Source organism: Salegentibacter salinarum, assembly GCF_900168115.1.
Classification (GTDB): Bacteria; Bacteroidota; Bacteroidia; order Flavobacteriales; family Flavobacteriaceae; genus Salegentibacter; species Salegentibacter salinarum.
Genome location: NZ_FUZC01000008.1, coordinates 57,672 through 173,014, shown reverse-complemented (window position 1 = coordinate 173,014; position 115,343 = coordinate 57,672). Strand labels below are relative to the sequence as shown.

Below are 115,343 nucleotides of genomic sequence, written 5' to 3'. Positions count from 1 at the left end.
CTGGCAGTCTAAGCTGCAACCAACCTGAGAAGAAACACAGGCCGTTGTTCTGCTGGCTGTAGGAATTAAAACCGATTCTACTGTTAGTTGATCGTGAAGTTTTACAGCATTTTTAATGGTGCCATCGCTGCTGCGTTGCATTTTGTCTACCCGAATATGGTTAATCACAAAATTCTCGTCCAGCATTTCGCGGGTAGCTTTAGAAATATTGGTCATCGCCTCAAAACTGTGCGCGCCTTTATTCCAAAGCCATTCATATACCTGACTTCCGCGGAAAGATTTATCGCCATTGGCTACAAAAAATTCCTGTAGTTGAGCTTTGGTAAGTGCCCGTATGTCTTTCTTCTTATTTTTCACGCTGCAAAAGTATGAAGAATTAAAGGATTTTTAAGTTAAGCTGAAGCTAAGTGTTTTAATTTCTGATGCTAAGCAAATTAAAATTTTGATTTTAAGCATTAAAAAAATTCATCCATCACATACCTAGCTTCCGGTGAGTTTTTTTTTACACCTCTTAGGTTTGTGAATTAAATAAACCTAATTCTATTCCATTGCAAAAACACAATCAATCAAAAAGCCACAACCTAATTATATAAGTTGTGGCTTGTATTTTTAAAACTTTATGGAATTAGATGATCAACATCGCATCCCCATAAGTATAAAAACGATATTTCTCTTTTACCGCCTCTTCATAAGCACGCTTCATAAAATCGTGACCGGCAAAGGCTGAGATCATCATAAGAAGTGTAGATTTTGGAGTATGGAAGTTTGTAATCATACAATTCGCAATACTAAAATCGTAAGGAGGGAAAATAAATTTATTGGTCCAGCCATTAAATTCATTTAAGGTATGGTTAGAAGAAACCGCACTTTCCAACACACGCATTACCGTGGTACCAACAGCACAAACGCGCCTGTTTTCCAGTTTTGCCCTGTTGATGGTTTGTGTAGCTTTCCTTTCAATAAAAGCTTCTTCACTATCCATTTTATGTTTGCTAAGGTCTTCTACCTCAACCGGGCTAAAAGTTCCCAAACCTACGTGTAATGTAACTTCAGCAAAATCTACTCCTTTAATTTCCAAACGCTTTAAAAGGTGTTTAGAAAAGTGAAGTCCGGCGGTTGGTGCAGCTACAGCTCCTTCTTCTTTTGCGTAGATTGTTTGGTAGCGCTCCTGATCTTCAGGCTCAACATTACGCTTTATATATTTGGGAAGTGGAGTCTCTCCCAGGTCCTTTAATTTTTTTCTGAAATCTTCGTAAGAACCATCGTAAAGAAAACGAAGCGTTCTTCCGCGGGAAGTAGTGTTGTCTATAACCTCAGCCACTAAACTTTCATCTTCACCAAAATAAAGCTTATTCCCGATTCTAATTTTTCTTGCAGGATCTACAAGAACATCCCAAAGTTTGGTTTCAGGATTTAATTCTCTTAAAAGAAAAACCTCAATTCTGGCTCCGGTTTTTTCTTTATTACCATATAATCTAGCCGGAAATACCTTGGTATTGTTCAATACCATAACATCTTCGGGCTCAAAATAATCCAGAATATCTTTAAATTGTTTATGTTCAATTGTTTGTTCCTTCCGGTTTAGAACCATTAATCTGGCTTCGTCCCTGTTCTCTGAAGGGTACTCTGCCAATAGTTCATCTGGAAGTTCAAAATTGAAGTGTGAAAGTTTCATTCCCATAATTGCATTTTTAGAAGCGGCAAATATACAATCTCAAGATAGGGGTTGTCAAGTAATTAACGGTTTATTTGAAAAAAGCTTTTAAATTGAAGTTTTTTCAATCTTAAAACTGAGTTTTTCAAAATCTTCCCAAAATCCAGGATATGATTTTGAAACCACTTCGGCATCTTCAATTTTAAATGGAACCTTGAGTCCCAGGGGAGCAAAAGCCATTGCCATTCGATGATCATTATACGTGGCTACTGAAACATTCTCTGAAAATTTTTTCTCCGGAAGAAGTTCTAAACTGTTATTGGTGACTTTTACTTTACTTCCGAATTTCTCAATTTCAGTTTTTAAAGCTACCAGCCTGTCGGTCTCTTTTATTTTTAAGGTGTGCAAACCGGTTAGCTTACAGGGCACGCTTAAAGCAAGACAGGTCACTGAAATGGTTTGGGCGATATCCGGTGAGTTTTGAAGGTTTTCTTCAATATGTTTTGGTTTAGTTCCGGGGCGTTTTTTTAAAATAATATGATCATCTTCAAACTTGGTAGTCACTCCAAACTGCTTATAAATTTCAGCCAGGCAGGAATCTCCCTGTAAACTGGTTTTTCGATAAGTGCTTAATTTTAAATCGGCAGAATCGCTAATCGCCGCTAAACTATAATAATAAGAAGCTGAACTCCAATCTGATTCAACAGCTAAAGTTTGTCTTTCTACTTCCTGAGTAGGTTCAATTTTAATGGTATTTCCTTCAAAAACTCCTGGAATTCCTAAGCGTTGCAAGATTTCTAAAGTCATTTTTATATAAGGTGTAGAAGTAATTTCACCTTCCAAATTAATTTCGAGTCCGTTAGGAAGTGAAGGTGCAATAAGCATTAATGCTGAAATATACTGACTGCTAATATTAGCCTGAAGCGTCACACGATTTGCGGTAAGCTTTTTCCCTTTAATCCTTATTGGCGGATAACCTTCGTTTTGCTCATAAGAAATATCAGCTCCCATTTGTTTTAACGCATCAACAAGAAGTTTAACAGGACGCTCGGTCATTCTTTTACTCCCGGTTAACACTACTTCCCTGCCTTCTAAAGTAGAAAAATAAGCGGTTAGGAAGCGCATTGCCGTCCCTGCGTGGTGAATATCAACTAATTCATCTTCGCTTTTTAAAGCTTTCTGCAAATAATGGGTATCATCACTATTGGAAAGATTGCTGATCTTTAAATTTGAATATAAAGCCTGCAAAATCAGTAAACGATTAGATTCACTTTTAGAACCGGTAACTTTTATTGTACCGCTAAGATGCTTCGTGGTATTTGAAATTTTTAAGTTCATTAATTGCTAATATTAGTTTTCGGCATCTTTCTTTTTTCTTGCCCTAAACTGCCCAAACGAAATGATAAATCCATAAACAAAAGCTGCAAGAAATTGACCCGCGATAAAACGAAACAACTTCCCATCTTCCGTGCGTTCGGTAAAATAGGCTTCAAAATGAAATCCGCCGTATTCAAACAACATACTTACAATATCATATACAATTAAAAAGCCAAGGCCTAGAAACAAAACCGATTTCCAGAATGCTCTTTGCGAAATCATCTCTTTGAACTTCATTATTTTAACTTTTCGTTATTATGATGCCTGTCGTGATCTCTTTTTGTTTTTATATCCAATTTTTTATCAAAAGCTTCCTGAAGATCAACCCCGGTTTGATTGGCCAGGCAGAGCACCACAAACATTACATCTGCCAGCTCCTCACCCAGATCCTTTTCCTTATCAGATTCTTTTTCACTTTGCTCCCCGTATCTTCGGGCGATTATACGGGCAACTTCGCCTACTTCCTCGGTAAGTTGCGCCATATTGGTAAGTTCATTAAAATACCGAACTCCGTGTTCTTTTATCCAATCGTCTACTGCCTTTTGAGCGTTTTCTATGTTCATTTTATTTTTCAGCTTTTGACAAAACTATGGCTTCTGAATGTTTATTCACCATATGTCCATAGAAATTTTTAAGTCCCTCATAATCTAAAGAGGTATAAACTATATTATTTAATTCTAAAGAAGATTCAATTCTCAAAAATTTTCCACCAAAATTCACTATAAACTTAAAGATCCCATCCCCGTCCTTGAGTTTAACTATTGCGCTTTCCGGCAACGACTCAACCTCATAACCATCTGGGATAAGGAAGTTTATCACTTTAGTTTCACTGGATGGAAAGTCAAATATTATTGGATAATTGCGCTCTTCACCCTTAAAAGGATTTTCATCAAGGGCGGTAAAAACCATGGGTCTTAAATAAATTTTCTCATTTATTACCTCCATCGCGTCTCTAAGTTCAAAATTATAGCTTTGCTTAATGTCTTGCCCAATGGCGTTTTCGTTAGATATATCTATCTCAGAAATAAGAATATTCCCCTTATCTTTTTCTAAAACCTGCAGGTAATCGTTTTCCGCTAAACCTACATAACTATCTCTAAATTTTTTGGCGTGCAAACCATTAATATTGCTTAGCGATTTACCCTTCAATACCATTTCTTCATCAAATTGCATATTGAGAATAGTAGTGTTTTGGGACTTTACGCTAGGCATTAAATCTACCCAATCCGAAGAACCATCTTCCCTAATTATCCTTCCTCTCCAATTCATAGCTCTTTCAGGAAGTTCTCCTATAGCCACATTCTTATCGGTAGCATCCAGTAAAACAATATTATCCTGAGTTTCAACAGCGGCTATCACATAATTAAAACCATTTCTGGTTGGGTAAAATGGTATTCCATGAGATTTAGTACTTACCAAAACAGGATTAGCATCAAAGCCCGCGTATCTTAACATGCTTACCAGCATAAGGTTTATATCACCGGTATTACCCTTTCCATCTTTATATGCCGATTTCCCCCCATTTTCTGCCTGAAAACCTATAAAATCGTTCCAGGTTATTCTATTTTTTACATAATTATAAACTTTTTCAAGTTTCGCAGGCTGCTCCTGCGTTCCAGCCAGTAATTCATCGATATCATCATCAAAAAAATTGGTTTTGTTTACCTCTTGTTTTAAGCCGGCATCGTCGTAAATACTTTTTGCCACATGCTCCCAGGTACGGGAATAACTTTCTACTGGAGAATCAGGAAATTTGGTATACTGTAATTCCCATCGCAAATAAGCTGCATAGTTTTGAAGGTAATCTACATAAATTTCTTTTTTTAAAGGGGGAATACCATCTTTTTGAAAGTTATAGACGTTTAAGATATAATCTATGCTTTTCTGATTGTACTGTGTATTGCTCACGTGGTCGCCGCTCCTTCTTTTCTGCGTGTAATTATATCTAAAGCTTTCGCGGGATTTATCAATGGGAAAAATAATAGGTGATCTTGGGTTGTAATGCATTTTAAATCCAAAAAATTCCGGGATTTTCACTTCCGCCTCTAACCTGTCTACCGGAATTTCAAACTGAAGCGGCACATCGTCTATAGAGGTGACAAATGGGGATTTAATGGTATATTTATATTCTATTACACTACCCGCAGTTACCGCAGGCATTGTAAATTTGGTTTTTAGGCTGTATTTACTGGCCTCTTCCTGGAACACACCATTTTTTCTAAGTTTTTCATCAACCAGTTTGCCATCAATAATATTATAGGTATAGGCTTTTATATCGCTAACACTCTCCCTTTGAGAGCCATTCTGGTATACACTTATGGTTTTATTTGCCCAATCAAAACCATCTTTATTATAGATTTTTATACGCTCGTGAACATTGGTTACCAAACTTATTCCCGTATTTTTATTTATTTCATAATAAACTCTATGCTTCCTAAACAGTATTGCCGCATTAGCTTCGTCAAATGTGGGATGTTCTTTTTGCTGTACTTCTTCCTTAGAAACCTTTCCAAATTTGTAATCCTGTGCCTGAAGTAAACACACGGAAAATAAACTGATGATAAAAAAATAAAATTGTTTCATAATGATGTTAGTTACTGACTAAAACTGCCTTTTGATTGGTATTAGACTTTATTTGATTCATAAATTCACGATAAGCATTATATTCTGAACTATTCCAGCTCCCTTCATTTAAAATCAGCAGTCTTTCAACGTTTAGTTCGTTTTTAGAAATACCTGTAAGACTGGTTTTTATACTTAGTTTACCAAAATCATTTTCAATAACCACCGGTTCCGGAATAGATTCTATTTTGAATCCTGCAGGTAGTTTAAATTGGAAATTATCTTTATAGGTTTCTCCTCTGTCTATGACCAAAGGAAGTTTCCTGGACTCGTTTCTTGGTAAATTAAATGATTTAGCCGGTAAAAAATTAAGGGGAAGCAATAACCTGTTTCCGGCCTTAGAAGCAAATTTAGTTCCCTTAATCTCTAAGTTCTCAGTAAAAATTACGGACTCTCGGTTATTCACAAAAGCTATTTTCCCGATCTCCAATTCCTTTAAGTGCCCCCAATTTTCCCGGTAATAAATTTTCTGGTGATCTAACTTCTGATTTCTAATCCCGTAAGTATCTCCATAAGCAATGCCGGAATTACTACGTGTAACTTCCGCTAAAAATCCGCCATCTTCGTTTAGTTGAATTTCGCATAAACTCTCTTCGAGGTTTGATGCTGTAGAGTAATTTGGCGTGCTTATAATTTCTCCCCCTTCCGCAGAAATTTTTAAGACTTTTCTATCGTCGGTAAAATCACCCAAATAATTAAATGGAGTAGACTGGCTGGTGCATTCTAACCATACATCTTCTTCTGCTAGTGGTAAATTAAGGATTACGTGATTCCCCTGCATAGAAGCAAAATCGGGATCAATATTATTTTTTTTACCACCATAAACCACGGTATAATACGATGGTATGTTTTGGGACTCCAGCAAGGCTTTGGTGTAATTAGTAAGCGCTTTACAATCTCCATAACCCAATTTATCCACATCTGCAGCTGCCATTGGTTCCCAGCCTCCAATCCCTAATTGTACACTTATATAACGGGTATTTTCCTGAACATAGTTGTAAATTATTTCTGCCTTTTCCCTGTTAGAAATCGCCTTAGAGGTAAGTTCTTTAATCTTTAAAGTTGTTTCCTCGGGAAGGTCAGTTTTATTGTTTAACAAATAATCATACTGCCATTTTCCCAATTCTTTCCAACTGGAAGCTTTACCCTCCACTCCTACCAGGGCAAACTCATTCAGTGCCACTAAGACCTGGGGAGTAAAAGTTGAAAGATCGGGGCTTAAAACTTCATTTTTAACTGCTAAAATATTGCCGGTTTTATAAAATAATTCTGAAGTGGAATTATTCTTTTCAAGGTCCAATTCTTCGAGATTCCTTTCCTCAAACCTAAATGGAATCGCATTGAGGTTTAGGAGTTTATAAGAAGTTTTTTCTACACTGAGATTATAATTTCCAAGTGGCTTCCATGGCTGGATAAAAATTGTAGAATTGGTTTCTACTTCACTTTCATAGGCGAAGGTTAAAGGATAATCACTAATGGTATAGTTTAAATAACTAAGTCGGTTATCACTAAAGAGCGTGCCTGAACCATTAAGACTACGATCATAAAAATCTCGCTCTTTTATTTTATCTATTTTTTCTCCGCTACTGTTGTAAACAATGACTTCCTGATGTTTTATTTTGGTATTCTCATCATAAAAATCGTAAGCCTGAACGTGTTGCTCTCCATATTCATTAAGAACCGTAACGACCCGCATTGTTTTCACCCTCATTTTGTCAACGGCAAGAATAGATATTTCTATAGACTCATTACGAACAATGGCATTGGCATTGGATAGTAAGTTGGCAGGAAGTGAAGAAATACTATAATCCTGACTATAAATTGAGGAAATACCTAATTGAAAAAATAGAAACAGGAGCAAAAAAACCTTACGCATTTATCTAAAGAGATGAAGTTTAGAATCGCAAGGTATAAAATTTTAACTAATTTTAACTTTTTTCTTTAGAATCCATTAAGATTGTTACAGGCCCATCATTAATTAACTCTACTTTCATATCGGCACCAAATTCTCCTGTACCAACCCGTTTACCTAAAGTTTCTTCCAGTTTCTCGATGAATTTCTCGTAAAGTGGAACCGCAACATCAGGTTTCGCCGCTTTAATAAAACTAGGTCTGTTTCCTTTTTTGGTGGAAGCGTGTAATGTAAACTGACTTACCACAATGGCATCGCCGTCAACATCAAGTAAAGAAAGGTTCATAGCGTCATTATCATCGCTAAAAATGCGCATTTTCACTATTTTATTGCAAAGCCAATCTATATCTTCCTGCGAGTCTTCATTTTCTATTCCTAATAAGATCAATAATCCGGTACGCATCACCGCATTAATTTCGTGGTTTATTTGTACTGAGGCTTTAGAAACTCGCTGTAAAACTACTCTCATTTTTTCGGATAAATATCTGTTCTGTAATTGTCTTCTTCTCCCTCTAAAATCTGTAAATAACTTTTATAACGGCTCCAGGCAATTTCGCCCTCTTCCAGTGCATCTTTAATGGCACATTTCGGTTCTTCTAAATGGAGGCAATTATGAAATTTACAATCTTGTTTTATCCTGAAAAATTCAGGAAAATAATCTCCTAATTCTTCCCGTTCAATTTCTACCACCCCAAAACCTTTAATTCCAGGAGTGTCAATTATTCTTGCATCAAAATTTAGGTCGAACATTTCAGCAAAGGTGGTGGTATGCTGGCCTTGTTTATGCTGCTCAGAAATCTGGGAAGTTTTTAAATTTAAACCGGGTTCAATAGCATTGATCAAAGTTGATTTTCCGGTACCGCTATGGCCGGCGAACATACTGGTCTTGCCCAGCATCATATCCTTGACTTTATCTACATTTTTTCCGGTAGAGGCGGAAATTCCTATACAATCGTAACCGGCATTTCTATAAATAGCGGCGAGATATTTAATCTCAAGCAATTCATCTTCATTATAAGTATCTACCTTATTGAAAAGTAAAACCGCCTTTACGTGGTAAGCTTCCGCAGTAACCAGAAATCGGTCTATAAAAGTGGTAAGGGTGGGCGGATTGTTAAGGGTTATCAGTAAAAAAACCTGGTCTATATTGGCGGCGATAATATGGGTTTGCTTAGAAAGATTTACCGATTTACGAATAATGTAATTTTCGCGTTCATCAATTTTCTTGATCACCCCCTGTTCTGCACCTTCCTTATCTTCAATATCAAATTCCACGCGGTCACCAACAGCCACCGGATTGGTGCTCTTAATACCTTTAATGCGGAATTTTCCTTTAATCCGACAATCGTAAAACGTTCCTGCTTCACTTTTTACCTGATACCAGCTTCCGGTAGATTTATAAACGATTCCTTTCATTAATTTGTTAATCTACTCTTAAAATAACTGAATTTTGTGTTAATCTTTGATATATCTTTGATGCTGAAAAATTTAATAACATCTAAATTATGAACAAATTTACTTTTAAATTATTTATTACAGGCATGATATGCCTCTTTGCTTTTTCTGCAAATGCACAAACTCGTTTATTTGAACATCCACAGTTCGATGAGATTTCTAAGAACCATAAAAGCCTGGCAATTCTTCCGTTTGAAGCAAGTATAAAGTTAAGGCCGAAACAAATGAAAGAGATCACTGCCGAACAACTTAAGGAAATGGCCCAAAATGAAGGTCTTGCAATTCAAAACTCAATGTACACCTGGTTTTTGACCCGTCAGAAGCGTGGCAAACTAAGCCTTAATGTACAGGATCCAAAACGCACCAGAATTTTACTTCAGGATAATAATATTACAGATCCTACAAGACATACCCCGGAAGAGCTTGCTAAAATTCTAGGAGTAGACGCAGTAGTTTCTGGAACCTTTGAAACCGATAAACCTATGTCTGACGGAGCTTCCATCGCACTTGGATTATTAGTAGGCTTCTGGGGATCTACAAACACGGCTACAGTGAATATGAGCGTAAACAATGCTACTGATGGTGAATTGTTATGGAACTACAATAAGCGGGTTGCTGGTAGCCTGGGTAGCACCACTGACGCTCTTATTAATAAATTAATGAGAAAGGCCTCTCGACGTCTTGCTTACACCAATTAAAAATGAAACTTTTACAGGATTCCCGGCCGAAATCCTGTAAAAGTTATTTTGGAAAACAAGAAACTTTCTAAGCTTTCATAATTTTTTCCTGGTGATTAATGGATTCCTGGTGAACCGCTTTGAATAAACGCAGAATAAATTCTTCGCTTAAGCCGTGTTGTTCGCCTTCCAATACCATATTTCCAAGAATTTCGTTCCATCTTTTGGTTTGTAAAACCGAAACGTTCTGTGCTTTTTTCACCTTTCCAATTTCATCTGAAATTTTCATTCTTTTTGAAAGCAATTCGATCAATTGGTTATCGGCAACATCAATTTTAGCTCTTAAAGTGTTCAATTTATTTTTGAAATCTTCACTTTCTGAAACTTCTTTTCTAATTTTCAAATCTTTCATAATCTGAACAAGTGTTGCGGGGGTGATTTGCTGTGCGGCATCACTCCAGGCATCATCGGGAGTGTGATGGGTCTCAACCATTAATCCATCGTAATTAAGGTCTAAAGCGGTTTGACAAAGATCAAAAATAATATCCCTGCGTCCAGCAATATGCGACGGATCTAAAATTAGTGGAAGATCAGGGAATTTATTCTGAAGTTCAATAGCGATTTGCCATTCAGGATTGTTTCTGTATTTGGTCTTTTCGTAAGCCGAAAATCCACGGTGGATTACTCCTAAATTTTTAATATCGGCCGTATGAAATCTTTCCACAGCACCTAACCAAAGCGATAGATCAGGGTTTACCGGGTTTTTAACCAAAACGGTTTTATCGGTTCCTTTAAGGGCATCAGCAATATCCTGAACGATAAATGGGGAAACCGTAGTTCTGGCGCCAATCCATAGAATATCAACATCGTTTTCCAAAGCAAGATCTACGTGATGTGCATTGGCAACCTCAGTCGTAGTTAGCATTCCGGTTTCTTCCTTGGCTTTTTTTAACCATTTTAAACCAAGTGCTCCAACGCCTTCAAAATTTCCCGGTCTTGTTCTTGGTTTCCAGATTCCGGCACGTAAAACCGTGGCATCTGTATCTTTTAATTGATGAGCGATTTTTAAAACCTGTTCTTCGGTTTCTGCGCTACACGGCCCGGCAATTACTAACGGATGATCTAATCCGAAATCGTCCAGCCAGTTTCTTAGTTCTTTCTTGTTTTCCATAATTTAAAATTTAATCCTGATTTTTAATTTATTCCGTTTAAAATTGATTTGATATGATTGGTGCGTTGCATTTCGTTATATACCTCCTGAAAATCGTCTTTTTCAATAAGATCTTTGAAATGCGTGAGGTTATTAATGTATTCTTTTAAAGTTTCCAGCACGTTTTCTTTATTCTCCTGAAAAATGGGCGACCACATTGCCGGTGAACTTTTAGCAAGCCTTACTGTAGAAGCAAATCCACTACCTGCTAAATCGAAAATATCGCGTTCATTTCGTTCTTTTTCTAAAACCGTTTTTCCCAGCATAAACGAACTTATATGGGATAAATGCGAAACATAAGCAATATGCCTGTCGTGCGAAACCGGGTCCATATACCTGATGCGCATTCCCAGTTTCTGGAAAATATCCAGGGCTCGTTCCTGAAGTTTAAAAGCAGTCTTTTCTACTTCACAGATAATATTGGTTTTATTCCTGTACAAATTAGAAATCGCAGCTTCGGGACCAGAAAATTCAGTTCCTGCAATAGGATGTGCAGCTAAAAAATTCCGTCGGTTTTGATGATTCGCGATTTCTTTACAAAGTCCCGATTTTGTAGAACCCGTATCAAAAACCAGCGTATTCTCGTTCACCAGGTCTAAAACTTCTGTCACCACTTTATTTGCAACATCTACGGGAACTGCCACCAAAACAACATCAGCGTGCTGAACATCTTCAATATGAGCCAAGTCATCTATAATCCCGAGTTCCTTTGCCTTCTTTAAATTCTTTTCATCGGCATCGCTTCCGTAGATTTCCGCATCGGGAAAAGCCGATTTAATATCCAGCGCAAACGAGCCGCCTATAAGTCCGATTCCTATTATTTGAACTTTCATGAGGTAACTCTTTTTATAGCCCTGTTAATATTCTCTTCGCTTGCGCAAAGTGAAAACCGAATATAGCCTTCGCCGTTACTTCCAAAAATGAAACCCGGGGCTGTAAAAATGTGGTATTTATTCAGTAAAAATTCTACAAAAGCTTCTGCGTCTGTTCCCTTTGGAACCTTGGCCCAAACAAACATTCCGGTTTGTTCTTTTTCCGGTTCGCACTGTAAAGCTGCAGCAAGTTCCAGGATTTTTTCTTTTCGGCTTTGATAAATTTCATTTTGAGCAGAAAACCATTCGCCATTTAATCGTAAAGCTGCAGCTGCTCCTGCCTGAAGAGGATAGAACATCCCGCTATCCATATTAGTTTTTACTTTTAAAACCGTGTTTAGATTTTTTTCGCTTCCGCAAAGCATTCCTATTCGCCAGCCTGCCATATTAAAGCTTTTGCTTAAAGAATTCAGTTCTAAAACCACGTCTTTTGCCCCTTCAGCTTTTAAAATACTTTTGGGATTATTGTTTAGAATAAAACTGTACGGATTATCGTTCACGATTAAAATTTTATGTGTTTTCGCAAAAGCTACCACTTCTTCGAAAAGTTTATCATTTGCTGAAGCTCCCGTGGGCATATGCGGATAATTGACCCACATTAACTTCACCTTACTCAAATCTTTTTTAGCCAGTTCTTCTAAATTCGGAAGCCAGTTTCCTTCAGCATTTAAATCGTAAAAAACCGCTTTTGCTCCTACAAGTTCGGTAACCGAAGAATAGGTTGGATAACCGGGATTTGGAATAAGCACCTCATCGCCTTCATTCAAAAAAGCCATAGAAATATGCGTAATTCCTTCTTTGCTACCCATAAGCGGTAGAATTTCAGTTTCGGCATTAAGGTTTACCTGGTAGTGATTTAGATAAAATTCAGCAATCGCATTTCTAAAATCGGCGGTGCCTTTATATGGCTGATATTGATGCGCACCGGGATTTACCAAAGCTTCGTTTAAAGCCGAAATCACCTGCTGCGGTGGTGCCAAATCGGGGCTGCCAATGCCAAGGTTAATAATATCCTTTCCGGCAGCTGCCATAGCACGCACTTCCTTCAATTTTGTAGAGAAATAGTACTCTTTTACGTTGCTTAACCTTTTGGCCTGCTCTATCATTACAAACTGTTTTTGTAGGTTCCTAAAATTGTTAATCGCTCGGTCATTACTTCCAGAATATCCATGGCTTTTTGAAATTCGGGGTAATCTTCAAAGACCACATCGATAAAAAATGAATATTTCCACGGGAATTCTATAATGGGCATACTTTGAATTTTAGTCATATCCAGGTTAAAATCCCTTAAAATATTCAATACCGATACCAGGCTCCCGCGTTTGCTTTCCAGTTCAAATTTCAAAGAAGCTTTGTCTATTTTATCGCCATTGGGCTCCTTCTTTTTAGTGCTGATAATCAAAAAACGCGTTGCATTGCTTTTCTTGGTATGAATACTTTCTGCTAAAATTTCAAGTCCGAATAGCTGCGCTGCTGCTTTACTGGCTACGGCTGCTACTTTTGTGCTTCCTTTTTCTGAAATTCTCCTGGCAACCTCAGCGGTATCGGTATCTTCGATCAATTTGATATGCGGATGCTTTTTAAAGAATTCTTTACACTGTAACAAGGCCATTGGGTGCGAATAGACCTTTTTGATATTCTCTATTTTTTGCCCCGGCATTGCCATAAAATTCATATCTATTGGGATGTAATGTTCGCCAACCACTTTTAGATTATTTTCGTCTATAAGCGCATAATTTGGTAAAATAGATCCTGCAATAGAATTTTCTATAGCCATCACGCCTTCATTGGCTTCACCCTTTAGAAGGCTTTTTGTTAGCTCGGCAAAAGACATACATTCTAAAACCTCAACCTCCTTGTGGTAATATTCCTGTGCCACCAAATGGTGAAATGAGCCTTGCACTCCCTGAATTGCAATAATTTTATCCATTAATTTTTATAATAAACCTCGATTATCGAGTAAAAAAAAAGTCCCGATGTTTATCGGGACTTTTTTATATAATTTCTTACTTAATTACATAGCATTCCCGTTCCTATCTCTGAAATAGAAATAAAAAAAATAGAATGCGTTCCAGCTAATTAAGTGATTCATTGTTTCGTTGTTACGGGGCTAAAGTAGAATATAATTCCTTAATGAAAAACCATTTTTTAGATTTTTTTAGGCTTTTACAAGCTTTTTACAGACTTGGCTTTTTTTATCCAGAATCATCGAAAGATTTATAAAACCTCCTAAAATAATCAGCTGGTAATTCCGAAATCTCTAATGTAATTTTTTTTTAAAACTTTATATCCTTCATTTTCGACGCTTTACAGCGAGGTAAAAATTCTTACTTTTGAAAAAATGCTTGCTATGTCTATTCATGTTGAAGGAATTTCAAAATTTTACGGTGAACAAAAAGCGCTGGATTCCGTTTCTTTTAAATTGAACAAAGGGGAAATAGTAGGATTCCTTGGGCCAAACGGCGCCGGAAAATCTACTTTAATGAAAATCCTTACCGGTTATTTAGCTGCTTCTGAAGGAAAAGCTGAAGTAAACGGAATTTCACTTGAAGAAGATTTACATAAAATTCAGCAGCAAATTGGATATTTGCCCGAGCACAACCCATTGTACACTGAAATGTATGTGCGTGAATATTTAGAATTCAACGCCAAAGTTTATAAAACCGATAAATCCCGAATTGAGGAAGTTATAGCACTCACCGGTCTAAAACCTGAAGCCAATAAAAAGATTGAACAACTCTCCAAAGGTTACCGCCAACGTGTGGGGCTGGCCACCGCCCTGCTCCACGACCCGGAAGTTTTGATCTTAGATGAACCTACCACGGGACTGGATCCAAATCAATTGGTAGAAATAAGAAATCTTATTAAGAATATCGGAAAGGAAAAATCGGGTAAAACTATTTTTCTTTCCACGCATATAATGCAGGAAGTAGAAGCTATTTGCGACCGGGTGATTATTATCAACAAAGGCAAAGTTGTTGCCGACAAAAACCTGAAAGATTTACGCGAAGAAAATGAGCAGGTAATCTTAGTGGAATTCGATTACAGGGTTGAGCAAATTGCACTTCAAAAAATACCCCATCTTCTTTCAGCTAAAAATGTTGGCGGATTTGCCTACGAGCTCACTTTTGATACCAAGAAAGATATGCGCCCGGCAGTATTCGATTTTGCCCACGATAACGGATTAAAGACACTTCAGTTAAATCAAAAAACAAAGAATCTGGAAAGTTTATTTGCAGAACTTACTCAAAAATAAGTCTTCCGGTGTAGTGTTCTTCTATGTCTACATCGGTTGGGCGGTTTTTTGAAATAATATCTCCAAACCCAAAAATATCTCCTTTTAAGGATTGCTGAGGATTAATGATTAACTTATTGGTTCCACGATGCAAAATATCATAATGTTGCACTAAAAACTCCCCGGCTTCCAGCCTTCCATCGCCGTTCGCAAAAAACAGGTTTACGTTTTCGGCATTTCCCGTGAGGAAATAATTGGAAATATTATCGTTGGTAATTCTTAGGTTTTCAACCTCCAGGTCAAGAATAAAATCGCCGTTGGTGTGAATATCGGGGTCGCGCTCCTGGTTGAATGAGCGCAACCAAAGTTCGGGAAAGTTTAGCGTTCCTATACTTTCTATGGCACTTCCGCTGCTGTTTTGCAACCAGTTTAAGGTAGGCGTGGTCACATAGATTTTAGTGATCTCATAATCCCGAAAAAGATTGCAGGAATTTTCATTTCTCAGTTCAAGTCGGTTATTTACAACTTCAGCATATACATTTTCTTTAAGGTTCTCCCCGGTTTCAATCTTTACCTTATATTCATCGCCCTGCTCAACAAAGAGCTTAACACGTTCGTAGACCATAATTTCTTCAAAGGAATCCACAGTAAATTCTTCAGAAATAATCTCACCGGAAGTTTGTATGCAGGTGGGTGCTTCTTCAGAATCACAGCCTAAAGAAATAAAAATCAATACCGCTATGCTTAAAATTACTTTTTTCATAATCGATACCCTATTGAAAGTTCTACAGCTTCCGCATTGGCATAATGTGAGCGCACCGTAAGTGAAACCCACAGATTTTCTGTAATCTTTCTTTGTAAACCAATCCGATTATATAATTGGTCTACAAAATGTTCGTAAGGATAATACACGTAGTATCCCAAATGCGTAATCACCGATAGTTTATTGAAATTTAACTGGTGACCAACAAAAACGCCAACCCGTTTAGAATCTTCATCTCCCGAGGTATCTCCTGAAGGAAAAGCTACCGACTGATAATAAATACGTTCTTGCATAGCTTTGGAGAAGAAAACTTCGGTTCCGGCCTGCAGGGTGCTTTTATGATTCAAAACCTTATCGGCAAAAGCCGAAAAAGTTAAAAACGGGTATTGCTTAGAACCGATAATTCCCATAGTATTTACGCCGCTTCGCAAAGCAAAATTATGATGAATCGGCTCAGTATATTTTTCTTTTGATCCTTTTGGAATATAATTGGGTAGGTTTTGATGATCCAGTGTGTAATTTACTCCCAGGTTAAAAGTAATGGTATTCGTGCTGGCATTGGGCGATTTAAAATCGGCGTTGGAATAATGGATTAACGAAAGTCCGGCCTGCACTCCCAAACCTTCAAAAATGTTTTCTTTTTTATAATTCGCCATCAGGTAAGTAGAACTCAGCAAACGCGAACCGTAAGCATTATTTTTATAATTATCATCCGGATGGTAAGGCTTGGAAGCATAAGCCAGCCCCTGCCCTATTCTAAACATCAAATTTCTTTTAAACAGGTAGAAATTCATATGTGCGTAGAGTCCGTAATTTTCGCCTAAACTCGGATTTTTCATATCCTGATAGGTAAAAGAAACACCTACATCGGGATAATTATAGCGTTTTTCCCAATCTTCAAATCCGAAACTTTTTTTATTAAATCCCAAAATTAAACCCGTTGGGTGTCCGGTAATTAAATGGGCGATGTCGGGATTGTGTTCGGCAATGGTTCCGTAGAAATAATTCGCATCAAAAGAATAATAATTCTTCCCGGAATCCTGGGCCGAAATACTACCTAAGATAAAAAGAAAAATAAGGGCGGTAATTTTCTTCATTACCCGCAAATGTAGCCTAATATTTTAAAAAACCGCCTCGGCAATTTTCTGAATATTGGTACTTTTTCCCATAGAGTAATAATGTAAAACAGGAACCCCGGCAGCTTTCAACTCCTTAGATTGTGCTATAGCCCATTCAATACCAACTTTCCTTACTTCTACATTACTTTTACAGGCTTCTACATCTTTAATTAATTCTTCAGGCATATCTATACTAAAAACCTGTGGTAATAATTGCAAATGTCTTTTAACGGCTATAGGTTTTATACCCGGAATTATAGGAACGGTGATTCCCGCTTCCCTTGCCTGTTCTACAAAATCGAAATAGGCCTGGTTATTAAAAAACATTTGGGTAACCACATAATCGGCGCCGGCATCAATTTTTTCCTTTAGTCTTTTTAGGTCGGTTTGTAAAGACGGTGACTCCAGGTGTTTTTCGGGATAACCGGCTACTCCAATACAAAAATCTGCGTTATTATCAGATTCAATAACTTCGTTTAAATATTTCCCTGCTCCCAAATCTTTAATTTGAGTTACGAGTTCACTGGCAAAACAGTTTCCACCATTTGTAGGTTCAAAATAGCGTTGGTGTTTCATAGCATCTCCCCGCAAGGCCATTACATTTTCTATCCCCAGATAATGACAATCTACCAGTAAATACTCGGTTTCCTCCCGGGTAAACCCTCCACAAAGTACGTGTGGAATAGTATCTACATTATATTTTTGCTTTATGGCAGCACAAATACCAACCGTCCCCGGGCGCATGCGGGTAATCTTCCTTTCCAGTAAGCCATCCTCTTTTTTAATGTAAACGTGTTCTTCCCGGGAGGTCGTCACATCTATAAATGGCGGATTAAACTCCATTAACGGATCAATATTATTATAGAGATCCTGTATATTTCTTCCTTTTTGCGGCGGAACAATTTCAAAAGAAAACAAGGTTTCTCCTTTTGCTCGGTTTATATGTTCTGTTACTTTCATTTAATTTTATTGTAAACTGTCGATTGTATATTGTAATTGCATGCTATATTTTTACAATCTACCTTATACTATTTATTGCGTTTTAGTCTACGATATTCGGGTTTAGCCATTTTTCGGCCTTTTTCAACGGAATTCCTTTTCTCTCGGCAAAGTCCCTCACCTGGTCGTCTTTTATTTTTCCCAGGCCGAAATAACGTGCTTCGGGATTGGCAAAATAATAACCGCTTACACTGGCAGCCGGCCACATTGCCAAACTTTCGGTAAGTTCTACACCAATTCGCTCTTTTACCTTTAAAACTTCCCAAATACTTAGTTTCTCTAAATGATCAGGACAGGCGGGGTAACCCGGTGCCGGCCGAATTCCCTTATAGGTTTCTTTTATTAATTCTTCGTTGCTTAAATTCTCTTCAGGCGCATATCCCCAGTCTTCCCGCCTTATTTTCTTATGTAAATATTCGGCAAAAGCTTCCGCAAGCCTATCGGCCAGGGCTTTTATCATAATCGAATTATAATCGTCGAAATCTTCCTCAAATTTTTTCGCGAGTTCTGCGGTACCAAATCCTGTAGTGACGCAAAAACAACCTATATAATCCTGGATTCCGGTTTCTTTTGGCGCAATAAAGTCAGAAAGTGCAAAGTTTGGTTTTCCTCCGTGTTTTTTTAATTGCTGCCGAAGCGTTCTGAAAAGGATAGTTTTTTCTTCTGAATCTTCTTCATAAGCAACTTCAATATCATCATCATTAACCGTATTCGCAGGAAACAACCCGTAAACCGCTTTTGCTTTTAGTAATTTCTCGTCAAGGATTCTTTTCAGCAAAACTTTGGCATCCTCAAATAATGAAGTTGCCTGTTCGCCAACCACTTTATCCTCTAAAATATCGGGATATCTTCCGTGTAAATCCCAGCTTCTAAAAAACGGGCTCCAGTCTATAAAAGGCTCAAGTTCTCTTAAATCAAAATCATCAATCTGCTGAATTCCCGGTTTATTTGGTTTCGTGATATTAGTGCTCTTCCAGTCAATTTTATACTTATTTTTCCGGGCTTCATCTATAGGTAAAAAGGATTTCACCTTACTTCTTTTCTTAAAATTAAGCCTGAATTTATCGTACTCAGCTTTAAGATCACTCATATATTTCTGACGCGTATTTTCCTTTAAAAGGTCTCCAATTACAGTAACAGCACGGGAAGCATCATTTACGTGGGCAACCGCATTTTTGTACTGTGGATCTATTTTTACAGCAGTGTGCGCTTTTGAAGTTGTAGCGCCACCAATTAGCAAAGGCACATCAAAATTTTGCCGTTGCATTTCTTTTGCCAAAAATACCATTTCGTCTAAAGAAGGCGTGATTAAACCGCTTAGTCCAATGGCATCTACACCTTCAGCTTTAGCGGTTTCTATTATTTTTTCCGGGGGCACCATTACCCCAAGGTCTATAATTTCATAATTATTACAACTCAGGACTACGCCTACAATATTTTTTCCAATATCATGCACATCTCCTTTTACAGTGGCCATAAGGACTTTTCCAGCCCCGCCTGACCCCGATGCCGGAGCTTTTTTAAGCGTACGTAAGATTTTATCCAGCACGTGATCAAAATTGGTAAGTACATCTCCATTAGTAAACCTAAGAATCCTAAATTCGTTATCTCTTAGCCAGGTTGTTCTCTCTTCGTTGCCTTTTTTATTTTCAGGCAATTGATGGCTCAATCCCTCTATCTCAATGATAAGTTTCTTATTGAGACACACAAAATCGGCTATATAGTCTCCAATAATATGCTGTTTTCTAAATTTAAAATCTTCGAGTTGTTTGTCTTTTAAAGATTCCCATAGCACATTTTCAGCTTTGGTCTCCTTATTATATCGTTGTTTTTCGGCAAATTCCTTCATGGAGGCAAAGAGTTCAGGCTCTGCCTTTTTCCAATAATCCTCCCCTTTTGGTGGTTGAGGAGCTTTTTTTGCTGCTTCAATATAAGGTAGAAGATAAGCTACTGCTTTCTTCATCACCCGTGCCGATTTCACTACCTGTGGCAGGAACATTTTTCCGCTTCCAAAAAGATCTCCAACCACGTTCATGCCAATCATCAAATGGCCCTCTATTACCTCGATAGGTTGCTCGGCTTCCTGGCGGGCTTGTTCTATGTCCTCTAAAATATAAGCATCAATACCTTTTACAAGTGCGTGGGTAACCCTATCCTGTAAGGGCTTTTCCCTCCAGGAGAGATCTACCTTGCTTTCTCGTTTTGAACCTACCACGGTTTCGGCAAATTCCAAAAGTCGCTCGGTGGCATCTTCCCTTCTGTCCAGGATAACGTCTTCTACGTGTTCTAAAAGATCTTTCGGGATATTGTCATAAACTTCAAGCAGCGCGGGATTTACTATCCCGATATTCATTCCGGCCTTGATCGCATAATATAAAAAGACCGAATGCATCGCTTCCCGGACCGGGTTATTTCCGCGGAAGGAAAACGATACATTACTTACCCCACCACTAATACTACAGTGTGGAAGGTTTTCTCTTACCCAACGCGTAGCTTCAATAAAATCTATGGCATTGCGTTTATGTTCGTCCATCCCGGTTCCAACTGGAAAAATATTCAGGTCAAATATGATGTCCTCCGGTGGGAAGTTAACTTTATTGACAAGGATGTCATAAGAACGTTTTGCTATTTCAATTCGGCGGTCATAATTATCGGCCTGCCCAACTTCATCAAAAGCCATTACAATTACCGCCGCCCCGTAGCGTTTTATTTTCTTAGCGTGATCTATAAATTCTGCTTCACCTTCTTTCAGGCTTATAGAATTCACCACGCATTTTCCCTGTACCACCTGCAAACCGGCTTCAATAATTTCCCATTTTGAACTGTCTATCATAATAGGCACACGGGCAATATCTGGTTCGGCTACAATAAGGTTAAGGAATTTTACCATCGCTTCTTTCCCTTCAATAAGACCATCGTCCATATTGATGTCGATGATCTGTGCCCCACCGTCTACCTGGTCCCTGGCTACTTCCAGGGCTTCTTCAAAATTCTCTTCTTTAATTAAGCGCAGGAATTTTTTAGAACCCGCCACATTGGTTCTTTCGCCAACATTAACAAAATTGCTGTCGGGCGTTATTATTAAAGGTTCAAGGCCCGATAATTTTAAAGGTCTCACCTCTTGCTGTTGTTTTTCCGAAGAAATTTCTTCCTGTTTATTTTCTTTTTTCACTGTTTCTATCATAAAGCGGTGGAAAATTCAGGTTTCTCTATTTTTCGTGGATTATAATCTTTGGCAATTTCAGCAATAGCTTTAATATGTTCCGGGGTGGTACCGCAGCAACCACCGAGAATATTTACCAGTCCTTTTTCTAAATATTCCCTGATCTGTCTTGCCATTTCTTCAGCATCCTGGTCGTATTCCCCAAAGGCATTTGGCAAGCCCGCGTTGGGATAAGCCGAAACCCCACAACTCGCAAAACGGTTTAAAACCTCGAGGTGCGGTGTTAGTTGTTTAGCGCCCAGCGCGCAGTTAAAACCAACGCTAATCAATGGAATATGAGATACTGAAATAAGAAAAGCTTCAGCAGTTTGACCCGATAAGGTTCTGCCCGAAGCATCGGTAATTGTCCCGCTTACCATTATGGGAATATCTAACTGCAATTCTTCCTTAAGTTCCTCCAAAGCAAAAAGTGCGGCTTTAGCGTTTAAAGTATCAAAAACGGTTTCTACCAAAAGTATATCTACTCCACCCTTGATCAAAGCCTTGGCCTGTTGTTTATAAGCTACCCGTAATTCTTCAAAAGAAATTGCCCTGAAACCGGGATCGTTCACATCCGGGCTCATACTGGCGGTTTTATTGGTAGGCCCAATAGCACCGGCTACAAAACGAGGTTTTTCAGGATTTTCTTCTGTCATTTTTACGGCAACTTCTTTGGCAATCCTGGCCGACTCATAATTGAGTTCGTCTACGAGTTCTTCCATTTTATAATCGGCCATTGCGATAGTGGTTGCAGAAAAGGTGTTGGTTTCCACAATATCTGCACCGGCTTCAAAATATTTGCGGTGTATTGTTGCGATTGCTTCAGGCTGGGTAATAGATAAGAGGTCGTTATTTCCCTGCACGGAAACCGGCCAATCTACAAAACGTTTTCCACGGAAGTCTTCTTCAGAAAATTTATATTCCTGAAGCATCGTGCCCATGGCACCGTCTAAAATGAGTATATTTTTTTGAAGTTGTTCTTCTAATTTCGACATATAATTTTATCTAAAATCACTATCAAAAAAAGAAGCGGGAAAGAATTCTTTCTTGTTATCTATCTGCGCAAAAAGCGAAGTAGAATGTAGCACCTTCTCCCATTACAGGAGGGTTGCCAAGGCTTCAACGGGTCTATTCCCTCAACCTTTCTTGATAACGATGTTATAAACAATGAACTTGAACCAGCAAATATACGGCACAGCCTTTTAAATGCAAGGCCCGGGAGTAATTTTTATGAATTATGTATTTTATAGGATTTCCTGAAATATATTTTCAAGAAAACAGAAAAAACAATACTTAAAAATTAAAGATTGCTCCTAAAGCAGGCTTTAATTTCCATATTTTCTATATTATTAAAATGAAGAATTACCAAATTTCTTTATTTGAAGGGCTTAAGTAGAATTTAATTGGTTTAGAAAAGTTTTCAGCTCTTCTTTCATTTGTTTATTCTGAAGAATGATCTCAGAATTATATTTTTCACCTGGAAGCGTAGTGAAATAAATATGTTTTTTATTTCCGTGTAAAGTATACTTCCAGAAACTGGAGTAACCACCATATTTAAAGCCAATTTTCCTTAATTCAGAATTAAAAATTCCTTTTTGGAATTGGCTAAATCAATTTTCACCCTGGTTTCATCTATCTCCATATCCCCAAGATATTTAGGATTCACAAACGACCGACTAAAAGCTCCAGCATTCCCAGCATAAAGGCAATACTACCGGTAACTCTAAGCACTCTTCTTCTACCTCAAAAACCGAATTAATAACGCTACCTCTCAGCAGGAGGATGAAGAAAATAACAGTTAAAAATACCGATGGCTTCCAGATGCTAACTATCCTGGTTTCGAAAGATTCATCTAATTAATAAGCTCCCCGTTTAAAGTAATGGCATAGTTGATCTCGGCTGCCTTTTCCAGCATTTTAGAAACCGAACAATATTTCTCCATAGAAAGATCTACGGCGCGTTTTGCTTTTGCCGCAGGTACATCTCCTTTTAAAAGAAAATTAAGCTGAATTTTCTTAAAAACATTGGGCACCGCACCATCTTCTCTAAAACCCTCAACCTCAACCTGAAGATCTTCCAGTTCCAGGTGTTGCTTTTTCAGAATCATTACAATATCAATACTGCTGCAACCAGCAATGGCCCGCAATAGAAGGTCCATTGGGCTGGCACCTTTTGGATCGGCATCGGTTTTATTGTCTAAATGAACAATGTCTCCACGCTCATTTACGGTTTCGAAATGATAATCTTTATTAAGTCTTTTAAGGTTAACCTTCATAATTCTTGTTTTAAACAAATTTAGCTAAAGCTTACTAAAAAACCTCACGGTTCCCATAGTAATCGACACTTGGAAATTTAGATTTCAAGCTCCCAGGTTAGGATGGTAAGGTTCCAGAAAATGCCGGGTTTACGGTTTCTCGTAAAACGGAAGGTTTATTAATGTAACAAGGAATAGACCTTGGTAAAAGGAATACCAATTATAACATCAGTTAACTGTAAATAGCGGGTATTCTGGTGAAAATGTGCTATTTTACTCACCAAGTTAAAAATAGCAAAGCCGAGAAAAAGCGTGCCTACTCCCGCAACTTTTCCTTATACGAAACCATTCGATGCATGCTAAAAATGAACTTATCTAGATAAAAATTTTACATTTGTAAAAGTAATGGCAGATAAAGCATTTATTACCTCTGAGATTTTAAAGTGGGCTAGGGAGTCCGCCAATATCTCATTGGAAGATGGTGCTAAGAAAGCTGAAGTTTCTTCAGAAAGATTAGAAACCTGGGAAAATGGAACGGGTTATCCAACAATTAGACAAGCAAAATTACTTGCCAAAGGATATCGAAGACCATTCTCATTATTTTTCTTACCAGAGATACCAAAAGATTTTCAACCATTACAAGATTATCGAAGGGACGATTCAAAAAAACTGGATACAGCATCAATTTTTATAATTCGTGATATTCAAGAAAAACAAAATTGGATTAGTGAATTATTTGAAGAAACTGGTGAAGACCAACTAGATTTCGTAGGTAAATTTTCTATCAATGATAACCCAGAAACAGTTGCTAGAGACATTTTAAACACACTTAAAATAAATCCAAACGACTATTCAAAAAGACCAATTTCAGAGTGGATTGATAAGGCGGAGTCAGCCGGAATATTTATTTCAAGAACTAGTTATCTGCATTCGAAATTGGTCTTAAATCGAGATCTAATCCAAGGTTTTGCAATTGCAGATAAATATGCTCCATTTATATTTATTAATACAAAAAACTGGGATGCTCCACAATTATTCACCCTAGTACACGAATTAGCTCATATTTGGATTGCTAAGTCAGGAATATCAAATGAAATAGATATAGATTATAGTGAAAAACCTAAATCTAAATTTCATCCTGTTGAATTATTTTGTAATCAAGTTGCTGCTAACGCTTTAATGCCTAGAGAACTTATAGTTCAAATGGGGGAAGAAGTATATAGTTCAAATAAAAATGTTTTTAAACAAGCAAAAGAGCTTGGTGTTAGCTCATTCGCATTATTGGTTCGTTTTCTTAAACTAAATTTGATTTCAAACAATAGTTATCAATTTTTAAAGAATGAGGCTCAAGAAGAATTTGAGAAATTTGTAGCCAAAGAAGAAGAAAGAAAGTTAAGGCAAAAAAAGAAAGATTCTGGGCCAGATACATATCTTTTAAGATTAAATAAGAACAGTAAACTTTTCACCAGAATTGTTATGGATTCTTTCAAAAATGGAACTATTTCACCATCAATTGCAAGCAATCTATTAAATACACAAATAAATAAATTCCAAAAGTTTGAAAAACTACTAGCTTAATGTTTGAGGACGAAAGGACCATTTTTTGCATAGATGCCAACATTCTTATACAAGCTTGGCAAAAATATTACTCACCCGAAATTTGTCCTTCTTACTGGCAGGTATTAAACGAATTAGGAAAGAAAGGAATAATATTTATTCCAGAAGTTGTTTTTGAAGAAATTGAAAAAGGTGAAGATGATCTTTTCGAATGGTTAAAAAAAAGTGATATTCCAATCAGAAAAATTGACGGGTCAGTTGCTAATTGCTTAAAAGAAATATATGCTACTAATCCAAACCATAAGTATTTAGTATCAAGCAATCAGATTCATTCCAAAGCAGATCCTTGGGTTATAGCACACGCGATGAATGAAAAAGCAATTGTCGTCACCAAAGAGCAGAAAGATTTTATCAAAAAACAAACGAAAATAAAAATTCCACACGTTTGTGAAAATATGAAGGTTGAATGGATTGATGACTTTGAATTTATTAAAAAGGTAAATATAAATTTTGTTTGTCACCTATAACCCGCCAGGAGCTAACTTCGGTTATTGCAAATAACGCTTCTTGTCGAAATGTAATTTAGAAAACCAAGAAACAAAAAATTAAACCGACAAGTCGGCGTCCCTACTCCCTCAGGATTCGCTTAAACCAATATGGGCCATAAAAACTCTGATGTTTAAATTTTAAGCTCCTTCCCTTTCAAGGAAAAGCTGGCATTCCAAAGGAATAACGGAAGGCTTGAACCACCCCGGCCTATCGCCCCCCTTAAAAAGGAGGGGGGCTTAATAAGCTTTAAAAAATTTTATTTTATTCTGATTAATTCCCTATTGGGGACAAGTGGTAATTTACACGCCGATACTCTGTACCACTTCTTTTTTGGCTTCTTTTTTACTACCGTCAAATCCGGTTACGCCGCCAACGGTGGTATATTTAAGTACATATTTTTTATCAGGGAAAATTCGCTGGTAAGCACTTTGACACATAATCGCGGCTTCGTGAAACCCGGAAAGGATCAATTTCAATTTTCCTTTATAGGTGTTTACATCGCCAATGGCATAAACGCCGGGAATGTTGGTTTGATAATCGTAAGAATTATCAACTTTAATCGCGTTTTTCTCTATTTCCAGTCCCCAGCTTCCAATTGGCCCCAGTTTAGGCGACAATCCGAAAAGCGGGATAAATTCATCTACATCTTTAAATTCCTCTCCACGGGCTTCATCTTTATGCCTAATTACCACCTGCTCAAGCTGATCTTCACCTCTAAGGCCAACAACCTCAGCATTGGTAATCATTTCAATCTTACCGAGTTTGGCCAGTTCTGAAACCCTTTCCACAGAGTCCAATGCGCCACGGAATTCTGCTCTACGGTGTACCAGGGCAACTTCAGAAGCAACATCGGCCAGGTAAATGGCCCAGTCTAATGCTGAATCGCCACCACCGGCTATCACTACTTTTTTATCGCGGTAAACTTCAGGATCTTTAATAAAATAAGAAACCCCTTTATCTTCAAAATCTGTAATATTGGCAATTGGGGGTTTTCTGGGTTCAAAAGAACCTAATCCGCCGGCAATTGCAACTACCGGGGCGTGGTGTTTAGTTCCTTTATTGGTGGTTACGATAAACGTACCATCGTCCAGTTTTTCCAAAGTTTCGGCGCGTTCGCCCAACGTGAAACCGGGTTCAAATGGTTTTATTTGTTCCATGAGGTTTCCAACCAAATCTCCCGCTAAAATTTCAGGAAATGCCGGAATATCATAAATTGGTTTTTTAGGATATATCTCAGAACATTGCCCGCCGGGTTGCGGCAGTGCGTCTATTAAATGGGTTTTTAACTTTAGTAATCCCGCTTCAAAAACGGTAAACAAACCGGTTGGGCCGGCCCCAATTATCAGGATATCTGTTTTAATCATCACTTTTGTTTTTAACTTTTAAAGATTCGGTTATAGAATTCATTTGCTCTACTTTGGCTTCAAAATCGCCCTTTATAGTGCTTCGGTATTCATTGAGGTTTTCTACCATCTGGTTTACGTCTTCGGGAATTACTTCCTCAAAAAACTGGCGTAAACGCTTTGCCGCGGTAGGCGATTTTCCATTTGTGGAAATCGCTATTTTTACGTGGCCTTTATTTACAATTCCGCCCATATAAAAATCGCAGAGTTCCGGGGTATCGGCTATATTGGCCAGTAAATATCGCTTTTTGGCGTGTTTGTAGACCCGCTTATTTAATTTCGCATCGTTAGTAGCCGCAATTACAAAATGCCGGTTCTTAAGATATTTTCTTCTGTACCTGCCTTTGGTCAACTTGGCTCCGTGTTTTTTTGCCAGTTCTTCTGTTTCAGGCAAAAACCATTTTGCTACAATTTCTACATTGGCATTGGGGCTCGATTTAAACAGGAAATGAAGTTTTTCATGACCCACCTGTCCGCCTCCTACGACCAGAATATTCAGTTTATTGACCTTTAAAAAGACTGGGTATAATTCGTTTCTCTCTTCCATAGACTAGTCTAAAATTGGGGAATTTCGAAATTCGTATTCCTTGACATTTTTAAAAACCGCTTTAAGCTGTCCGCTCTCGCGAACTACTTCCCCGATAACGATAATTGCCGGAGCGGTTAATTGTTTTTCAGCAACTACTTTCTCTATACTTTTAATGGTTCCAAACCCGGATTGCTCATTAGCGGTAGTTCCATTCTGAATAATTCCTACCGGAACATTTTCTTTTCCGTAGTGGCTAAAAACCTTTACGATTTCAGCAAGTTTTGCCATTCCCATTAAAATCACCACCGTTGCAGTAGATTGGGCTGCCAGACGAACATCTTCAGAAAGTTTTTTCTGCGTTGTTGTTCCCGTAATCACCCAAAAACTTTCTGAAGTTCCCCGTTGGGTTAGCGGAATTCCAACATTTGCAGGAACTGCTATTGAGGAAGTAATTCCTGAAACCACAGCCGTTTCCAAACCTTTGCTTTTGGCATAATTAATCTCCTCAGATCCCCTTCCGAAGATAAATGGATCGCCACCTTTTAAGCGAACCACGTGGCCTCTTTCCAGGGCGTATCTTACGATAAGCTCGTTAATTTCATCCTGCGAGTAGCGGTGCTTATCTTTTCGTTTTCCAACAAAAATATGTTCAGCCTGCGGCGCATATTCTAAAAGATCGCGATTTATGAGCGCATCGAAAAGCACTACTTTCGCATCTTTTAAAGTATTTAAAGCTTTTATGGTGATTAGTTCCGGATCTCCAGGCCCGGCGCCAACCACGCTTAATTTTGGTGAATTATACATTCTGTACCTCCTTCGTTCTAAATGCATCAACTCTTTTTAAGAACAAATGCGCGTCTTCTAAATATTTATTTGCAAAAGCTTCAGTAGGCTCGTGCTCGTTCATTTGATAAGCGAATTCTTTAAAAGAAGTCGATAATTCAATCTTACCGGTATCTACAAACAACTCATCAAACTGTGAAATAATCCCCGCCTGGGTATTTGTCTTCACCTCTTCTGCCAGCAACAAAGCTTTAGCGGAATTCACAATTGATGTATAGGAATGATAAATACTATCGGCCCAGGCTTTTCTTTCCAGTGCACTTTTTGCATTGTCGATCTTTTCTTCACTTTCAAATAAAAGTGTAGCGATAAGGTCTATAACCACGCCGGCACATTCGCCAACTCCTACTGCTTTTATATATGGCTCTTCGTGGCCCCAGTCTACAAATTCGTTTTCTGTTAGGTTTGAAGTATCGGCCAATTCTTTTAATAGATCGTAGAAATAGGTTTTCCCCTGCCTGTCGTAATATTCTGCAAACTTTTCTTCGGAAGTTGAATTTGCTTCAAAATCGTTAAGCAACAATCGTAAAGCTTGTGGTCCACGTTTACTGGGCACTTTTACCACTTTATCGGCAAAACGGCCCTGTCCATCTCCAAGGGTACCGCCACCCAATAACACCTGAAGTGCCGGTGCCACGGTTTTGCCAACTTTAACCGACATACCCTGGAAACCGATCTCGGCCATATTATGCTGCCCACAGGCGTTCATACAACCGCTTATTTTTATAGTGATATCTTTACCGTTTATAAACTGCGGATATTCTTCTTTTAAAACATCTTCCAGCACATCGGCAATTCCGGTACTGCTGGCGATTCCAAGGTTACAGGTGTCGGTTCCCGGGCAGGCCGTGATATCTACGGTTTTATCGTAACCGGTATCAGCATAGCCCAGTTTTTTTAATTCTGTATAGAAAAATGGTAAAAATTCTTCCCGAACGTGACGAACTAATATATCCTGTCTTAAACTCAGCCTGATCTCATTTCCGGCGTATTTCTTTACCAAATCGGCAAGTTTTCTTGCGCCACCGGTATAAAAATCTCCTAAGGGAACCCGGATTCCAACCGCAAACAAGCCTTCCTGTTTCTGCGGAAGTACATTGGTACTTTTCCAGGTTTCAAAATCTTCCTGATCTTCAATTGTTACTGCAGGAACTTCAACATTCTGTAAGGATGGTGCTACTTCAAATTTTTCAATGTCAAATTTTGGATGGTTTTTTGAAAGCGCCGTGTTTTGTTCCGCTACAAGTTCCATAAAGGCTTCTTTTCCTATATCTTTTACAAGAAATTTCATCCTTGCTTTTAATCGTTTTGCACGTTCGCCGTACCGATCAAAAACCCGCAATACACCTTCAATTAAAGGAAGGGTTTCTTCAACCGGAAGAAAATCATAGAGCTCATCGGCGTGCCTTGGTTGAGAACCGAGTCCGCCACCCAACATCACTTTAAAGCCACGTTTTCCTTCTTTCAACTTAGCGATAAAACCAAGATCGTGAATGTAACTCAGCGCAGTATCTTCATCTGAAGAAGAGAAAGAAATTTTAAATTTCCTTCCCATTTCCTGGCAAATCGGGTTACGGAGGAAAAACTGGAAAGTTCCGTGTGCGTATGGAGAAACATCAAAAGGTTCGTTTACATCAATTCCCGCGGTTGGGGAAGCGGTTACGTTTCTTACCGTGTTTCCGCAGGCTTCACGCAAAGTAATATCATCTCTTTCCAGCTGCGCCCAAAGCTCTGGCGTTCTGTCTAAACTCACGTGGTGAATCTGGATATCCTGGCGCGTTGTGATATGCAAACGGCCTTTGGAATATTCATCAGAAACATCGGCTATTCTGTGCAGCTGTTCTGAAGTTACTTTACCAAATGGCAGTTTTATTCGAACCATTTGTACGCCCGCCTGTCGTTGCCCGTAAACCCCACGCGCTAAACGGAGGCTTCGGAATTTCTCTTCATCTGCTTTTCCCTCACGAAACAACCTGATTTTCTTTTCTAAATCAAGGATATCTTGCTCTACAATTGGGTTTTCTATTTCGGTTCTAAAACTTTGCATTATCGATAATTTTTAAATTGAAACCTGAAAAACAGGTATTTAATAAAAAAGTCCTTTTTTGAAATTTCATTTAAAAGGACCTTTTATAATTTTTATAAAAAGCTTCTTTTAAGTGCAGGTAATACACATTAGTGAACGGCACATCACAGTATATTTTTGCTCTTTTTTCATTTGAATTTATTAAGCGTGAAGGCCACATTCACGGTTTTCCAAAACTTTAGTAGGATCAAAATATTTAAATTCGTTTGGCAGGTCGTGTTGCTCTAAATAAGCATCCAGTTTTTCGTCACCCCAGTGGTAAAACGGACTTACCTTTAAAATTCCATCTTTGCTGTAGCTTAAAATATCTATACTATCCCTAAAACTGGTCTGGCCTTTTCTAAGATTTGTAAACCAAACATCAGGATTTTGCTGGCGCATAGCCCGTAAAAAAGGTTCCAGTTTTACCTGTTTGGTAAACTCTTCGTGCTGCGGATTATTAATATCCGGAATTCCACCAAAAAATGCATCACGATAGGCCGCGGTTTGCTTTGGTGTGTAAAGCTTAACGTTAAGCGATAACTGGTCTATCACCTGTTTCGCGTGCTTGTAAGTTTGCGGCGTATTGTAACCGGTATCACACCAAATTACTTTTATTACCGGGTCAATCTCTGAAACCGCGTGTAAAATTGCAGCTTCATAAGGTCTGAAATTGGTAGTAATCACCGGCCTGGCCGAGTTAGATATTACCCATTGTACGATCTCTGCCGGTGTAATTCCTTTAAACTGCTGGTTGAGGATCTTTAATTCTTTTTCGCTGTACCGTTTCATCTTTTTCAAATTTTCTGGCCCTTCAGAGCCTAACTATACTTTATATACTTTCTGAAATATATTTTATTCCTTACCAAAACTGATCATATTCCAAAGCCGCTCGTGGCCAAAATATAAGATCATCTTAGTCACCAATTCTACCGACCCAATTGCCAGTGCGGTTTCAATTTCTCCTGTAAGCAACCAGGAAATAACTATTGTATCTATGGTTCCTACAATTCTCCAACTCACCGTTTTTAAAATACTGCGCAAGGGCTTTTCTGAAGTCCTGTCTTTTTTATAAGTGGTTTTAGATTTTGCCTGATCCAGTATCATATTCCTTTTCGTTTAATTCTATTAACCTATCGGATTAGTAGGTTATAGAGCAAAAGTAACTTTGTTTTTTTATCAGACCAACTATTAAAGGCCTAAATTTCAGTATTTAACATTTAATTTTTGAATTCTTATTTTTTCGCAGAAATATCAGCTAAAGTGTTATCACCCAGCACTTTTAATGTGCTATCTCTAACCTGAATCATCAAACTATGAACAGAACAGGCTTCTTCGCTGGGGCAATCGTCGCACTTTTCGTAATAATTTAGGCTCACACAGGGCACCATCGCTATAGGACCTTCAAGTACGCGAATTACCGAAGTCATTCGGATATCTTCCGGTTCCTTGATTAAATAATAGCCACCGCCTTTACCTTTTTTAGAGCCTAAAAATCCCGATTTTCGCAATTCCAGAAGTATGCTTTCAAGGAATTTTTGCGAGATATTTTCACTTTTTGAGATTTCAGAAGTTTGCACCGGTTTTTTATTACCCTTTTTTGCGATAAACGCCAGGGCTTTAATACCGTATTTAGTCTTTTTTGAAAGCATATTGCGAATATACTTAAATATTGACTTTTTCGCATTCATAATTGAATTCTCTACGGAAAAATCAAAAAGCCCGGTTTCTGCTGAAATTACCATAACTAAATTGAATTTAGCGCCTGTTTTAAATCGGCTATTACATCATCTACATGTTCCAATCCTACTGAAACCCTTACCAATCCCGGTTTTATGCCGGCTTCCAACCTATCTTCCTCACTTAATTTACTATGCGTTGTTGAAGCAGGATGTGTAACAATGCTCCTGGTATCTCCCAAATTGGCAGATCTTGAACAAAGTTTTATAGCATCTATAAATTTCCTCCCGGCTTCAATACCTCCCTTAATCTCAAATGAAACAATATTTCCACCTTTTTTCATCTGCTTTTTGGCAATTTCATACTGAGGGTGCGACTTTAAAAATGGGTACTTTACATTTTCTGCATTGGCTTCGGATTCCAAGAATTCTGCTACTTTTTCAGCATTTTCACAGTGCTTATCCAAACGTACCGCCAGGGTTTCCAAACTTTTTGAAAGCACCCAGGCATTAAACGGTGACAAAGCCGGTCCCGTATTCCTTGAGAACAGGTAGATTTCCCTAATAAGATCGGCATTCCCAACTGTTACACCGCCCAGAACGCGGCCCTGACCGTCTATTAATTTTGTAGCTGAATGTATTACCAAATGGGCCCCGAATTTTATAGGATTTTGTAACCAGGGTGTAGCAAAACAATTGTCTATAATTAAAATAAGATTGTGCTTTTTGGCAATCTTACCTAAAACCTCTAAATCCAGGACATCTACCCCGGGATTGGTAGGTGTTTCAGCAAAAATGATTTTAGTTTCCGGCTTTATTAAACTTTCAATTTTATCAACTTCATCCACATTAAAATAAGTATGCGAAATATTCCATTTTGGGAAAAACTTGGTAAACAAACTATGCGTGGAACCAAAGACTGATCTTGCCGAAATTATATGATCACCACTATTTAAAAGTGCAGCCAGGCTGGAGAATACAGCGCTCATTCCGGTTGCAAAAGCGAAGCCGGCTTCTGCCCCTTCCATTTTGGCAATTTTCTCAGTAAATTCTGAAGTATTGGGATTGGTAAATCGACTATAAATATTGCGCTCTTTTTCTTCAGAAAATGAGGCTCTCATGTCTTCAGCATCATCAAAAACATAACTGGACGTAAGGTACAGGGGCGTAGAATGCTCCTGGAAATGGGTACGTTCATTTTGTGTTCTAATGGCTTCGGTTTCAAAATGCATAATTGTTGGTTTTGTTGAATTTTTAATTAAGTCTTTGCGATAATTTAAGCACATCGCTAACTACACCGCGAGCGGTTACCGCTGCTCCTGCCCCGGCTCCCTGAATTACAAGCGGTTGATCTCCGTAAGATTCAGTATAAATCTCAAAAATATTATCGGCGCCTTTAATTTGGCCCAGCGCGGTACTTTTTGGTTCAGAAATAAGTTTTGCCTCCAGGTTGGCGCTTCCTACTTCAATTTCCCCAATGTATCGTAGCACGTGATCTTTATTTTGATCTTTTTTATGCTGAAAAAATATCTCATCCAGTTCTCCTATTCTACGCTGAAATTCTTCTGCCGAAGTTTGTCCGTTTAATTTCTCCGGAATTAATGATTGGATTTTAATTTCCTGAAATTCCTTTTCCAGCTGAAGCTCACGTGCCAGGATCAATAATTTTCTTCCCACATCGTTCCCTGAAAGATCTTCGCGGGCATCGGGCTCAGTATATCCTAACCTTCCTGCTTTTCGTAATACATCAGAAAACTTCTCTTTATTTTCAGAAAAAGTATTGAAAATAAAACTCAACGAACCGGAAAATACACCTCGAATTTTGGTAACTTTTTCTCCCGCCTGGTGCAAGCCCTGTACGGTTTGAACAATTGGCAAGCCTGCGCCCACGTTGGTTTCGTAGTAAAAATACTTCCCGTGGTAATCTAATTCTTTGCGTAATTTATTATAAAATTCGGCAGAAAGTGTATTCGCTACTTTATTGGCGGCTACCAGGTTAAAGCCGTTTTGAATTAACCGAATATACAGGTCTACGAATTCCTTACTTGCGGTAGCATCTATGGCGATAAGATGTTCCAGGTCATTTTCTTTTGTAAAATCCAGGATATCTTCCAGTTTATACTTTTCGGCCGATTTTTTAAAATCTTTTTGCCAGTTTTCAGAAATTCCTGCTGCATTAAAAAGCGCTTTTCTTGAATTGGCAATCACGGGAATACTTACCGAAACCCCAGAATGTTTTTCCCATTGCTTTTTTGCGTCGAGTAATTGCTGAATTAAGGTACTTCCTACATTACCTATTCCAAACAAGATGATGTTCACTTTCTTCATTTTTTTTATTGTTGGTTATAAAAACGGGTTTTAAAAATCTGGACAGTTGCGAGGCTTCTATTAAAAACGCATCGTGCCCATGAATTGATCTTATTTCGTGAATACTTACATTATTTTTTATCAGGGAAAGGTTTACATAAGTCTCCCAGTTCTCATCGGCGAGGAAAAACCAGTCGGAATTTACGGTTACAATATGAATATCTCCCTCAATTTTCTTTGCGGTTTCCAGGTAATTACCGCTGCCTTTGCTAATGTCTATAGTAGTTAGCAAATGATTCATAAATTTATAAGATGCAAGTTGAAAACGCTCCTCCAGCTTAATGCCGTGGTATTGCAGCCAGCCTTCTACTTTGTAACAAGGCTTTACTTCTTCTTTTGTTCTGTTGAATTTCTTACTTAAAGATTGCGGCGTGCGATAAAAAGTCATCGCATGCATTCTTGCATCTTTTACCGGTTCCTTGGAGTTATTTAAGATTTGCTCCTGAACTTTACAATTTGCCAAAACCCAATCTGTCGCTTTATAATCCGTGGCGATGGGAATAATATTTTCGGCTAAATCAGGTTTTAAAGCAGCCAGTTCCCATGCGAGTGCGCCCCCTATTGAGCCGCCAATTATGGCAAAAAGTTTATCAATCTTTAATTTTTGCAGCCCTAAAGCCTGAATCCTGGCAATATCCTGAAGCGTAAATTCTTTATAATTTTCAATTAAATGTTCCTTCTTTCCGTTGAAACCATTCCCGGGAATATTGAAAGCCAGAATGCTGAACTTATCGGTATCTATACATCTCTGTGGACCCACAATTTTAGTCCACCAGCCGAGTTTCCCGGTTATTTGGGAGTTTCCCGTGAGCGCGTGATTTATTAAAACCACCGGCGCATTTTCCGGGTTTTGACCAAACTGCTGAAAGCTCAAATAGATATCCTGAACCGTTCCCGCGGAATTTTCAAAATCTTTTAAACAGAGTTCCTGAAGCATTTTTTTCATTTTTTGAATTAGAAAAAGCAAAAGGAAAAAGACTTAACCTGGCTGCTTTTTCCTTTGCCTTTCCACCAACAATAATTTATACCAGTGCCTTTTTCTGAATTTTAGAAAAAGCTTCTTTTAAATCTGTTTTTAAATCCTCAACATCTTCCAGTCCAACCGAAAGACGAATCAGGTCTTGCGTAACTCCGGCCGTTGCCTGTTGTTTTTCGTCCAGTTGTTGATGCGTGGTGCTTGCCGGATGAATAATTAATGATTTGGTATCGCCAATATTGGCAACCAGTGAGAAAAGTTTGGTTTCATCGGCCACTACTTTAGCCGACTCAAAGCCTCCTTCAACTCCAAAAGTCACCACGCCACTTTGTCCTTTTGAGAGATATTCGTTAGCGAGTTTATTGTATTTACTGCTCTCCAGCCCTGGATAATTTACCCATTTTACTTCTTCCTGCTGCTCCAGCCAGGTGGCGAGTTCCAAAGCATTTTGGCTATGTTGTTTTATTCTGATTTCCAGAGTTTCTAAACCTTGTAAAATCTGGAAAGCATTGTACGGACTTAATGCCGCCCCGTGATCTCGTAAACCTTCAATTCTAACCTTTGCAATAAAAGCAGCTTCCTTTAGAGCTTCGTGGTAAACGAGTCCGTGGTAACCTGGGGAAGGTTCGGTGAATTCAGGGAATTTCCCGTTTGCCCAATTAAAGTTACCGGCATCTATAATGGCTCCTCCCAGGGAAGTTCCGTTACCGCTTATATATTTAGTGAGCGATTCTATTACAATATCGGCTCCGTGTTCTATAGGTTTCAAAAGTGAAGGGGTTGCAACCGTATTATCCACTATAAAAGGAACTTTAAGCGCATTTGCTTCTGCTGAAATTGCCTTAAGGTCTAAAACATCTAATTTTGGATTGCCAAGAGATTCTACAAAAATGGCGCGGGTATTTTCTTTTGCTGCCTTTTTAAAATTCTCTGGATATTCAGGATCTACAAAGGTGGTTGTAATCCCGAACCTTGGTAAAGTTACACTTAGTAAATTATAAGTTCCTCCGTATAAACTACTGGAAGCTACAATATGATCACCCGATTTTAAAAGCGTTAAAAGTGTGGTATTAATTGCGGCAGTTCCTGATGCAGTTACTACCGCGGCAATTCCGCCTTCCAGCGCTGCAAGGCGTTGTTCCAGGATATCGTTAGTAGGATTATTCAATCGTGTATAAATATAACCCGGTTCTGCAAGGGAAAATAAATTGGCCGCGTGATCTGAATTATTGAAAACATAGGAAGTCGTTTGATAAATAGGCACCGCCCTGGTTCCCCCGTTTTCCTTTGTATCGTGACCTGCGTGTAATGCGTTTGTTGAAAATTTTTGAGTACTCATAATTTCTAGTTTTTTAAAGTTTTGTTTGCCTCAATTTTTAGAAGCTTGATTTTGTTTTTGATAGATTCCCATCTGTGTGGGAATGACGTTTTTTGATAAAAAAAGTCCCCTTAAGTAGCTATTACCAAGGGGACCTTTTAATTGAACTCTAAACAAACTAAGTTACATTCGGTTTTGGCAATAGCATTTCATCTGCATACACATACACATCATCATATAGCCCATCATATTATTTTTTATTGCCTTGATCATCCTTCTAGTTTTTGCCATTCCCGCAAAGGCGGGAATCTTATTTTTATTAACCTATTTTCTTATTCTGGATTTCCGCTTCCGCAGAAATGACTCTCTTTAAATGCAAAAAGCCGCTGCGATTGGCAGCGGCTTTTTGCAATTTATATCTTTTCAGATTTAAGCAATTGAGCGCGCTGCGGAAGCTTTCCACATCATCATACGCATCATATTGCAAATTATCTGGTACATTTCGTTGTTTTGTTGGTTACAAAGATAAGGGCAGAAATTTTTAATAACCAAACCAAAACTTCATTTTTATGGAAAATAAATTTTTATCAATTTAAATTGAGTAATCAATAATTTAATTGACATAAAATTATTTATAATATATTTATCGCTGAAGGAACATCACAATAACCTATATTTCAGAAGTATAAAATTATAATTCTAAAATCTATAAATTGAAGTCAATATTTAAAAGCCTTCAACTGTATAAAAAAGAAAGTTAAAGAAAGGATGAGTTTGGGTTATTTTTATACATTTGTAACCGAATTATTAAAGGGAAGGATTTGACTGATTGCAACCCTTTTATACTTTTAAAAGTATAAGAAAAATGCTAAAGCAGTATCACTACTCCCTTAGCTTTTCGTCAAATTCAACCCGTATTTTTTAAAAAACTAATTTAAAAATATGGCCTATTTATTTACTTCAGAAAGTGTTTCTGAAGGACACCCAGATAAAATCGCCGACCAGATTAGCGATACTTTACTCGATAATTTCTTAGCATTTGATGAAAATTCTAAAGTCGCCTGCGAAACTTTAGTTACAACCGGCCAGGTTGTTCTTGCCGGCGAAGTTAGAAGCGACACCTATTTAGACGTGCAAAATATTGCCCGAGAAGTAATTAATGATATTGGTTACACCAAAGGTGCCTATAAATTTAGCGGCGATTCCTGCGGCGTAATCTCTTTAATCCACGAACAATCCCAGGAAATTTACCAGGGCGTAGATCGTGAAAACAAAGAGGAACAGGGTGCGGGAGACCAGGGAATGATGTTTGGTTATGCAACCAACGAGACCGAAAACTATATGCCCCTCGCATTAGATATTTCACACAAAATACTTATTGAGCTGGCAAAACTAAGACGTGAAGGCAAAGATATTCCTTACCTGCGTCCCGATTCTAAAAGCCAGGTGACCATTGAGTATAGCGACGATAATGTCCCGCAGAAAATTGTAGCGATTGTGGTTTCTACCCAACACGATGATTTTGATGAGGATGATGATGCAATGCTGAATAAAATCAAGAAAGATATTCTTGAAATTCTTATTCCGCGGGTAAAAGAGCAACTGCCGGAATATGTTCAGAAGCTGTTTAATGATGAAATCACTTATCATATAAATCCAACCGGAAAATTTGTAATTGGCGGGCCTCACGGTGATGCCGGACTTACAGGAAGAAAAATTATCGTAGACACCTACGGCGGTAAAGGCGCTCACGGTGGTGGTGCTTTTTCAGGAAAAGACCCGAGTAAAGTAGACCGTTCTGCTGCTTATGCTTCTCGCCACGTAGCCAAAAATCTGGTTGCCGCAGGACTGGCAGATGAAGTTTTGGTGCAGGTTTCTTATGCAATTGGTGTGGTAGAACCAACTTCAATTTCCGTAGAAACTTATGGAACTTCTAATGTTGATATGAAAGATGGGGAAATCGCAAAAAAAGTTGCTGAAATTTTCGATATGCGACCCTGGGCCATAGAAAGCCGACTAAAACTTAGAAATCCAATATACCGCGAGACTGCTGCCTATGGGCATATGGGGAAAGAACCAAGAACCGTCACCAAGATCTTTAAAAGTTCCTATTCAGGAGAAATAAAGAAAGAAGTTGAATTATTTACTTGGGAAAAACTGGATTATGTGGAGAAGGTAAAAGAGGCCTTTGGACTATAAATTCAGGAAAATACATCTTGTTTAAAAATATAACACCTCCTGTATTCTAAAATATAGGAGGTATTTTTCCAATTAATAAGTGATCTCTACTCTTGTTCCTTCTTTTTTTGCGGAATTATAAATGGCCATTAATATCTTCATATCCCTTAGCCCCATCTCTCCCGGTGTTTTGGGGTTTTGGTTATTCCGAAAACTTTCAGCCTGGGCATCCATTTGCTTAACCTGTTCATAGATATTTGGAAATTCCATTTTACCATTACTGGTCTCCCCTTTTTTACCTTCATAGGAATAAGCGGGTTCCAATTTCCACCAGCCATCTTCAGCCTTGCCAGATAGACTGTTTTTTTCCTCTTCGTCTGCATAACTGGCCTCACAATTAGCCACTACCCCTTCATCAAATTCCATTTCCCAGGTAATCGACTGCTCTACATCTCTAAAATAGGCAGGGTGTGTAACCTCCCCAAATTTCGCCCTGACAGCCACCGGAGGTTTCCCCATAGTATATATCGCAGCCTGAACACAATAGATACCCAAATCCATCAATGGCCCTCCTCCAGCGCGCTCTTTATCGAGCCGCCATAAATCCAGGCTGCCACCAGTCATGTTACTGTTATCTACGGCCTTTATACTTTTTACTTTTCCAAACACTTCTTGCTGCCCCAGTTCCATTACGCGTTGGTTAAAAGGTTCAAAATGCAACCGGTAACCTATAGCAAGTAAAACCCCGTTATCCTTGCAGGCTTTCACCATTTGTTGTGCCTCTTCTGCATTAAGCGCCATGGGTTTCTCACAAATCACATGTTTTTTAGCTTTTGCCGCGCGTATGGTAAATTCCTTGTGCATACTGATAGGCAACACCACATAAACTATATCTATATCCTCATTACCGGCTATCTCATCAAAATTTTCATAATTATATATATTACTATCGGGAAGTTTATATTTCTTTTTCCAGGCTTTCTCCTTTGATGGTGAACCCGTAACTATGCCAGATAGGCGACAATTCTTAGTTTTTTCTAATGCAGGAGCTAATTGATTAGTACTATACCGGCCCAATCCTACTAATGCAATACCAAGTTTTTTATTATCCCGCGCTATATTTACACTTTCCTGCTCCGTAAAAGACAATAGGGAAGGCGCCAAAATAACACCGCCCATCCCCAGGCCGGTGTTTTTTATAAAATTTCTGCGGGGATTTTTGTTATTATTTTTATCCATCATACTAAACTTTAGATTTATCGTATGTTTTAAATAGTAGGTCGCCCACCGGTTATCTGTACCGTGGAGCCGGTAGTATAACTGGAGTCTTCCGATGCCAGTAGAACATAACTGGCCGCTAGTTCTGCTGGCTGCCCGGCACGCCCGAGCGGAGTATTTTTCCCGAATTTCTCCACTTTTTCCTGTGGCATGGTAGCTGGAATAAGGGGCGTCCAAATAGGTCCCGGTGCTACACAGTTCACCCTTATGCCTTTTTCTGCAAGAATTTGGGCAAGGTTGGCAGTGTAATTTTGAATGGCCCCTTTTGTCGCAGCATAGGCAAGCAATTTTGGATGTGGTGAATAAGCATTTATAGAAGAGGTATTTATGATAGTAGCACCAGGTTTCATATTTGGCACTGCCTCTTTACATAAATAAAACATCGAGTAGATATTGGTTTTAAAGGTGTAATCCCATTCTTCAGAAGAAATATCCTGTAATGATTCCCGAGCCATTTGAAAAGCAGCGTTGTTAACCAGGATATCAATTTGACCAAATTCTTCTAAAGCTTTTTTAATAATCTCTTTGCAATGACTTTCTTCACTTACATCGCCCGCCATCAGGACCGCCTCTTTTCCGGCTTCTTTTATATATTTCTCGGTTTCTCTCGCATCCTCATGTTCTTCAAGATAAGAGATAAGCACATTGGCACCTTCCCGTGCAAAAGCTATAGCAACCGCTCGTCCAATCCCAGAATCACCACCGGTAATGATTGCATTCTTACCTTCCAGTTTACCGGAACCACGATAGGATTCTTCTCCATGATCTACCATAGGGTTCATTTTCTTTTCTACCCCTGGTTCTTCCTGCTTATCGTCGGAATATGGGGGTTGCGGATATTTTTTTTGTGGATCTTGCATTTTCATAGCATATATTTTAGTTGGTTAAATAAAATCTTGTCTCCTAAATTAGAGTAATTGAAATGCGAGTTAAAAAATCGATCGCTAAACTTTCTCTAAAATTCCTTAATAAAATCCCAATTCCTTTCAAAAAATGCTCTGATTGGATGAAAAGCTTTTTTGACGTTTTCTTCGGAAAGCTTTAACAACCGGACGCAGTTTTAATTCCTAATTTTAGAATTACACCAATCAAACACCTTATGTCCGTTTTCAGAAAAGTAAGAAACACCATCAACCTATTAAAGTCGGTTGATATGGATCAATTAGCGAAAATTAATGAACAGATAGACCTCTCGGAAGCGATGAAAAGTTTAGGCCAGCTAGACGAGCGTCAACTCAAGGGTTTGATGAAAATGTTAAAAACCAAACAGAAAAAAGGCCAGAGTGACCTTCCACCAATTACCGGCGATTTTTACAATTTAGACCTTAAACTTACCGAGGAGCAGCGCAAGCTTCAAATGGATGTGCGCAATTTTATGGAAGATGAAGTTCGGCCTTTGGTGAACGACCATTGGAACCGGGCCAAATTTCCGCATGAGATTATTGAAAAATTCAAAAAACTAAATATTACCGGTGTTCCTTACGAAGGTTATGGTTGCCCCAATCTTCCGTTTTTAATGGAAGGTATAATCGCACAGGAAATTGCTCGTGTAGATGTTTCCATTTCAACATTCTTCGGCGTGCATAGTGGTCTTGCAATGGGATCTATTTATCTCTGCGGAAGCGAAGAACAAAAGCAGGAATGGTTACCGAAAATGCAAAAACTTGATGCTATTGGAGCCTTTGGTTTGACTGAGCCCAATGTTGGTTCCGGTGTGGCCGGCGGGCTAGAAACTACCTGTAAGTTTGATGGCGAAAACTGGATCTTAAACGGACAGAAAAAATGGATCGGGAACGCCACTTTTGCCGATGTGATTATTATTTGGGCACGGGATGAAGACAGCAACCAGGTTAAAGGTTTTCTTGTAAGAAAAGGAAATCCGGGATATAAAGCAGAAAAAATGGAGGATAAAATGGCCTTGCGAATTGTGCAGAATGCCATTATAACTTTAACCGATTGTGTAATCCCTGAAAGTGACAGGTTGCAAAAAGCAGATTCATTTAAAGATACTGCAAAGGTACTTAGAATGACACGTGCCGGAGTAGCCTGGCAGGCGGTTGGTTGTGCCCGTGGAGCTTACGAAAGTGCACTGAAATATACCAGGAAAAGAGAACAATTTGGCCGCCCAATTGCCTCGTACCAATTAATTCAAAACCATTTGGTAGAAATGGTTTCCAACCTTACCGCAATGCAAACATTGGTTTTCCGGCTTTCTGAAATGCAGGATGCGGACCTGCTAACAGATGAACACGCTTCTTTAGCGAAAGTTTTCTGTAGTATGCGCACCAGGGATGTGGTAAGCCGTGCCCGCGAAGTTATGGGCGGAAACGGAATTTTACTTGAACACGACGTTGCCCGCTTTGTGGCCGATGCCGAAGCTATTTATAGTTACGAAGGAACAAAAGAAATTAATTCGCTTATTGTAGGCCGTGCCATTACGGGGTATAGTGCTTTTGTAAGCTAAATATTAACCATTCAAAAATAAAGAATAGAATGTCATTATTAATTGTTAGTCCGGGTAAAGACCCGAAAGCTTGGGTTGAAGCTTTAAAAAATCAACATCCGGGTTTAAATATTTATGTGTATCCAGAAGACCACGATAAAGAAGAGGTAGATTTTGCCTTAACCTGGAACCATCCCCGCGGAATATTTCAAAATTACCCAAACATAAAAGTTGTTGCTTCTATGGGCGCCGGCGTAGATCATATTACCAGTGATCCTGAGCTTCCCGAAAACATAAAAATCACCAAAGTTGTAGACGATCGTCTGGCAGAAGATATGGGTACTTTTGTGCTCACTCTTGTGCTGGCACATCAAAGAAACCTGTTGCACTATCGTGAAAGCCAGATAAATGAAAAATGGGAACCTGTGCCCTACACTAGAAACAACGATGTGAAAGTTGGTATTTTAGGAATAGGTAACCTGGGACAAAGCGTATCAAAATGTTTATTGAAAAACGGATTCCAGGTAATAGGTTTTTCAAAACATAAAAAAGATTTTGAAAATGTAGATAGTTATGCCGGTGAAGATGAGTTTGATGAATTTTTAGAGCAGTCAGATATTCTGGTGAATATGCTTCCGCTTACTTCTGAAACCGAGAAAATATTGGATTTAGAATTATTCGAAAAATTACCTAAAGGTGCCTACGTGATAAATGTGGCCCGCGGGGAACATTTAGTGGAGCAGGATTTACTTGCTAAGGTAGATGATGGTCATCTTTCGGGTGCGGCATTAGATGTATTCTGGGAAGAGCCAATAAGGGATGAGCATCCATTTTGGAAACATCCTAAAATAAGGGTGACACCGCATATTGCCAGCGTTACGCATCCAAACTCCGTAGTGCCACAGATTATTGAGAATTATGAAAGATTGCAGGAAGAAGAAGAACTTAAGAACGTGGTTGAGCGAGATAGAGGTTATTAATTAAAATTTAAGCGTATGAAAACTTTCAAAAATATTTTGGTAGCGGTAGATTTCAATGATGCCGTTGGAGAACTTATGTCATACGCTGAAAGTATTGCAGAAAAATTCGGGGCTAAGATCTGGGTGGTTCACGTAGCCGCCCCAGATCCCGATTTTGTAGGTTTTGATGCAGGCCCGCAGTATATTAGAGATATGCGAGCCGATGAATTAAGGGACGAGCACAGAGAATTACAGCAAATTCGCGATATGTTTATTAATAAAAACATAGAATCTGATGCACTTTTAATCCAGGGTTCTACGGTAGAAAGCGTGCTGGAAGAAGCCAAAAAACTCAAAGCCGATATTTTAATTGTAGGTACGCACAAACACAGTTTCTTCTATAATCTTTTTGCTGAAAGCGTTTCAGTAGAATTATTTAAAACTGCCGAAATCCCGGTCCTTTCCATTCCTATTGAAGAAGAAAAATAAGGCTCAACATCACTATTATACTTTTTTACTGAATTAAATTCCATTAATTTTATTGATTGAAAAGCAGTCACAATGATCAGTAAAGAAGAATTCACAAAACTACATTCAGAAATCTCTCCTTTTATTCACCGCACACCGGTGTTAACTTCAGCTTTACTGAATAAATTAGCCGAAACTGAAATCTTCTTTAAATGTGAGAATTTTCAAAAAATGGGCGCTTTTAAAATGCGCGGTGCTACCGCTGCTATTTTGGCTTTAAGCGAAAAGGAACGAGCGAAAGGTGTGGTAACCCATTCTTCGGGCAACTTTGCCCAGGCTGTTTCATTATCAGCAAAAAGCTTGGGAATTCCCGCTTATATTGTGATGCCTTCTTCTGCTCCCCAGGTTAAAAAAGATGCGGTAAAAACCTACGGCGGCCAGATTACGGAATGTGAACCCAATCTCAAAGCCCGCGAAGCAGCTGCCGAAAAAATTCAAAAGGAAACCGGGGCTATCTTTTTGCATCCCTCTAACGATCTCAATGTAATCTACGGTCAGGGTACCGCTGCTAAAGAACTCATTGAAGATTTTCCTGGTCTGGATATGATAATTACTCCGGTAGGTGGTGGCGGACTTATTGCCGGAACCGCTCTTGCCGTAAATTTTTATACCGAAAATTGTAAAACTATTGGTGCCGAACCATTTAAATTTGACGATGCCTATCGTTCTTTAGAAAGCGGAAGGATTGAATTTAATGAAACCAACAATACCATTGCAGACGGACTTAAAACCAACCTTGGCGATAAGAATTTCCCGATTATAAAAGATAAGGTTTCAGAAATTATAAGGGTGGAAGAAGATGAAATCATAGCGGCGATGAAATTTATTTGGGAACGAATGAAAATTGTGGTGGAACCTTCAAGCGCGGTAGCTTTTGCCGCAGTTTTACGTGAAAAAGATAAATTTCGAGGGAAAAAAGTGGGAATTATTATTTCGGGTGGGAATGTAGATTTAAGTAATTTACCTTTTTGAATCCTTGAATTGCTTCTCCTGGGAGGTTTTTATACTTGGTAGAAATTCTAAATAGTTTCAATCGTCATCCTGGATTTATTTCAGAGCCTGTCCCGTATTTATCGGGAATCTAAGTCTTTTAAAACACTCACCGTCACCAAAAGCTGCCCCACGTGTCTCTGACTATGTTCTGCGGCGTGAAAAAGCACACCTATAACGGTTGAAGGCAATGCTTTTCTTCCCACCGGTCTAAATTCCGTTAGGATATTTTCAGGTGTATTTTTAAGAGAATCAATTGCTTCGTCTACTTTTTCCTGAAAATTATTCACAAGGAATTCCACGGAAATTTCTTCATTAAATTTTCCTTCATTTTTTAAATATTGAAATTGAGTTTCCGATAATTTTTCGGCTTTTGCGTAAGTCAGCATTCTATCTATCACCCCGCTTAGGTGTTGTAAATGAAATCCCACCGACGCTCTTCCTGCCGGTTTTTCCCATAATAATCCCTCTGGGAAATCCCTCATATATTCTTCTACTTCTTCCCGGGATTGTAATAAAGCGTGGGCAGCGGGTTGCAGCAAATCGGGCACCTCAACAACTTTTCCTCTTAACCAGACTTCAGGTTTGTTCATATTCAATAATTTTCAAGGATATTTCAAACCAAACTTACTTAAAAGTCGCCAATTCTATAAATAAACCCAAAATTTTAAATCAGACAATCCAATTAGAGCTTTTAAGCTTTTCATAGTATATTTAGCCTCGTTAAAAAAACACACTATGTTTAAAAAATTCCTCCCGGCCATCTTTATACTTTTGGCCACTCCAAACCTGATTTCACAAGAAAAAGAAGAAAAGAAATGGGATGTAAATGATCCCTACTCTGACGACTGGAATATCAAAGAAGTAAGCTTACAAACCGACGAAGGCACCTGGATAAACCTTGATGTTTCTCCCGATGGAAAAACAATTGTTTTTGATCTTTTAGGTGATATTTATAAAATGCCGATAGGCGGTGGAAAAGCTGAAATTTTAAGAAGCGGGATGGCTTACGAAGTTCAGCCCCGTTTTAGTCCCGATGGTTCAAAAATATCTTTCACCAGTGATGCCGGAGGTGGCGATAACATCTGGATTATGAATGCCGATGGCGAAGATGCAAAGCAACTTACCAAAGAAGATTTTAGATTATTAAACAATGCCGTTTGGACACCCGATGGAAACGCGATTGTAGCTCGTAAACATTTTACTTCGGGCCGGTCTTTAGGCGCCGGTGAAATGTGGTTATACCATATTGGCGGCGAAGGCGGTTTGCAACTTACCGAGCGTAAAAATGATCAGCAGGATGTAAATGAACCCAGCACTTCCCCCGATGGCCGCTATCTTTATTATAGTGAAGATATGTACCCCGGCGGAATGTTCCAGTACAATAAAGATCCAAACAAACAGATCTACGTAATAAAAAGATATGATTTTGAAACCGGTGAAAATACAACAATAACAGGCGGTCCCGGCGGCGCAGCACGACCACAGGTTTCGCCTGATGGGAAAAAACTTGCTTTTATAAAACGTATCAGAACGAAATCGGTTTTATACATACACGATTTAGAAACTGGGGAAGAATGGCCGGTTTACGATAAGCTGAGCAAAGACCAGCAAGAAGCCTGGGCTATTTTTGGCGTTTATCCCGGATTTAGCTGGATTCCTTCAGGAAAAGAAATTGTATTCTGGAGCGAAGGAAAAATTAACAGGGTAAATATTGAAAATTACGATGCGGAAGTAATTCCGTTTGAAATAGATAATACCATAGAAATTGCCGAAACTCATCGCAGCGAACACCAAGTGTTTTCAGAAGAATTTAATCCGAAAGTGATTCGCCACGCGGTGACTTCACCTAATGGAAAAACCCTTGTTTTTAATGCGGTAGGCTATTTATGGAAAAAATCTTTACCTAATGGAAAACCTCAGCGAATTACAAATACTGAAGATTTTGAATTTGAACCCGCTTTCTCCCCTGATGGAAAAGAAATTGTTTATGTGACCTGGAATGATACAGAAATGGGGGCATTAATGAAAGTTGGATTAAACGGAAGGAATCCGCAGAAACTGACTTCAGAAAAAGGAATTTACAGAAACCCTGCTTTTTCCAATGACGGCGAACAAATTGTTTTTGTTAAGGAACGAGGTAACAGCGACCAGGGACAAACCTTTAGTAAAGAACCGGGAATTTACACGATAAGTGCTTCCGGGGAAAATAAAAAGAAAATCCACGATTCGGGAGATTTCCCGATTTATAGCAAGGACGATTCCCGGATTTTCTTTCAAACCGGCGGTGCGCTTATGGGCAGCCTGGAAAAAAGCTTAAAAAGTATAGATCTAAGCGGAAACGACGAGCGCACACATATCAACTCCAAACACGCTAACCGTCTCGTGCCAAGCCCCGATAACAAATGGGTAGTTTTTAGTCATTTGCATCAGGCATATCTGGCACCGCTCACCCTAACCGGACGACCATTGGATTTAGACAATAACACCAAAACTATTCCCGTAACTCAAATTACCAGAGATGCTGGGATGAACCTGCATTGGTCAAACAACAGCGAAAATGTGCACTGGACTTTAGGTGACGAATATTTTACCAATAAAGTTTCAGAACGTTTTACCTTTCTGAAAAACTCGCCGGATTCTATTCCCGATATTACTGAAAAAGGCACAAAAATAGGACTCGAGCTAAAAACCGATGTTCCGGAAGGAAAAATTGCTTTTACCAATGCCAGGATTATCACCATGAATGGCGATAAAGTAATCGAAAATGGAAGCATTTTAATCGAAGGAAATAAAATTGTATCCATAGGTGAAGCTTCCGAAATAAAGCCTCCGAACAATGCGAAAGTTTATGACCTGGAAGGCAGAACCATAATGCCTGGAATTGTAGATGCCCACGCCCATATTGGTGCATTTAGATATGGTTTAACACCTAAAAAACACTGGCCGTTATATGCAAACATGGCGTTTGGCGTGACTACGGTACACGATCCTTCAGCTTTAAGCGAAAGTATTTTTAGTATGGCCGAAATGGTGAAATCCGGTGAAATGGTTGGACCCAGAATTTATTCCACAGGAATTATTCTTTACGGTGCTGAAGGTGATTTTAAAGCGGTGATCAATAACCTGGACGATGCAAGATCTGCACTACGAAGAACTAAAGCATTTGGAGCGACTTCGGTAAAAAGTTATAATCAGCCGCGACGTGAGCAACGCCAGCAAATTATGCAGGCTGCAAAAGAACTGGACATGAATGTTGTTCCCGAAGGTGGAAGTACCTTTTTGCACAATATGAATATGATTGTAGACGGGCACACCGGGATAGAACACAACATCCCGATCGCACCTGTTTATAAAGATGTAAAAACACTTTGGGGAAATAGCAACACCGGTTATACGCCTACCCTTATTGTAAATTACGGCGGAATTAACGGTGAATATTATTTCTACGACAAAGATAAAGTTTGGGAAAATGAGCGTTTATTGAATTTCACTCCAAGACAAATCGTAGATCCCCGTTCCCGAAGAAGAGAAACCCTTCCTGAGGAAGAATATGAGCAGGGACCAATTTTGGTATCAGAAACTGCTAAAACACTTTCTGATATGGGAGTAAAAGTAAACTTGGGCGCACACGGACAGTTACAAGGTCTTGGTGCTCACTGGGAGCTTTGGCTGCTGCAAATGGGCGGAATGACGAATATGGAAGCTTTGCAAGCGGCAACGATTAATGGAGCGGAATATATAGGAATGGGCAGCGAAATTGGTTCTCTGGAAGAAGGCAAATTAGCCGATTTGATTGTCTTAGAGAAAAACCCGCTGGAAGATATTCGTAATTCAGAATCTGTAATTTACACTATGGTAAATGGTAGGTTATATGATGCTGAAACAATGAACGAAATTGGAAATGATCCAAAAGAACGCGGTGAATTTTACTGGGAAGACAACAAATATAATGCTGCTTTCCCCTGGCATGAAAGTACGCAGAGCTTTACCGCTCCCGGTTGTACTTGTAACAAGTTGAATAATTAAAATCTAAAAATTACAAACTGGATAGTTAGTTTTTAGTGCTTAAATTGGTTTAAGCAAACCGAATTTGGTAACTTTTAAAGCAAATTAGCTATCCGGTTATTTTAAACTATAAATTTTATGAGAAGAGTTAAATTTGGAAAGCTTTTCACTCACAGGAAGATAGATGAAAGTATCATCCGGGAACACCTTGCTCTGGAGCGAACCAAACTTGCCAATGAGCGTACACTCTTGTCTTACACCCAGGCAGCACTTTATTTTTTGCTGGGTGGACTGGCTTTAATTCAGCTTAAGGAATATGAGGAGATGCATTATATTGGTTACCTGGCCTTGGTATTCTCTGTACTTTTTGTTACCGTAGGCATTTGGCGGTTCATCGTACTTAGAAATAAGATGAAAGATCTTTTAAAGGGTAAAATAGAGTCTTCAGCTGAAGAGGAAGAAGAGCCAGAGCATAATTAATAAGTTTATTAAAATATTACAGTTAGTTTTTTGAAATCATTAAACCTTCAATTTTTATTAACTCCAATTGCAAACTTTCACCCATTATTTTCTTCATTTTATAGCTACTGGCGCTATTGCCTGGTTTTACGATAAAAAGAACTGGAAAAAAAACTGGCTGATTTTGCTCGCTACAATGGCAGTTGATATTGACCACGTTGTTGCCGAACCATTATTTGACCCAATGCGCTGTGGAATTGGTTATCACCCTTTACATTCTCATTTTGCAATTATCACCTATGTTTTAGGGGTCCTTTTTATTAAAAATAATTTCCTAAAGTTAATATTCATCGGCTTGCTCTTTCATATGCTAACCGATTTTATAGATTGCCTTTGGATGTTTTCTAAATGCGGGGAATGTTATACTTCTTCGGAAATTTATAAGTGGTTTAATTGAAGCTTGCGCGGAAGGAAAAACCTACAAGGTTTTGAAAACCTTGCGGGTTTAATCATTTCATTAAAAAAACCCGAAAACCAGAATATTTAGGTAAATATTCGGTCTTCAGGCTTCTGCTTAAGCAACAGTTAAGGGTTTAAATTCTTGTTCTCTTCATCATTAAGCATTCTTGATTTTATAAGAAAACGGTAACCGGTTGGGATATCCAGGGAAAAACTTCCTCCCCTGCCTTTTACAATATCTACGGTGAGATGAGTGTGTTTCCAGTACTCAAACTGGTCGTGGCTCATATAAAATTTCACGCCGCCAACTTCCCCCATCAAAATATCATTATCGTCTATATAGAAATCCTCTTTGGGCAATAACATTGGTGAAGACCCGTCGCAACAGCCACCACTTTGGTGGAAGATCACCTCGCCGTGCTGCTGCTTGAGTTCTTGCAGTAATTTATCTGCTTCCGGAGTTATTTCTACTCGTTTAAATTCCATATTCTAAAAGAATCCAAGTTTATTCTTATCATAAGAAATCAGCATATTTTTGCTTTGGCGGTAGTGATTCAGCATCATTAAGTGATTCTCTCTCCCGAAACCGGATTTCTTATAACCTCCAAACGGGGCGTGTGCAGGATAATCGTGATAGCAATTTACCCAAACCCGTCCTGCTTTTATTGCTCTGGGAATCTGATACAATTGATGCGCATCCCGTGTCCAAACCCCGGCACCGAGACCGTACATCGTATCGTTTGCGATTTCAATAGCTTCAGCTTCATCTTTAAAAGTACAAACAGCAACTACAGGTCCAAAAATTTCTTCCTGGAAAACGCGCATTTTATTATGTCCTTTCAGGATAGTGGGCTGAATGTAAAATCCGTTTGCCAGATCCCCGTCCAGTTTTGCGGCATCGCCACCGGCTAAAACCTCAGCGCCTTCATCTTTTCCGATTTTTATATATTCCAGGATTTTCTGGTGCTGGTCGCTGGAGGCCTGTGCGCCCATCATAGTGGATTCCTCAAACGGATTACCCATTTTAATGGCTTTGGTTCGTTCAATCACCCGTTTAATGAATTCGTCATAAATATCCTCCTGAATTAAAATCCTGGATGGTGCGGTACAAACCTCTCCCTGGTTAAAGGCGAAAAGAACGGCACCTTCAATACATTTATCAAGAAAAGCATCGTCGTGATCCATAATACTGTTGAAGAAAACATTAGGCGATTTCCCTCCTAATTCCATCGTTACCGGGTGCAAGTTTTTTGAAGCGTACTGCATAATTAACTGACCCGTGGTGGTTTCACCGGTAAAGGCAACTTTATCTACATTTGGACTTGATGCAAGAGGTTTTCCCGCTTCAGGACCAAATCCGTGAATTACATTAAACACTCCAGGAGGTAATAAATCGGCAATTTTTTCGGCTAAAAATGTAGCTGAAGCCGGGGTTTGCTCCGCCGGTTTTAATACCACGCAGTTACCAGAAGCCAAAGCCGGAGCTACTTTCCACGCTAGCATTAATAATGGGAAATTCCACGGAATAATTTGGGCAACCACGCCAAGTGGTTCGTTGATGATTAAGGAAAGTGTATTCTCATTCAACTCGGTAGCCGAGCCTTCCTCGGCCCTAATTGCTGAAGCAAAGTACCTAAAATGATCTACAGCCAATGGCACATCGGCATTCATTGTTTCGCGAATGGATTTCCCGTTATCGGCCGTTTCCATTTGCGCGAAAGTTTCCAGATTCTCCTGGATCACGTCGGCTATTTTATGTAAAATTCCCGCACGCTCTGCAGCTGAAGTATTTCCCCATTCGTGTTTGGCCTTATTAGCGGCTTCAATCGCGCTGTTTACATCCTTTTCATTGGAACGTGGATACTTGGCCAAAAGCTTATTATCTACCGGCGAATGATTTTCAAAGTATTGCCCGTCTATGGGATCCTGGAATTTTCCGTTAATGAAATTGCCGTATTTTTCTTTAAATTTTGGTGCTGAATAGCTCATAGAAATGTTTTTAAATTTTACATTCCTAATATCCCTAATTTTAAGACTATAAAATTGAACTTTTCTACAAATAAGTATTACATTACTATCAACTTACTAAATTAAAGTAGATTTGAATACTAATTTATCAAACTATAATCGCAATTTGAAGCTGAATACTTCAATTGAAAACCGGACAATTTACAGTGCAGATTATGCCGAATTAAACGTTTTTGAAACTCAGAAGGTAGCAGAAAAGGTAAATCTTCAGTTTGGTTTTCCCATTATTGCGAGTATGCTAACCGGTAAAAAAGTAATGCACCTGGAAGGAATGAAATCTTTTGAGTTTTTCCCGGGGGAATCGGTTGTATTACCTTCAGAAAAAAAGATGGTGATTGATTTTCCGATAGCAAATGCTAAAAATCCTACGCGTTGTCTTGCCCTTGGAATCGATCCTGATAAGATAAAGGAAACCGTTCAAATATTTAGTGAAAATACCAGGATTGACTTTGAAAATGATAATCACAGCTTTGATGCCAGTGCCATACACCTGGCCAATAACCATCAGGTTCAATTTGTTTTAGATCGCATTTTCAGCACGTTTTTAGAAGATGGCACAGCCAAAGATGCGCTGCTGGATCTAATGGTAAAAGAACTTATTATCAGGTTGCTTCAAACCAAAGCGAAAGTGATGCTGGTAGATAATGAAACGCTTTTTGATAATAACCGGATGGCATTTATAGTAAAATATATGCGCGAACATCTAACTGAAAATATTAACGTAGATAAACTGGCCGATAAAGCTTGTATGAGCACTTCTAATTTCTACCGAAATTTTAAAAATACGCTGGGTGAAACTCCAATTGATTATTTAAATGGTGAACGAATTAAATTTGCCAAGAAATTAATTCAAAAAACAGCCTGGAAATTTTCTGACATCGCCTATAAAAGCGGTTTTAATAATACCAGTTACTTCAACCGGCAGTTTAAACGCTTTGAAAAGATAACTCCGAATCAATATAGAAAACTGGTAAAAGGAAATTTAACCTAATACTTCGCTGCATTTTTACTCAAATTCTCTAAAGCGGTTTTCATTGTTTCTAGCTGTGCTATATTTTGGGTCAGGTTAAACCTCCTGGCCAAAAAAGCAGGATCGTTATAAGAGATTTTTACTATCCCGGCTTCATCACGCCAAACCAGAAATTTTACCGGAAACTCCAGTCCTATTCGTGAATTCTCCTGCATTATCGGCGTACCAATATTAGGATTACCAAAAATGATTAACCTGGTAGGCCGTAAACCTAAACCAACTTGCTCGGCATTTTTGAAATGATCTATATCCGCGAAAATATTTAAGTTCAGATTTTCTTCAATTGCAGTGATCAACCTATCATAAGTGGTTTGAAAGTCGAATTCACTTATTTCAGAAATAATCCCTTCGTGGGTATCAACATTAAATTTCCCTGATTTTTTAACCTTTCCTCCTGAAGCTTTGGACGCCATATTTTTCAGCCCGTTTTTCACTTCAGAGAGGTTTTTTACCCCTTTAAAATCAAACCTTGATTTTAGGTAATTAACACTACTATAAGTTACTTCGGTTTTATCTTCGTTTTTATAAACCAGCATTTTAAGCGGAAGATCTAAACCGGCCAGCTGGTCTTTTTGTATAAGTAAACTGCCCTGCTTAGGGTTTCCGAATATTAAAACACTTGCTTTATCCAGTTCTAAATCTGCTTTTTCGGCATTCTTAGAATGCTCTATCTTTGTAAAAAGGGAAAGCGCTTCATTTTGCTTCAGCACCGATTCTAATCGTGATACGGTACTTTCAAAACCATACTTACTTTCAGTTATCATTAGATGGTCGTTTTGCTTTTCCTGAGCAAAACCAGAGAAAATTCCGAAGAAAAATAATAAGGAAATAAATTTTAACATAGATCTCAATTCTTGCCTTAAATTAATCAAATTTAGGGAGATATAGAATCAAATCCTTTAGCTTTTCAAGATTTATGAGTATTTTGACAAGGTGAAAATTCAGGGCACCTTAATTCTTGTATCTTTACACCCGCGCTTTTTTAGCGCCCCAAATAACTATCTAATTTTAATGAATTTATGCACGTAGCGATTGCAGGGAATATAGGAGCAGGTAAAACCACGCTTACTAAATTATTGGCAAAACATTACAACTGGGAAGCGCAGTATGAAGATGTATTGGAGAATCCCTATCTCGAAGATTTTTATAATAAAATGGAGCGCTGGTCTTTTAACCTCCAAATCTATTTTTTAAACAGCAGGTTCAGACAAATTTTACAAATTCGTGAAAGCGGAAAAAATATAATACAGGACCGGACAATTTATGAAGATGCACATATTTTTGCGCCAAACCTGCACGCCATGGGGTTAATGACCAACAGGGATTTTAAAAATTACAGTTCGCTTTTTGACCTTATGGAAAGTGTTGTGCAGGGACCTGATCTTCTTATTTATTTAAGAAGCAGTATTCCTAATTTGGTGTCCCAAATACATAAACGAGGTCGTGATTACGAAAACTCGATTTCAATCGATTATTTAAGTCGGTTAAATGAAAGATATGAAGCCTGGGTACACAATTATAACAAAGGAAACTTGTTAATAATAGACGTAGATAATATTAATTTTGTAGATAATCCCGAAGACCTGGGTGACATTATTAACCGTATTGACGCTGAAATTCATGGTTTATTTTAAATCTAATAAAAATGGAATCAACAAAACTTAAAAGACCAAAGCACAAGGGTTCTCCAAAGTTATTTGACAACCCAATTTTAGAAAAGCTTACGCACACCCATATTTCGCTTCCGTTAATTATTTTTGGATTAATTGCGACAGCTTTAATTTACTACGGAATTATTGAAAAAGGTTTTGAAACCCCATTGATGGTAGGCCTTTTTCTTGCCGGATTATTCTTTTTCACTTTCGTGGAATATATTATGCATCGGTATTTGTATCATATTCCTGCAACCAGCGAGCGTAAAAAGAAGATTTCCTATACTATGCACGGGGTGCACCACGATTATCCTAAAGATAAATCCCGATTGGCAATGCCACCGGTTTTAAGCCTGATAATTGCTACCGTACTTTTTATAATTTACCGCGCGGTTTTAGGCGATTATGTTTTCGGATTTTTAGCCGGATTTTTAATAGGATATGCCGGTTACCTGGCGGTACATTATTCGATACACGCTTTTAAAGTGCCTAATAATTTTCTGAAAACTTTATGGCACCATCACAGTATTCATCACTACCGTGAATCTGATAGGGCTTTTGGTGTTTCCTCTCCGCTATGGGATCATATATTTAGAACTATGCCAAGAAAAGCGCCTGCAAGTAGAAAAACGGCAGTTGGCCAAAGTATAGACGATTAAGTTTCTGATTTTCTAAATAAATCCGTGTTCCCTGGCATGTTCTACGGCTTCCTGCGATGTTTCAACCATTAGCACCGGAGTGGTTTCAAAATTGTCTATGATACTGCGAACGCGATTCATTTGTTTTTTATGCTTTACGCTTCTTAAATAAATTGCCAGGATCCTATCTGGATATTGGGCTGCGATTTCGGTATAAATAGAAGCATCGTGCTCGCCGCTATCACCAATAAGAATAAAATTCATTGCGGGATAAGTCTTCAAAATATTCGCAATTTCCTTCTGTTTGTGAGGTTTTTCAGGTTTTATACTACCATCAAAAGGCGTTCTGAATTTTCGCAATAAAATTGGCCCTTTTGGAAACGCATTATGATCTAAAAACAGTTTGAGATATTCATATAAATTCCACGGGCTGTTGCTTAAATAAAAAATAGGATTATTAGGCGTACCGTCTCTCCCGGTATGGAGTTTTTGGTAAAATTCAGCCGCACCTTTTAGCGGAATTCTATTATAAGCATTGGTTAGTAAAGAATTTTTCAGCAACCTAAGTTTTAAAAATGAAGTGACGCCAGTATGTAAGATAGTATCGTCTATGTCACTTATCACTCCATATTCCGCAGTAGGATCTGGAATTAAAAAATCACCCTTAAAAGGATCTTCCAGGAGTTCTGTCTTTTTTCCTAAAGGACCATTATAATACACGGCATAATCCAGCCAGCCTTCTTCATCGGCGTGTTCTGCCAGGTTCGTTTCTATAATATCATCAAACAAAAAGAAACCTTCATCATCACTTTTCGTGGTGGCCTGCACCTTTCCCGGTAGGCTTAAATCTATTTGTGCCTCAGGAATTTCAAACGTATCAAACTGTTTATAAGTGGTTTTTATCGTTTTGAAAATATTCGCATCCTGGGTGATTTTTAGCGGTTCGTTATCCAGTACGCGCCCTTTAATATAAAGGTGAGAGTGGGTTCCATAGCTTCTATATGGTGTAATTAAAACCTGATCTATAAGCTTATACCGGCCGGCAAGTTTGCGTAATCTTTTCTTCATTAATTTCCACTTTGGGTCAAGTTAAAAATTCTACGGAAGCCCTGCCCTGCTTTTAAATAAACTTTAGGAAGATTCCAGGTTTTGCATCGCCTTTTCCATATCAATCCCTTTTTCCAGCACTTTTCTAAATAAATCTCCTTTCTTCTGAATTCGCTGCGGCATATCTTTAATGGTAAAATCTAAAATTTTAAGTCCGCTCTTTACTTCCTTCCATTCCAGGGGGGTTGAAACGGGCGCCCCGGGTTTTGGACGCGCGCAATAAGCGGAAGCTAAAGTTTGACCTCTTCGGTTTTGTAAATAATCCAGGTAAATTTTATCTTTTCTTTTTTTCTTTGCCCGGTCCATACTGGTTATTTCCGGAACTTTATCGGCAATATAATAACACAGTAATTTCGTGAAATCGCGAGCTTCATCATAAGAATAATTTCCGCCTAGCGGAATATAAATATGAAGTCCGCTGGAGCCTGAAGTTTTGCAATACCCTTCAATTTTAGCCAAATCCATCACTTCCTTTGCAGCCTGGGCCACTTCAATAACTTCTTCAAAAGTATTTTTATCAGATGGGTCTAAATCTATCACCGTATAATCAGGAAAATCAAGGTTTTCCACCCTGGAATTCCACGGATTGATCTCTATACAGCCCAAATTCGCCATATATAAAAGCGTAGGCTCATCCTGGCAAAGCAAATATTCGATATCTTTTTCTGAAGATTCTGAATAAATATCAGTGGTTGCTATCCAATCGGGTAAATTTCCTTCGTTGTCTTTTTGATAAAATCCCTGTTTTTTAATGCCGTTGGGATGCCGGTGCAAATTTTGCGGACGATCTTTTAAATAAGGCAACATCACCTCTGAAACCTGGATATAATAATCTATTAAATCGTATTTTCTAAATCCCGAATCGGGCCAGTAAACTTTATCCAGATTGGTAAACGGCACATCTATCCCATCTATTTCCAGGCTTTCTCCTGACTTCCTTTTAGAAGATGATTTTTTTGATTTCTTTTCTTCGGAAACTTTATTTTCAACAATTTCTTCGGCTGAAATTTCTTCCGGTTCTTTATCTTCTCTTAAGGCTTTAAAAACCGGGTGTCTTAATTTACCGGTTTTTGTAATTTCTGAAAATTTTACTTCTGCAATTAAATCGGGGCGCATCCAAACCGGCTCACGACCTTTTAAATTAATTTTTTCAGGAAAAGGAGAGGTTTTTCGTTCTCGCCTTTTGAACTTTTTCAGTAATTCTTTTTGCTCATCATTAGAAAATCCGGTACCGCAATTTCCAATATACTTTAACTCTTCACCCTCATAAGCGCCCATAATCAAAGAACCAAAAACTGATCCTTCTGAAGTTGTGTATCCGCAAATGAGGACTTCCCGTGTGTTTTCGCCTTTTAACTTTAGCCACTTTTCAGTTCTATAACCGGGAGAATAAGTCCCATCGGCTTTTTTGGCAATCACACCTTCCAATCCCAGGTCTATGGCTTTATTATAGAATGCGGTGCCCATTCCTTCAATATGATCGCAATACTGAACCAAATCCAAATTTTCCACCACCTCCGGAATTAAACTTTTGCGCTCTAAAAGTGGTAAATCCAGCATAGAATGCCCATTTAGAAAAAGCATATCAAAAACATAGAAGCGCAAGGCTCCCGGCGTGTTTTCATCATAATTTTGTAAAGCCTGAAATTGAGGTATTCCGTCTTTATTCAACACCACAATTTCACCGTCTAAAATCACATCGTTCTCAATCTGTTCTAAATCTTTAACCAGTTTTGAAAACTTAGAATTAAAAGAAATTCCGTTGCGGGAATAAAGATCTACCTTGCCGTCTTCAATATTGGCCAGGGCGCGGTAACCATCCCATTTTAGTTCGTAAATCCAATCGGGATCGTTAAAGATTTTCTTGCCGGTGGTGGCCAGCATAGGTTTTATAAATTCTGAAGGTTTTATCTTCCTGACTTTCCCTTTAGATTTACCGGTATCTTTATTTTTAGAAGATTTTTCAGAAAAAACTTCTGCATCATAATCTAAATCGGTAGAAAAATCGTCTTTCTTTTTTATCAATAACCACTGATTTTTCTTATCGCCACGCTTGGTTTTAACCAGGGCAAATTCACCTTTGATTTTCTTTCCGCTAAAAACAATTTTCAAATTGCCAGCTTCCCATTGTTCCTCAAGGTTATCTTTAGTTTTGGCAGCAGCTTTAAAAGTTCCATTATCCCAAATTTGCATTTCTCCGGCGCCATAATTCCCTTTTGGTATTGTACCTTCAAAATGCAAATATTTTACGGGATGGTCTTCGGTTTCTATGGCTAGACGTTTGTCTTTCGGGTTCATTGAAGGACCTTTGGGAACGGCCCAACTTTTTAGCACGCCCTCCATTTCCAGGCGTAAATCATAATGCAATCGTGTAGCTTCGTGACGTTGAATAACAAAGCGCCCTCGGTTTTCGGTAGAAAAATCGGCACCGGGTTCTGGGGTGTTATTAAAGTCTCGTTTCTTTTTATAATCTTCTAAACCCATCGCTTAGGATGCTTTAGATTTTTTCTTTTTATCTAAACTGGCCTTTAATTTTGCCATAAGATCTTTGGCCTGGGTAGGCTCATCTTTAAATTTCTGTGGTTTGGGCTTTTTACCGGTGCTTTTGGATTCAATAATCTTCATTAATTGATCATTATAAACATCTTTAAATTTATCAGGATCAAACTCTGTAGTGTATTGCTCAATGAGAGAAATTGCCATATCAACCTCTTTTTTTGCGACTTTGGTTTTTGGTAGCTTCAGGTCTTTGGTTTCCCGGATTTCATCAGAAAACCTTATTACATGAAGTACGAGGGCTTTATCGTAAACGCCAACCAGGCTTAAATGCTCTTTTTGGCGCATCACAAAAGTAGCCACACCAAGTTTTCCGGTTTTTTTTAATGCATCTCGGAGTAGATTATAAGATTTTCCTCCTTCTTTTTGTGGTTCGAGAAAGTATGGTTTTTTATAAAGCACCTCGGCCACATCATCTTCGGCCACAAATTCTTCAATATCTATGGTTTTACTCTTTTTAAGGTTTGCATTTTCAAAATCTTCTTTCTCAAGCACAATATAATCTTCATCCTTTTTAAAACCCTTTACAATATCTTTCCACTCCACTTCTTTCCCGGTATCTTCATTCACACGTTTATACCTTATTCGGGCATTATCATGCTTATCAAGCATGTCTAAATCGAGTTTTCTACTTTCGGAAGCAGAATATAATTTTACCGGTATAGAAACCAGTCCGAAGCTAATAGAGCCGTTCCAGATAGATCTCATTCTAGTGGTTTCTAAGAGCTTTAATTAACTCATCCTTGGTCATATCGCTTCGGCCTTCAATGCCAACCTCCTGGGCTTTCTCATAGAGTTCTTCCTTAGAGCGTTCTTCATATTTATCGGCTTTTCCGCCTTTCTCACCAGACTTAGATTCGTTTGCAATTCTCGCGGCTTTAGATTTACTCATTCCTTTATCGCGAAGTTCCTCATACTGTTCATCATTCTTAATTGATGGTCCGTGATCTTTAGCCATAACATTTAATTTTGGTTAATAAAAGTTTCTAATTAAAATTAAGGGAATTACTGCGGAAGCTTAGTTGTAGCTTTGTTAAAATTAAAAATGAAAACTTCGGCTTAAAAAATTTTAAGGAATAAACAACAAAGCTTTATCACTCATTTAACTTGCTTTAGTGCAGTTTGCTTATAAATTTATCTAACAATTTTAACCATTAAATATTTAATTATGAAAAAGTTAGAAGATCTATTCGAACATCAATTAAAGGACCTTTATAGTGCCGAAAGCCAGTTAGTAAAAGCCTTACCAAAAATGGCAAAAGCTGCGAACGATGAAAAACTGAAGAAAGCTTTTGAAGACCATTTGGAAGAAACTAAAGAGCACAAAAAACGTTTGGAAGAAGTAAGTAAAGACTTAGGGTTTAAACCTACCGGTGAAGAATGTAAAGCGATGAAAGGCCTTATTGAAGAAGCAGAGTCATTTCTAAAAGAAGATGCGGAAGATGATGTAAGGGATGCCGGTCTTATTGCAGATGCCCAGCGGGTGGAACACTATGAAATTTCCGGGTACGGTACTTTAGTGAGATATGCCAAAGAATTAGGCCATAAGGATGCAGCAAAAACATTAAAGAAAACCCTTGATGAGGAATACACCGCAGATGAAGACCTAAATAAACTCGCTGAAAAACGCGTGAATAAAAAGGCTAAATAAGCCCCATTTATTAAGAAAAGAGGCTGGTGGAATCCTTGTAAAACCCGTCATCCTGAACTTGTTTTCAGGATCTAACATGTTTGAAGCTGAAACAAGTTCAGCTTGACGGAGACAAGAATTATCAAACAGCCTCTTTTATTTTTTATCTGAAAAAATTATCAGGCCTTATCTTTTAAAGCTTGTACCTGTTTTTCTACTTCAGCTTTTGTACCGGTAAAGGTTTTCTGCTGAACTTTGGTTTCCCCTTTTCGCGTGGTTGTAATTCTCACTTTTGCGATGGTTTTATTTCCTTCAGAAGTCATATTTACCTGAATTTCTTCTGAAAGATCTTCAGCATCATTAGCATTTATATTTTGCTCCATTTCAATAGAAGCCCCCTCGTTAGGAATATCTGTTTCGGTATGGCCTCCTAAAATTGGCGCGATTACCAAACCAATTAAACAGGTTAATTTTATTAAAATATTCATTGATGGCCCCGAAGTATCTTTAAAAGGATCTCCAACCGTATCACCGGTTACCGCTGCTTTATGTGCTTCAGAACCTTTGTAAGTCATCACTCCGTTAATTAGCACCCCGGCTTCAAAAGATTTCTTTGCATTATCCCAGGCACCACCGGCATTATTTTGAAATATTGCCCAAAGAACTCCGCTTACCGTAACTCCGGCCATATAGCCCCCAAGCATTTCGGCTATCAATACATTTTCGTAACCAAAAAGCATTGGAATAAGAGCAATTGCAATAGGAAAACCTATAGTTAAAACCCCCGGTAGCAGCATTTCTTTCAAAGCTGCTTCAGTAGAAATCGCTACACATTTATCGTATTCAGGTTTTGCAGTTCCTTCCATAATCCCCGGAATATTTTTAAACTGCCGCCTTACTTCTTCAACCATTTTCATCGCTGCTTTACCCACCGATTTCATTGCTAAAGCGGAAAACACAACGGGCACCATTCCACCGATAAATAACATGGCTAAAACAGGCGCTTTAAAAATATTAATTCCGTCAATTCCGGTAAAAGTTACATAAGCCGCAAAAAGTGCAAGTGAAGTTAATGCCGCCGAAGCGATGGCAAAACCTTTCCCGGTGGCCGCAGTAGTATTTCCAACGGAATCCAGGATATCTGTACGTTCCCTAACCTCAGCAGGAAGTTCGCTCATCTCCGCAATCCCACCGGCGTTATCGGCTATAGGTCCAAAGGCATCAATAGCTAACTGCATAGCGGTAGTAGCCATCATAGCTGAAGCTGCAAGTGCAACCCCATAGAATCCCGCGAAAGCGTAAGAAGCCCAGATAGCGAATGCAAATAATAAAACTGAAAAGAAGGTTGAAATCATTCCGGTAGCAAGCCCGGCAATAATATTTGTTCCGGCTCCGGTACTGGAATTTTGAACAATAGAAAGTACCGGTTTTTTACCGAGGCCGGTATAATATTCGGTTACGGCAGAGATCACCCCACCAACTACAATTCCTACCAAACAGGCATAAAACACCCTAATTGAAGAAATATCCATATACTCAAAACCTTCTGCTCCACCAACAAAAAAGCCCATAGTAAGGGTTTCTTTTGGTAGCATCCAGGTCACTAAAAAATAACTGGCTACAGCAACCAGGCCGATAGATGTCCAGTTTCCTATATTCAATGCTTTTTGCACTTCAGCTTCTTTAGCCGAATTGCTACTAATTTTAACTAAAAGAGTTCCGATAATAGAAATTATAATCCCGGCACCGGCTATGGCCATAGGTAGTAAAATAGGGCCGATTCCGCCAAAGCCGGCATCAACTATATTACCGCCCATATCTTTAATTATATAGTTTCCTAGAACCATTGCTGCAAGTACGGTAGCAACATAACTTCCGAAGAGATCGGCTCCCATTCCTGCAACATCCCCAACATTGTCTCCCACGTTATCGGCAATAGTCGCCGGGTTACGCGGGTCGTCTTCAGGAATACCTGCTTCAACTTTTCCCACTAAATCGGCCCCAACATCGGCAGCTTTAGTGTAAATTCCTCCACCCACACGAGCAAACAAGGCTATAGATTCGGCTCCCAGGGAGAATCCGGCAAGGGTTTCCAAAACTACGGTCATTTGTGTGGTATCTGTCCAAACCCCTCCCATAAAATAATGAAAGAAAAGGATAAAAAATGCGGTTAGCCCTAGCACGGCTAAGCCGGCAACGCCAAGTCCCATAACGGTACCGCCACCAAAAGAAACTTTTAGTGCCTGGGGCAAGCTGGTTCTGGCTGCCTGGGTGGTACGGACATTACTTTGGGTAGCTATTTTCATTCCCATATTTCCTGCTAAAGCAGAAAAAAAAGCTCCAAAAATAAAAGCGACAATAATAAGATAATGAGTGGTTGGTACAATATAGGCTATACCTGCGAGCGCTATACTGGCACCAATTACAAAAAAGCTAAGTAATTTATATTCTGCATTAAGAAAGGCGAGTGCTCCTTCGTAGATATGAGAAGCAATATCTTTCATTTTTCCGTCTCCGGCATCCTGTTTCAGTACCCAGGATCTTTTAACCCACATAAAAATGAGTCCTATTACAGCCAATATTGCAGGCATATAAATCATCATTGATTCCATATTAATTGTTAAGTTTTAGTTAATATGGCTAATGTAGTAAATCAGTGATAATTAAAAAAGCAATAACTTTTTAAGGTTATTGCTTTTAAATTATCAAAAATATATGCTCTAAATTATGGTAGTATTCCAAAACGGTCTTTATCACCGTCATAATCCTCATAGCGCTTAACACATTGGTCTATAATCTGGCGAGCCTCTTTAGCATCTCCCCAACCGCCAACATCTACTTTCTTCTTCTCAAGATCTTTATAAACTTTAAAGAAATGTTCAATTTCTTTAACCATATGTCCATTTAATTCATTTAGATCATTCAATCGATTCCAAATAGGATCTGATACCGGCACACAAATAATTTTTTCATCGGGTCCCTTCTCATCGGCCATATGGAAAACTCCAATTGCTTTCACCTCCATTACAACTCCCGGGAAAGTAGGTTCGCTCACCAAAACTAACACATCCAGCGGGTCGCTGTCTTGAGCAAGGGTGTTTGGGATAAAACCGTAATCGGCTGGATACATCATAGAAGAAAAGATCATCCTGTCGTAACGGACTTTCTTTAGCTTAAAATCGTATTCATATTTGTTTCTACTCCCTTTTGGGATCTCTATTAATACATCAAAACTTTCTGACATTTTTCTTTCTTTTTTTCTCAATTAAGGGCGGCAAATATAGTGAAAATCAATCTCAAATCATTCCATTAAAAGTGAAAACCGAAGGAAGCGGTTATAGCAAAATTCCGTGATTCTGGAATTTCAAGATAATTACCCCTAAAATGAGCTTCCAGACTTAAAAATTTTAAAATATTTCCCACCCCAAAACTATATTCGTAATACGGCTCCCTGTTTGGCGCACGTAATGGTATTCCAGAAGCATTCAGTGTTTTATTTTCTTCTGAAATTTCTCCCCATACTGCCCTAACTCCTACAAGTTCTCGCAAATTTAATTCTCGCAGCAGCGGAATTCTAGCAAATAATCTTCCGTTGAAATTATGATTAAAATGTGCTGAAACATAAGTATCAGTGACAAACTCATAGAAATTAAGCACGGGAAACGAATTATACATAGCGAAATAGGTTTGATTTCCCGGCACTACATTTAAAAGTCCCAGCGGAACTGCACCAAAAGTTTTTCCTGCTTCCAAACTGGCATTTGCCCTGCCAAATCCGCCAATTCTAAGCGGCTGATCGTAAAAAAACTGCAGCCTTTTATAATCAAAATCGCTATTAAAAACATCTTTAAGACCAAGGGAATAATTAAGAAAGAAGGTTGGAAATTCTTCATCATTTACCACGTTTCTTTCTACACCAAAACCAGAAGTTTGTCTCCCGGGAGTATAGGTGAACGTGGTTGATATTTCGGTTTGTTTAATTTCTGAAGCCGTTTCTGCTAGAGTTTCATTAGTATAATAATCTAAACTAAAAGCCGGGGAAGCCGAACTTAACTCGCGATAGGAAGTCCCAACACGAACATTGAAATTATACCAGGGTTCAATTTCAAGATTAAAAGTGGTTAAATCTATATTGCTCAGTTTGTTGTTGTCGCCTACGCTCACCAAACCGGAAGACGCCAAACTTCGTCCTAAAACATCGGTGGTATTATTGGTTAAACTGGCTCCCAGTTGATCTATATCCCTTCTTTTTCCGGCAGAAGCAATTAAACGTGAACGTGGGTCTAATAACCATTTTCCGGAAATCCCATATTTAAATTTATCATCTTTAAATCCATAAGCCAGGTAGCCTTCAATTCTCCAGGGATCGTGTTGCCCAAAGTACGTTCGCCCGCCTACGCGGGTTCTAAAGCCTTCAACTTCGTTATAATCAAAAAGAGAATATACGGGACCAAAATCCCAACCGTTAAATTCTACATAACCAGATTCTGCTATGGTGGCGAGATCGTAAATTCTTTTAAAAGCCGGGACTTTTGTTAAACTATCCAGCATCACATAAATATCTTCTTCCTCGCTATTGAGTTTTTCCAACCGGTTTTCTTCCCAAAAAGCCTTATCACGCTTATAGATATCTTCGTTAAAAGTATAAGCTCGTTTATCGTAAAAACTTTTTTCTTTTTTTAAGTTGAATTGATATTCTTCAAAAACCCGGGTGCGTTTAGCATAAACGCCCTTGGAGTCTTCTTTTTTGGTCAGAGAAAAATTAGCCTGAAAATAATCTTTAGAAATTAAGAAAACCGAATCGTTAAGCACTTCAAATTCCTGCTCGATATACAATTCTTTTACCCAATTTATATTGGCATCACGCGAAGCATTCAGGTTGATTTTCTTAACCGCCCAGGTAGTATCATTTACCCAAAAATCTCCTTTAAAAGTGAGTTCGTTTTCCCGCCGCGGGTAATAAATAATATTATAACACCATTTATTATCTATATAAGCACTATCGCTCAAAATATAATTGTAATTATTAATCCCGGTAGTAGAAAGCGGACTCACAAAACTCTTGTCAAAAACCTTAATGTAATTATTGTAAACATTATACTCATCGTACACATCTTTTACCGCTGCGATTAGGTTTTGGTTTTGTTCAAATCCCGAGTTTTTATTTCCTAAAAGGTCTTCCCTTTTTTCATTCTCGACATTATCGCCATAAACTTTGGAAACCGACTCATTAATAAAAACCGGTAAATAAGTTTTTCCTGAAATTCTATTGGTATCGGCATAATCAAAAATAAATTCCATCCCGTTAAAAACCGGGTTTTTAACTACAGAACTGTCTATCCCATCTAAATCGAATTCCAGTTTTTCGTATTTTTTATATTCGTATTGCTTAAAAGCGGAAACGCCATTACTGCGTTTATTTTCCCATATTTTCCTTAGTATATCCAGCGCCGGATTATTCTTTTTGGAAGTTTTTCCCCTAAGAATTCTTACTTCAGCTAAACTGGAAGTTTCTTCATTTAAAACAATTTCCAAATCGAGGTTTGTTTTTTGCTGAAGTGGAATTATTTCAGTTTTATAACCAACAGAAGAAATTTTAAGCTCGGTGTGATCATTTTCACTTTGTAAATAAAACTCCCCGTCTTCCTCCGTAGTTGTTCCTTCGGAAGAATTATTAAAAATTACGGTTACAAACGGAAGCGCTTGCCCGGTAGAATCTTTAACCACACCACCAACTTTGGTTTGTGCTATTCCCATAACGCAAATCAGCAGAGAAAAAAGCGTAAAAAAGGCAGATTTATTAATCATAGGACAAAAAAAAACTTCACCGAATTAACATCCGATGAAGTTTCAAATTTATTAGGATTTTTTATTTAATCAATATACATAACCTGCTTCACTGCTTTAATTACATCGTCGCTGTTTGGCAACCATTCTTTAAGCAATACAGGAGAATAAGGTGCCGGAGTATCGGCTGTGTTTATTTTTACAATTGGTGCATCTAAATAATCAAAAGCTTTAGATTGTACCTGGTAAGTAATTTCAGTAGCAATATTTCCAAAAGGCCAGGCTTCTTCTAAAATCACCAAACGGTTGGTTTTCTTAACCGACTCCAGAATGGTTTCGTGGTCCATTGGGCGAATTGTTCTAAGATCTATGATTTCACAAGAAATATCGTCTTCAGCCAATTTATCGGCCGCCTTATAAGCTTCTTTGATAATTTTTCCGAAAGAAACAATAGTTACATCACTACCTTCCCTTTTAATATCGGCTTTACCAATTTCAATCACGTACTCCTCTTCCGGCACTTCGCCTTTATCGCCATACATTTGCTCGCTTTCCATAAAGATCACGGGATCGTCATCTCTAATGGCAGATTTAAGTAAACCTTTGGCATCGTAAGGATTAGACGGAACAATTACTTTTAAGCCGGGACAGTTTGCAAACCAGCTTTCAAAAGCCTGGGAGTGCGTTGCCCCTAATTGGCCTGCAGAAGCAGTTGGGCCTCTAAAAACAATAGGAATATTAAATTGCCCACCGCTCATTTGGCGCATTTTGGCTGCGTTATTTATAATCTGGTCAATTCCAACTAAAGAGAAGTTAAAGGTCATAAATTCAATGATTGGTCTGTTACCATTCATCGCTGAACCAACTCCAATTCCCGAAAATCCAAGTTCAGCAATTGGGGTATCTATTACACGCTCAGGGCCAAACTCGTCTAACATACCTTTAGAGGCTTTGTAAGCACCATTATATTCTGCTACTTCCTCGCCCATTAAATAAATAGACTCGTCTTTTCGCATCTCTTCGCTCATCGCTTGCTGAACGGCTTCCCTAAATTGAATTGTCTTCATTATATGCTATACTATTTATATATCTTGAAAGAACAAAAATAGTAATTCAATAAAGTTTTCACCACTAATAATCCACAAAAATTTGCAATAGAACCAAATCGATTCTAAATAGAGAATATAGAATTAATAAATAAGGAATTTTACTATGAATTTATGCTGTTAGATTAGCTTATTTGCATTTTATTTGAGAATTCAATAAAATTTAAAGAAATAAAATTCCTGAAATTTGTTATGCGTGCATAGCATTTTCTGAATTAAATTATGTAACTTCGTAAACGAAATCGTTATAAATTTTAAAAACTCGCTATAATGAAAATATTAGTATGTATTAGTCACGTTCCTGATACTACCTCAAAAATCAATTTCACCGACGGCGATTCGAAATTCGATACCAACGGAGTGAATTTTGTAATTAACCCGAATGATGAATTTGGACTTACCCGCGCAATGTGGTTTAAAGAAAAACAAGGCGCAAGTGTAGATGTAGTAAATGTAGGTGGCGCTGAAACCGAACCAACGTTAAGAAAAGCCCTGGCTATTGGAGCCGATAACGCAATAAGAGTAGATACCCCTGCAACAGATGGTTTCCAGGTAGCAAAACAACTTGCAAAAGTGGCCAAGGAAGGCGAATACGATCTTATCATTGCCGGCCGTGAATCTATAGATTACAACGGCGGGATGGTACCAGGAATGCTTGCTGCACTTCTTGATGCCAATTTTATTAATACTTGTATTAGTTTAGAAATTGAAGGTGATAAAGCCACAGCAATTCGTGAAATAGACGGTGGTAAAGAAACTTTAACTGCTTCCCTTCCACTGGTGATTGGTGGTCAAAAAGGTTTGGTAGAAGAAAGCGATCTTAAGATCCCAAATATGCGCGGAATTATGCAGGCCCGTAAAAAACCTTTAAATGTAGTTGCTGCGGAAGAAGTTTCCACTCGCACCGAAGCTGCAAAATTTGAAAAGCCTGCTCCAAAAGGTGCTGTGAAACTGGTTGACCCAGAAAATCTTGATGAATTGATAGATTTACTTCATAACGAAGCCAAAGCGATATAAATTATAAAAGAAATCTCACAGGTGGTTTTCAAAACCTGTGAGGTTTGGAATTAATATAAAATAGATTTCCGCCTTTACTGAAATAAATTCAGCACAAGCTGCGGAAATGACAAAAACAAATAGATATGTCAGTTTTAGTATATACAGAAACCGAGGATGGCAAGTTTAAAAAAGCTGCTTTTGAAGTTGCTTCTTATGCAAAAGAAGTAGCCGGTGGTGATGATGTAGTAGCGGTAAGCTTTAACGCAACCGATGCTTCTGAACTTGGCCAATATGGTGTTAGCAAAGTGCTAAACATCCAAAATGATAAATTAAGCAAATTCAACGCTGAAGCTTATGCCGATGCTTTGAAACAAGCTGCAGAAAAAGAAGGAAGTAAAATAGTTGTGGTAAGCCAGAGTGCAAACAGCAAATATTTAGCTCCACTTTTAGCCGTTCATTTAAACGCAGGCTACGTTTCAAACGTAATGGCTGTGCCTGAAAGCACCGAACCTTTTACGGTAAAAAGAAGTGCTTTTACGAATAAAGCTTTCAACTTTACTAAAATCACTACCGATGTAAAAATCGTAGGATTGTCCCAAAATGCTTTCGGCTTAAAAGAAAATCAGGGTGACCCAACTGTTGAAGATTTTTCACCGGAATTAAAAGAAGGTGATTTTACAGTAAATGTAGAATCGGTAGACAAGGCTAAAGACAAAGTAACAATTGCCGATGCAGAGATTGTAGTTTCCGGTGGTCGCGGACTTAAAGGTCCTGAAAACTGGGGAATGATAGAAGAAATGGCCGATATTCTTGGGGCAGCAACTGCTTGCTCTAAACCCGTTAGTGATATGGGCTGGAGACCTCATAGCGAACACGTTGGGCAAACAGGAAAACCTGTAGCTTCCAATCTTTACATTGCTGTGGGAATTTCAGGGGCTATTCAGCATTTAGCCGGAATTAACGCTGCGAAGACCAAAGTAGTGATTAACAACGATCCTGAAGCGCCTTTCTTTAAAGCCGCAGATTACGGTGTAGTTGGTGATGCTTTTGAGATCGTACCTAAGCTAAACGAAAAACTAAAGGAATTTAAAGCGAAAAACGCATAATTTTTATAACTTGCACCCCTTAAAAGGGCTGTCTAAATACGGTGAAAGTCCTGCTTTAGACAGCCCTTTTTAATTGATGATATATGAGTTTAGTGCGCCTTAATATAAAAGGAATTTCTTATAGTCAAACCCAGAACGGAGCTTACGCTTTAATCTTAAGCGAGGTAGAGGGAGAACGTAAACTTCCCATTGTTATTGGAGCTTTTGAAGCGCAATCTATCGCGATTGCCCTGGAAAAAGAGATTAAACCTCCCCGCCCCTTAACCCACGACCTTTTTAAAAATTTTGCCGACAGGTTTGATATTACCGTGAAACAGGTAATTATTCATAAACTGGTAGACGGTGTTTTTTACTCCAGCCTTATTTGTGAACGGGATAAGATTGAAGAAATTATAGATGCGCGTACCAGCGATGCTATTGCTTTAGCCTTAAGGTTTGATGCTCCTATTTTTACTTATAAAAACATTCTGGATAAAGCGGGAATTTTCTTAAAAGGAGACGAAGCAGAACAGGAAGCCTCAGAAAAACAGGAAGAAGAAATTATTTCAGAAGAATTGCTTCCTGATGATATTGATATCAAATCTGATGATACCAATTACAAAAAATTATCTCTAGACGAACTAAAAACTTTGCTCTCCCAGGCCGTAAATAATGAAGATTACGAGAAAGCGGCACGCATACGGGACGAAATTTCCAAACGCAAATAATGCCCGACTTTATGAATAAAACCTGGTTTTGCCTGATTTTAGTTCTATTTAGTGTGACCAGCACTTTTTCTCAAGACATTTCAAAAACCTGGACTTTAGACGAAGATCGGCAAGATTCTGGCCAGGAAAATTTTATTAACGGCAACACCTTAGACCTAGACGAAGGAGTTTTCAGCATTAGGAAGACTGATGATACGCTTGCCAAGGGAGATTATATTTTTCAAAATAAACTGCTCGTATTATTTTATAACACTCCTCAAGACAGTATTGCAAACTACCGGGTTTCTACACTTTCAGACTCAAGCCTTGTAATTAACCAGGCGAATAAAGAATTCCATTTTAAGGATACTGCATTTAATGATCCTAAAGAAGTAATTCCTGCGCCAACGGTTAAAGAAATGATTCCCAGTGCGGGACTTTCGGTTAGCAGTATTGCACGTGGAGCCTTGGGCATGCTCACCTTACTTATTATCGCTTTTTTATTCAGTAATAATCGTAAAGCCATAAACTGGAAAACCATTGGTATTGGTTTGGGAGCGCAATTATTATTGGCAATTGGTGTTCTAAAAATTACTTTTATTCAGAATATTTTTGAATTCGTAGGAAATATCTTTGTACTGATCCTCGATTTTACCGCGGCAGGAAGCGAATTTCTGCTTGGCGGGATGATGGATGTGGATAGTTTTGGTTTTATTTTCCTATTTCAGGTTTTACCTACTATTATTTTCTTTTCAGCATTAACCTCTGTTTTATTTTACCTGGGTGTTATTCAAATTGTGGTAAAGGGAATGGCCATGATACTTACCCGGTTACTAGGTATTTCGGGTGCAGAAAGTTTAAGTGTGGCGGGTAATATTTTCCTTGGTCAAACCGAAGCCCCGCTTATGATTAAAGCCTACCTGGAGCGAATGAACCGTTCTGAAATTTTACTGGTAATGATTGGCGGTATGGCTACCGTTGCCGGGGGAGTACTCGCGGCTTATATTGGTTTTCTAGGTGGTGACGATCCTGAACTTAGACTTCAATTTGCAAAACACCTTTTGGCAGCTTCAGTAATGGCAGCGCCGGGTGCAATTGTAGTTTCAAAAATATTATATCCGCAGCAGAATAAAATCAATACCAATGTAGATGTTTCTTCTGATAAAATTGGCTCTAATATTCTTGATGCCATTGCCAACGGAACTACGGAAGGTTTAAAACTTGCGGCAAACGTAGCAGCAATGCTTTTGGTTTTTATCGCATTTATCGCGATGATCAACTATATACTGAACTGGACAGGTTCCTGGACTGGTATAAATGCTTTTTTAGCCGAAAACACACCTTATTCCGGGTTTTCCCTGGAAGCAATTTTAGGAACTATTTTCGCTCCTTTAATGTGGCTTATTGGGGTGGCCAAAGAAGATATGATGCTTATGGGACAATTGCTGGGAATTAAACTCGCAGCAAGTGAATTTGTAGGCTATGTGCAACTCGCCGATCTTAAAAATACGGCAAACGCGCTAAGCCTTAGCTATGAAAAATCGGTAATTATGGCGACCTATATGCTATGCGGGTTTGCAAATTTTGCTTCAATAGGAATCCAAATTGGAGGCATTGGTTCCCTCGCGCCGGGGCAGAGAAAAACTTTATCTGAATTTGGAATGAAGGCTTTAATTGGCGGGACCATTGCTTCGCTTATGTCGGCCACCATTGCGGGAATGATAATTGGATAATTTTTCTGCGTTAAATCTTCTGCGAAATTTTATTTAAGGTACTTGTTTCCTATTTTAGCTGAAATAATTTTCTTCTATTCAGGTTATGAAACAATACCACGAACTTTTACAGCATATTCTAGATAACGGAACCGATAAAGGCGATCGTACCGGGACGGGCACCAGGAGTATTTTTGGACACCAGCTACGTTTTGATCTAAGCGAAGGTTTCCCAATGGTCACAACCAAGAAGCTTCATTTAAAATCTATTATTTATGAGCTGTTATGGTTCTTAAAGGGCGATACCAATATTGAATATTTACAAGAAAACGGGGTTAGAATCTGGAACGAATGGGCCGATGAAAAAGGTGACCTGGGCCCTGTCTATGGCAAACAGTGGCGAAACTGGAACAACGAAGATATAGACCAGATTAAAGAAATTATTGAAACCCTGAAAAAGAACCCGAATAGCAGAAGAATGCTGGTTTCGGCCTGGAATCCTTCAGTATTACCAGATTCTTCAAAATCCTTTTCAGAAAATGTAGCTAACGGAAAAGCAGCACTGCCACCCTGCCACGCATTTTTTCAGTTCTATGTTGCTGATGGTAAATTATCCCTTCAGCTTTATCAAAGAAGCGCCGATGTTTTTCTGGGTGTACCTTTTAATATCGCTTCTTACGCACTTTTAACGATGATGATGGCACAGGTTTGCGGTTACGAAGCCGGTGATTTTATCCATACCTTTGGTGATGTTCATATTTACAGCAACCATATGGATCAGGTGAAATTGCAGCTTTCCAGGGAGCACAGAAGCTTACCAACAATGAAAATAAATCCAGAGATCAAAAATATTTTTGATTTCGACTATAAAGATTTTAAATTAGAAGATTATAATCCGCATCCTGGCATAAAAGCAAAGGTTGCGGTATAACCCAAAATAATTTAATTAAAATTTTAAAGTTTATGAAAAAGTTAATGCTTATCGCATGTTTTGTAATTGGAGGCTTAACCAGTGCCCAGGCACAGCAAACCTCGCCAGTTTGGCCGGGTTGTGAAGACGCCGAAGACGTAAAAGCCTGTTTTAATCAAAAACTATCACAACATGTAAGAGAGAATTACGAATATCCGCAAACCGAAGACGGTGATTATATTCGCGGAAAAGTAAAAATCTCTTTTACAATTACTGATGAAGGTAAAGCAGTAGTAAATTCGGTTGAAGGAGCTGAGCCTAAAGTAAATGCTGCAGCCAAGGCAATGATTCAAAAAATTCCTGATATGAAACCGGGAACTTTACAGGGCGAACCAGACGACCGTGATTTTACCGTTCCTTTTAATTTCTAAAAAAACAGTCTGGAAACCCCAAATCCCCAAGCTATGAAAAAATTAATGTTTTGCTTTTTCCTTTTTACCGGCGCCTTTACGTTTGCGCAAGATGATGTAGATGTTGAAGGAAACACCGTTACTGTAAGAGAAAAAGCACCTGTATGGCCGGGATGTGAAGGCAGTGAAGACCAAAAAAACTGTTTCAACAAGAAATTGATGGAACACGTTAAAAACAATTATAAATACCCAAGAAATGATAAAGGGGAATTTATAAGAGGAAAGGTAGTAGTGAAAATGCATATAGACGAAGAAGGGAAAGCCGTGGTAACTTCTGTAAAAGGAGATCAAAAACCGGTAATCGCAGCTGTAGAAGATATGCTGAAAAAGATTCCCGAAATGAAACCGGGAACCCGGGGTAACTCACCTACCAAAATAAGTTATACCCTCCCGCTAAATCTTTAAGAGCGGCTATACTTTAACTTGGCCTTAACTAGCGTTGGTTTCAGACCGAACGAAAAAATTGTAAATTTGAGTGGTACCCAAAAAAGTACCACTTTTTTTATGCAGTCACAAGAACAATTACTCGATTTTTTTAAGAAAACCAGGGCGCATTCTGAACTTATATGCTCCTTTCTGGAAACCGAAGATTATGTGGTACAACCCATAGTAGATGTCTCTCCTCCAAAATGGCATCTTGGTCATACTACCTGGTTTTTTGAGGAATTCGTTTTAAAACCTCATGCCAGGAATTATAAGCTTTTTGATAAGAATTCAGCTTACGTTTTCAATAGTTATTACGAAAGTGTGGGAGATAAGGTAATTCGCACTAATCGAGGTAATTTATCGCGCCCTACCGTTGCCTGGGTTTACGAGTACCGAAATTATGTTTCTAAGGCAATGCAGAAGTTTCTGAAAGAAGAAAAAATCTCAGAAGAACTTTGCGGGGTGATAGAAATTGGTTGCCATCACGAGAAACAACACCAGGAACTTTTATTAACCGACATTAAATATATCCTCGGAAATAACCCGCTATTTCCGGAATATAACGATCAATTTAAAGAGAATCCCATTCAGGATTTTAAACGCGATTGGATTTCAGTTTCTGAAGGGGTTTACGAAGTTGGCCATAAAACTGACGATTTCTGCTACGATAATGAGCAGGGTGTTCATAAGGTTTATTTAAATGATTACCAGATTTCGAACAAACTAGTAACCAATGCCGAGTTTATAGAATTTATAGAAGCTGGAGCCTACAAAAATGCTCTTTTATGGCACGCCGAAGGCTGGGATTGGGTAAACAATAACAATATTGAGGCGCCTTTTTACTGGCATAAAATTGATGGAGAATGGCATCAATATACTTTAAACGGACTTACAAAATTAATCCCTGAAGCACCATTAAGCCATATTTCATACTTTGAAGCTTTTGCCTTTGCACAATGGAAAAATTTAAGATTACCAACCGAATTCGAATGGGAAACCGCCCAACAGCATTTTAAATGGGGCGAACGCTGGGAATGGACCGAGAGTGCTTATTCTCCCTACCCCAATTACACCAAGCCCGAAGGCGCACTTGGTGAATACAACGGTAAATTTATGGTAAGTCAAAAAGTGCTTCGCGGAGCTTCAGTTGCTACTTCCCCAAACCATTCGCGAGCTACATATCGCAATTTTTTTCATCCACATTTACGCTGGCAGTTCACCGGCTTAAGATTGGCTAAATAACCAATAAAATTAAATGAAAACCACACCAACCACATTTCAGTCGGCTTTTGAAGAAGACGTATATAAAGGCCTAACCAGCTTTCCAAAATATTTACTTTCAAAATATATTTATGATGAAAAAGGTGATAAACTTTTTCAGCAAATTATGGCGATGCCGGAATATTATCTTACCAATTGCGAGTTAAATATTCTGAAGAAACACAAGTCGGCTATTGCTGAAATTATCAATAAAAAAGGCGGATTCGATCTTATTGAACTTGGCGCGGGAGATGGTAAAAAAACCAAAGTTCTGTTGAAAGAACTGGTAGATAAGGAATACGATTTTAATTATCTACCTATAGATATTAGTCAAAGTGTTCTGGAAGAGTTGGAAAATTCTTTAAAAAACGAGATACCGGAAATTAATGTGAAAATTCAGCAGGGCACCTATTTTAAAACCCTGGAAAACCTGGCCGATTACAGCAACCGCAGAAAAGTTATTCTGGTTCTTGGATCTAATATCGGGAATCTTTTACACGAAAATGCTATTGAATTTCTTCGGAATATCCAGGAAGCAATGACTGCAGAAGATATGCTCTTTATGGGTTTTGATCAGAAAAAAGATCCACAGAAAATTTTGGATGCTTATAATGATGCCACAGGAATAACGGAAGCTTTCAATAAAAACTTATTAACCCGAATCAATAAAGAATTAGATGCCGATTTCAATACCGATAATTTTATTCACTGGGAAACCTACGATCCTGAAAGCGGAACCGCAAAAAGTTTTCTGGTAAGTAAGGAAAATCAGAAAGTGGCAATCAATAAACTGGATTTGGAAGTAAGTTTTGATGCCTGGGAAAGTATTCATACCGAAATTTCACAAAAATACGATGATGCAGTGGTCGAGTGGCTGGCAAAAGAAGCCGGATTAGAAATTCAAACCAGTTTTCAGGATAATAACAACTACTATAAAAATTATATTTTCAGGAAGAAAATGTAGAATTTAGACACCGAATTTCTTTAATTCCTTTAAAAGGAAATCCAACTCTTTTTCTGTATTAAAGTAATGAAAACTCACACGTATCCCTTCCCCACGTTGGGACACAATAATTTGTTTACTTCTTAGATACTCAAACAATTTATCGTTTCCTTTTATATTAAAAATCGATGAATGTTCAGCGCGATTTACCACGCTTTCTTCCAGGAGATTCATTTTGGTAAATTCAGATTTAGCTTTTGTACTTAATGCTTCAATTCTTGATGAGATTTCAGCTATTCCTATCTTTTTAATCAGTTTCAAAGCTTCGGCCAAACTTCCATAATTCAAAGTATCCTGGTGACCGGGTTCAAACTTTCCTATAAAATTTCCTTCATGGGCTTTATATTTACCCTGTAAAGAGCCAAATCCTATAGCTTTTGGAGCAATTTTCTCTTCCATTTCTTTTTTAAAGAGTATAAATGCATTTCCATAACCGGCGTTTAACCATTTATAAGTGCTGCAAATTAGAATATCAATCGCACTCTTATCAAAATGAAAAGCTTCGGTGCCGCAAAACTGCGTGCCATCGGCAATAAATAAGGTATCGGGATATTCTTTCTTTAGATTTTGAAGAAATTCAAGATCTATTTTAATTCCGTTAATGTATTGTACGACGCTAAAAGCAAAGAAATCGGGTTGCCGTTTCTCGAAAGCTTCAGCGATATTTTTCTCTAGACTTTCATTAATTTCAGCATAAGAAATTTCAAAATTCCTGGATTCTACGGCCCAGTTCAGCGAGGGATAATCATTTTTAAGCAATAAGGCTTTTTGAGGTTTTTCAAGCCCTTCCAGCAAGGTATTAAATCCGTAGGAGAAATTTGGCACTAAAGCCACCTGTGCATGTGGGCATCCAAAAGTTTCGCCCAACAGTTCCCGGGTTTCGGTTAAAATTTTGGCCTGGTTTTCTTTAAAAACGCTTGCACCAAGAAGAAAATCTAAATCGTGATTTTGCCTGAACTCCCAAACCGCCTCTGACAATAATCCCGAAGCAGCGGTATTTAAATAGGTATATTGCTCTAAAACCGGAAATCCTTTTCTTAAATTCTCCATTTTCCTCTTCGAATTGTTAACAAAAACTGTAAATTTGGAATAGACACTAAAGTACTTCTAATTATGTTTTCTAAAAAGAAAAACACTTCCAAACTCGATGCTGAACAGCGTGAACTCTATGAATATGCTCGTAAACGCACCTTGCAAAAAAAGAGATTATTTCAGCATTTTATAATATTTCTAATCGGTGCCGTTTTTCTCATCGTTTTAAATGTTGGAATTGGTTACCAGGAGGATTTTATGCCACTGGGTTATAATTGGTTTGTCTGGGCCATTTTACTGTGGACGTTTATCTTATTAGTTCACGTATTTAATGTTTTTATCACCAATAAGTTCCTTGGTAAAGAATGGCAGGATAAGCAAATGGCAAAATTAGTACAGAAACAGAAGGAGAAAATTGCCAAAATGCAAACGCAGGCAGAAAAGGATTTTCCTGCAAATCCGCCGCAAAAAGACACTACTCAAAAACCGGAAAATACACCGGAATTAAAAAAAGAGAACGAGCGTTTTAAACCAAAAACCAACGATCCCGAAAAGCCGGATCAACCTTACAATACTTAGAATATGATTACAATGATTGCCGCTGCCGCGGAAAATAATGCACTGGGAAAAGATCAGGATTTGGTGTGGCACCTGCCGGATGATTTTAAGCGCTTTAAAAAACTCACCACCGGACACCATATTATTATGGGAAGAAAAACTTTTGAAACTTTTCCTAAACCTCTTCCCAATCGTACGCATATTGTAATTACCCGAAAAGATAATTATCTAAAGAAAGATGCAACGGTGGTTTCCTCTTTGGAAAAAGCACTGGAATTTGCTAAAAACGATGAACAGCCTTTTATTATTGGCGGAGGTGAAATTTATGAATTAGGAATGGAAATGGCCGATAAAATTGAGCTTACCCGGGTACACGGTACTTTTGAAGCTGATACTTTTTTTCCTGAAATAGATGAAGAAAAATGGAAATTGATAGCCGAAGAATTTCATCCAAAAGACGAAAACCACGATTACGCATTCACTTATCTTACCTATGTTAGAAAATGAAGTGCTGCATAAAATAGCCAAAGAAAATAAGCTTACGAATCCAAAATTCAGCCGACTTACGGGCGGAGATATTAATGATGTTTTCCTTATAAATGCTGAAGGAAAAAAGCAGGTTGTAAAAATAAATAATGCTGAAAAATTCCCCGGAATGTTCGCTGCCGAAAAAGCCGGTTTGGAAGCACTTCAGAAACCAAAGGTGATTGATGTCCCCAGTGTTTTAGGACTTGGTGAAATTGAAAATACTGCCTATTTACTACTGGAATTCCGGGAAAGCGCGGCCAAAACCAAGGATTTCTGGGAAACTTTTGGAAAGCAAATGGTAGACCTGCATAAAACCACTTCAGAAGAATTCGGTTTTCACCAGGATAATTATATTGGAAGTTTGCCGCAGAGAAATAATGCTTCAACTTCAGCCGCAGATTTCTATATTTCAGAACGCCTGGAACCTCAGCTGAAACTGGCCAAAGATAAAGGTTACGAACTTGGAGTTCAAAGTTCATTTTTCAGAAATATTTCCGCAATAATTCCAGATGAAAAACCTTCATTAATTCACGGTGATCTTTGGGGTGGTAATTACCTGGTTAATGAAGAAGGAAATCCGTGTCTTATAGATCCTGCTACCGCTTTCGCTCCACGCGAAATGGATCTTGCAATGATGAAACTTTTTGGCGGTTTTGATAAGAAACTTTTTGAAGTTTATAACCGGGAATTCCCTTTAGAACCCGGTTTTGAAGATCGAATTCCGCTATGGCAACTTTACTACTTACTGGTGCATCTCAATCTTTTTGGGGTAGGTTATAAATCTCAGGTTACCAGTATACTTACGCAATACATTTAATTTCACAATTCTTAACAGCCTGCTTTATTCTTTTAGGAGTTTATTAGCGCAGATAGGCAGAGATACTCATTAAATTCAGTTTTCCAACTTAAACTTAAAAAAATGAGTACTGAAAATTTAAATAAGGACCAAGCTTTAGACAAAATGAAGTCTATGGTAAAGGATATTAAAACCTGTATGCTGGTAACAGATTTCGGGAATAAACCTTTAAGCGCCGTCCCAATGACGACCAAAGAAGTAGATAAAGAAGGAAATATCTGGTTTTTTAGCAGGTTAGATAGCGATCACAACGGCGACATTGCGAAAGATAATGATGTGCAGCTGCTATTTAGTGACACCTCAGATATGGAATTTATAAGCATCTACGGAAAAGCTACTATAGAAACCAATAAAAATGTCTTAGAAGAATTCTATGGAAAAATGGACGATGCCTGGTTCAACGGAGTAGATGATCCCAACTTAACCGCGATAAAAGTAGTCCCTAAAGAAGCTTATTTTTGGGATAATAAGCAAAATAAATTCGTGACATTTTTAAAAATAGGAGCTGCAGCAGTAACCGGTGACAAAAAAGGAGATATTGGGGAAAAAGGAAAATTGAATCTTTAAACTTCGAAATTCTCAAGGAAAGACCTCGTAACATCGCAATTGTTATGAGGTCTTTTTTATTATTTCTATTTTAGCCGAATCTAAATTGAATATTATGAACGCATATATTTTTCCCGGCCAGGGAGCTCAGTTTTCAGGAATGGGATTAGACCTTTTTGAAAAATCTTCCAAAGCGCAGGATCTGTTTAAAAAAGCCAATGCAATTTTAGGCTTTTCAATTACCGATATTATGTTTGAAGGTTCTGCGGAAGACCTAAAACAAACCAAAGTTACCCAACCCGCGGTTTTTTTACACTCGGTTATTCTAAGCAAAGTTTTAGGCGAAGATTTTAAACCCGATATGGTTGCCGGACACTCTTTAGGAGAACTTTCTGCTCTTGTTGCCAACAACACACTTTCATTCGAAGATGGACTGAAGTTGGTTTACAAACGTGCAATGGCCATGCAGGAAGCTTGCGAATTAGAACCTTCTACTATGGCCGCTGTTTTAGGCCTGGAAGACGAAGTTGTGGAAGCGGTTTGCGCTGAAACCGAAGGAATCGTAGTTGCTGCGAACTATAATTGCCCGGGGCAATTAGTAATTTCCGGTGATGTAAAAGCAGTAGAAGCTGCTTGTGAAACCTTAAAAGAACGCGGCGCTAAAAGAGCGATGATTCTACCTGTTGGCGGTGCTTTTCATTCTCCTTTAATGGAACCTGCACGTAAAGAACTGGCGGCTGCAATAGAAAACACAACATTTAATACCCCAACCTGTCCAATCTATCAGAACGTGAGCACTTTTGCTGTAACCGACCCGGAAGAGATTAAGAAAAACCTGGTTTTTCAATTAACCGCCCCGGTGAAATGGACACAAAGTGTTCAAAATATGATTAAGGACGGTGCCACTAATTTTACCGAAGTAGGCCCCGGAAAAGTTTTACAGGGATTAGTTAAAAAAATAGACCGACAAATGGAAACCGCTTCGGCTTCCGTTTAAGGATTTAGAAAAAATTTGAATATAAAAAATCCTGAAGTAGATCGCTTCAGGATTTTTTGCTTGTTTTGCAAAGAAAACAATTTTACTTAAAACAAAACTTGTTGAAATCACCATCCTGAATTTATTTCAGGATCTGAAAGTTTTTACATACCAACAACTTAGATCCTAAATCAAGTTCAGGATGACATTCTCGAATACTTTTCAGACAATTTTATTTCAAAGTTTAATTTTTATAAACTTTCCCCTCTTTCATCACGAATTTCACGTCTTTTAAAGTCTCAATATTTTCGACAGGATCTTCGTCAACAGCAATAATATCTGCATAAAAACCTTCAGCGATCTGGCCAATTTTATCTTCCATCTTTAAAATCTTCCCCGCGGTAATCGTAGCACTTTGAATTGCTTCCATTGCCGGCATTCCGGCTTCTGTCATATAAACAAATTCGCGGGCATTTTCCCCGTGTTTAAAAACTCCGGCATCGGTACCAAAAGCAATACCTACTCCCCTTTTATAGGCACGGGCGAACATATCCTGAATTTGCGGACCAATTTCCCTGGCTTTTGGCACTACCAATTCGGGATAATAATTTTCAATTTCGGCATTTTGGGTTACTTCTTTTCCAGCCGTAATCGTAGGAACGAGGTAAGCACCGTGTTCTTTCATTAAATCCATCGTCTCTTCGCTCATTTTGGTACCGTGTTCAATGGTTTTTACACCGGCTCTAATTGCGCGCTGCATTCCCTCATCACCGTGAGCGTGAGCTGCCACGTGAAAATCATAATCGTTTGCAGTTTTTACAATAGCTCTTATTTCGTCTTCAGTAAACTGCGGATTTGAACTACTTTTAGCAACACTTAACACTCCGCCCGTAGCCGTAATTTTAATTAAATCGGCTCCATTTTTATAGCGTTGGCGGACAGCCTTGGCAGCATCCTCAGGTCCGTTAACCACACCTTCTTTTGGTCCCGGGTCACCAGTTAATTCCTTATTCATTCCGTTGCTGGGATCGGCGTGGCCTCCGGTGGTAGCCAGCGATTTCCCGGCAGTAAAAATTCTCGGCCCGTCAATCTTTCCTTTATTTATAGCATCACGAAGCGCAATATTTACTCCGCTGCCTCCCAATTCCCGCACGGTGGTAAAGCCGGCCATTAAAGTAGTTTTAGCAAAACCAACCGAATTAAAAGCCGCATCTTCAGGATTGTTTATAAAACGTTCCATATATTTTTGCGGATTGGTTTCACTTTCCAGGTGAACGTGCATATCGGTTAGTCCCGGAAGTACTGTTTTATCTCGAAGATCGATTACCGAATCATTTTCACTCTCGGGATTAACAAATCCTTTCTCCACACTTTTAATCTTATCCTCGGAAACAATTATTGTTTTTTCAGTTAGAACTTTTCCTGATTTTGTATCTACCAATTTACCAGCTTGTATGTAGAAATCCTGCGCCTGAAGTCCTGTAGATAAGAATATTCCGAAGCAAAAAATTAAAAGTTTTTTCATATTAGAAATTTAAGCGTTTAAAAATTCTTTGATTGTACCTGTAATATAATCAATTTGTTCATCATCCAGTTCGGTATGCATGGGCAGCGAAAGCACTTCCTGAACCAACTGATTGGTTACCGGGAAATCGGCTTCATTATATCTGGAATCTGCGTATGCTTTTTGCTTGTGTAGCGGAATAGGGTAATAAATTCCGAATGGAATTCCTCTTTCCTGCAGGTGTTTTGCCAGGGCGTCACGTTTTCCATTTTTAATTTTCAGGGTATATTGGTGATAAACGTGAGTATCATCTTTGTCAAGTAGTACCGGTGTAATGATATCTTCCTCCCCTTTAAAAGCTTCAGAATATTTATTGCCCGATTTTTTCCTGGCTTCATTATAAGAATCAAGTTTTGGAAGTTTTGCCCTTAAAACCGCCGCCTGTAAACTGTCTAACCGCGAATTTACACCCACCACATCGTGATGATAGCGCTCATACATACCGTGATTTACGATGCCGCGAATAGTATGTGCCAGTTCATCATTATTAGTTAAAATTGCGCCACCATCACCATAGCAACCCAGGTTTTTGGAAGGAAAAAACGAAGTAGCGCCAATATGGCCAATTGCCCCGGTTTTTTGGGTTTTTCCTTTTTTGGAATGATAGTTCCCACCAATTGCCTGTGCGTTATCTTCAATCACATAAAGATTATGTTCCTCGGCAATTTCCATTATTGCATCCATATTGGCCGCCTGACCAAAAAGGTGAACAGGAACAATGGCCTTGGTTTTTGGAGTGATTGCCTTTTTAATGGCTTCTGGATCTATATTAAAACTATCGGGTTCCACATCTACCAGAACAGGCGTTAGCTGAAGAAGCGCAATTACCTCAACGGTAGCCGCAAAAGTGAAATCCGCAGTAATTACTTCATCACCCGGTTTTAGATCAAGCCCCATCATTGCTATCTGCAAGGCATCGGTACCGTTGGCACAGGGAATTACGTGCTTTACCTGGAGATAATCTTCCAGATCCTTCTGAAACTGCTGAACTTCAGGGCCGTTAATAAATGCTGCATTTTCTATCACCTGCTGGAAAGAAGCATCTACCTGATCTTTTATCCCCTCATATTGACCCTTAAGGTCAACCATTTGTATTTTTCTCATCTATTTATAATTTTTCTCCCCGTTTTTAAATCAGCACGGAATAAAAATCCTTGCTCCTGTGGCGCCAATTTTCGGGGCCAGCATTACGCCGTTTTCATATATTTTTTAGAGTCACGAAAATACGAAATAAGCTCCCTATTGCCAATCAATTTTAATTAAAGGCCTATTTTCGCATTAGAAACAAGTTATTTTGAAGCCACTTTACAATTTAGCGACAAAAATTGCTGAGAAAGCATTACCGCTGGCCGGCAGGTTTAATCATAAACTCAAATTATTTACCGAGGGAAGAAAATCGGTTTTTGATAAACTGCAGGCAGAAATAGATCCTGCTGAAGATTATCTTTGGTTTCACGCAGCCTCCCTGGGTGAATTTGAGCAGGCTTTACCCATTATTGAGGAAGTAAAAAAGGAATTTCCGAAGTATAAAGTATTGATCACTTTTTTTTCTCCTTCGGGTTACGAAAACAAGAAAAACCACCCGCTGGCTGATGTGATTACTTATCTCCCGTTAGATACTGCAAATAATGCAAAAAGATTTCTTGCCCTCGTTAAGCCTAAAATTGCTTTTTTTATTAAATACGAAATCTGGCCAAATTTCTTAACTGAACTTAAGAAACAAAATATTAAAATTTTACTGGTTTCAGGTGCGTTCAGAGAAAATCAGGTTTATTTTAAACCCTACGGAGGTTTTATGCGAAAAGCTTTATCAAATTTTGATCACTTTTTTGTGCAAAATGAAACTTCAGCAGAATTAATTAAATCTATTGGCTTTAATAATATCACCCAAAGCGGCGACACACGGTTTGACCGCGTTTCAAGGCAAATTCAGTATAACAATACCCTTGATTTTGCTGAAGAATTTATAAATAATAAAACCTGCCTGGTGGCCGGAAGTACCTGGCCTGAGGATGAAGAAATTCTCCTTCCTTTTATCAATCAAACTTCAGCAGGAATCAAGATAATAATTGCTCCCCACGAAATTAAAGAAGAAAAAATCAAGGCGCTAGAGCAAAAAATAAAAAGAAAATCAATTCGATATTCAGCAAAAGAAAATCAGGAGCTGGCGAATTTTGAAGTATTGATTTTAGATACTATAGGATTACTTGGTAAGGTATACAGTTACGCCAATATTGCTTATGTAGGTGGAGCTGCGGGAACCTCAGGCCTTCATAACATTTTAGAACCCGCAACCTTCGGAATTCCGGTAATTATCGGGAAAAATTACAACAACTTTCCAGAGGCTATTCGGCTAAGACAACTTGCCGGGCTATTTTCTGTAGAAACTTCTTCAGAATTCAGCGAGGTGATAGAAAAACTACTTGCCAATAAAGAGTACAGAGAAAAAACCGGGATGATTGCCGGACACTTTATTAATAGTAACACCGGTGCCACTCAAACCATTATCAATTACCTGAAGCGTTTACCGGGGTTTAGCTAAAGTTTCCTAAAAAATAAATGCACCTAACATTTATATTGTAATTTCGGTGTATAAATCAATAAAATAAACATTATGAAACGAGTACTTATTACAGGAGTAATTTTACTGTTTACCGCCATGAGTTTTACCTCCTGCCGGGAAACTACAGAAAAAGAAACCGTGGTTAGGGAAGTTGAAGTTGAAAAAGAGGAGACTCCAGAGCCTGAAGAAGAGCGCAAAGGAATCCTGGAACGAGCCGGTGAAAAAGTAGACGGTAAGGTAAATGAAGAAATAGACGAAGAGATAGATAAAATTGATGATAATTAAACATAAGCAAGAAAACAGCCTCAAAGAAGTTGTTTTCTCTGTTTTTTAAGAAAATTTTAATATTGTTTCTGTTAAAATCCACTTTTACATTTCTAATTTTGCTTTAACAAACGAGAAACAACCAAATTTATGAAAAGATCAATTTTAATGCTCGCAATGTTTTTCACCCTTAGTACAGCTTTTACTTCATGCCGTGAGGTTAACGAAGAAGAGAACGAAATGGAAATGGAGGGTGAAGAAATGGAAAGAGAGATGGAAGGCGAAATGCACGAGATGGATGATGATATGGATAATGTTGGAGACGACATTGAAGACGCCGCTAACGATGCCGGAAACGCTGTTGAAGATGCAGCTAACGAAACCGGTGACGCAGTAGAAGATGCTGCCAACGAAGTGGAAGATGAAGTTGAAGGTAACGACGACTATTAATTCCTATTAATAATTAACTAAACTTAGAACTATGAAAAAATTAATTTTAATGCTCGCTATTACCTTTAGTACCGCTGCGGTTTTTACTTCTTGTAGAGAAGAAAAGTCTGGTGTGGAACAAGCTGCTGATGATATTGAAGATGCTGCAGATGATGTAGGAGATGAAATAGAAGATGCTACCGACGATATGGAATAGCTGAAATCTTAACCAACCAAAGAAAAAATCCTTTTTGATTAAATTCAAAAAGGATTTTTTTTATTTACGCCTGTTTTTTAAACGATTTCAATTCTCGTTTAAGATCTTCCATAGATTGTTTTAACTCTCTAAAAAGTCCGCTTTCTGATGGATTATCTAAATTAAAAGTAAGCTTCGAGTTTACCTGCCAGAGTTCCTGGATTTCATTAATATTTACTTCTATAGGTAGGTATTCTTCATTTAAAGAAATTAAAAGAACCTTTGAAGCATCGGGAAGCTTTTGAAGTTTTTTAACCAGGACAGAATCCTGCAAAACCACCACATAAATTTTGTTGTTACTTGCCTGGTCTAAATCGGGTACGGCTTTGGCCAAAACCCATTCGTTGGGATAATAGTTGGGTAACATACTATCACCTTCAATTTGAAAACCTCGATAGGTAGCATTTCTAAACTCCGGCAACGGAATATCAAAAGCGGGTAATTGCTGGTACCATTCTACATCCTGAACGTTATGAGGATAACCGGCTGCAGCCTTTTGATTTACCATTACCATATTTTCATTATCTGAAGAATCTACGGTAACCACTTTTGGACTTACATCGCCCTTGCTTAATTGTAAAAATTTTTGCCCGCTTTGCCCGAAGAGCCATAAAGGATTTATCCCGAACTGGCTCAAAAGTTCAGCCACCACTTTTCCTGAAAGTTTGGTACGGCCGCGCTCAATATCAGCCGTAGAGTTTTTTATTCCTAAAAGCTCGGCAAATTCAGATTGCGTGAAGTTATTTTCTTCCCGTACTTCTTTAAAATGTTTAATGTCAATAGATGGTGGCTGCCCCATAATTCTAATGTTTAGGAATTTATCCAATAATAATCAAATTTATTGGATAAATTCCTAATTCACAAAAGAAATGTTTTCCTAATCATTTTCGGCAGCAAGTATTTTCTCTATTTTCTCGGTAAGTTCTTCTACCTCAAAAGGTTTTGCAATAAAATCGTTGGCTCCCGCATCTTTGCATTTTGGGCCGGCATCGTGCAAAGCGGACATCATAAGTACAGGAGTTTTTTCTATCTCCGGGTTCTTTCTAATTCCGGCACAAACATCGGTACCATCAACCCCGGAAATTAGCATATCTAAAAGTACTATATCTATATTTTCCTGCTGAATTAATTCTTCGGCTATAAGTGGCTTTTCGGTAACGATCACTTTATAACCGTAAAATTCCAGTAATGTTTTTAACATTTCCCCAATTCCCGAATCATCATCTACCACTAGAATCTTTGTATTTTTCTCCATATTCTTTATTTAAGAAGTAATTTGCGTAGCATCCAGAATGAATGAAAATTCTGAACCTTCGCCTAATCTACTTTTCACTTTTATTTCTCCATTATGTCTTTCCATAATCTCATTCGCCAAATATAATCCTATACCAAAACCTGAATAAGTTTCTTCGCTTTTAACCCCAACCCTGTAAAATCTTTTAAAGATCTTTTTGTGGTTTTCGGTGCTTATTCCAATGCCGAAATCTTTTATAATCACTTTGACTTTATCCCTGGCCTCCTGTACAACCTTTACATTAATATTTAGACTGCCGGGTGAATATTTTATAGCATTCATAATTAAATTAATAATTACCTGCCCAATACGATCCCTATCAGCCCGTACAAGGCTTTGCACTTCACTTTCCAGGTCTATTTTATGTTGCGTATTGGTGTAATTTATATCCTGAATAGTTTCGGCAACAAGTTCATTTAAATTAAATTCTTCCTTCTTTAATTCCAATTGATTTTCCCGAATTCTGGAAAGATCAAGTATTTCTGAAATTAATCTTGTTAACCGTGAAACCTGGTGATTTATTCGTTCTAAGGAAGGCTGTAATGGAAGTTTTGAAACTTCTGCTTCCTGCTGTTTTTTAATTAAACTTAGCAACAGTTGTACATAACCTTTAATAGAAGTTACCGGTGTTTTCAACTCGTGGCTCACCATTTTAAGAAACTCTTCTTTACGTTTTTCTTCTTCCTTAATTTTATCAATTTCGGTGTTTGCGGCAATCCACATTTTTACCGAACCATCATCTTCCTTAACCGCTTCACACCTGCTTAAATGCCAGATGTATTTTCCTTCTTTATTCTTTAATCGCAGCTGCATTTCAAGATCGCAACCGGTACCAAGACAATTTTCCCAGGCATCTAAATAAGTTTGTTTTTCATCGGGATGAATAAATTCTACCCAGCCAATTTCCTTAAGGCTTTCACTGGCCTTGCCCGTAAAATCTAACCAGTTTTTATTGAAATAAATATCACTTCCCCGGGCATCGGTTTTTGAAACCATTCCCGGCATTAAATCGGCCATTTGCCTGAAATGAAATTCACTTTCTTTCAAAAGCATTTTAGACTTAACCGATTCGGTCACATCTATTGCCATATTTAAAATTCCGTAGATCTCCCCGTTCTTATCACGTAATGGTTTGTAAGTAAAGTTATAAAAGCCGGTTTGCATTTCACCGTTTATAAGTAAATCTACCTTATCTTCTTTACCCCAATAGGTTTCTCCAGTTCTATAAACATTTCTTAGTAGCTCCAGAAAAGGTTGCCCGTCTAATTCAGGAAGAGCCTGATCTAAGCGCTTTCTTAATACCGAATCATCTTTTCCCCATAGCTTAAGCATGGCATTGTTGGCCAGCTCAATATTCATATCCAATCCGGTATAAATAGCCGTAGCTACCGTGGCTTCCTTAACAATTCCCTGCATGCGGTGTTCTTTTTCCCGAACAAGGTTTTCTTTTAATTTTTCGTCGTGCACATCTATTACCGTACCTATCATTCCCTCATACTCGCCGTTGGAATGAAATTTAGGGCTTCCTTTATCTATTACCCAACGGTAATCTCCATTTGCACTTTGAAGCCGAAAGGTAGAGCTGTAAGGTTTTCTTTCTTTTTGAGCTTCAAGGAAAATTGCTTTGGCACGTTCGTAATCTTCAGGATGAATTGTTTCTAACCAACCAAATACTTTCGCCTCTTCCACATTTTGGCCAGTATAGCTATACCAGTTTTTATTAAAAAATATACTTTCACCTTTCTCATTCGTGATCCATATAATACCAGGAACGGCATCAATAACTTCTTTTAACCGGTCTTCACTTTCTTCAACTTTTTTACGGGCCAGTACCTGCTCGGTCACATCAATTGCATGAACAAAAACCCCGTCTATTTTGCTTTTTTTGTTCCGGGTAGGTTCATATACAAAATTGAGGTATGAATTTCTAAACGCTCCATTTTCATCCTGAAGATTAATGGCAATCTCATTACCAATATATGGTTCACCGGTAGAATATACGGTATCTAAGAGATCTATAAAACCCTGGTTTCCGACTTCGGGAAGCGCTTCTTTTACAGTTTTACCTATAATATTTCTATGAGCAATTAATTTAAGGTAATTCTCATTAGCTACCTCAAAAGTATGTTCCGGACCTCTAAGAATACAAATAGCAGCGGGAGCATTGGAAAGTATATTATCTACAACTTTATTAAAAACTTTCTCCTGGCGGGACAACCGGCCACTTTTAAGCCTTTTAAAACTTAAGAGCGTTAAAGAAGTTTTTGTTGGTAAGGAAAGTAAAGAAGCATTAACCGAGAATTTTTTCTTTTCATTTTCTGAAAATTTCACCTCAACAGTTCTATCAGAAATCGGTTCTTCACTATTTTGAAGTTCTTCCAGAATTTCTCTGAATTCATCCGTGTGTAATTGCTTCTGATTAAAGTTAAAAACTGAAACCCCTCCCTCACTTTCATTAATTTTAAACTTTTTCTCAAAATTAGCGTTGTATGCCACTATATTTTGGTTTCTATCAAGTACCAATAATGGCTCCCGGACGGTTTTAATAAGTCCGTGTGCATAATTTTTAAGACTGTCTAATTCCTCTTTAGGAAGTTTAGAGGTGTCAGATTCTATCATAAATGTAAACTAAATCTTCGGTTTAAATGTGCTAAATTAATGCCACTAAATTACTATTTTTAAACAGTAATTTCCTTTTCTGTTTCTTATGAAAATCATAAAGTTATAGATCAAAAAAAGGAGAAACAAGCTCCAATAAAAAAACCGACGAAAATCATTTTCATCGGTTTTAAAGAAATTAATTTGAAATCAATTATTGCGCTAAGTACCCGCCATCTAAAGGGTAGTAAGCTCCTGTGGCAAAAGACGACTTCTCGCCGGCAAGCCACAAAAATAGTTGAGCCACCTCATCTGCTTCTCCCAGTCTTCCAATAGGATGCACATTTACCAGCTGCGCTAACAAATCTTTATCTAAATCTTTTAACATAGGCGTATTTATAAACGCAGGCCCAACAGAATTCACCCTAATTCCTTTCGCAGAATATTCTAAGGCAGCAGATTTGGTTAAACCTAACACTCCATGCTTTGCCGCTGCATAGGCTGCCGAATTTGCGAAACCAACGCTTCCCAAAATAGAGGCCACGTTTATAATTGAACCTTTCCCATTTTTAAGCATTTCAGGAATTTGATACCGCATACCGTAAAAAACACCCGAAAGATTTATAGCAATCACTTTATCCCAGGCTTCAATAGGATATTCACCCACGGGGTGTTGTGGCCCTCCCACTCCGGCATTATTTACGGCAATATCAAGTTTACCGAATTTCTTCACCGCTTCAGTAACACTGTTTTCAGAATCCTGGGCTTTAGCAATATCTGCCTTAAAAAACATCGCTTCTCCTCCATTTTTATTTATTTTCTTCGCAAGTTTCTCTCCTTTTTCAACATCTATATCGGTTAAAAAAACCCGGGCACCTTCCTTTGCAAAAAGCAAAGCTGTACTTTCTCCTATTCCCGATGCTGCCCCTGTTATAAGCGCTACTTTACCTTTTAATTCCATGATCTGATTATTTTTGATTAAACTGCTTAAAATTAATAGTTTAAATACCGAAATAATATGATGAATATCAGGGAATAATATTTTAAGTAACTTGGCTTAAAATTGATTACAAATGAAAAACTTAACCTACCTTTTAATTTTTCTATTTAGTTTTAATTTCGTCTTGGCGCAGCAGAAAAAGCTACCGGAAGGCTTTGTTTACCTAAAAGAACAAATTCCTGATATTAAACTCGATATTCGATATGCAGGAAATAATAATTTTATAGGAAAACCGGTAAATTCCTATAATAAGCCTACAGCCATTTTAACGGAAGAGGCTGCCACTGCACTTCAAAAAGCTCAGAAAGATTTAATGGCTGAAGGTTATTGTTTCAAGATTTTTGATGCTTACAGGCCTCAAACCGCAGTAAATCATTTTATTGAATGGGCCAGAAAGCCTGAAGACACGCTTACCAAACAAAGATTTTACCCCGAAGTTGCTAAAAAAGACCTGTTTCAACTCGGTTATATCGCCACAAAATCCGGGCATTCCCGTGGCAGCACTGTAGATCTCACTATTATTGATGCCCAAAACGGCGAAGAATTAGATATGGGTAGCGGCTACGACTTCTTTGGTGACATTTCTCACCATAGCACCAATAAAATCACGAAAGAACAAAGAGCCAATCGGTCGTTACTGAAGCGAATAATGATTAAAAACGGATTTAGACCTTACCCCGAAGAATGGTGGCATTATACTTTAAGAAACGAACCTTTTCCCGAAACTTATTTTGATTTTCCGGTTCAGTAATCTAATAAGATTTTCTAAAAACAAAACCCCGAAAAACTTCAATTTTTTTCGGGGTTTTTAATAAATTCTGATTTATAAATTAAGACTCTACATCTAACGCAGCATCTATCCTGGCGATTAGATCTTCCCAGTGATATTGTGTCAAAGAATGATTTGTTCCAGACTTTCTTCTATTAAGTTCACGCTTTAATGTTTGCATTTCACCACGCATCAGTGGCAAAATATCAGACTTCAGCAAGGCTTCGTTATCTTCAGCATTTAATTTCTTAAGATATTCTGAAGCAATATCTACGTAAGATCGCTGTAAATTACGTCGGTAAGCATCAACCTTATTTCTACTATAAAGCTCACTAAAAATACCTTTGCGCAAATCTTCCATTAAACTTACAGCTGTATAAGCTTCATTTTCATTTACTTCTTCGTTAGCGATCATTCGGTATAAGCGATCTTCATCCAACAAACTATTTAATGCGCGGGTCTGTAAACCCTGTATACGTTCTATAGCTCCGGAAGCTTCAATTCGGTTTAGTATTTCCTGGTTAAGCAACCAATCGGGCGTGGTAAAAGCTTCTTCAACTAAAAAGTTAACGGCTTCTTCCTGCTTTTTCTTCGGAACATTTTCGTAAACCACTCCATCCTGATTTGAAGTTTTTCGAGTTTCATAAACACCACCCACATTAGCAACCACGTGAGAAGTATAACCGCGCCACATATAGGTTAATTCGCGATACACTTCTTCAAGATCGTCATATCCATAACCGTCTTTTGAAGTCCATTCAATTAAATTTGGAACTACCTTTTTAAGATTTGCCAGTCCATATTCGCTGGCTTTCACCTGATCGTCCCCTAAACTTTCACGCTGCGATTGCGGATCTACACCCCCATAACCGTTTCCGAATTCATACCAGGGATTTCCTGCTTTTTCTAAAATCCATTCATCTAATTTTCCTTTTTCTGCTTCAGGAGAATCGGCTTCAGGAAGATATCTATAACCCCAGTTGATTGCATATTTATCGTATGGCCCCATCATCCTAATATACCGTACACCTTCATCTTCCGGCTGCGCCACGTAATTTACACGGGCGTAATCCATAATTGAAGGCGTTAAACCATATTTCTGAGTAAATTCAGGCGATCTTAAAGAATCTGTTGGATACGCCGCACTGGCTTTCATATTGTGTGGTAAACCAAGTGCGTGGCCAACTTCGTGGGCAATTACCATACGCATCATTTCGCCGATTTCAGATTCAGGAGTATTTAAAGTCCTTGCATCTTCGGTTTGGGCTCCAGCCTCAATCATAAAGCGGTTTCGGTAAGAGCGTAAATGATTGTGGTACCAGATGATATCACTCTCAATAATTTCTCCAGTTCTAGGATCAGTCACCGATGGACCAACCGCATTTCGCGTGGTACTGGCCACGTAACGAACCACCGAATAGCGCACGTCTTCCGGGCTAAACTCCGGATCCTCTTCCTCACTTGGTGGATCTTTAGCGATAATTGCATTTTTAAACCCGGCTTCTTCAAAGGCTACATTCCAATCTTCAATTCCCTGCTTAAAATAAGGACGCCATTTTTCCGGCGTGGCAGGGTCTAAATAATAAACAATAGGCTCCTCAGGTTCTACTAACTCGCCACGTTTGTAGGCTTCAATATCTTTTGGAACCAACTTCCAACGGCGAATCAACTCATAATCATCGGCTTTTAATTCTTCCGAATTATAATCGTATTTATCTATAGTAAACCAGCCCACACGATGGTCTGCAATTCTTGGCTGCATCTTCTCATCGGGCAGTAAAATCATAGATTGATTCATCATCATAGAAATTGTCCCGGCCTGGTCTCGTGTTGGTGGCTCTTCAGCTTCGTAAGTCATCACGTGCTTAATCTCTACATTTTTAGGGTAAGCTTTGGCAGATTCGATATAAGACCTACTCTGGTCCAGTTTCTTCACTTTATAACGCTTCCTGAGTGAAGATGAAAGTCCGTTAATGGCCTCCACCTCATTTTCGAATAAAGCGCTTGCTTCAATTACGACACTCGTAGAATCCTGGTTATAAGCTTCAATTTTAGAGCTAAAAAGAATTGGAAAGTAATTATTGGCTTGTACCGATTTGTAAATAGGCGACTCTTCATCGCTCATATTTTCGAAGCTAATCACCTTAACGTCTATACTACCTTTCCGTTTGGTCCAGCGCACCACCTGCTCGTTCACTTTAGAACCGGCATTTACATAACCACCGCCGTAACCATCGGGCACACCAGCGATTCGACTTACCAAAAGCATTTCTTTATCAAGCATTGCTACCGGAATTTCGAAATAAAGCTTATCGTCTACAAAATGCGTAGTAAAAAGGCCTTCATCTGACTCTGCTTCTGAAGTGATGACCTCGTTATAAGATTTTAATCCGTTTGTGGATCTTTTTGAAGTATTTTCAGCTGAAATATCTTTACCGCCGAAAACAGATTTTTCACTTCCGCAGCTAGCTACAAGAAATGCCGCCAGCCCCAGAATTGGTAATTTTCTAATCATAAAATTTTTATTTTGGCCTCAAGATAAGCAAACCTGAGAAAATGTCTGAAATATGGGAGGTGAAGAATTGTTAATTGTAAATAAAAATCATCCGTTGAACTGAACATGTTTCAAATTCCAACAGGACTAAAAAAACCATAACCTAGATTTCCAAAAAAATGGAGTAAGCTCTGAAACAAGTTCAGGATGACGGAGAAAAATTTGCACCACTTATTCCGAAGAAATTTCAGAGTCGCTTTCTGTATTCATCCAGCGGTCCCAGAAAGTAAAATAAAGTCCGAAATTGGTTTTAAATTCGGCGTGATGAAAATGATGATGTGTTGCGCCGATAAATAATTTTCCTAAACGGCTTTTTATAAAAGCTTGGGGATAAATTTCAATATCTAAATGGTTAATCACACTACTAAGCGTCATAAAAATTAAATACACTCCAATTACAATAGGATGCACCGGTAAAACGATTAAAATTGCCGGGACAATAAGCGCTTCCAGTAAAGATTCCCAGGGATGAAATGAAAATGCCGTCCAGGGGCTGGGCACCAAACTATCGTGATGTACTTTATGAATTTTTCTAAAAACTTTTGGGTGATGCATCCAACGATGCACCCAGTAATAATAAGTTTCGTGAAACAGGGAAAGCAAAATAAAACTAAGCGGTAAGTACCAAAATCCAAATTTTTCAAGATCCAGGTAAATTGCGGTAAAACCTTTTTGCCACAGGAAATAAGTTAGTGCACCAAAAAAGCCAAAAATAACAGAAGACCACATACTCCAGTAAATTTCTTTTTTTAACTGCCCTTTTCTAAAACCGCGTTTACTTAATCTTTTGTTCCTGAATTTTTTACTTTTAAAACTATAATAATACCAGTAAAAAATCCCCGCAGAAATTAAATATCTTAGAAAAACCGCGGCAAAGAAAATGCCTACACAAACAAGAAAAAGCCCCGGGTTATTAATTTCGAAAAATATCATATTAATCGAATGTAGCGAATAAGGGCGTTAATTGGAAGTCAAGCTTTCAGAAAGTATTCTTAAAACTTAAAGCAATTCAAGTGCGCGTGGGTTTGGGAGACCTATAATCTTTACAATTTAGTATCTTCGGGATAACTTAGCCAATTTGCCAGTTATGAAGAAAAAAATTGATCTTTTTTATCTGAAATTTATATTACTTATCGGTTTCCTATTAGTTAGCAGTATACCTGCTGAGGCCCAATTTCCGTTAGGAAACAATCAAAATAATGAAGCTGAATCCCAGGAAATTCCTGAAGATATTTTAGGCAGAAGAACGCCGCGAGGTACAATAAGCGGATTTATAGATGCTGTGGCCGGCCAAAATTATAATCGCGCCTCGAGATATCTCAATTTTCCCCATACTATTACTTCTGAAGAAGAAAAAGAGCGGGTTGTCCTTGTTTTACAACGCTTGTTTGACCAGAAGGGAAGTATACTACCCTATTATTTAATAAGTGATGATCCCACAGGTAAAACCGACGATGATTTTGAACCAAACCTGGAAAAGGTAGGAAGTGTAAGCCCTGACGATGAGTTAATTGAGATTTTCCTGAAACAGCACGAAGATGAAACAGGCTACCCAATCTGGCTTTTTTCTGCTGAAACGGTGGAAGCAGTAAGTTCGGTTAGTCTTCAAAATTCGGCTCTTGTAGATCAAATTGTTCCGGGATTTATCAATAAATATATTTGGGGCGGTGTACCTGCAGGCCAATGGATTGTTGCCTTGTTGCTGATTGGTTTAAGTTACCTCATTTCATTTGTAGTGATTTCTTCTCTAATCTTCTTACTTAAGAAACTTTGGAAAAGGATTAGAGAAGAACCCATTTCGGGAATAATTACTGCAATTAAACTTCCATTAAAATTATATGTAGCCGTTTGGATTTTTGTTGCATTTACGAGAAACCTGGAATTATCTATTATTTTACGCCAAAAATTTAGTGCAATTACCATTATTGTCGGCATTGTTGCTATTCTTATTCTGCTTTGGAGATTATCTGATTTTATAGGGAAATTTAGTCAGGAAAAAATGCTATTACGCGGAAACCCTGCAGGGGTTTCTATAGTATTATTTCTACAACGGGCCGCCAAAATTGCTATTGTTATTTTTGGTATCATATTTAGTTTAGGTGCCATCGGCATAGATGTAACTACCGGTTTGGCCGCCCTGGGAATTGGGGGTATTGCCCTGGCCCTGGGAGCTCAAAAAACTATAGAAAATTTTGTAGGAAGTGTTACCTTAATTGCTGACAGACCAATTCGCGTTGGCGATTTTTGCCGGGTAGGCGAAGTAACCGGAAATATTGAAAAGATTGGCATTCGCTCTACCCGAATTCGCACTTTAGACCGAACTGTAGTGACGATTCCCAACGGTGCATTTTCATCTGACACTATTGAAAATTATGCTCATAGAGATAGGTTTCGGTTTGTAAGTGTTTTAAATTTTAGATACGAGACTTCAACTGATCAGTTGCGCTATTTACTTACCGAATTAAGAAAGGTACTTTACGCGCACCCTAAAGTTTATGAAGACCCCGCCAGAATTAGGTTTATAGGTTTTGGAGCGCATTCTTTAGACCTGGAAGTTTTTGCATATTTAGATGCAAAAGATTTTAATGAATTCCTGGAAATCAGAGAAGACCTTATGTTAAGAATGATGGATGTGGTAGACCAGAGCGGTACCGATTTCGCTTTCCCATCGCAAACTATTTACTTCGGAAAAGACCAGGGACTTTCTAAAGAAAAAACAGCTGAAGCAGAAGCCGCAGTAGAAAACCTAAAAAAGGAACGGGAGATGCCGCTTCCGCAATTCACCAGGGAACAAATTGATGCACTAAAAAATAAATCCAGTTACCCACCTGAGGGTTCCAGCACCTCTATTTAGAGGGTTGAAGGGAAAAATTCCGCTTAACTTGTCTTCTACTATAAAACAGTTTAAGATTAGACCTAAGTTAGCTGTGAATGAATAAAACTGAATCCATACTAATTCACCTTATAAAGAATCTTTTATAAATCTTTAATAGATTGCTGATTTAAGAAAAAAATTATAACTTGTGGTCACAGAAACCATAAGTTTTATTCCGCCCTGATTTTAATTCTTAAAATTCTGTATTTAAATAATTCTGAAAAAGTTTTAGATTCTAAGAAGTTACGAGGAGGTTTATATGAAAACACCCAATTTTAAATCAGCCTTTTTAAAGAGAGGCTATTTATTATTAACGATAATTCTATTATTCCCAATCTTTACCTATAGCCAGGTAGGAAATTTATTTTCTACTGATGCAGAACTTTCCAGTAGTTTAATTAATCAAATCTTTCAGGATAACAAAGGATATATCTGGATCGCGACCGAAGATGGTTTAGACAGATATGATGGCGCAAAATTCTCAATTTATAAACAAGACCGGGAAGATTCTACCTCAATCTTAAACAATTATGTAAAGTCTATATTTCAGGATAGTCAGGGCGTTTTATATTTTGGATTCTTTAATGGCTTACAATATTTTGACCACGCAACAGAGGAATTCCATGAAATCCCACTTTTAACCGAAGACGAGACCCCCTATCCCGCGCATGTCACCTCTATGCTAGAAAGAGAAAATGGAGAAATTTTGATAGGAACATCGGGCCAGGGCATTTTAAAATTAACGCGGAAGAACGGTAAACCCATAGCTCGTAAATTTCCCGAAATGGTTCCCTCTTCGTTTCTGGAAAGAATTTTTGAAGACAAAAATGAAAATCTATGGGCGCTTAGCCAAGATAAAGGCCTGTTTAAAATAACACCCCAGGGAGAAATTATCGAATATTTTAATGAAAATGATGAAACACAAATTTCCAGTATTGCTGAGGATCAAAAGGGTAATTTGTATGTTGGGAGTTTAAGCAAAGGCTTGTTTAAATATAATCGTGAAAATGATAAATTTAATTTCATAGAAGACTCCAAAAATCTCCCGGTAAAAACACTTTATGTAAGTAAAGAGAATGAAATCCTGGTGGGAACTGATGGGATGGGTTTAAAAATCTATGATCCCGTAAGAGAAAAAATGAGTGTAAATGATTTTAGCATAGCTAATTTCAGTTTTAAGAAAACTAAAATACACTCGGTGATGCAGGATAAAGCCGATAATCTTTGGCTTGGTATTTATCAAAAAGGAGTTTTGCTAATCCCAGATAAAGCCAATAACTTTAGTTATATAGGCTACCAATCTGTAAAAAACAACATTATAGGATCTAATAGTGTGGTTTCTATCTTTAAAGACAGGCAGGATATTTTGTGGGTAGGCACCGATGGTGATGGGTTGTATGGTGTAACCGAAGAAAAAAAACAACGTTATCATTTAGGCAACAATGGTATACAAGGTTCTGCCAGTATAATGAGTATTTACCAGGATTCTGAAGATGAGTTATGGATTGGAACCTATCTTAATGGACTGGCAAAAGTAAATCGGGAAAACCAGGTTTTAGAATATATTGAACCTTTTAAAGATGAACAGAATAATACCGTAGAACGCGTCTATAGTCTCACTGAAGACGATCAAAAAAACCTTTGGATTGGTACCCTGGGATACGGACTTTATTCTTACAATCTTGAAACTGAAGAAAGAACCAACCATAATACTATTGAAAATGGAGCCCCATTTGACCAGTTATACAACAAGTGGATTAACTGCCTACTCTTATCTAACACCAACAAACTTTATATAGGAACTTATGACGGTCTTGCCACCCTGGATTTGGAGAAAAACAGCTACCTGAACCAAAAAGGTGAAAATCATATCTTGACCAATAAAATTGTTTACAGCCTATATGAAGATGAAGGAAACAACTTATGGATTGGCACTTCAGAGGGTTTATATTACAAACCAAAAAATGATTCTATTACCCAGGTTTATACTATGGACCACGGATTGCCAAGTGATGTGATAAGTGCGATTGAAGCTGATACCGACAACAATCTCTGGATAAGTACCAACAATGGGATTTCTAAGTTTGAACTTCGAACCAAGGAGTTTAAAAATTATTATTTCCGCGACGGACTCCAGGGTAATGAATTCAATAAAAATGCTTCCTATGCTGAACATAATGGTCGGTTATATTTTGGAAGTACTAATGGTGTTACTTTTTTTGATCCTTCAGAAATTACTTCAAAAGGGAGTAATGTAGACCTGAGAATTACAGGATTTTATCTTCAGGACGAACCTGTTAAAAAAGGAATGAAATCTGGTTCTTATTCCATTACAGAAAAAGCAATAATCGATGCCGATACTATGGAACTGGCACATAATGATAACGATTTTAGTATTGAATTTTCTTCATTCGCTTTCAAAAACCAACAATGGATCACTTATTCTTATTCCCTGAATTCAGAAAACTGGATAAAATTAAGGCCTGGGATGAATACGGTGACTTTTAATAATCTTGAACCGGGAACTTATCATTTTAAAGTAAGAGCTAAAGATTATGGAGAATACTCCAACGTGCAGGAACTTAGCATAATTATTCATCCGCCCTGGTATTTTTCCAGCTGGGCCAAATTGGGCTATTTACTACTACTTGTTATCATTTCCTATATTATAGTGCAGGAAGTACTCCAACGGCGCAAAACAAAAAATGAGTTACAGGAACATTTGCGCGCAGAACAAATTAATGAAGCCAAGCTTCAGTTCTTAACCAATATTTCCCACGATATTAAAACTCCAATATCACTTATTATAAATCCGCTAAAAAAACTTATAAAAACCGATCCTGAAGAAGATAGACAGAAACTCTATAGAATTATGGAGCGAAATTCTGAACGGATTTTACATCTTTTAAATCAGTTAATTAATGCTCGAAAATTTGACCAGGGAAAAATTGAATTAAAGTTTCAAAAGACTGAAATAATAAGTTTTGTTAAGTCTATAACCTCGCTTTTTGACGACCAGATAGAAAGTCACGGAATCAAATTCCAGATTAACCATCCAGATTCAGAAATAATAGCTTTTATAGATCCGAATCATTTTGATAAGATAATTCAGAATTTAATTTCCAACGCTATAAAATTCACTCCCCAAAATGGAACAATTGAAGTAAATATAGGGGCTGACGAAAGAAAGAAGGAATTCTACATTATTGTAAAAGATAATGGCGTTGGAATTAAGGAGAGTGAACTAAATAACGTCTTTAACCGTTTCTACCAGGTTTCCAATAATGAAAGCCGGCAGCTTGAAGGCACGGGTATTGGCCTGCACTTAACCAAATCTATAGCTGAATTACACCACGGTACAGTTAAAGTTGAAAACAATGAGAATCAGGAAGGTTGTAAGTTCATAATTAGTGCACCATTAGGAAAAAGCCATCTGAAAGAAAGTGTTATTGTTGAAGAAACTCCTGCAACCGCCAACAATAAGGAAACTCTGCCATTCAACACTATTCAAAAGCGAGACGAGGTAGAAAGTACTTTAGAAAAGAATAAACCTACCGTGCTGATCGTAGACGATGATAGTGAAATCAGAAACTATATCGCTATAGAATTACAGAACCATTACAATATTATAAAAAAAGAAAACGGAAAATTAGCCTTTCCAGAGGTGATTAAAAAAGCTCCTGACTTAATAATTAGCGATGTGGTAATGCCTGAAATGGACGGTATCACTTTTACGCGTAAAATCAAAAAAAATATTCATACCAACCATATCCCGGTAATTCTTTTAACCGGTAAAACCGATAAAGAAACTAACCTGGAAGGCCTGGAAATTGGCGCAGATGCTTATATAAACAAACCCTTTAATACAGATATCTTAAAAAAGACAGTAAAAAACCTGATTAAAAACAGAAATGTTTTAAAAAACACTTATTCCGGAAATCAATTACACGAAGAGAAGATCAAGCACTTAGATCTAAAATCTGGTGATGAAACCCTGGTGGAAAAATTCATGGAAGTCGTAAATAATAATATTAGCAATCCAAACTTGAACGTAGAAATGGTTGCTTCGGAATTAGGAATAAGTCGGGTTCATCTTTATCGTAAACTAAAACAGCTCACTAACCAATCGGCAGGAGAATTAATCACCAATATCAGACTAAAAGAAGCTGCCAATTTACTGGCTTCAAAAAAGATTAATATAGCTGAAGTAGCCTACGCAGTGGGTTTTTCCAGCACCTCTAAATTTTCAACAAAGTTCAAGGATTTGTATGGAATGACCCCAACAAATTACCGCCAAAAAGAAACTCAAACTTAACTAAAAGCAGTCTAAAAAGTTTTAATCAGAAAACAGAGAAATTTTATTCCTCAATTTGAAACAACAATGGAGCCAGTTGGTGTAAGCTACGGCGCCAGGTATGGAATTCGTGCGCCGTTCCCTCTGAAACGTATGAAACCGCATTAAAACCTTCCTTCTGTAATTCAGAAACAGCACTTTTTACTGCATCAGGTCTTTCTTTACTTCCGGTACTAATAAAAATTAATTCAGGTTTGCTTCTATCCTGGAGTTCTTTCGATTCATAAATTCCTCCACTAAACAGGGCGTAGTACGAAAACACTTCAGGCTTGTTTAGAGTGATTAGTTTTGTCTCAAAAGCTCCCATAGAAAGTCCTGCCATTGCCCGGTTTTCCTTATTTGCCTTGGTTCTGTAATGAGTATCTATGTAAGGAATTAATTCATTTACCAACACCGTTTGAAAAGGTTCGATATCAAAGTCTCTCAAACCTCCAAATTCTATTTCATTGGTCATTCCATAGGTCATAACTATGATAAAAGGTTTTGTTTTTCCTTCTGCCAGTAGATTATCCATAATTAGATTGGCCCGACCCTGATTGGGCCAGGAAGTTTCATTTTCACCATATCCGTGTTGTAAGTATAAAACAGGATAGCTTTTATTTGGTTCCAAATCATACTCAGGTGGCGTATACACAAACGCCCGGCGCGAAGTATCTGTACTTTTTGACGGAAAAAGGATTTGTTCAACTTTACCGTGCGGAACATTCTTTAAAGCAAAGAAATCCTGATCCTGAGCCGGTACTTCAATACCACTGCCCCATCGATTTGCTCCATAAAAATATAAACTCCCGGGATCTGGCACAGAAGCACCATCTATGTTTAGCTGATAATAGTGAAAACCTTCATCCTGCGGCGCCGACTCACCTGTCCACACTCCTTCTTCGTCTTTTTCCATATCGTATTTCACACCGCCAATATCCAGTTGAACCTTCTTGGCTTCAGGAGCAGATATTTGTGTGCGAACCTGGCCCTTTTCGTTCACCATAGGATATTCACTGCCCGGCTGATTTACCGGGGAGGGTTTAAACTCTTCCTCATTGTCCACCTCTTGGTTCTGTGCAGTAACAAGGTGGGATAAAAAGGCTAAGCATAGAAAGAGTATTAATTTATAATGTTTCATAATAAATATTTTAAATGTTAATAATTAGATTAGCCTCTCCAGGGAAATTTTGTTACTTAAACAAAAGCGGTGCAAAAGAAAACAGGTTGTGCCGCCAAACAGGCCAGGTATGTCCACCGGGATATTCACTATAATCATACTTTATTCCCATCTCATCAAATTTGGTCATCATCGCTTTATTATTATTGTATGCTATATCTTCCTCACCACCCATAGAAAGCCAGAAAGACTCCAGGTTATTATTAATTTTCGCTGCATTTTCTTTCATAAAAGCATATTCCGGTTTAGTAAGTTCTGGATTGTCCGTAAACCAGCCCGAGCTAAAAACTCCTAAATGGGAAAACATATCGGTATTTCGGATACCGGCGTATAAAGTTTGAAGGCCGCCCATAGAAAGCCCGGCCAAAGCCCGGTTTTCAGCTCCCGGGGCTACGCGAAAATTATTTTCTACAAACGGAATTACTGCCTGCTTCAGTTCCTGCTCAAAAGTTTGAAGTGATTGCTGAAAGGAATTACGAGAGCCTAAATTTCCATCCATCATTACTACCAGCATAGGTTCGGCTTTATTTTCAGCAATAAGGTTATCGAGAATCAGATCGGCACGTCCCTGCGAAGACCAGCCACGTTCATCCTCCCCGCCACCGTGCAATAAATATAACACAGGGTAATCTTCACTTGAAGCGTCGTAACCCGGAGGAGCGTATACATACATTCTACGCCAGCTATTCGTTATGTCAGAAAAATAGCGCCTTATCCGCACATCTCCATGCGGCACATCTTTTAGGGCATAAAATTCTCCCTCCCGGGATGGAATTTCAATTCCGCTTGCCATTCTACCCATTCCGTAAAAGGTTTCGCTGGCAGGATCGGCTACTGCAACATCGTCAATAACCAAAGAATAATAATGAAAGCCCTGACCTATAGAATCAGTAGTAACCGTCCAGGCTCCGCTGGAATCTTTTTCCATATCATATTTACGTCCAAGATCTATCTGCACCTTCTTCGCTTCCGGTGCATCTATTCTGAACCTCACACGATTGTCCGGAAGGATCTGCGGATAATCTGCTGAACGAATATTTGTTGAAGCCGGAGTTCCTAAAACAGTGTATTCTGAAAAGGAAGATTTATCTACCGGTTTAAATAAAAACTGACTGAACATATAGAGCCCGTTCTTCCAGACTTTAAAATCGTGACCACCTGGTTCCAGGTAGTAAATGTGCGGTACTCCTTCCTGAAATAAATAATTATGAGTTCGCTGACTTACATTAATAAGATCGTCCTTATCGCCACAAGAAATAAAGAGCAGCTCAAGTTTCTCCTTTGCCTCCTGTGGATTTGGTAGCAGTGCTTCAGGTTCTTTGGTATTGGGTGCGGCAGAAAATGCGCCTACCCAGGCAAATTTATCAAGATTACCCAGGCCAAAGTTTAGAGATTGACCACCTCCCATTGAAAGGCCCGCAATAGCTCGATTTTCGCGATCTGTCAGCACCGGGTAATTTTTTTCAATAAAAGGAATCAGGTCATTTAATAAATCATCTTCAAAACGGCTAAAAGCTTCAATTTTATCCGGTGCAAAGATATTTCCTTCGGCACGGTCGTTTTTCATCGCCCTTCCGTTAGGCATTACCACCAGCATCGGTTCAAGCCTGTTTTCAGCATAAAGATTATCAAGAATTACCTGCGGATTAGCTCCTTTCAGCCATTCTTTTTCATCACCGCCAATGCCATGAAGCAAGTATAACACAGGATATTCTTTCTCTTTTGAAAAACCCGGGGGAGTATAAATTAATGCTTTTCGCGCATTCCCTACCGTTTTGGAAGTATAACTAATAGAGTCTATTTTTCCTGTGGCAATGCCTGTGCGTTCCTCATCAAAACCCTGAGGCATTTCTTTGGAAATCTCCTGTGCCGACGAGGAAAATCCTAATGTCAGGAGAAAAATTAATAGCGTACTGAATTTTTTCATAGTACAAATAGTTTAAATTATTATCAATTACTTCAAAAGCGGAAGCATTTTTTCAGCATAACGCTCCCCCAATTCTCTATATCCAGCTGCTGAAAAATGTAATCCGTCATCCACCGCTTCACATCCTTCTGAAGAAACGATATGAGCGTTTGAAATTTTCTGCGGAAGTTTTGCAAGTATCTTATTCATACTGGCACATTTACCACCCTGCTCTTCTGAAACCATTTCCCCCGCAAGTAGCGGAACTTCTTCAGGATTTAAGTTTAGATCTTTCAATAAATTATCATAAACGGCCTTTACTTTTTCGGGCCACTGCTCATCGCCGGTATTAGATTCGCCCTGATGTAGCAGGATTCCTTTTATCACTCCCTTTTCCTGAGCTATTTTTCCGAGATTTACTAAATGTCCATAAGGATTCCCGTCGTATTTATTAATGGCCGGCAGCATCCAATCGGGAGCATTGTCCACATATTCTTTATGATTTTCTTTATCGAATAATTCAATTTTACATCCTCCAACCGCAACATTAATTACCCCAACTTTTACATTTTCAGGTAGATTTTGAATCATAGTTCTGCCAAAATAATCGGTAGGAGTTAAACCGGTATCGCACCTTGACAAAGGTGGAATTGCGGTATACCATTTCCCTGCTTCCCGGCCCAGCTCAGGACAATCCACACTTTGCACAACCTGAAATCTTCCAGTCCCCAGTGTATCCTGAGGTTCAAATTTGGCGTGCCCCTCCATATTGGATTGACCAAAACTTAAATACACGTGGAAATTGGAGTCTTGTGCGAAACCAAGCGATCCGGTTAGAAAAAGTGCCAATAGAAAATATTTTGCTTTCATATTAATTTATCAATCACATTTTAGTTTGCTTGCGGAGTAATAATCTCGTAATTACCACTTAATTGCATCAGGCTAAACAGGTAAAGAAGTCCGTCAAAATAAGGATCGAAATAGCCATCTCCATAAGGTTCTAATTTTGCTTCCCAAATTTCATCTACAAACTTCCAGCCTTTGGGATGGGTAGTCATTAGTGAAGCTGTAGCAGCAGTAGAAACAAGGCCAAGCGAATGCCTTAACTTTTGAAAGCCTCCGGCGGGAAGTATCCAATCTGGAGTTGAGCCGTCTATATTATATTGATCTACATAAGTATCCAGTCCCTCACAATACAGGAAGTTCTGGATTCGGTGCGCATATTCTTGTTGCCATTCCCTGTCTTTAGCAAACCAGCTATAATCCATTGCAATATTAAAAGGTACCCGCCAGGAGTCATATCTAAACGCATCCCCCATCTTTCCGCGGCTATGAGGTTCTCCGCTGAATTCGGCATAATCGGGGGTTAAACCGGTTTCAGGATGGGTAGCACGGTGTAGAAAAGTTCTTGCTGTATCAGCAGTCGCTCTGTAAAATTCATCGCGGCCATCATTGGCATATTCTGCCCAAATCTCAAAGAATGCTGGTACGTGATACGAAGGATCTGTCCAGTCATACCCGCCATCGTGAGGTACAAAAGTTATCTGTTTATGTTCCTCATTCAGCACATTCCTAACTCCATCTGTACCATCTTTGTTCCACATAGCATCCAGAATTCTCCTCGCCTCGGCGTAATAATTTATTCCGGTTTCGTTCCCCCAAAGATTGGATGCGAATAGCAAGGCGGTTACGAAAAACAATTCCCCATCTGAAGCTGATCCTTCGGCATTCTTTTTTCCCGTTTTTGGATCAACGCTCCAGGCGAAATAAGCTTCGCTCGGCCCTTCCTGGTGCTGCATATATTTCACCGTCCATCGCCACAGTTTATCAAAAACTTCTTTTTTATCAAACTGAACCGCCACCATTAATCCGTAAGAAAGCCCTTCGGTACGGGCATCTCTATTTTTCAAATCCGACACATAAGCCAGGGAATCCTCAACTTCAAAATACACCCTATCTGGTCCTTCAAAAAGATCGTAATAGGCTTTTTTCAGTTTTGCATCAATATCGGCCTGAGAATAACCGGCTTCTAAAAAGAGGTTCCTGTATTCCCCGGTTTCCCAGGCACCCTTAGTCCAGGGTTCCATTTTTCCACGAGGATCTTCTACTTCTTCATCACAATTTTGTGCAGTTATCTCTGTTGTAAAAAACAGCAGACAGAAAATACACAATACAGGTATATAAAACTTTTTCGTCATTTTTTCTCGTGTTTAAAATTTGAATTATGAATTTGCCCTATTCCTCAGGAACCACATCGTTTGCCGAGGTTGCATATAAACCTATAAGGGTCCCGGTAAAACCGCCGGCCACGTTGGTAGATAAAATATCGCCCGATACAGTGCCGCCTAAATTTTCAAAATCGTCTCCGTTTAAAGCATAACTGAATTTGTAATCATCTCCATCTGCCTCTACTCTAAGCTGAAGCCCTCCTTCTAATTCTATTTCCTTAGTGGCCAGGATTTCTGAAGAACCTTTTTCTGTTCTTTCTAGTACTAAATAATCCTTATTATCCTTTTTGGTAATACCGAATACATAATTGAAGGTTTCACTTTGCAAAGCTGTTATGCCTGCCAAATCTTTTTCAGACTTAGGTTTATAATCCATAGTAGTGGTGAATGAAAAATCTTTATGCTGCTGACGGTGAAAAAGCGTGGAAGTAGGTTTCATCTCTTTAATGTTAACCTCAAAAGGATTTATTTTAAGCCCATTTTTTGTGAATTCGATAAAGTCTTCACGCGGACCTCTTAAACCTATCCATCGATAATCGAGTTTTTCTGAAGAAAAATCTTCGGTATAGGTGAAATTACCGTTGGGAAAAAAGTCGCCTTCACCGGTTTTATTTTCAACACCTTCAGGCATTTCAAGTGTGGGCTCCATTGGAACCAAACCGTTTACAAAAACCGGAAATTCACCAGACCAATCTACAGGTAAAATAAAAGTTTCCCTACCGGTATTTACCCTGTCTTTTTCATTGGGACGTATTCCTAAAAATACCCCATAATATTTATCATCGGGACCAACTACCAAATCGGCATGTCCTGCCCAGTCTACTTTATTCTCCCTGTCTTTTGGAAAATGACGCTGAGTTAATATAGGATTGTTAGGTGCGGGTTCGTAAGGTCCCATAGGGTCGTCACTTACAAAAATCACTTCGCTATGCCAACCTCCGGTACCACCTTCAGCACACATTAAATAATATCGACCGTCTTTTTTATAAATATGCGGCGCTTCAATCCAGATTGGCTTTTTAGAAAGATCTACTCCTCCATTCACAATAATTTTATCGGTGCCTTCTATTACCTGGTCGTTTTCTACATCGTATTCCCAGATTTTAATCACACGATGGCCTTGGTATAATTCTTCTCCTTCATCTGGCGCATCGTTATGAGTTACATAAGCTTTCCCGTCATCATCAAAAAAGATTGCAGGATCTATTCCCTGAAAATCAAGTTTAATAGGATCGCTCCAACCTTCTTTAGGATCCTGGGTTTTAACTACTATATTACCAAAACCGCCGGCAAATTGGGTGGTGATCATATAAAAAGTCTCATTATGCGGATTGTACCTGATATCTGGCGCAAAAATGCCCAGACTAATTTCTGTATCCTGCACTTTAAGTTGAGATTTGCGATCTAACACGTGACCAATTTGGGTCCAATTTACCAGATCATTGGAATGAAAAATCGGCACCCCAGGAAACATCGCGAACGATGAAGATACTAAATAATAGTCGTCACCTTTGCGGGCAATTGCCGGGTCTGGATAAGCACCCTGTAAAATTGGGTTATAGAACTCATTAGATTCTAAAGGATTTTCATTATAAATATCATCATCCCCTTCGTACACGACGCTGGAAAATACCGGAATATTTTTTTGAGCATTACAGCCGGTAAAGACAAATAAAGCCAATAGTATTGTGATTAATCCAAATTGATTCTTTCTCATTTCTTTCTTTTAATTAATAATTCTTATCGTTTTTCTATTAAATCTTATTCTGAAAACATCCAGTAATCGAAATACAGAATTTCACTAGCTGCTTTTGCTTTAAATACGAAATACACATCGTGAACTCCGGTAACTTTTTCTACTTCTGTGGTTATCAATTCCCACCTATCGCTACCTCCGGTTAACGGAACTTCTAATGTCCCTATTAGCTCACCATCTACCGCATCAAGCCTTATTTCCAGACTTACGTTTCCATTGTGAGTTGTTCCAACCCTGGCCGTAAATTGTGAAGCACCATTTTCTCTGAAATCTACTTCCCGAACCTTTGAAAATGAATTATTACGCGTAGCCACTATGAAATTTCCTACCACCTCATTTTCCCTTGATTTTAAGCCTTCTGACCAGGCAATGGTTTCAGCTTCATTTTTAACGTATGGGTTTAAGGTTTGTAAAGCTTCCTCAATTCCATCGGTCATTTTCATTTGTTTTACGGAACCATCTTCATTAAAATTCATTTCTTCTACAGCTACAGATCGTGTAAATCCACTTCCACCGGGGAGTGCTGCATTGTGATAAAAAAAGTAAGTATTTCCTTTAAAACCCACAACGCCGGGATGATTGGTAAATGCACCACCTTCTTCTGGCATTACCACTCCCTGATACTCATAAGGCCCGGTTATATTTTCACTTGTAGAATACCCAATATGTTCGGGTAAAGGACCGGCAGCAAAAAACATATAATAAGTAGCATCTCTTTTATAAAGCCAGGGACCTTCTTCGTAAGTAGTTGGCCTGCGTGCATTTTCCTCCCCTTCTCGCTTACCAAAGGCTTCTATAGTATTAGGAATTTGGGTTATTTCACCTTCATAACTTATCATATCTTCATTCAGCTTCACGTAATAAGGCACCGGATTTCCCCAGAATAAATATGCCTGCCCATCGTCATCAATAAAAACCGAAGGATCTATATCATCCTGACTGTTACTTATTAAAGGTTTCCCCAGAGGATCAATAAAAGGACCGTACGGACTATCGGCTACGCCTACGCCAATTCCGTTTTTTCCTTCCCTGCTTGTTATGGGCACATACATATAGAATTTACCGTCCCTTTCTATGGCCTGGGGCGCCCAGGCGTTTCTCCCTGCCCATTCAAAATCGTCATACGAGAGTACTGCTCCGTGGTCTGTCCAGTTTACCATATCTTCGGTAGTGTACAGACGCCAGTCGTTCATCGTAAACCAGGTAGATTCATCTTCGTCGTGGGAAGTGTACAAATACAGTTTATCATTATAAACCATTGGGGCAGGATCTGCCGTATAATTGGTTTGAACAAGTGGGTTTTGAGAAATACCTGCCTTAAAAGTCAACATTAGCCCAAGGCATAATAATATTCTTATAATATTCATAAATTGATTTTTATTCATTCCATAATCCTCTTCATCATTAAGCCTGAAAATATTATTGATTTTGATTGAATAATAGCTGGGCGTATTGATATAGAGACCTTCGCCAGGTTAGCCACTCATGGGCAGTTTCTGGCGACGAATAATAAGTGTAATCTATATCCTGTTTTTCCAACATATCTCTGAATGCTTTTACGGTATTAAAGAAAACCTCAGCCTCTTTAGTTCCCAATCCCAGGAAAAGAACATTAAGTTTTTGCTCAACTTCTTCAGCATTGCTAAAAGCCCCATTTAGAAAAGTATCAGCATCCAGCTCTTTATCACCGGGAAAGTTGGCTGTACCGCTAAAACCACCGTAATAGGAAAAATGGTCCAGGTTATTCATAATAATACTCATGGTTTGACTGGCTCCCATTGAAAGTCCCGCGATGGCGCGGTTTTCCCTGTTTGGAATAGTGCGAAATTTGTTATCAATTTTAGGAATAACTTCCTTTATAAGTACTTCTTCAAAGGAAGACCTTGGCCGATTTCCTTCCACTTTTTCAAGGTCTTCAGGTTTATATGCATACCCGTTATCCATTACGATAATCATAGGTTCTGCATCACCTGAAGCAATTAAATTATCCAGAATTAAGTTGGCGTGACCCTGTGAGGACCAGCCGGTTTCATCTTCGTAACTCCCATGCTGCAGGTAAAGCACAGGATATCTCTTTTCGAGGTTTTCGAAATATCCCGGCGGGGTGTAGATGAAATTACGTCTCCATTGCTGGGTTATTTCTGAAAAATATAAGTTTTCAGAAACGTTTCCGTGGGGAACATCTTTTAAAGCATAAAATTCTTTATCGCCAGCCGGAATCTCTATCCCGCTGCCCCATCGACCGGCACCATAATAATATTTAGAACCGGGATCTGGAACTGAAGCACCATCAATATTCAGCTGATAATAATGAAAGCCCTCATCTTGCGGGGCCGATTCTCCTATCCATACACCTTCTTTATTTTTTTCGAGATCATACTTTACACCACCAATATCCAGCTGAACCCTATTTGCTTCGGGTGCTTCAATTTGAACCCTTACCCTTCCTTCAGAATTTACCTTTGGAAATTCCTTTCCGAACTGATTCACTGAAGAAGGTTCAAAATCTTCAGCGATCTTTTCCTGTTCCCTTTGAGCAAAAGAAAATGATACTGAAAGAATAAATAATAACAATAATTGATGTCTCATAATTTAGAGTTTTTAGAAAGGGAGATAATAGTCTTCAGAAGAAATGCCTTCTCCACTCATTCAGTTTATAAAACTATTCTACGGCTTCTACTCCTTCCTCCGTTTGTTCTACTTTCTGAATAGTACCATCTTCATTATAATACATATAATCTACGGCAATGGAACGTCGATAGCTTCCTCCGGTTGGCAATACACCATTATGGTAAAAGAAATAATCTTTTCCTTTGTACTCGATAATACCGGGATGAATGGTAAAACTATTGGGAGCGCTGTCTGCAAGTATTCCACGGTATTCCCAGGGACCTTCAGGACTATCAGAGGTAGCGTATTCAACTCTTTCGCGTTCTTCGCCCTTGCTCGCATATACTAAATAATACAGGCCTTTTCTTTTGTAAACCCAGGGACCTTCTATAAAATTCTTTGGATTATAATATTGGATCTCCCCATCTAATTCGATCATATTATCTTTCAATTTCACCATTTTGAGACTACCATTGCCCCAGTACATATATGCCTGCCCATCATCATCTACAAAAACCGAAGGATCAATATCATCCCACCCGTGAGGATTATCGGTGGTCATTTCATTATAGATTAAAGCTTCTCCTTTTGCATCCTTAAATGGCCCTAAGGGTGAATCTGCAACCGCTACTCCTATTGCAGCACCTCCATTGCTCCTGTCATCATCTTTATGAAATGTAGAGACATAGAAATAAAATTTACCGTCTCTTTCTGCAACCTCAGCGGCATAGGCATCCCCGGTTGCCCAGGAGAAATCTTTTGGCGAAAGTTTCGGTCCGTGATTTTTCCAGTTCTTCATATCAGTTGAAGAAAAAACCAGCCAATCCTTCATTTCATAGTTGGTAGAAGATACCGACGCTGTATCGTGGCTGGTGTACAAATAAACCGTATCGTCATAAACCAGCGGCGCCGGATCTGCCGTAAAAACATCTGTGATAATAGGGTTTTGAGCTTTTAAAAGCTGCGGTGCAAGCATTAATCCTAATCCACATAATGTGAATATTTTAATTTTTAGTCTCATAATTTTATAGTTATCGGTTATAGTCATTTTTTAATCTTTAATTCATATTTTTTTCCTTCAGAAGTTTTTAAATCGTATTCATAAACCTTCTGAATTTCTACTTCCTTTAAATCAGCTTTTTTGGAAATAAGCGGTTGCTTAATTTCTGGCAGGTTATAGAATTTATTCGGATTATCACCTTGTGCATCTTCTAATCCATCTCCTTCTAATTGAGTATAGGACCGAATCCTTGCAACACCACCTAATTCAGATTTTACGAGAATATTTTTAGGCTTATTATCATCCCATTCAATATCGATTTCAAAACCTCCCCTAGCTCTAATTCCGGAAACTTTTCCTTCGCTCCAGGCTTCAGGTAATGCCGGTAGTAAATGAATGGCACCATCGTGACTTTGTAAAAGTATCTCGGCAATCCCGGCGGTGCAGCCAAAATTTCCATCAATTTGAAAAGGAGGATGCGCATCAAAAAGATTGGGATACGTGCCGCCCTTTTCGCTATGCCCTTCCTGCTCTGAAGGGGTCAACTGATTTTTTATTAATTTAAGAGCGTGATCCCCGTCCAGTAATCTCGCCCAAAGGTTTACCTTCCAACCCATAGACCAACCGGTCGATTCATCTCCCCTTGCCACCAAAGAAGTCTTTGCAGCCTCAAATAATTCTGGATTGCGGTAAGGCGAAATCTGGTTGGACGGGTAAAGTCCGTATAAATGTGAAACGTGCCTGTGGTCGCTATTGGGATCGTCCCAGTCTTTTATCCATTCCTGCAATTGCCCCCAACTTCCAATCTGCATTGGTGGAAATTCCTTAAGTTTTTCATTTAATTCGGCTATAAAATCTTCATCATCACCCAATATTTCCGCCGCTTTTGCTGTTCTTGAAAAAAGGTCGAAAATGAGTTGATTATCCATCGTTGTTCCATAAGACAATGAAGATCCGGGATGGGCGGTTGGGCCGTGTTCCGGGGAAATGGAAGGTGATACCACCAGCCAGTTATTTTCCGGCTCCCTGATCATAAAATCCAGGTAGAATTTTGAAGCCTCTTTTACTATGGGATACACAGACTCCAAAAACTCCTTATCTCCTGAGAAATCATATTTATCGAATAGATGTTGGGAAAGCCAGACTCCGCCCATTGGCCACATTCCCCAATAGGAACCGTCTATCGCTCCGGTCATTCGCCAAATGTCTGTATTATGATGCATCACCCAACCTTCTGCGCCGTACATATCCCTGGCAGTTTTCTTTCCGACTTCTGAAAGATCTTTTACCATTTGGATCAATGGCTCGTGAAATTCCGGCAGATTTGTAACCTCCGCCGGCCAGTAATTCATTTCTGCATTGATATTTATAGTGTATTTACTATCCCAGGCAGGAGTTAATTGGTCATTCCAGATTCCCTGAAGGTTGGCGGGTTGCGTTCCCGCTCTGGAAGAGTTAATTAAAAGATAACGTCCAAACTGGAAATACAGGGAAACTAGGGCAGGATCATCTCCGGTTTTGAAATTTATGATTCTCTCATTTGTTGGCAATTTAGCGGCTTCAGTCTCACCCAGATCCAGGGACACCCGATTAAAATAGGTTTGATAATCATCCAGGTGGGCTTGGTAGATCTCTTCTGAATCCTTTTTTTCTATTGCTGAAAGATATTCTGCCGCTTTAACTTCTTCATCAATACTTAGATTCTTATAATTTTTGAAATTAGAAGCGATGGAAATATATATCGTAGCGCTATTCGCATTCTGTATTTTGAGGGTATTATTTTCTGAAATCAATTCCCCGCCTTCAGTCAGAATTTTAGTAATGGCCTGAAATTTAACCTTCCCTTCTACTCCTTCAAAATCGCTGGTTTTTCCATTTAATTTTATTAATCTATTTTCAACTGAAACTTCGGCGCCTCCGGGGCGATCCATAGAAGCCGTGAAATTTAAAACTCCGGGCTTGTCTGCAGTGATTTCTATTACAATAACCTGGTCGGGATGGGAAGCAAAAACTTTGGTTTCATAGCCTACACCTCCAACTTTATAACGCGTGGTAGTAACGGCAGTTTCCAGGTCCAGTTCCCGGAAATACTCAGTGTAATTTTGATGATTGGGAAATGATAATTTTAAGTTTCCTACGGTTTGATATGGCATTCCGTGGGAAGTTTTGCTTATGAAATGCTGATTAACGAGCTCCTGGGCTTCTGCGCTTTTTCCTTCGAACAGAAGTTTTTGTACTTCGGGTAAATATTCTTTGGCTTCAGGATTATCGTTTCGGTTAGGTCCACCTGCCCAGACGGTATTTTCATTTAACTGAATTATTTCTTCATTTGGATCGCCATAAACCATTGCGCCCAATCTTCCATTTCCTACAGGAAGTGCTTCTACCCATTTTTCAGCAGGCTTATCATACCAGAGCTTTAATTGAGAATCTTCCTGACTCCAGGATTCAAAAGGTGAAATCAAAAACAGCAATCCCAGGAATACGGAAAATCCTAAACTAGAATTACTACTTTTTAAAATTTTGATCTTACCAATTCTCATCCTATTCTATTTTTCAAATTGCACCCAGTCCACTTCAACTCCGGCACCATTTTTAAGTTGCACGAGCATGTCCTGAACAGCTGTTATACCATTATTAACCGGGGCAGTGAATTCTCCCCATTCCCCGCCTTTTGGGATTATTACTTCAGAAATTTCCATTTCGTTATCACCGGGCAGCTTTAATGCTACTCTACAACCGGTTAAAGACCTGGCTCTTATTTTGACATTTTTGGGACCTTCTGTACCAAAATCCACCTTATTATATCTTACCCAGGCATCAGGTTTATTTAAAACCACTTTCCAACCCAAGAACGGGTCAAGCCTGTCTAAAAAAACTGAAGCAGCACCATAGTTGCTTTTCGCGCTATAGCGGTCTATCTGAATTTCAGAAGTACTGGAGGTAATTCCTACTCCGCGTTTGGTTGGAATCACTTTTTTGATGTCCCCATTCTCTTCAAAGAATAAACTATCGGCACGAATGGAGCGGTTTTTATCAAAATCGGGTGAAAGGTCGTTGTCGTGGTAGAATAAATACCATTGATCTTGATAATTCACGATTGAATGATGATTGGTCCAGGTTCCTGAAGCCGATTCATCCATAATAACGCCCTGGTGGGTAAAAGGTCCCATTGGATTGTCTGAAGTTCCATATTCAAGCCTTTCGGTATTATTGGCCACGTGCGGGTAGGTCATATAGTAAGTCTCGTTTTTTTCAAAAACAAAAGGCCCTTCAATATGCCCTTTTTGAGGGATCTCCTCAAAGGTTTTTATTTCAGAATCCAGCTCCAGCATATTATCCTTCAATTTTGCACCATAAATTTGGCCACGGGACCAGTATAAATAAGCCTGCCCGTCTTTATCAATAAAAACATTTGGATCTATGCCTTCTACTTTTTCAATATGATTTGGCTGCGGCTTATATGGCCCTTCAGGCTTATCGGCAACTGCCACTCCTATGGAAAAACCATTTTCCCCGTCTCCGCCTTCTTTAAGTCTGGTGGGAAAATAGAAATAATATTTGCCATTTTTGGATACCGCATCGGGCGCCCACATACTGTAAGCCTCAGGATCTGCCCAGGGC

Annotated in this window: 100 protein-coding genes and 1 riboswitch (2 of these 101 cut by a window edge); of the genes, 37 read left to right on the top strand and 63 right to left on the bottom strand. The window is 38.5% G+C overall.

The window, feature by feature from the left end; all coding sequences use genetic code 11:
* From rlmN to rsgA, 9 genes are all read right to left on the bottom strand, one after another.
* On the bottom strand, positions 1–357 hold the 5' end (the start) of the coding sequence (rlmN, locus tag B5X53_RS11520) for a dual-specificity RNA methyltransferase RlmN (protein WP_079713373.1). 687 nt of this gene lie to the left of the window's left edge; only the first 357 of its 1,044 coding nucleotides appear in the window; the start codon lies at positions 355–357; its stop codon lies beyond the left edge, outside the window.
* 268 nt (positions 358–625) lie between these two features.
* Entirely contained in the window at positions 626–1,681 is a 1,056-nt protein-coding gene (queA, locus tag B5X53_RS11515; RefSeq protein ID WP_198550791.1) for a tRNA preQ1(34) S-adenosylmethionine ribosyltransferase-isomerase QueA, read from the bottom strand.
* An 81-nt stretch (positions 1,682–1,762) separates the two neighbouring features.
* A complete protein-coding gene (gene aroA, locus B5X53_RS11510; RefSeq protein ID WP_079713372.1) occupies positions 1,763–2,992 on the bottom strand; it encodes a 3-phosphoshikimate 1-carboxyvinyltransferase in 1,230 nt (409 codons plus the stop codon).
* A gap of 12 nt (positions 2,993–3,004) precedes the next feature.
* Positions 3,005–3,268, bottom strand: coding sequence for a hypothetical protein (locus B5X53_RS11505; protein ID WP_079713371.1), 264 nt, complete (start codon positions 3,266–3,268; stop codon positions 3,005–3,007).
* Positions 3,268–3,594 carry a nucleotide pyrophosphohydrolase gene (locus B5X53_RS11500; RefSeq protein WP_079713370.1) on the bottom strand — a complete coding sequence of 109 codons (327 nt, stop codon included), beginning with the start codon at positions 3,592–3,594 and terminating at the stop codon, positions 3,268–3,270. The genes B5X53_RS11505 and B5X53_RS11500 overlap by 1 nt, the downstream gene beginning before the upstream one ends.
* 1 nt (position 3,595) lies before the next feature.
* On the bottom strand, positions 3,596–5,614 hold the full coding sequence (locus tag B5X53_RS11495) for a DUF3857 domain-containing protein (RefSeq protein WP_079713369.1): 2,019 nt from the start codon (positions 5,612–5,614) through the stop codon (positions 3,596–3,598).
* 7 nt (positions 5,615–5,621) lie between these two features.
* Complete coding sequence (locus B5X53_RS11490; protein WP_079713368.1) at positions 5,622–7,529, bottom strand: DUF3857 domain-containing protein; 1,908 nt, start codon at positions 7,527–7,529, stop codon at positions 5,622–5,624.
* Between the two features lie 52 nt (positions 7,530–7,581).
* Positions 7,582–8,034: a D-aminoacyl-tRNA deacylase gene (gene dtd / locus B5X53_RS11485; RefSeq protein ID WP_079713367.1), complete on the bottom strand. Its 453-nt coding sequence runs from the start codon at positions 8,032–8,034 to the stop codon at positions 7,582–7,584.
* Complete coding sequence (gene rsgA, locus B5X53_RS11480) at positions 8,031–8,981, bottom strand: ribosome small subunit-dependent GTPase A (RefSeq protein WP_079713366.1); 951 nt, start codon at positions 8,979–8,981, stop codon at positions 8,031–8,033. Before rsgA ends, dtd begins: the two co-directional genes overlap by 4 nt.
* A gap of 89 nt (positions 8,982–9,070) precedes the next feature.
* Here rsgA and B5X53_RS11475 point away from each other — a divergent pair, with 89 nt between their 5' ends.
* Complete coding sequence (locus tag B5X53_RS11475) at positions 9,071–9,718, top strand: hypothetical protein (RefSeq protein WP_079713365.1); 648 nt, start codon at positions 9,071–9,073, stop codon at positions 9,716–9,718.
* Between the two features lie 67 nt (positions 9,719–9,785).
* Here B5X53_RS11475 and B5X53_RS11470 read toward each other — a convergent pair whose 3' ends face one another.
* From B5X53_RS11470 to B5X53_RS11455, 4 genes are read right to left on the bottom strand one after another with little or no spacing between them, the layout of a single operon-like run.
* Positions 9,786–10,868: a bifunctional 3-deoxy-7-phosphoheptulonate synthase/chorismate mutase type II gene (locus B5X53_RS11470; protein WP_079713364.1), complete on the bottom strand. Its 1,083-nt coding sequence runs from the start codon at positions 10,866–10,868 to the stop codon at positions 9,786–9,788.
* A 23-nt stretch (positions 10,869–10,891) separates the two neighbouring features.
* Complete coding sequence (locus B5X53_RS11465) at positions 10,892–11,740, bottom strand: prephenate dehydrogenase (protein ID WP_079713363.1); 849 nt, start codon at positions 11,738–11,740, stop codon at positions 10,892–10,894.
* Positions 11,737–12,885: a pyridoxal phosphate-dependent aminotransferase gene (locus B5X53_RS11460; protein ID WP_079713362.1), complete on the bottom strand. Its 1,149-nt coding sequence runs from the start codon at positions 12,883–12,885 to the stop codon at positions 11,737–11,739. Before B5X53_RS11460 ends, B5X53_RS11465 begins: the two co-directional genes overlap by 4 nt.
* Complete coding sequence (locus B5X53_RS11455; protein WP_079713361.1) at positions 12,885–13,709, bottom strand: prephenate dehydratase; 825 nt, start codon at positions 13,707–13,709, stop codon at positions 12,885–12,887. Before B5X53_RS11455 ends, B5X53_RS11460 begins: the two co-directional genes overlap by 1 nt.
* A gap of 420 nt (positions 13,710–14,129) precedes the next feature.
* Between B5X53_RS11455 and gldA the strand changes: the two genes are divergently transcribed.
* Entirely contained in the window at positions 14,130–15,035 is a 906-nt protein-coding gene (gldA, locus tag B5X53_RS11450) for a gliding motility-associated ABC transporter ATP-binding subunit GldA (RefSeq protein ID WP_079713408.1), read from the top strand.
* Here gldA and B5X53_RS11445 read toward each other — a convergent pair.
* The 6 genes from B5X53_RS11445 to B5X53_RS11420 all read right to left on the bottom strand — a co-directional run bounded on the left by B5X53_RS11445 (position 15,022) and on the right by B5X53_RS11420 (position 23,371).
* Positions 15,022–15,777 (bottom strand): head GIN domain-containing protein, encoded by a 756-nt coding sequence (locus B5X53_RS11445; protein ID WP_079713360.1) that lies wholly within the window; start codon positions 15,775–15,777, stop codon positions 15,022–15,024. The two genes, gldA and B5X53_RS11445, sit on opposite strands and share 14 nt — an antisense overlap.
* Positions 15,774–16,874 (bottom strand): acyloxyacyl hydrolase, encoded by a 1,101-nt coding sequence (locus tag B5X53_RS11440; protein WP_079713359.1) that lies wholly within the window; start codon positions 16,872–16,874, stop codon positions 15,774–15,776. Before B5X53_RS11440 ends, B5X53_RS11445 begins: the two co-directional genes overlap by 4 nt.
* A gap of 24 nt (positions 16,875–16,898) precedes the next feature.
* Positions 16,899–17,855 (bottom strand): methylenetetrahydrofolate reductase [NAD(P)H], encoded by a 957-nt coding sequence (metF, locus tag B5X53_RS11435; protein WP_079713358.1) that lies wholly within the window; start codon positions 17,853–17,855, stop codon positions 16,899–16,901.
* A gap of 82 nt (positions 17,856–17,937) precedes the next feature.
* Complete coding sequence (locus B5X53_RS11430) at positions 17,938–21,078, bottom strand: vitamin B12 dependent-methionine synthase activation domain-containing protein (protein ID WP_079713357.1); 3,141 nt, start codon at positions 21,076–21,078, stop codon at positions 17,938–17,940.
* Positions 21,075–22,091 carry a homocysteine S-methyltransferase family protein gene (locus B5X53_RS11425; RefSeq protein ID WP_079713356.1) on the bottom strand — a complete coding sequence of 339 codons (1,017 nt, stop codon included), beginning with the start codon at positions 22,089–22,091 and terminating at the stop codon, positions 21,075–21,077. The genes B5X53_RS11430 and B5X53_RS11425 overlap by 4 nt, the downstream gene beginning before the upstream one ends.
* A 52-nt stretch (positions 22,092–22,143) precedes the next feature.
* A riboswitch (SAM riboswitch) is annotated at positions 22,144–22,252 on the bottom strand.
* Positions 22,253–22,948: 696 nt separating this feature from the next.
* Entirely contained in the window at positions 22,949–23,371 is a 423-nt protein-coding gene (locus tag B5X53_RS11420; RefSeq protein WP_079713355.1) for an OsmC family protein, read from the bottom strand.
* Positions 23,372–23,755: 384 nt separating this feature from the next.
* On the opposite strand from B5X53_RS11420, the gene B5X53_RS11415 reads away from it, so the two are divergent.
* A complete protein-coding gene (locus B5X53_RS11415; RefSeq protein WP_079713354.1) occupies positions 23,756–24,928 on the top strand; it encodes an XRE family transcriptional regulator in 1,173 nt (390 codons plus the stop codon).
* Positions 24,928–25,434, top strand: coding sequence for a DUF4411 family protein (locus tag B5X53_RS11410; protein ID WP_079713353.1), 507 nt, complete (start codon positions 24,928–24,930; stop codon positions 25,432–25,434). The genes B5X53_RS11415 and B5X53_RS11410 overlap by 1 nt, the downstream gene beginning before the upstream one ends.
* Positions 25,435–25,755: 321 nt before the next feature.
* Here B5X53_RS11410 and B5X53_RS11405 read toward each other — a convergent pair whose 3' ends face one another.
* From B5X53_RS11405 to B5X53_RS11355, 11 genes are all read right to left on the bottom strand, one after another.
* On the bottom strand, positions 25,756–26,820 hold the full coding sequence (locus B5X53_RS11405) for an NAD(P)/FAD-dependent oxidoreductase (RefSeq protein WP_079713352.1): 1,065 nt from the start codon (positions 26,818–26,820) through the stop codon (positions 25,756–25,758).
* On the bottom strand, positions 26,813–27,406 hold the full coding sequence (locus tag B5X53_RS11400; protein WP_079713351.1) for a precorrin-2 dehydrogenase/sirohydrochlorin ferrochelatase family protein: 594 nt from the start codon (positions 27,404–27,406) through the stop codon (positions 26,813–26,815). Before B5X53_RS11400 ends, B5X53_RS11405 begins: the two co-directional genes overlap by 8 nt.
* Positions 27,407–27,409: 3 nt before the next feature.
* Positions 27,410–28,192, bottom strand: a complete 783-nt coding sequence (cobA, locus tag B5X53_RS11395; RefSeq protein WP_079713350.1) for a uroporphyrinogen-III C-methyltransferase — start codon at positions 28,190–28,192, stop codon at positions 27,410–27,412.
* A complete protein-coding gene (locus B5X53_RS11390; RefSeq protein WP_079713349.1) occupies positions 28,185–30,278 on the bottom strand; it encodes a HEPN domain-containing protein in 2,094 nt (697 codons plus the stop codon). The genes cobA and B5X53_RS11390 overlap by 8 nt, the downstream gene beginning before the upstream one ends.
* A 180-nt stretch (positions 30,279–30,458) precedes the next feature.
* The gene (locus tag B5X53_RS11385; protein WP_079713348.1) at positions 30,459–31,088 is read right to left on the bottom strand and encodes a phosphoadenosine phosphosulfate reductase domain-containing protein; all 630 of its coding nucleotides are present in this window, start codon (positions 31,086–31,088) and stop codon (positions 30,459–30,461) included.
* A 63-nt stretch (positions 31,089–31,151) separates the two neighbouring features.
* A complete protein-coding gene (locus B5X53_RS11380) occupies positions 31,152–31,403 on the bottom strand; it encodes a DUF2061 domain-containing protein (RefSeq protein ID WP_079713347.1) in 252 nt (83 codons plus the stop codon).
* Positions 31,404–31,531: 128 nt separating this feature from the next.
* Positions 31,532–31,948, bottom strand: a complete 417-nt coding sequence (locus B5X53_RS11375; RefSeq protein WP_079713407.1) for an RrF2 family transcriptional regulator — start codon at positions 31,946–31,948, stop codon at positions 31,532–31,534.
* A gap of 95 nt (positions 31,949–32,043) precedes the next feature.
* A complete protein-coding gene (locus B5X53_RS11370; RefSeq protein ID WP_079713406.1) occupies positions 32,044–33,207 on the bottom strand; it encodes a trans-sulfuration enzyme family protein in 1,164 nt (387 codons plus the stop codon).
* A gap of 22 nt (positions 33,208–33,229) precedes the next feature.
* Positions 33,230–34,303, bottom strand: a complete 1,074-nt coding sequence (locus tag B5X53_RS11365) for a homoserine dehydrogenase family protein (protein ID WP_079713346.1) — start codon at positions 34,301–34,303, stop codon at positions 33,230–33,232.
* Positions 34,266–35,288, bottom strand: coding sequence for an alpha/beta fold hydrolase (locus B5X53_RS11360; RefSeq protein WP_317042320.1), 1,023 nt, complete (start codon positions 35,286–35,288; stop codon positions 34,266–34,268). Before B5X53_RS11360 ends, B5X53_RS11365 begins: the two co-directional genes overlap by 38 nt.
* A 76-nt stretch (positions 35,289–35,364) precedes the next feature.
* Complete coding sequence (locus B5X53_RS11355) at positions 35,365–36,657, bottom strand: O-acetylhomoserine aminocarboxypropyltransferase/cysteine synthase family protein (RefSeq protein ID WP_079713345.1); 1,293 nt, start codon at positions 36,655–36,657, stop codon at positions 35,365–35,367.
* A gap of 921 nt (positions 36,658–37,578) precedes the next feature.
* On the opposite strand from B5X53_RS11355, the gene metK reads away from it, so the two are divergent.
* Positions 37,579–38,835, top strand: coding sequence for a methionine adenosyltransferase (metK, locus tag B5X53_RS11350; protein WP_079713344.1), 1,257 nt, complete (start codon positions 37,579–37,581; stop codon positions 38,833–38,835).
* Positions 38,836–38,907: 72 nt separating this feature from the next.
* Here metK and B5X53_RS11345 read toward each other — a convergent pair whose 3' ends face one another.
* Both B5X53_RS11345 and B5X53_RS11340 read right to left on the bottom strand, forming a co-directional pair.
* Positions 38,908–40,056, bottom strand: coding sequence for a Gfo/Idh/MocA family protein (locus B5X53_RS11345; protein WP_232764178.1), 1,149 nt, complete (start codon positions 40,054–40,056; stop codon positions 38,908–38,910).
* A 26-nt stretch (positions 40,057–40,082) separates the two neighbouring features.
* Positions 40,083–40,958, bottom strand: a complete 876-nt coding sequence (locus B5X53_RS11340) for an SDR family oxidoreductase (RefSeq protein ID WP_317042319.1) — start codon at positions 40,956–40,958, stop codon at positions 40,083–40,085.
* A 233-nt stretch (positions 40,959–41,191) separates the two neighbouring features.
* Between B5X53_RS11340 and B5X53_RS11335 the strand changes: the two genes are divergently transcribed.
* The 4 genes from B5X53_RS11335 to B5X53_RS11320 all read left to right on the top strand — a co-directional run bounded on the left by B5X53_RS11335 (position 41,192) and on the right by B5X53_RS11320 (position 44,994).
* The gene (locus B5X53_RS11335; RefSeq protein WP_079713343.1) at positions 41,192–42,556 is read left to right on the top strand and encodes an acyl-CoA dehydrogenase family protein; all 1,365 of its coding nucleotides are present in this window, start codon (positions 41,192–41,194) and stop codon (positions 42,554–42,556) included.
* A gap of 29 nt (positions 42,557–42,585) precedes the next feature.
* A complete protein-coding gene (locus B5X53_RS11330) occupies positions 42,586–43,515 on the top strand; it encodes a 2-hydroxyacid dehydrogenase (protein ID WP_079713342.1) in 930 nt (309 codons plus the stop codon).
* 15 nt (positions 43,516–43,530) lie between these two features.
* Positions 43,531–43,983, top strand: coding sequence for a universal stress protein (locus tag B5X53_RS11325; RefSeq protein ID WP_079713341.1), 453 nt, complete (start codon positions 43,531–43,533; stop codon positions 43,981–43,983).
* A 72-nt stretch (positions 43,984–44,055) separates the two neighbouring features.
* Positions 44,056–44,994: a pyridoxal-phosphate dependent enzyme gene (locus tag B5X53_RS11320; protein ID WP_079713340.1), complete on the top strand. Its 939-nt coding sequence runs from the start codon at positions 44,056–44,058 to the stop codon at positions 44,992–44,994.
* Positions 44,995–45,092: 98 nt separating this feature from the next.
* Here B5X53_RS11320 and B5X53_RS11315 read toward each other — a convergent pair whose 3' ends face one another.
* The gene (locus B5X53_RS11315) at positions 45,093–45,605 is read right to left on the bottom strand and encodes a DinB family protein (RefSeq protein WP_079713339.1); all 513 of its coding nucleotides are present in this window, start codon (positions 45,603–45,605) and stop codon (positions 45,093–45,095) included.
* Positions 45,606–45,750: 145 nt separating this feature from the next.
* Here B5X53_RS11315 and B5X53_RS11310 point away from each other — a divergent pair, with 145 nt between their 5' ends.
* The 3 genes from B5X53_RS11310 (at position 45,751) to B5X53_RS11300 (ending at position 49,936) form a co-directional block, all read left to right on the top strand.
* The gene (locus tag B5X53_RS11310) at positions 45,751–49,041 is read left to right on the top strand and encodes an amidohydrolase family protein (protein ID WP_079713338.1); all 3,291 of its coding nucleotides are present in this window, start codon (positions 45,751–45,753) and stop codon (positions 49,039–49,041) included.
* 117 nt (positions 49,042–49,158) lie between these two features.
* Positions 49,159–49,500, top strand: coding sequence for a DUF202 domain-containing protein (locus tag B5X53_RS11305; protein WP_079713337.1), 342 nt, complete (start codon positions 49,159–49,161; stop codon positions 49,498–49,500).
* A 67-nt stretch (positions 49,501–49,567) separates the two neighbouring features.
* Positions 49,568–49,936 carry a DUF6122 family protein gene (locus tag B5X53_RS11300; RefSeq protein ID WP_079713336.1) on the top strand — a complete coding sequence of 123 codons (369 nt, stop codon included), beginning with the start codon at positions 49,568–49,570 and terminating at the stop codon, positions 49,934–49,936.
* A 128-nt stretch (positions 49,937–50,064) separates the two neighbouring features.
* Here the strand turns inward: B5X53_RS11300 and B5X53_RS11295 are convergent, their stop codons facing one another.
* Together B5X53_RS11295 and B5X53_RS11290 are read right to left on the bottom strand one after the other, a co-directional pair.
* Entirely contained in the window at positions 50,065–50,424 is a 360-nt protein-coding gene (locus tag B5X53_RS11295) for a DUF779 domain-containing protein (RefSeq protein WP_079713335.1), read from the bottom strand.
* Between the two features lie 3 nt (positions 50,425–50,427).
* A complete protein-coding gene (locus B5X53_RS11290) occupies positions 50,428–51,927 on the bottom strand; it encodes an aldehyde dehydrogenase family protein (RefSeq protein ID WP_079713334.1) in 1,500 nt (499 codons plus the stop codon).
* Between the two features lie 112 nt (positions 51,928–52,039).
* Between B5X53_RS11290 and B5X53_RS11285 the strand changes: the two genes are divergently transcribed.
* Entirely contained in the window at positions 52,040–52,957 is a 918-nt protein-coding gene (locus B5X53_RS11285) for an AraC family transcriptional regulator (RefSeq protein ID WP_079713333.1), read from the top strand.
* Here the strand turns inward: B5X53_RS11285 and B5X53_RS11280 are convergent.
* Positions 52,954–53,838 carry a DUF302 domain-containing protein gene (locus tag B5X53_RS11280; RefSeq protein WP_079713332.1) on the bottom strand — a complete coding sequence of 295 codons (885 nt, stop codon included), beginning with the start codon at positions 53,836–53,838 and terminating at the stop codon, positions 52,954–52,956. The genes B5X53_RS11285 and B5X53_RS11280 overlap by 4 nt on opposite strands.
* 177 nt (positions 53,839–54,015) lie before the next feature.
* Between B5X53_RS11280 and B5X53_RS11275 the strand changes: the two genes are divergently transcribed.
* Both B5X53_RS11275 and B5X53_RS11270 read left to right on the top strand, forming a co-directional pair.
* A complete protein-coding gene (locus tag B5X53_RS11275; protein WP_079713331.1) occupies positions 54,016–54,630 on the top strand; it encodes a deoxynucleoside kinase in 615 nt (204 codons plus the stop codon).
* An 11-nt stretch (positions 54,631–54,641) separates the two neighbouring features.
* Positions 54,642–55,307, top strand: a complete 666-nt coding sequence (locus tag B5X53_RS11270; protein WP_079713330.1) for a sterol desaturase family protein — start codon at positions 54,642–54,644, stop codon at positions 55,305–55,307.
* A 12-nt stretch (positions 55,308–55,319) separates the two neighbouring features.
* Here B5X53_RS11270 and B5X53_RS11265 read toward each other — a convergent pair whose 3' ends face one another.
* From B5X53_RS11265 to B5X53_RS11250, 4 genes are all read right to left on the bottom strand, one after another.
* Positions 55,320–56,354: an App1 family protein gene (locus tag B5X53_RS11265; protein WP_079713329.1), complete on the bottom strand. Its 1,035-nt coding sequence runs from the start codon at positions 56,352–56,354 to the stop codon at positions 55,320–55,322.
* A 63-nt stretch (positions 56,355–56,417) separates the two neighbouring features.
* Positions 56,418–58,877 carry a DNA ligase D gene (gene ligD, locus B5X53_RS11260; RefSeq protein ID WP_079713328.1) on the bottom strand — a complete coding sequence of 820 codons (2,460 nt, stop codon included), beginning with the start codon at positions 58,875–58,877 and terminating at the stop codon, positions 56,418–56,420.
* A gap of 3 nt (positions 58,878–58,880) precedes the next feature.
* On the bottom strand, positions 58,881–59,657 hold the full coding sequence (gene ku, locus B5X53_RS11255; protein ID WP_075324825.1) for a non-homologous end joining protein Ku: 777 nt from the start codon (positions 59,655–59,657) through the stop codon (positions 58,881–58,883).
* Position 59,658: 1 nt separating this feature from the next.
* On the bottom strand, positions 59,659–59,907 hold the full coding sequence (locus B5X53_RS11250; RefSeq protein ID WP_079713327.1) for a DUF7218 family protein: 249 nt from the start codon (positions 59,905–59,907) through the stop codon (positions 59,659–59,661).
* A gap of 210 nt (positions 59,908–60,117) precedes the next feature.
* On the opposite strand from B5X53_RS11250, the gene B5X53_RS11245 reads away from it, so the two are divergent.
* Positions 60,118–60,600 carry a YciE/YciF ferroxidase family protein gene (locus B5X53_RS11245; RefSeq protein WP_079713326.1) on the top strand — a complete coding sequence of 161 codons (483 nt, stop codon included), beginning with the start codon at positions 60,118–60,120 and terminating at the stop codon, positions 60,598–60,600.
* A 158-nt stretch (positions 60,601–60,758) separates the two neighbouring features.
* Here B5X53_RS11245 and B5X53_RS11240 read toward each other — a convergent pair whose 3' ends face one another.
* The 4 genes from B5X53_RS11240 to B5X53_RS11225 all read right to left on the bottom strand — a co-directional run bounded on the left by B5X53_RS11240 (position 60,759) and on the right by B5X53_RS11225 (position 67,433).
* A complete protein-coding gene (locus tag B5X53_RS11240; RefSeq protein WP_079713325.1) occupies positions 60,759–63,191 on the bottom strand; it encodes a sodium-translocating pyrophosphatase in 2,433 nt (810 codons plus the stop codon).
* 113 nt (positions 63,192–63,304) lie between these two features.
* On the bottom strand, positions 63,305–63,823 hold the full coding sequence (locus tag B5X53_RS11235; RefSeq protein WP_079713402.1) for an inorganic diphosphatase: 519 nt from the start codon (positions 63,821–63,823) through the stop codon (positions 63,305–63,307).
* 65 nt (positions 63,824–63,888) lie between these two features.
* Entirely contained in the window at positions 63,889–66,387 is a 2,499-nt protein-coding gene (locus B5X53_RS11230; protein WP_079713324.1) for a DUF5686 and carboxypeptidase-like regulatory domain-containing protein, read from the bottom strand.
* Positions 66,388–66,452: 65 nt separating this feature from the next.
* Entirely contained in the window at positions 66,453–67,433 is a 981-nt protein-coding gene (locus B5X53_RS11225) for a pyruvate dehydrogenase complex E1 component subunit beta (protein WP_079713323.1), read from the bottom strand.
* A 309-nt stretch (positions 67,434–67,742) separates the two neighbouring features.
* On the opposite strand from B5X53_RS11225, the gene B5X53_RS11220 reads away from it, so the two are divergent.
* From B5X53_RS11220 to B5X53_RS11180, 9 genes are all read left to right on the top strand, one after another.
* Entirely contained in the window at positions 67,743–68,489 is a 747-nt protein-coding gene (locus B5X53_RS11220) for an electron transfer flavoprotein subunit beta/FixA family protein (RefSeq protein WP_079713322.1), read from the top strand.
* A 125-nt stretch (positions 68,490–68,614) separates the two neighbouring features.
* On the top strand, positions 68,615–69,577 hold the full coding sequence (locus tag B5X53_RS11215) for an electron transfer flavoprotein subunit alpha/FixB family protein (RefSeq protein WP_079713321.1): 963 nt from the start codon (positions 68,615–68,617) through the stop codon (positions 69,575–69,577).
* An 83-nt stretch (positions 69,578–69,660) separates the two neighbouring features.
* Positions 69,661–70,284, top strand: a complete 624-nt coding sequence (locus B5X53_RS11210; protein WP_079713320.1) for a bifunctional nuclease family protein — start codon at positions 69,661–69,663, stop codon at positions 70,282–70,284.
* 11 nt (positions 70,285–70,295) lie between these two features.
* A complete protein-coding gene (locus tag B5X53_RS11205) occupies positions 70,296–71,996 on the top strand; it encodes a NupC/NupG family nucleoside CNT transporter (RefSeq protein ID WP_079713401.1) in 1,701 nt (566 codons plus the stop codon).
* An 85-nt stretch (positions 71,997–72,081) separates the two neighbouring features.
* Positions 72,082–72,906 (top strand): thymidylate synthase, encoded by an 825-nt coding sequence (locus B5X53_RS11200; protein WP_079713319.1) that lies wholly within the window; start codon positions 72,082–72,084, stop codon positions 72,904–72,906.
* A 32-nt stretch (positions 72,907–72,938) separates the two neighbouring features.
* Positions 72,939–73,316 carry an energy transducer TonB gene (locus tag B5X53_RS11195; RefSeq protein ID WP_079713318.1) on the top strand — a complete coding sequence of 126 codons (378 nt, stop codon included), beginning with the start codon at positions 72,939–72,941 and terminating at the stop codon, positions 73,314–73,316.
* A 33-nt stretch (positions 73,317–73,349) separates the two neighbouring features.
* Positions 73,350–73,760 carry an energy transducer TonB gene (locus B5X53_RS11190; protein WP_198550792.1) on the top strand — a complete coding sequence of 137 codons (411 nt, stop codon included), beginning with the start codon at positions 73,350–73,352 and terminating at the stop codon, positions 73,758–73,760.
* A gap of 99 nt (positions 73,761–73,859) precedes the next feature.
* Positions 73,860–75,023: an ergothioneine biosynthesis protein EgtB gene (gene egtB / locus B5X53_RS11185; RefSeq protein WP_079713400.1), complete on the top strand. Its 1,164-nt coding sequence runs from the start codon at positions 73,860–73,862 to the stop codon at positions 75,021–75,023.
* A 13-nt stretch (positions 75,024–75,036) separates the two neighbouring features.
* A complete protein-coding gene (locus tag B5X53_RS11180) occupies positions 75,037–76,005 on the top strand; it encodes an L-histidine N(alpha)-methyltransferase (protein ID WP_079713317.1) in 969 nt (322 codons plus the stop codon).
* A gap of 3 nt (positions 76,006–76,008) precedes the next feature.
* On the opposite strand, the gene B5X53_RS11175 is transcribed toward B5X53_RS11180, so the two are convergent.
* A complete protein-coding gene (locus B5X53_RS11175) occupies positions 76,009–77,094 on the bottom strand; it encodes an aminotransferase class V-fold PLP-dependent enzyme (protein ID WP_079713316.1) in 1,086 nt (361 codons plus the stop codon).
* 63 nt (positions 77,095–77,157) lie between these two features.
* Between B5X53_RS11175 and B5X53_RS19365 the strand changes: the two genes are divergently transcribed.
* The 5 genes from B5X53_RS19365 to fabD all read left to right on the top strand — a co-directional run bounded on the left by B5X53_RS19365 (position 77,158) and on the right by fabD (position 80,561).
* The gene (locus tag B5X53_RS19365; RefSeq protein ID WP_101023145.1) at positions 77,158–77,655 is read left to right on the top strand and encodes a 2TM domain-containing protein; all 498 of its coding nucleotides are present in this window, start codon (positions 77,158–77,160) and stop codon (positions 77,653–77,655) included.
* A 3-nt stretch (positions 77,656–77,658) separates the two neighbouring features.
* The gene (locus tag B5X53_RS19360; RefSeq protein WP_101023146.1) at positions 77,659–78,141 is read left to right on the top strand and encodes a dihydrofolate reductase; all 483 of its coding nucleotides are present in this window, start codon (positions 77,659–77,661) and stop codon (positions 78,139–78,141) included.
* The gene (locus B5X53_RS11165; RefSeq protein ID WP_079713315.1) at positions 78,128–78,979 is read left to right on the top strand and encodes a fructosamine kinase family protein; all 852 of its coding nucleotides are present in this window, start codon (positions 78,128–78,130) and stop codon (positions 78,977–78,979) included. Before B5X53_RS19360 ends, B5X53_RS11165 begins: the two co-directional genes overlap by 14 nt.
* Before the next feature lie 102 nt (positions 78,980–79,081).
* Entirely contained in the window at positions 79,082–79,585 is a 504-nt protein-coding gene (locus B5X53_RS11160; RefSeq protein WP_079713314.1) for a pyridoxamine 5'-phosphate oxidase family protein, read from the top strand.
* Between the two features lie 94 nt (positions 79,586–79,679).
* Positions 79,680–80,561: an ACP S-malonyltransferase gene (gene fabD, locus B5X53_RS11155; protein ID WP_079713313.1), complete on the top strand. Its 882-nt coding sequence runs from the start codon at positions 79,680–79,682 to the stop codon at positions 80,559–80,561.
* Between the two features lie 223 nt (positions 80,562–80,784).
* Here fabD and B5X53_RS11150 read toward each other — a convergent pair whose 3' ends face one another.
* Together B5X53_RS11150 and B5X53_RS11145 are read right to left on the bottom strand one after the other, a co-directional pair.
* Positions 80,785–82,065 (bottom strand): metal-dependent hydrolase family protein, encoded by a 1,281-nt coding sequence (locus B5X53_RS11150; RefSeq protein WP_079713312.1) that lies wholly within the window; start codon positions 82,063–82,065, stop codon positions 80,785–80,787.
* A gap of 9 nt (positions 82,066–82,074) precedes the next feature.
* A complete protein-coding gene (locus B5X53_RS11145) occupies positions 82,075–83,208 on the bottom strand; it encodes a DegT/DnrJ/EryC1/StrS family aminotransferase (protein WP_079713311.1) in 1,134 nt (377 codons plus the stop codon).
* A 190-nt stretch (positions 83,209–83,398) separates the two neighbouring features.
* Here B5X53_RS11145 and B5X53_RS11140 point away from each other — a divergent pair, with 190 nt between their 5' ends.
* The 4 genes from B5X53_RS11140 (at position 83,399) to B5X53_RS19205 (ending at position 85,577) form a co-directional block, all read left to right on the top strand.
* The gene (locus B5X53_RS11140; protein WP_079713310.1) at positions 83,399–84,646 is read left to right on the top strand and encodes a 3-deoxy-D-manno-octulosonic acid transferase; all 1,248 of its coding nucleotides are present in this window, start codon (positions 83,399–83,401) and stop codon (positions 84,644–84,646) included.
* Between the two features lie 72 nt (positions 84,647–84,718).
* The gene (locus tag B5X53_RS11135) at positions 84,719–84,952 is read left to right on the top strand and encodes a hypothetical protein (RefSeq protein ID WP_079713309.1); all 234 of its coding nucleotides are present in this window, start codon (positions 84,719–84,721) and stop codon (positions 84,950–84,952) included.
* A gap of 129 nt (positions 84,953–85,081) precedes the next feature.
* Complete coding sequence (locus B5X53_RS11130) at positions 85,082–85,381, top strand: hypothetical protein (protein ID WP_079713308.1); 300 nt, start codon at positions 85,082–85,084, stop codon at positions 85,379–85,381.
* 31 nt (positions 85,382–85,412) lie between these two features.
* Positions 85,413–85,577: a Vmc-like lipoprotein signal peptide domain-containing protein gene (locus tag B5X53_RS19205; RefSeq protein WP_198550793.1), complete on the top strand. Its 165-nt coding sequence runs from the start codon at positions 85,413–85,415 to the stop codon at positions 85,575–85,577.
* A gap of 64 nt (positions 85,578–85,641) precedes the next feature.
* On the opposite strand, the gene B5X53_RS11125 is transcribed toward B5X53_RS19205, so the two are convergent.
* The 4 genes from B5X53_RS11125 to B5X53_RS11110 form a co-directional block, all read right to left on the bottom strand.
* A complete protein-coding gene (locus tag B5X53_RS11125) occupies positions 85,642–86,415 on the bottom strand; it encodes an XRE family transcriptional regulator (RefSeq protein WP_079713307.1) in 774 nt (257 codons plus the stop codon).
* Between the two features lie 78 nt (positions 86,416–86,493).
* Complete coding sequence (locus B5X53_RS11120) at positions 86,494–86,871, bottom strand: response regulator transcription factor (RefSeq protein ID WP_079713306.1); 378 nt, start codon at positions 86,869–86,871, stop codon at positions 86,494–86,496.
* 9 nt (positions 86,872–86,880) lie between these two features.
* The gene (locus B5X53_RS11115) at positions 86,881–89,529 is read right to left on the bottom strand and encodes a PAS domain S-box protein (RefSeq protein ID WP_079713305.1); all 2,649 of its coding nucleotides are present in this window, start codon (positions 89,527–89,529) and stop codon (positions 86,881–86,883) included.
* 193 nt (positions 89,530–89,722) lie between these two features.
* On the bottom strand, positions 89,723–90,469 hold the full coding sequence (locus B5X53_RS11110) for an SDR family NAD(P)-dependent oxidoreductase (protein ID WP_079713304.1): 747 nt from the start codon (positions 90,467–90,469) through the stop codon (positions 89,723–89,725).
* 112 nt (positions 90,470–90,581) lie between these two features.
* On the opposite strand from B5X53_RS11110, the gene B5X53_RS11105 reads away from it, so the two are divergent.
* Positions 90,582–91,259, top strand: a complete 678-nt coding sequence (locus tag B5X53_RS11105) for a M15 family metallopeptidase (protein WP_079713303.1) — start codon at positions 90,582–90,584, stop codon at positions 91,257–91,259.
* Between the two features lie 79 nt (positions 91,260–91,338).
* On the opposite strand, the gene B5X53_RS11100 is transcribed toward B5X53_RS11105, so the two are convergent.
* A complete protein-coding gene (locus B5X53_RS11100; RefSeq protein ID WP_079713302.1) occupies positions 91,339–93,792 on the bottom strand; it encodes a zinc-dependent metalloprotease in 2,454 nt (817 codons plus the stop codon).
* A 210-nt stretch (positions 93,793–94,002) separates the two neighbouring features.
* Entirely contained in the window at positions 94,003–94,764 is a 762-nt protein-coding gene (locus B5X53_RS11095) for a sterol desaturase family protein (protein WP_079713301.1), read from the bottom strand.
* 154 nt (positions 94,765–94,918) lie between these two features.
* Here B5X53_RS11095 and B5X53_RS11090 point away from each other — a divergent pair, with 154 nt between their 5' ends.
* A complete protein-coding gene (locus B5X53_RS11090) occupies positions 94,919–96,685 on the top strand; it encodes a mechanosensitive ion channel family protein (protein WP_079713300.1) in 1,767 nt (588 codons plus the stop codon).
* 280 nt (positions 96,686–96,965) lie between these two features.
* Positions 96,966–101,021, top strand: a complete 4,056-nt coding sequence (locus tag B5X53_RS11085) for a hybrid sensor histidine kinase/response regulator transcription factor (protein ID WP_079713299.1) — start codon at positions 96,966–96,968, stop codon at positions 101,019–101,021.
* Between the two features lie 43 nt (positions 101,022–101,064).
* Here the strand turns inward: B5X53_RS11085 and B5X53_RS11080 are convergent, their stop codons facing one another.
* The 10 genes from B5X53_RS11080 to B5X53_RS11035 form a co-directional block, all read right to left on the bottom strand.
* Positions 101,065–102,180 carry an alpha/beta hydrolase-fold protein gene (locus B5X53_RS11080; RefSeq protein WP_079713298.1) on the bottom strand — a complete coding sequence of 372 codons (1,116 nt, stop codon included), beginning with the start codon at positions 102,178–102,180 and terminating at the stop codon, positions 101,065–101,067.
* Positions 102,181–102,232: 52 nt separating this feature from the next.
* The gene (locus B5X53_RS11075) at positions 102,233–104,146 is read right to left on the bottom strand and encodes an alpha/beta hydrolase-fold protein (protein WP_079713297.1); all 1,914 of its coding nucleotides are present in this window, start codon (positions 104,144–104,146) and stop codon (positions 102,233–102,235) included.
* A gap of 27 nt (positions 104,147–104,173) precedes the next feature.
* Complete coding sequence (locus B5X53_RS11070; protein WP_200811839.1) at positions 104,174–104,974, bottom strand: sialate O-acetylesterase; 801 nt, start codon at positions 104,972–104,974, stop codon at positions 104,174–104,176.
* 41 nt (positions 104,975–105,015) lie between these two features.
* Entirely contained in the window at positions 105,016–106,323 is a 1,308-nt protein-coding gene (locus B5X53_RS11065) for a family 8 glycosyl hydrolase (protein ID WP_079713295.1), read from the bottom strand.
* Between the two features lie 37 nt (positions 106,324–106,360).
* A complete protein-coding gene (locus B5X53_RS11060) occupies positions 106,361–108,070 on the bottom strand; it encodes a glycoside hydrolase family 43 protein (RefSeq protein ID WP_079713294.1) in 1,710 nt (569 codons plus the stop codon).
* 44 nt (positions 108,071–108,114) lie between these two features.
* Complete coding sequence (locus tag B5X53_RS11055) at positions 108,115–109,476, bottom strand: glycoside hydrolase family 43 protein (protein WP_079713399.1); 1,362 nt, start codon at positions 109,474–109,476, stop codon at positions 108,115–108,117.
* Between the two features lie 52 nt (positions 109,477–109,528).
* Positions 109,529–110,698 (bottom strand): alpha/beta hydrolase-fold protein, encoded by a 1,170-nt coding sequence (locus B5X53_RS11050; RefSeq protein ID WP_079713293.1) that lies wholly within the window; start codon positions 110,696–110,698, stop codon positions 109,529–109,531.
* A gap of 73 nt (positions 110,699–110,771) precedes the next feature.
* The gene (locus tag B5X53_RS11045; protein ID WP_079713398.1) at positions 110,772–111,740 is read right to left on the bottom strand and encodes a glycoside hydrolase family 43 protein; all 969 of its coding nucleotides are present in this window, start codon (positions 111,738–111,740) and stop codon (positions 110,772–110,774) included.
* A gap of 23 nt (positions 111,741–111,763) precedes the next feature.
* Positions 111,764–114,262: a glycosyl hydrolase family 95 catalytic domain-containing protein gene (locus tag B5X53_RS11040; protein WP_079713292.1), complete on the bottom strand. Its 2,499-nt coding sequence runs from the start codon at positions 114,260–114,262 to the stop codon at positions 111,764–111,766.
* 6 nt (positions 114,263–114,268) lie between these two features.
* Positions 114,269–115,343, bottom strand: partial view of a family 43 glycosylhydrolase gene (locus B5X53_RS11035; protein ID WP_198550794.1) — the 3' portion only. The gene runs 296 nt beyond the window's last position; the window shows 1,075 of its 1,371 coding nt (coding positions 297–1,371); its start codon lies beyond the right edge, outside the window — the gene reads right to left on this strand; the stop codon is at positions 114,269–114,271.

What these genes read in the sequence shown, in the direction of transcription:
- B5X53_RS11465 (WP_079713363.1), bottom strand. Translation starts at nt 11,740, where the DNA reads ATGAAAGTTCAAATAATAGGAATCGGACTTATAGGCGGCTCGTTTGCG.
- B5X53_RS11310 (WP_079713338.1), top strand. Translation starts at nt 45,751, where the DNA reads ATGTTTAAAAAATTCCTCCCGGCCATCTTTATACTTTTGGCCACTCCA.
- B5X53_RS11360 (WP_317042320.1), bottom strand. Translation starts at nt 35,288, where the DNA reads ATGAAAAAAATGCTTCAGGAACTCTGTTTAAAAGATTTTGAAAATTCC.
- B5X53_RS11375 (WP_079713407.1), bottom strand. Translation starts at nt 31,948, where the DNA reads ATGCTTTCAAAAAAGACTAAATACGGTATTAAAGCCCTGGCGTTTATC.
- B5X53_RS11090 (WP_079713300.1), top strand. Translation starts at nt 94,919, where the DNA reads ATGAAGAAAAAAATTGATCTTTTTTATCTGAAATTTATATTACTTATC.
- B5X53_RS11330 (WP_079713342.1), top strand. Translation starts at nt 42,586, where the DNA reads ATGTCATTATTAATTGTTAGTCCGGGTAAAGACCCGAAAGCTTGGGTT.
- B5X53_RS11420 (WP_079713355.1), bottom strand. Translation starts at nt 23,371, where the DNA reads ATGAAGGTTAACCTTAAAAGACTTAATAAAGATTATCATTTCGAAACC.
- B5X53_RS11390 (WP_079713349.1), bottom strand. Translation starts at nt 30,278, where the DNA reads ATGCAAAGTTTTAGAACCGAAATAGAAAACCCAATTGTAGAGCAAGAT.
- B5X53_RS11455 (WP_079713361.1), bottom strand. Translation starts at nt 13,709, where the DNA reads ATGGATAAAATTATTGCAATTCAGGGAGTGCAAGGCTCATTTCACCAT.
- B5X53_RS11295 (WP_079713335.1), bottom strand. Translation starts at nt 50,424, where the DNA reads ATGGAATTTAAACGAGTAGAAATAACTCCGGAAGCAGATAAATTACTG.
- B5X53_RS11110 (WP_079713304.1), bottom strand. Translation starts at nt 90,469, where the DNA reads ATGGAATTAAAAGGTAAAGTAGCGCTTATAACAGGGGCAGCATCGGGA.
- B5X53_RS11250 (WP_079713327.1), bottom strand. Translation starts at nt 59,907, where the DNA reads ATGGCTAAAGATCACGGACCATCAATTAAGAATGATGAACAGTATGAG.
- dtd (WP_079713367.1), bottom strand. Translation starts at nt 8,034, where the DNA reads ATGAGAGTAGTTTTACAGCGAGTTTCTAAAGCCTCAGTACAAATAAAC.
- B5X53_RS11125 (WP_079713307.1), bottom strand. Translation starts at nt 86,415, where the DNA reads ATGGGGCAGCCACCATCTATTGACATTAAACATTTTAAAGAAGTACGG.
- B5X53_RS11345 (WP_232764178.1), bottom strand. Translation starts at nt 40,056, where the DNA reads ATGATGGATAAAAATAATAACAAAAATCCCCGCAGAAATTTTATAAAA.
- B5X53_RS11205 (WP_079713401.1), top strand. Translation starts at nt 70,296, where the DNA reads ATGAATAAAACCTGGTTTTGCCTGATTTTAGTTCTATTTAGTGTGACC.
- metF (WP_079713358.1), bottom strand. Translation starts at nt 17,855, where the DNA reads ATGAAAGTAACAGAACATATAAACCGAGCAAAAGGAGAAACCTTGTTT.
- aroA (WP_079713372.1), bottom strand. Translation starts at nt 2,992, where the DNA reads ATGAACTTAAAAATTTCAAATACCACGAAGCATCTTAGCGGTACAATA.
- B5X53_RS19365 (WP_101023145.1), top strand. Translation starts at nt 77,158, where the DNA reads ATGTTTTCTAAAAAGAAAAACACTTCCAAACTCGATGCTGAACAGCGT.
- B5X53_RS11415 (WP_079713354.1), top strand. Translation starts at nt 23,756, where the DNA reads ATGGCAGATAAAGCATTTATTACCTCTGAGATTTTAAAGTGGGCTAGG.
- B5X53_RS11505 (WP_079713371.1), bottom strand. Translation starts at nt 3,268, where the DNA reads ATGAAGTTCAAAGAGATGATTTCGCAAAGAGCATTCTGGAAATCGGTT.
- B5X53_RS11105 (WP_079713303.1), top strand. Translation starts at nt 90,582, where the DNA reads ATGAAAAACTTAACCTACCTTTTAATTTTTCTATTTAGTTTTAATTTC.
- B5X53_RS11160 (WP_079713314.1), top strand. Translation starts at nt 79,082, where the DNA reads ATGAGTACTGAAAATTTAAATAAGGACCAAGCTTTAGACAAAATGAAG.
- B5X53_RS11475 (WP_079713365.1), top strand. Translation starts at nt 9,071, where the DNA reads ATGAACAAATTTACTTTTAAATTATTTATTACAGGCATGATATGCCTC.
- B5X53_RS11440 (WP_079713359.1), bottom strand. Translation starts at nt 16,874, where the DNA reads ATGAAGAAAATTACCGCCCTTATTTTTCTTTTTATCTTAGGTAGTATT.
- B5X53_RS11335 (WP_079713343.1), top strand. Translation starts at nt 41,192, where the DNA reads ATGTCCGTTTTCAGAAAAGTAAGAAACACCATCAACCTATTAAAGTCG.
- B5X53_RS11210 (WP_079713320.1), top strand. Translation starts at nt 69,661, where the DNA reads ATGAGTTTAGTGCGCCTTAATATAAAAGGAATTTCTTATAGTCAAACC.
- B5X53_RS11500 (WP_079713370.1), bottom strand. Translation starts at nt 3,594, where the DNA reads ATGAACATAGAAAACGCTCAAAAGGCAGTAGACGATTGGATAAAAGAA.
- B5X53_RS11050 (WP_079713293.1), bottom strand. Translation starts at nt 110,698, where the DNA reads ATGAGACATCAATTATTGTTATTATTTATTCTTTCAGTATCATTTTCT.
- B5X53_RS11180 (WP_079713317.1), top strand. Translation starts at nt 75,037, where the DNA reads ATGAAAACCACACCAACCACATTTCAGTCGGCTTTTGAAGAAGACGTA.
- B5X53_RS11135 (WP_079713309.1), top strand. Translation starts at nt 84,719, where the DNA reads ATGAAACGAGTACTTATTACAGGAGTAATTTTACTGTTTACCGCCATG.
- cobA (WP_079713350.1), bottom strand. Translation starts at nt 28,192, where the DNA reads ATGTATAATTCACCAAAATTAAGCGTGGTTGGCGCCGGGCCTGGAGAT.
- B5X53_RS11495 (WP_079713369.1), bottom strand. Translation starts at nt 5,614, where the DNA reads ATGAAACAATTTTATTTTTTTATCATCAGTTTATTTTCCGTGTGTTTA.
- ku (WP_075324825.1), bottom strand. Translation starts at nt 59,657, where the DNA reads ATGAGATCTATCTGGAACGGCTCTATTAGCTTCGGACTGGTTTCTATA.
- B5X53_RS11120 (WP_079713306.1), bottom strand. Translation starts at nt 86,871, where the DNA reads ATGGAGAAAAATACAAAGATTCTAGTGGTAGATGATGATTCGGGAATT.
- B5X53_RS11425 (WP_079713356.1), bottom strand. Translation starts at nt 22,091, where the DNA reads ATGTCGAAATTAGAAGAACAACTTCAAAAAAATATACTCATTTTAGAC.
- B5X53_RS11095 (WP_079713301.1), bottom strand. Translation starts at nt 94,764, where the DNA reads ATGATATTTTTCGAAATTAATAACCCGGGGCTTTTTCTTGTTTGTGTA.
- B5X53_RS11340 (WP_317042319.1), bottom strand. Translation starts at nt 40,958, where the DNA reads ATGAAAATGCAAGATCCACAAAAAAAATATCCGCAACCCCCATATTCC.
- B5X53_RS11240 (WP_079713325.1), bottom strand. Translation starts at nt 63,191, where the DNA reads ATGGAATCAATGATGATTTATATGCCTGCAATATTGGCTGTAATAGGA.
- B5X53_RS19205 (WP_198550793.1), top strand. Translation starts at nt 85,413, where the DNA reads ATGAAAAAATTAATTTTAATGCTCGCTATTACCTTTAGTACCGCTGCG.
- B5X53_RS11400 (WP_079713351.1), bottom strand. Translation starts at nt 27,406, where the DNA reads ATGGAAGAGAGAAACGAATTATACCCAGTCTTTTTAAAGGTCAATAAA.
- B5X53_RS11065 (WP_079713295.1), bottom strand. Translation starts at nt 106,323, where the DNA reads ATGACGAAAAAGTTTTATATACCTGTATTGTGTATTTTCTGTCTGCTG.
- B5X53_RS11270 (WP_079713330.1), top strand. Translation starts at nt 54,642, where the DNA reads ATGGAATCAACAAAACTTAAAAGACCAAAGCACAAGGGTTCTCCAAAG.
- B5X53_RS11410 (WP_079713353.1), top strand. Translation starts at nt 24,928, where the DNA reads ATGTTTGAGGACGAAAGGACCATTTTTTGCATAGATGCCAACATTCTT.
- B5X53_RS11370 (WP_079713406.1), bottom strand. Translation starts at nt 33,207, where the DNA reads ATGCATTTTGAAACCGAAGCCATTAGAACACAAAATGAACGTACCCAT.
- B5X53_RS11235 (WP_079713402.1), bottom strand. Translation starts at nt 63,823, where the DNA reads ATGTCAGAAAGTTTTGATGTATTAATAGAGATCCCAAAAGGGAGTAGA.
- B5X53_RS11115 (WP_079713305.1), bottom strand. Translation starts at nt 89,529, where the DNA reads ATGATAGAATCTGACACCTCTAAACTTCCTAAAGAGGAATTAGACAGT.
- B5X53_RS11445 (WP_079713360.1), bottom strand. Translation starts at nt 15,777, where the DNA reads ATGAAAAAAGTAATTTTAAGCATAGCGGTATTGATTTTTATTTCTTTA.
- B5X53_RS11355 (WP_079713345.1), bottom strand. Translation starts at nt 36,657, where the DNA reads ATGAGTACTCAAAAATTTTCAACAAACGCATTACACGCAGGTCACGAT.
- B5X53_RS11365 (WP_079713346.1), bottom strand. Translation starts at nt 34,303, where the DNA reads ATGAAGAAAGTGAACATCATCTTGTTTGGAATAGGTAATGTAGGAAGT.
- B5X53_RS11315 (WP_079713339.1), bottom strand. Translation starts at nt 45,605, where the DNA reads ATGAACAAACCTGAAGTCTGGTTAAGAGGAAAAGTTGTTGAGGTGCCC.
- B5X53_RS11190 (WP_198550792.1), top strand. Translation starts at nt 73,350, where the DNA reads ATGAAAAAATTAATGTTTTGCTTTTTCCTTTTTACCGGCGCCTTTACG.
- fabD (WP_079713313.1), top strand. Translation starts at nt 79,680, where the DNA reads ATGAACGCATATATTTTTCCCGGCCAGGGAGCTCAGTTTTCAGGAATG.
- B5X53_RS11150 (WP_079713312.1), bottom strand. Translation starts at nt 82,065, where the DNA reads ATGAAAAAACTTTTAATTTTTTGCTTCGGAATATTCTTATCTACAGGA.
- B5X53_RS11040 (WP_079713292.1), bottom strand. Translation starts at nt 114,262, where the DNA reads ATGAGAATTGGTAAGATCAAAATTTTAAAAAGTAGTAATTCTAGTTTA.
- B5X53_RS11460 (WP_079713362.1), bottom strand. Translation starts at nt 12,885, where the DNA reads ATGATAGAGCAGGCCAAAAGGTTAAGCAACGTAAAAGAGTACTATTTC.
- gldA (WP_079713408.1), top strand. Translation starts at nt 14,130, where the DNA reads ATGTCTATTCATGTTGAAGGAATTTCAAAATTTTACGGTGAACAAAAA.
- B5X53_RS11195 (WP_079713318.1), top strand. Translation starts at nt 72,939, where the DNA reads ATGAAAAAGTTAATGCTTATCGCATGTTTTGTAATTGGAGGCTTAACC.
- rsgA (WP_079713366.1), bottom strand. Translation starts at nt 8,981, where the DNA reads ATGAAAGGAATCGTTTATAAATCTACCGGAAGCTGGTATCAGGTAAAA.
- B5X53_RS11060 (WP_079713294.1), bottom strand. Translation starts at nt 108,070, where the DNA reads ATGAGAAAGAATCAATTTGGATTAATCACAATACTATTGGCTTTATTT.
- B5X53_RS11075 (WP_079713297.1), bottom strand. Translation starts at nt 104,146, where the DNA reads ATGAAAAAATTCAGTACGCTATTAATTTTTCTCCTGACATTAGGATTT.
- B5X53_RS11280 (WP_079713332.1), bottom strand. Translation starts at nt 53,838, where the DNA reads ATGTTAAAATTTATTTCCTTATTATTTTTCTTCGGAATTTTCTCTGGT.
- B5X53_RS11325 (WP_079713341.1), top strand. Translation starts at nt 43,531, where the DNA reads ATGAAAACTTTCAAAAATATTTTGGTAGCGGTAGATTTCAATGATGCC.
- queA (WP_198550791.1), bottom strand. Translation starts at nt 1,681, where the DNA reads ATGGGAATGAAACTTTCACACTTCAATTTTGAACTTCCAGATGAACTA.
- B5X53_RS11200 (WP_079713319.1), top strand. Translation starts at nt 72,082, where the DNA reads ATGAAACAATACCACGAACTTTTACAGCATATTCTAGATAACGGAACC.
- B5X53_RS11275 (WP_079713331.1), top strand. Translation starts at nt 54,016, where the DNA reads ATGCACGTAGCGATTGCAGGGAATATAGGAGCAGGTAAAACCACGCTT.
- B5X53_RS11055 (WP_079713399.1), bottom strand. Translation starts at nt 109,476, where the DNA reads ATGAATATTATAAGAATATTATTATGCCTTGGGCTAATGTTGACTTTT.
- metK (WP_079713344.1), top strand. Translation starts at nt 37,579, where the DNA reads ATGGCCTATTTATTTACTTCAGAAAGTGTTTCTGAAGGACACCCAGAT.
- B5X53_RS11490 (WP_079713368.1), bottom strand. Translation starts at nt 7,529, where the DNA reads ATGCGTAAGGTTTTTTTGCTCCTGTTTCTATTTTTTCAATTAGGTATT.
- B5X53_RS11145 (WP_079713311.1), bottom strand. Translation starts at nt 83,208, where the DNA reads ATGAGAAAAATACAAATGGTTGACCTTAAGGGTCAATATGAGGGGATA.
- B5X53_RS11305 (WP_079713337.1), top strand. Translation starts at nt 49,159, where the DNA reads ATGAGAAGAGTTAAATTTGGAAAGCTTTTCACTCACAGGAAGATAGAT.
- B5X53_RS11380 (WP_079713347.1), bottom strand. Translation starts at nt 31,403, where the DNA reads ATGATACTGGATCAGGCAAAATCTAAAACCACTTATAAAAAAGACAGG.
- B5X53_RS11085 (WP_079713299.1), top strand. Translation starts at nt 96,966, where the DNA reads ATGAAAACACCCAATTTTAAATCAGCCTTTTTAAAGAGAGGCTATTTA.
- B5X53_RS11385 (WP_079713348.1), bottom strand. Translation starts at nt 31,088, where the DNA reads ATGAAACGGTACAGCGAAAAAGAATTAAAGATCCTCAACCAGCAGTTT.
- B5X53_RS11245 (WP_079713326.1), top strand. Translation starts at nt 60,118, where the DNA reads ATGAAAAAGTTAGAAGATCTATTCGAACATCAATTAAAGGACCTTTAT.
- B5X53_RS11470 (WP_079713364.1), bottom strand. Translation starts at nt 10,868, where the DNA reads ATGGAAAACAAGAAAGAACTAAGAAACTGGCTGGACGATTTCGGATTA.
- B5X53_RS11230 (WP_079713324.1), bottom strand. Translation starts at nt 66,387, where the DNA reads ATGATTAATAAATCTGCCTTTTTTACGCTTTTTTCTCTGCTGATTTGC.
- B5X53_RS19360 (WP_101023146.1), top strand. Translation starts at nt 77,659, where the DNA reads ATGATTACAATGATTGCCGCTGCCGCGGAAAATAATGCACTGGGAAAA.
- B5X53_RS11320 (WP_079713340.1), top strand. Translation starts at nt 44,056, where the DNA reads ATGATCAGTAAAGAAGAATTCACAAAACTACATTCAGAAATCTCTCCT.
- B5X53_RS11220 (WP_079713322.1), top strand. Translation starts at nt 67,743, where the DNA reads ATGAAAATATTAGTATGTATTAGTCACGTTCCTGATACTACCTCAAAA.
- B5X53_RS11405 (WP_079713352.1), bottom strand. Translation starts at nt 26,820, where the DNA reads ATGATTAAAACAGATATCCTGATAATTGGGGCCGGCCCAACCGGTTTG.
- B5X53_RS11080 (WP_079713298.1), bottom strand. Translation starts at nt 102,180, where the DNA reads ATGAAACATTATAAATTAATACTCTTTCTATGCTTAGCCTTTTTATCC.
- ligD (WP_079713328.1), bottom strand. Translation starts at nt 58,877, where the DNA reads ATGGGTTTAGAAGATTATAAAAAGAAACGAGACTTTAATAACACCCCA.
- B5X53_RS11290 (WP_079713334.1), bottom strand. Translation starts at nt 51,927, where the DNA reads ATGAGCTATTCAGCACCAAAATTTAAAGAAAAATACGGCAATTTCATT.
- B5X53_RS11225 (WP_079713323.1), bottom strand. Translation starts at nt 67,433, where the DNA reads ATGAAGACAATTCAATTTAGGGAAGCCGTTCAGCAAGCGATGAGCGAA.
- B5X53_RS11045 (WP_079713398.1), bottom strand. Translation starts at nt 111,740, where the DNA reads ATGAGACTAAAAATTAAAATATTCACATTATGTGGATTAGGATTAATG.
- B5X53_RS11165 (WP_079713315.1), top strand. Translation starts at nt 78,128, where the DNA reads ATGTTAGAAAATGAAGTGCTGCATAAAATAGCCAAAGAAAATAAGCTT.
- B5X53_RS11100 (WP_079713302.1), bottom strand. Translation starts at nt 93,792, where the DNA reads ATGATTAGAAAATTACCAATTCTGGGGCTGGCGGCATTTCTTGTAGCT.
- B5X53_RS11265 (WP_079713329.1), bottom strand. Translation starts at nt 56,354, where the DNA reads ATGAAGAAAAGATTACGCAAACTTGCCGGCCGGTATAAGCTTATAGAT.
- B5X53_RS11215 (WP_079713321.1), top strand. Translation starts at nt 68,615, where the DNA reads ATGTCAGTTTTAGTATATACAGAAACCGAGGATGGCAAGTTTAAAAAA.
- B5X53_RS11175 (WP_079713316.1), bottom strand. Translation starts at nt 77,094, where the DNA reads ATGGAGAATTTAAGAAAAGGATTTCCGGTTTTAGAGCAATATACCTAT.
- B5X53_RS11430 (WP_079713357.1), bottom strand. Translation starts at nt 21,078, where the DNA reads ATGATAGAAACAGTGAAAAAAGAAAATAAACAGGAAGAAATTTCTTCG.
- B5X53_RS11130 (WP_079713308.1), top strand. Translation starts at nt 85,082, where the DNA reads ATGAAAAGATCAATTTTAATGCTCGCAATGTTTTTCACCCTTAGTACA.
- egtB (WP_079713400.1), top strand. Translation starts at nt 73,860, where the DNA reads ATGCAGTCACAAGAACAATTACTCGATTTTTTTAAGAAAACCAGGGCG.